This window comes from Streptomyces fulvorobeus, assembly GCF_013167895.1.
In the GTDB taxonomy this organism is placed as follows: domain Bacteria; phylum Actinomycetota; class Actinomycetes; order Streptomycetales; family Streptomycetaceae; genus Streptomyces; species Streptomyces fulvorobeus.
The window spans coordinates 2,511,365-2,626,707 of record NZ_BLWC01000001.1 but is presented as its reverse complement, the minus strand read 5'-3'; the positions used below and the strand labels follow the sequence as shown (position 1 = coordinate 2,626,707).

Sequence of the window (115,343 nt, the reverse complement as noted above, 5' to 3'; positions counted from 1 at the left end):
CACCACCCGCTGCATCGGCTGCGCCAACTGCGTCAACGCCTGCCCCTTCGGCGTCCCGAAGATCGACCTCCAGGCGAAGCTCCAGATGAAGTGCAACCTCTGCTACGACCGCACCTCCTACGGTCTGGCCCCCATGTGCGCCACCGTCTGCCCTACGGGCGCGCTGTTCTACGGGACGATCGAGGAGCTGCGGGCCGAGCGGCCGGGTGTGGAGGTCGCCGACACCTTCGTCTTCGGTGAGAGCGAGGTGCGGACCGGGGTGGCCATGGTCGTCCCCGCCGAGCGGATGCGGTGGCCCGTGCCGGGCGGCCTTCCCGTCGTCGAGATCAACGGTGAGGACGTACGCCGATGAGCGTCACCGACCAGCAGCCCGGCGGTGACCGGCACTCCGGCGACGAACGCGCCGCGCCGCACGACAGGCTTGCCGCCGACTCCCTCACCACCCGACGCGACTACCTACGGATCGTCACCACCGTCTCCGGCGGCCTCGCGATCGGAGGGCTCGGCGTGGCAGGCGGCATCCTGCACCGCCACGGGGACGAGGAGGACGGCAGTCAGCCGGAGCCCAGGAAGGTCGCCCAGCAGCTCCTGCCCGGTGAGTCCCTCGCTTTCCGCTACCCGGGGGACGAGGACAGGGCGGTCGCTCTGCGGCTCAACGACGGCACCCTCGTCGGCTACTCCGCCGTCTGCACCCATCTCGCCTGCGCCGTCCTGTGGCGCAAGGAGCGGGGGACGGAAGGGGAGCTGTACTGCCCCTGCCACGAAGGCGTCTTCGACGCCAGGACCGGTGAGGTCACGGCGGGCCCACCGCCGCGCGGACTGCCCAAGGTGGTGCTCACCGAGAGGCCGGACGGAAGCGTGTGGGCCATCGCGACGGCCCGCTCCGGGGAGAGTGCCGAGGACGGTCTGTGCCGGCAGATCGGCAAGGACGATCCCGGCCTCGCCGCCCGGATCGGCTGCCCCGGCACCGGGGGCGGCGCCGAGGCACCGTCCCGGGCCGGGGCCGCAGCCGGGGTCGGAGCCGCAACCGCGCCTGGGACCGCAGCCGGGGTCGGAGCCGGCCTCGGGTCCGCGACCGCGCCCGGGTCCGCGACCGCGCCCGGGGCCCGAGTACAGGGCGCCACGCCGCCCCGCCTCGGCACCCCCGTAGCCGAGAACCCTGGCAGGCGGACGTGACCGAACCCCGACAGCCCTCCGACCCGCAGGGCCCGCGGCCCTCACGGAGCGTGGGCCCACCCCAGGGCCCCCGCTATCCGGAGTACCGCCCGGGCAGCGCCCGGCCCGAGCTCAACCGGCCCGTCCGCGAGCGGTATCCGCAGATCCGCGCCACCAGCGGATACGGCGACTCCCGCGTCCGTCACACCGGTCCGGGTCCGGGCGCCGGAACCGACCAGGAACCCGAGCGCTCCGCGAAGCTGACCGCCCGGCTCACCCTCGCGATGACCGTGGTCGTCGGCCAGCTCTGGGGTCTGACGGTCGTCGTCGACGAGTGGATGGAAGGCAGCACAGGTACCGCCTGGTGGGGCGCCGGCTTCCTCTGCCTGTCGTTCCTCGCCGTACTGGGACTGTGGCTGCTGGACCCGAAGGACCGTTGACCACCGCCGTATCCTGGACCTATGAGCACCGCCCCCGTCCACGGACCGCGAGATTCGAAGCAGCAGCGGCAGCAGCCCAAGGAGCAGCAGCCACCGAGGGAGCCCCAGCCGAAACCGGCTCTCGTCTTCGATGATCCGCTGGACCAGCAGTCCCCGGACGATACGGACCGGGGATGGGGTGAGCGGACTCCGAGCGGCGGCAGTGCCGCGGATCTGGCACGCTTCCTGGACGAGAAGCCGCCCCACCACGGGTGACGCCGGCCGCCCGGCGCTGGCCGGCAGCGCCGCCGCGGTCAGCCGCGCCGACCGCCGTACTACGCGCCGGTACTCCTGCCGCCGGGCGCATCGCCTGCGCCCGTACCACCGCCGTCGGCCGGTCCCCCGCGCTGTGACACGAGCGCGTCCCTGATCTCCTTCAGCACCTCCAGCTCGCTGACCTCCAGCGTCTCCTGCACGCCTTCCTTGGCAGCCTGCATGGCGGCCCGCCTGGCCAGATACTTCGCCATCGGCAGGACCATCAGGAAGTACACGACCGCCGCCGTGATCAGGAAACTGAGCGCCGCGCTGAGCACCGACCCCCACAGGATCTCGATGCCCTCCGCCTCGCCGGTCTTCGGGTCCGTGGTGCAGGGGTTCTTCAGACAGGAGGTGTACTCCTCCAGGCCCTGGGTGCCGAACGCGCCGACCAGTGGGTTGATGAGCCCCTTGACCACCGCGTTCACGACATTGGTGAACGCCGCTCCGATGACGACTGCGACGGCCAGGTCGATGACGTTGCCGCGCGTCAGGAAGGCTTTGAAGCCTTCGAGCAGACTGACCTTCTTCTCGCTCACGATTGAGATGTCCTTCGTATGTGCCGTAGGGGGAGCAAACTGCTCCGCAACCTAAGGCGGCGGAAGGCTTGGATGTCCAGTTCATCTTCTCGGGCAGGCGACTTGGTGGAACGTCAGTGCGCATGAGCCACCGCCACCGCGAGCTGGCCCGAGACTCCCGCACCGGCCAGCGCCGCCGCGGTGTCCCGCTCCACCGACAGCACGACCAGGGCGCCGCCGCCCGGCTCCGGTCCGTCCCCGGCCGAGCCGCCATCCGCCGGACGCGGTACGGCCGCCACCCGCGCGTCCTTCACCACCACACGCGCGACGGAGTCCGCCTCGCCGGCGGCGATCACATCGACGCGGTCTCCGGGCCGAAGCAGCCGGACCGTCGCGGCGTCGGCGATCCGGACGGGCGCCGACACCAGGCGCACGGTCCGCTCCGCCGCCGCTGACGGCCCGGCCGCCGCTCCCCCCTCACCACGCGGACCCGAGGCACCCGCGCCCGAAGCGGCCAGCGCGGCAGCGGTCAGCGCCAGCCCCGCGGCCATGGGCCCGCGGCGTCTGCGCAGCACCCGCCGCAGCCGGTGCGCGCCACCTCCGCGCACCCGCAGCGGAGGAAACGCGGGCACCCCGCAGGGCGCGGGAGCGGTGGAGGGGAAGGAGAGCGGGGAAAGGGAGGACATGCCTGCACCGCCTGCCGTGACGGACATCCGCGTGGGACGTCGTAGGGGACCAACGAGGGGAGCCCGGCGGGCCGTCCCGCCGAACTCCCCTCACGATCCACCGTCCGGGAAGATCCTGCCGAGCCCTGTGGACAGCGCACAGCCTGTGGATATCCCGGACACCCACACGCGCCACCTCGGCCCCAAGGGCCAGGCCCGTCGCAGGAGCCACACCCGCCGCACCGTCGCCGGAGCCAAATCCGCCGCCCGCGCCACACCCGTCCGCCGCACGCGCCACCCCGGTCGCCCGAGCCGCACCCGCAAGACCGGGCCCGGCCCGGCCCCACACTCCTACGGCAGCTCGATCCCCGTGGTGATCCCGTCCAGCGCGTGCGCGCAGGCACAGTCGCGGTCCGCGTCCTTCGGCAGCCCGGCCACCGCGTCGGACAGCACCGACCGCAGCCGTTCCACGTTGGCGGCGAACACCTTCAGCACGTCCCCGTGGGAGACGCCCTCGCCGGCCTCGGCGCCCGCGTCGAGGTCCGTCACCAGCGTCAACGTCGTGTAGCAGAGCGCCAGTTCGCGGGCGAGCACCGCCTCCGGGTGGCCTGTCATCCCCACCACCGACCAGCCCATGGCCGCGTGGAAGCGCGACTCCGCCCTGGTGGAGAAGCGCGGTCCCTCGACCACGACCAGCGTTCCGCCGTCCACCGCCTCCCAGTCCCGCCCGCGGGCCGCCGCGAGGGCGGCCTGGCGGCCGTGAGGGCAGTACGGATCGGCGAAGCCGAGGTGGACCACGTTCGGCTGCGCGCCGTCGGCCCGGACCTCACCGTCGTAGTAGGTCTGCGTGCGTGCCTTGGTGCGCTCCACCAGCTGGTCCGGTACGAGCAGCGTGCCCGGCCCGTACTCCGGCCGCAGCCCGCCCACCGCGCACGGCGCGAGCACCTGGCGCACGCCGACCGAGCGAAGGGCCCACAGGTTGGCCCGGTAGTTGATCCGGTGCGGCGGCAGGTGGTGGCCGCGCCCGTGCCGGGGCATGAACGCGACCCGGCGTCCGGCGACCTCGCCCAGGAAGACCGAGTCGCTGGGTGTCCCGTAGGGGGTATCCACCCGGACCTCGGTGACGTCCTCCAGGAAGGAGTAGAGTCCCGATCCGCCGATCACCCCGATGTCCGCGCCGTCCGGCGCGGCGCCGGCCGCGGCCCCTGTCCCAGCTTCTGCACCAAGTTCTGCGTTGACCATGAGGTCACACTAGGCCCTGGGTGCCCTGCCGGGGCAAGGGAAAACCCGCCGATCCGATGATCGGCGGGATCCCTTCGAAGCTTGTCCGTACGAGGGCTCAGGCAGCCGACGTACCACTCGACGAAGCCTTGGCGGGCGACGCCGTGGACGAAGACGAGGAAGAGGGCGACGAGGACGCCGTCGACTTCGAGTCCGACCCCGTCGAGGACGACGACGATGACGACTCGGACCCCTTCGCGGGCGACGTAACCGGCGTGCTGCTCGACGAGGAGCCGCGGCTGTCGTTCCGGTAGAAACCGGAACCCTTGAAGACGATGCCGACCGCCGAGAACACCTTCTTCAGGCGTCCCTCGCAGTTCGGGCACACGGTCAGGGCATCATCGGTGAACTTCTGCACCGCCTCGACGCCCTCGCCGCATTCGGTGCACTGGTACTGATAGGTCGGCACGTGATCCTCCTGGCACTCTCACTCAATGAGTGCTAACGACGCTCCATACTGACGTATTCCGGCCGATCAGTCCACCGTGACCGGCTCGCGGTGACCGACACCACGTGCCACCAGCCGTCCCGAGGTACTCGGGCGAGCCGCGACCGCAGGGCCAGCAGGGTCGCCAGCGCCAGAACCGTCCCCACCAGCGGGACCACGAATCCGGTGCTCGCGCCGTGCCGGTCGGCGAGCTGCCCGGCCACGGTCACCGCTCCCGCCTGCCCGAGCGCGACCGCGCCCGTCAGCCAGGTGAACGCCTCGGTCCGCGCGGACGCCGGAACCAGTGCGTCGACCAGGGTGTAACCGCTGATCAGCGCGGGCGCGATCGAGAGTCCGACCAGCAGGCCGAGCCCGGCGAGCAGCGGCACGGAGTGCACGGCCCACAGCCCGGACGCGGTCAGCGTCAGGGCCACGTATCCGACGATCAGACGACGCCTGGGGCTGCTCTTCCAGACGATCGCGCCGCACGCGATACCGGCCAGCATGTTGCCGGCGGCGAAGACCCCGTACAGCAGACCGTTCACACCCGGTCGGCCGATCTCCTCGGAGAACGCGGTCAGGGAGACCTGCATTCCGCCGAAGACCGCGCCGATGCCGAGGAACGTGACGGCGAGCACCCGGACGCCCGGGACGGACAGCGCGGACCTGTGCGGGGCGCCGGTGGTGGCGGCGGCTCGCGGGGCGGGCTGGGTGGAGCGCTGCGCCGCGAAGAGCAGACCGCCGACGAGTGTCAGCGCGGCTTCCGTGAGCAGACCGGCCGCCGGGTGCACGCCGGTGCACAGCGCGGTGGCGAGGACGGGGCCCACGACGAAGGTGAACTCGTCCGTGACCGATTCGAACGCGGCCGCCGTCGACATCAGCGGGGAGGCGGGACGGCCGGGGCGGCCCCCAGAACGGCGGCCCAGCGGGCTCGGACCATCGGCCCGACCTGCGGGATGGAGGCGCCGGTGGGCACCGCGGCGAGGAACAGCACCCACAGGGGCGCGTCCGCCAGCGCGAGCGCTGCCAGCGCCCCCACGGAGACGGCGTGCACCAGCACGCCGGGCAGCAGGACGGCCCGCTGGCCGAAGCGGTCGGCGAGCTTGCCGCTCTGCGGGGCGCACAGCGCCATGGAGACGCCGGACGCGGCCGCCACGGCGCCGGCGCTGCCGTACGAACCGGTCGTGTGCTGCACCAGGAGCACGATGCCGATGGTCAGCATCGCGAAGGGCTGCCGTGCGGCGAAGCCCGGAAGGAGGAAGGTCCACGCACCAGGGGTGCGCAGCAGTTGCCCGTAACCGGGCGGTCGGAGACCGTGGACGCCACGGTCCTTGCCTTTCTGCCGCCTGGTGGCTTCGCTCCTGCGGCACGCCCGCCGCGCGGGGTGCGCGGCTCGTGCGGGAGAATGCCGAGAGCTGTCCTCTTCGCGCGGAACTGCGGTAGATGCCGGGCGGCTCGCAACAGAGGCGAAGGCACGCCACGACCGCCATACGGTCGCGCCAGCTCTGCGTCAGGCAGAGGTGGTCGATCAGGGTGGGTCGATGAGATTTCCTTCATGCTACAGGCAGCGGCAACTGTGCGCCTGCAAAACCGCACAGTTGCCTGTGTTGAGCCTGCGATCAGTGGTGCGCCTTCGAGGAGTCGTCCTGTCTGCCGTCCGACACGGTTCCGATACCTCTGACGAGCTTCCTGGCCAGCTTCGCCAGATTCGGGCCCCTCGCGCCGACGACCCGGGTCGACCCGCCGGGCAACCCGGACCCGGCGGAGCGGCGCGCTGCGCCGGAACCCGCCGTGCGGCCCGGACGCCCGCTCCCTCCCGGTCCGCCACGCGCCCTGGCGCGGGTCGCCGCGCGGGCAGCGCCACCCGGCTTTCCGTGCTCACCGCCGGCGCCCAGCCAGCCCGCCAGCTTTCCGCCCTCGCCGACCGCCCGCAGCCGTGCCTCCGCCGCGTCGCGCACCGGATCGGTCGCCACCACCAGCAGCTCGTCCCGGCGCCGCAGCACCGTGGAGGGCGCCGGTACGAAGCTCGTGCCGTCCCTGACCACCAGCGTGACCGCGGCCCCGGCGGGCAGTCGCAGTTCGCCGACCTCCACGCCGTGCATCTTCGACTCGGCCGGGATGGCGACGGACAGCAGGTGCCCGCGCAGCCGCTCCAGCGGCGCCGACTCGATGCCCAGGTCCGCCGCCTCCGACGGATCTTCGGAGATCTTCAGCGCCTTCGCGAGCCAGGGCAGGGTCGGCCCCTGGATCAGGGTGTAGACGACGACGAGGACGAAGACGATGTTGAAGACCCGGGTACTGCCCGTGATCCCGGAGACCATCGGAATGGTCGCGAGCACGATGGGTACGGCGCCGCGCAGTCCGGCCCAGGACATCAGCGCCTTCTCGCGTTTCGGCAGTCTGAACGGAGCCAGGCTGACGAAGACCGAGAGCGGCCGTGCCACGACGGTCAGGACCAGGCCCACCACCATCGCGGGCCAGAAGTCGGTGACCAGGTCGTGCGGGGTGACCAGCAGGCCGAGCAGCACGAACATGCCGATCTGGGCCAGCCAGCCGAGCCCGTCCGCGAAACCCCGGGTGGCCGGCCAGTGCGGCAGCTTGGAGTTGCCGAGGACCATCGCGGCCAGGTAGACGGCGAGGAAGCCACTGCCGTGCGCCAGCGCGCCGGCCGCGTACGCCGAGACCGCGATGGCCATCACGGCGATCGGGTACAGACCGGAGGCGGGCAGTGCCACGTGCCGCAGCCCGAACGAGCCGAGCCAGCCGACCGCGAGACCGATGGCCGCGCCGATCGTCAGCTCCAGGGCTATCTCCCCGACGAGCACGTACCAGTGCTCCACGGGTCCGACGGCCGAGAACGCCACCACGAGGATGAGGACCGGGGCGTCGTTGAAGCCGGACTCGGCCTCCAGGACGCCCGTGATCCGGGACGGCAGCGGCACCTTGCGCAGCACGGAGAAGACGGCGGCGGCGTCGGTGGACGAGACGACCGCGCCGATGATCAGCGCCTGCCGCCAGTCCAGGCCGACGAGATAGTGCGCCCCGGCGGCGGTGACGCCCACGCTGATGCCCACGCCGACCGTGGAGAGGACGGCGGCGGCCGGCAGAGCGGGACGGATCTCCTTCCACTTGGTGCCCAGACCGCCCTCGGCGAGGATGACGACCAGTGCGGCGTAGCCGATCACCTGCGTCAGCTCGGCGTTGTCGAAGTGGACGTCGAAGATGCCGTCCTGCCCGATGGCGACACCGATGCCGAGGTACAGGAGCAGGCTGGGGAGCCCGCTGCGGGACGAGATGCGCACCGCCGCCACGGCGACGAGCAGCACGAGCGAACAGACGAGCAGGAGTTCGTTGAGCGTGTGGACTGTCAGTGTCCGTCCCTTCCCTGCGTGCGCCTGCCGGGCCGTACGCCGGCGGTCGGTACTTCGTTACCTTACCTAATCTTTAACGCTTTCTTGATGCGATCGAGCGTTCGTGCGAGCAGTGCGCATATGGATGCATCTCCATACCGCGTCCGAGTGGCTCGCACGCTGCGCCTATGGTTGCTCCTGCACTCCCAGGACCACCCTGCCCCTCGAAGGACAGCGATGCCCGCCAACACAACCGCCTCTTCCGGTTCTTCCGACGCGAAGAAGCCCGGCAGGAAGAAGGGGCGTCGCGCCCGCCTGCTCGTGATCGTCCTGGTGCTGGCGCTTGTCGCGGGTATCGGCTACGGCGCGTTCTGGTCCGTCTCCACGGTGCGGGCCTCGTACCCGCAGACCACCGGATCGATCGAACTCGACGGCCTCGACGCCGACGTGGACGTCAGACGCGACAGCTACGGGATTCCGCAGATCTACGCGGACACCGACGCCGACCTCTTCCGCGCGCAGGGCTTCGTCCAGGCCCAGGACCGCTTCTGGGAGATGGACGTCCGCCGTCACATGACGTCCGGACGGCTCTCCGAGATGTTCGGCCCCGGACAGGTGGAGACCGACGCCTTCCTGCGCACCCTCGGCTGGCGCCAGGTCGCGCAGAAGGAGTACGACTCCGTCCTCGACGAGTCCACCAGGAAGAACCTCCAGTCGTACGCGGAGGGTGTGAACGCGTACCTGAAGGGCAAGGGCGGCGAGGACCTCTCCGTCGAGTACGCGGCCCTGGAGCTGACCAACGACTACAAGCCCGCCAAGTGGACCCCGGTCGACTCGGTCGCCTGGCTGAAGGCGATGGCCTGGGACCTGCGCGGCAACATGCAGGACGAGATCGACCGCTCCCTGATGACCAGCAGGCTGAGCGCGAAGCAGATCAGGGGCCTGTACCCGGACTACCCGTACGAGAAGCACGAGCCGATCGTCGGGCAGGGCGCGATCTCCCCGGTCACCGGAGAGTTCGACCCGGAGGCCGAGCCCTCGGACGACATCGGTGGCGGTACGGGGAGCGGGACCGCGCAGGGGGCCACGCAGGGCCTCAGCACCCAGCTCTCCTCCCTGGCCGACACCCTCGACGAGATCCCCGCACTGCTCGGCCCGAACGGCAGCGGCATCGGATCGAACTCCTGGGTCGTCCACGGGCAGTACACGACCACGGGCAAGCCGCTGCTCGCCAACGACCCGCACCTGGCCCCGATGCTGCCCTCGCTCTGGTACCAGATGGGCCTGCACTGCCGGAGCGTCTCGGCGTCCTGTCAGTACGACACCGCCGGCTACACGTTCTCCGGGATGCCCGGCGTCATCATCGGCCACAACCAGGACATCGCCTGGGGGCTCACCAACCTCGGCGCCGACGTCACCGACCTCTTCCTGGAGAAGGTCTCGGACGAGGGCTACCAGTACGACGGCACGATCAAGCCCTTCGTCACCCGCGAGGAGACCATCAAGGTCGCCGGGGGCAAGGACCGCCACATCACCGTCCGCGAGACCAACAACGGCCCCGTGGTGTCCGACCGCAGCAACGAGCTGGAGAAGGTCGGCCAGAAGGCCCCTGTCACCAACTCGGCCCCCGACCGCGCGGAGGGGTACGCGGTCGCGCTGAAGTGGACCGCGCTGGAGCCGGGCAAGTCGATGGACGCGGTCTTCGAGATCAACCGTGCCAAGGACTTCACGTCCTTCCGGGCGGCGGCCGAGCACTTCGAGGTTCCCTCGCAGAACCTCGTCTACGCCGACACCAAGGGCAACATCGGCTACCAGGCCCCCGGGAAGATCCCGGTCCGCCTCAAGGGCGACGGCAGGCTGCCGAGCCCCGGCTGGACCTCGGAGTACGGCTGGGAGGACGAGCCGCTCCCCTTCGACGAGCTGCCCTACGAGTACAACCCGGAGCGCGGCTACATCGTCACCGCCAACCAGGCGGTCATCGACGAGAAGTATCCCCACCTGCTCACCGGGGACTGGGGCTACGGCGCCCGCAGCCAGCGGATCAACGACCTGATCGCGAAGAAGATCGACGGCGGCGAGAAGGTCTCGACCGACGACATGCAGAAGATGCAGATGGACAACAGCAGCGCGATCGCCGCCCTGCTGGTGCCCAGGCTGATGAAGATCGGCGTCTCCGACCCGCACGTCCGTGAGGCACAGAAGCTGCTGGAGGGCTGGGACTACACCCAGGAGTCCGACTCGGCCGCCGCCGCCTACTTCAACGCCGTCTGGCGCAACATCCTCAAGCTGGCCTTCGGCAACAAGCTGCCCAGGGAACTGCGCGTCAAGGGCGACTGCCTGAACGTCCCGCCCGCCAGGAGCAACGGCCCGCTGGACGAGCAGAAGCGGCTCGTACGCGAGTGCGGGCAGCGGGACGCGGACTCGGCGCAGCCGGACGGCGGCGACCGCTGGTTCCAGGTCGTCCAGAACATCGTGGAGGACCAGGACAACGAGTGGTGGAAGGTGCCCGCCAGGGGCCGCGAAGAGGCGCTGGAAAGCCGCGACGACCTCTTCGGGCGCGCCATGGAGGACGCCCGCTGGGAGCTGACCGCCAAGCTCGGCAAGGACCTGTCCTCCTGGAGCTGGGGCCGGCTGCACCAGCTGACCCTGGAGAACCAGACCCTCGGTACCGAAGGCCCCGGTCTTCTCCAGCGGGCCCTCAACCGGGGCCCGTGGAACCTGAGCGGCGGCGAGGCCGCGGTCAACGCCACCGGCTGGAACGCGGCGGGCGGCTACGAGGTGGTCTGGGTGCCCTCGATGCGGATGATCGTGAACGTGGGGGAGTGGGACAAGTCCCGCTGGATCAACCTCACCGGGGCCTCCGGGCACGCGTTCAGCTCGCACTACACCGATCAGACCGACAAGTGGGCCGACGGGGAACTGCTCGACTGGTCCTTCGGCACGGACGCGGTGGAGCGGTCCACGGTCGACCGCCTGACGCTCAAGAAGCCCTAGAGGGTGTCCGCGAAGTCCCCGGCCGGGGACTTCGCGGACGATCCCCTAGGGGTTCCCGGTGAGCCGCCGGGCTCCGGCCGGCGTCACCACGGCGTCCACGGGGTGGTCGTGCGGTTCCTCCGGGACACGCGCGACCACCTCGTTCGCGTACAGCAGGACGACCAGCGCCGGACGCGCCCCCGCCGCGGCCAGCCGGGCCAGCACCCGGTCGTAGCTGCCGCCCCCGCGCCCCAGCCGCATCCCGCGCCCGTCCACGGCGAGACCGGGCAGCAGGACGGCGTCCGCGGCCAGGACGGCGGCGGGCCCGAGGCGTACGCCATCCGGCTCACGCAGTCCGCGACCCGCCGGAACGAGATGCTCCGGTCCTTCGTACGCCGCCCAGTCCAGGTCGTTGTCGGGCAGCAGGACCGGCAGCAGGACCCGTACGCCCCGGGAGCGCAGGGTGTCGAGCAGCGCCCGGGTCCCCGGCTCGCGCCCCACGGACACATAGGCGGCGACCGTTCGCGCACCCGCCAGCTCCGGGAGATCCAGGGCCGCGGATGCCAGCAGCGCACCGGCCTCCTCGATGTTCTGCGAGGTCAGGAGGGCGCGCGCGGTCAGCACTTCGCGTCGCAGGGACGCCTTTCCTGAAGTTTCGTCATTCAACGGACGCTCACACTATTCTCGTATGGGTCTAAATGAGTACAAAATTAACCGGACGCTCATCTTCCGCCCATGTGCACCGGTTAAAGTCGGTGCATGACTCAGTCGTTCTCCCGGATCAGCAAGGCCGTCATCCCGGCCGCAGGTCTCGGCACACGTTTCCTGCCGGCCACCAAGGCCACTCCTAAGGAGATGCTGCCGGTCGTCGACAAGCCGGCGATCCAGTATGTCGTCGAGGAGGCGGTCGCAGCCGGTCTCTCCGACGTACTGATGATCACCGGTCGCAACAAGCGCCCCCTCGAGGACCACTTCGACCGGAACTACGAGCTGGAGAACGCGCTGACCCGCAAGGGCGACGGCGAACGGCTCTCCAAGGTCCAGGAGTCCAGCGACCTCGCCACCATGCACTACGTACGCCAGGGCGACCCGCGCGGCCTCGGCCACGCCGTGCTCTGTGCCGCTCCGCACGTCGGTGACCAGCCGTTCGCCGTGCTCCTCGGGGACGACCTGATCGACCCGCGCGACCCGCTCCTCGCCCGGATGATCGACGTCCAGGAGCAGGAGGGCGGCAGCGTCATCGCGCTCATGGAGGTCGATCCCGAGCAGATCCACCTGTACGGCTGCGCGGCCGTGAAGCCCACGGCCGACGGGGACGTCGTGCGCATCAGCGGGCTGGTGGAGAAGCCGGACCGGGCCGACGCGCCGAGCAACCTCGCCATCATCGGCCGGTACGTCCTCGACCCGGCCGTCTTCGCCATACTGCGCCACACCGAGCCGGGCCGCGGCGGCGAGATCCAGCTCACGGACGCCCTCCAGCTCCTGGCCGAGGACGAGAAGATCGCCGGCCCGGTGCACGGCGTCGTCTTCAAGGGCCGCCGCTATGACACCGGTGACCGGGGCGACTATCTGCGTGCCATTGTCAGACTCGCGTGCGAACGTGAGGACCTGGGACCGGACTTCCGGACCTGGCTGCGCAGATACGTCACCGAGGAGATGTAACCCCGTGAGCAGCACGACCTGGTCGGTGGACGAACACCTGGACGACATCCTGGGCTCGGTGAAGCCGCTCGAACCCATCGAGCTGCAACTGCCCGACGCGCAGGGCTGCGTCCTGGTCGAGGACGTCATGGTGGAGGTCGCCCTGCCGCCCTTCGACAACAGCTCGATGGACGGCTACGCGGTCCGGATCGCCGATGTCGAGGGCGCCAGCGAGGAGTTCCCCGCCGTCCTCACCGTCATCGGTGACGTCGCCGCGGGCAGTGACGGACTCTCCGGCGGCCAGGCCGTGGGCCCCGGGCAGGCCGCCCGCATCATGACCGGCGCCCCGCTGCCCGCGGGCGCCGAGGCGGTGGTTCCGGTCGAGTGGACCGACGGCGGCACGGGCGGGGGCCCGGCCGCCACCATGCGCGCCCACAGCGCCGCGCCCGAGGGCGCGAGCGGCGAGGTCCGGGTCCACCGCCCCGTCACGGCCCGGGCCCATGTCCGGGCCAGGGGCAGCGACGTGCGCCCCGGTGACCTGGCCCTGCGCGCGGGTTCGGTCGTGGGACCGCCGCAGATCGGGCTGCTCGCCGCGATCGGCCGCGCGACGGTGAAGGTGCGCCCCCGCCCCCGTGTCGTCGTCCTGTCCACCGGCAGCGAACTGGTGCAGCCCGGCGAGGAGCTGACCGGCGGCCAGATCTACGACTCCAACAGCTTCGCGCTGACCGCGGCCGCCCGGGACGCCGGAGCCATCGCGTACCGGGTGGGCGCCGTCACCGACGACGCCGAGACGCTGCGGGCCACGATCGAGGACCAGCTGATCCGCGCCGACATCGTCGTCACCACCGGTGGCGTCAGCGTCGGCGCGTACGACGTGGTCAAGGAGGCCCTGTCCTCGGTGGGCGACGAGGACGGGCCGGGCGGCGGCGTCGAGTTCCGCAAGCTGGCCATGCAGCCGGGCAAGCCCCAGGGCTTCGGCTCGATCGGCCCCGACCACACCCCCCTGCTCGCCCTGCCGGGCAACCCGGTCTCCAGCTATGTCTCCTTCGAGCTCTTCGTCCGTCCGGCGATCCGTACGCTGATGGGTTTGGAAGACGTCCACCGGCCGACGGTGACCGCCACGCTCGCCACCGCCAAGGCGCTCGCCTCGCCGGCCGGCAAGCGGCAGTTCCTGCGTGGGACGTACGACGCGGACGCGGGCACCGTCACCCCTGTCGGTGGTGCGGGATCACATCTGATCGCCGCGCTCGCCCGGGCCGACGCGCTGATCGTGCTGCCCGAGGACGTCACATCGGCCGAGCCCGGCACGACGACGCAGGTCATCCTGCTCCGCTGACTCCGGCCGGGTGGCGGTACGGTATCTGCCGCTGTGCCTTCCGGGGGACACCCCCCGGGTCCCCGGCCCGCACCCCGGTGCCGGCCGAGCGGGCAACCGGCGCCCTACCGCTAGGCGGAGTTCAGTGAGTACGCAGAACAGGCTGACGCACATCGACGAGACGGGCGCGGCCCGGATGGTGGATGTGTCGGACAAGGACGTCACCACCCGCGTCGCCAGGGCCAGCGGCCGGGTCCTCGTCTCCCCGCGCGTCATCGAACTGCTCAGGGGTGAGGGCGTTCCCAAGGGGGACGCGCTCGCCACGGCCCGGATCGCCGGGATCATGGGCGCCAAGCGCACCCCGGACCTGATCCCGCTCTGCCACCCGCTGGCCGTCTCGGGTGTCACCGTCGATCTGAGCGTCGCCGACGACGCGGTGGAGATCACCGCGACGGTGAGGACCACCGACCGCACGGGCGTCGAGATGGAGGCGCTGACCGCGGTCTCGGTCGCGGCGCTCACCGTCATCGACATGGTCAAGGCGGTCGACAAGGCCGCGGTGATCACGGACGTCCGGGTCGAGGCGAAGTCGGGCGGCAAGTCCGGCGACTACCGGCGCCAGGCGCCGGAAGGAGCGGAGGCGTGAGCGGCTCCGGAACCGGCCCCTCGGCGCCCCCGTACCGCGCGCTCGTGGTCACCGCGTCGAACCGGGCCTCCGCCGGCGTCTACGCCGACCGGGGCGGCCCGCTCATCGCCGAGGCCCTCACCGGCCTCGGGTTCACCGTCGACGGACCGCGGGTCGTCCCGGACGGCGACCCCGTGGAGGCGGCGCTGCGCGCCGGAGCGGCGGCCGGGTACGACGTGATCGTCACCACCGGCGGTACGGGCATCTCGCCCACCGACCGCACCCCCGAGGCCACCCGCCGCGTCCTCGACCACGAGATCCCCGGTATCCCGGAGGCGATCAGGGCCGAGGGCCGCGACAAGGTCCCCACCGCGGCGCTCTCCCGCGGCCTCGCGGGCGTCGCGGGCCGCACCCTCGTGGTGAACCTGCCGGGCTCGACCGGTGGCGTACGCGACGGACTCGCGGTGCTGAGCCGGCTCCTGGTGCACGCCGTCGACCAGTTGCGCGGCGGCGACCACCCCCGACCGGGGAGCCCGAGCTGAACGTCCTGACCTGGCCGGTGATCCTCCGCGACGGCGAGATCGTCCTGCGCCCCATAAAGATGCGCGACCAGCGTGTGTGGCGGGAGATCAACCGGCGCAACCGCGACTGGCTGCGGCCCTGGGAGGCGACCGTGCCGCCGCCCGCGCCGGGCGGGCCGCTGGCGCGGCGTCCCACGTACCGTCAGATGATCCGCCATCTGCGCTCGGAGGCGAACGCCGGCCGGATGCTGCCCTTCGCGATCGAGTACGGGGGTCAGCTCGTCGGGCAGTTGACAGTGGCCGGGATCACCTGGGGTTCGATGTGCTCGGGCCATGTCGGTTACTGGGTGGACCGGGGGGTGGCCGGCCGGGGTGTCATGCCGACCGCGGTGGCCCTCGCCGTCGATCACTGCTTCCGCACGGTCGGACTGCACCGCGTCGAGGTGTGCATCCGTCCGGAGAACATGCCCAGCCGCAGAGTCGTGGAGAAGCTCGGATTCCGTGCGGAGGGGCTGCGCCCGCGCTATCTGCACATCGACGGCGCCTGGCGGGACCACCTGATCTACGCGCTCACCGCGGAGGAGGTCCCCGAAGGGCTGCTGCGGCGATGGCACCGCTCGAGGCCCGGCGCCCCGGACACTCCCCGCGAAATGAAATAGATGTTCGAAAGTGATCGCGGACTGACCACTGACGAGCGCGCAAACGTCGACTGTTGATCTGAACAATCACAAAAAAAGTCCGTGATATCAGCTAGATCGTGCGACACACCGGGCCAATTGGCGGATCCCTCCGCGCAAACCCCTCTACGGTGTGAGCGTGAGCAGCAGCGGCCTCATCTACGCAGTCATCGTCGGGGCCTGGGCCGCCTACTTGGTGCCGATGTGGCTTCGCCGGCAGGACGAGCTCAACGAAGCGCGTCCTACGGAACGCTTCAGCACCGCCATCCGGCTGCTGTCCGGACGCGCGGCAATGGAGCGCCGTTACGCCAAGGAGCTCGAGGAGCGCACGGCCCAGGAGGCGACACCCGACGTCGACCCGGAAGCGGTCACGGACCGAATGGACTCCGTGGACGTCCGGGCCTTCGCCGCGCCCCCGGCGCATACCGAAGCCCGGTTGCACGATCCCGCGCACGCTCCGGGGCGTGCGCAGGGCCGTCCGGCTCCGGAGCGCCAGGCGCCCGATTCCGCGCCCGGGGGGCGCCATGGGGCGCAGGGGCGCGCGGGCCAGGAGCGGTCCGCGCCCGCGAGGCGCCCGCGCACGTCCAGCGCGGACGCCGAGCGCGCCCGGCGTGCTCAGCGTTCCCAGGTGCTGGCCCGCCGTCGCCGTACCACCGTCGTCCTCTTCCTGGCCTTCACGCTCGGCACGGTCGTCGCGGCCGTCGGCGGACTGGGCTTCCTGTGGGCCCCCGCCGTACCGGCCGTGCTGCTGAGCACGTACATCGTGCATCTGCGCGCCAAGGAGCGGCGCCGGTTCGCGTTCACCATGGACCGGCGCCGGGCCGAGATCGCCGCCCAGCGGCTGCGCGAGAACCGCCCCCGCAGGCACCAGTCCGGCGGGGCGGCGGCTGTCGCCGAGCCCGACGAGGAGCCCGAAGCGCACCACTCCCAGCCCGAGCCCGCCCCCACCGTCTCCCCGCAGGAGGCCGGCCGCCGGGCCCTCGTCGAGCAGACGGACCACGCGGAGTGGGTCGACCAGCAGCGTGAGCGCGGCCGGGTCCAGGGCGACAGCTGGGAGCCGGTCCCCGTCCCGCTCCCCACGTACGTCACCGCCCCGGTGGCCCCGCGCGCCACGGGCGGCGTCGAGGTCAACGACCCGGAGACGTGGTCCGCGGCCCGCTCCAGCACGGCGGAACCCACCCAGACGGGCACCTCGCACCCGGTCGCACCCCCGGCGGACCCGGCACCACGCCAGCGCGGCGGCCAGTCCCGCCGCCACCGCGACCGGGGCCGCACCCCGCTCTTCGACCAGTACGACGAGGACGACCGCCCCCGCGCGGCCAACGAGTGAGCCCCTCGGGACACCGACTCGCTGACCAGCGGGGAACGGATTTCCAAGCACCCCTGTGGGGGTGCTAAAGTTTCACTCGTTGCAAGGGCCTGTGGCGCAGTCTGGTAGCGCACCTCGTTCGCATCGAGGGGGTCTGGGGTTCAAATCCCCACAGGTCCACCGCAGCTCAGAGCCCCTGCCGGGGAAACCCGGCAGGGGCTCTTCGGCATGCCGGGGTGCGGCCCGGGTGGCCGCCTCGTCGGTGCGCCTATCATTCGATCATGCAGGTGGATGTGGTGACGGCCGTTCACGCGCCCTGCGCCGCGTCCCTCGCCGCCGCCTGGCATCCGCCGCGAGCAGGGGGTTCGGTATGGAGTTCATGACGCGCCACGGCTTCGTCACGGCCTACGACGATCTGGGGCCCTCCAGCGGTCCGCCTGTCGTCCTCGTGCACGGGCATCCGTTCGACCGGTCCATGTGGCGGCCGCAGACCGAGGTGCTCGTGCGGGCCGGGTTCCGGGTCGTCGTGCCTGATCTGCGGGGGTACGGCGCCAGCGGGGTCGTGCCGGGGCGGACCCTGCTGGCGGACTTCGCGGACGACATCGCCGAGCTCCTGGACCACCTGGGGGTCCAGCGGGCGGTGGTCGGCGGGCTGTCCATGGGCGGCCAGATCGCCATGGAGTTCCATCGCGGGTACGGGGAACGGGTGGCCGGGCTGGTTCTCGCCGACACCTCGCCGGTCGCCGAGACCGAGGAGGGCAGGGCCGTCCGCATCGGGATGGCGGACCGGCTGCTCGCCGAGGGGATGGGCGGGTACGCGGACGAGGTGATCGGCCGGATGCTGGCCCCGTACAACGTCACCGAGCTGCCCGACGTCGCCGCACACGTCCTCGGCATGATGCGGGGGACCGCGCCGGAGGGGGCCGCCGCGGCCTTGCGCGGGCGGGCGGAGCGCCCCGACTACCGGGAGTCCCTCGCCGCGGCCAGGGTGCCGGTCCTCATCGTGGTCGGCGCGGACGACAGCTACACGCCGGCCGCGGACGCCCGGGTGACGCACGGGCTGATCCCGGGCTCGGGGCTCGCCGTCGTGGAGCGGGCCGGGCATATGCCCAACCTGGAGCAGCCGGAACGGTTCAACGCCGCCCTGCTCGGGTTCCTCGCCTGTCTGTGAGGCGGCCCGGAGCCGCGGTCACCGGAGCGGCTTGGCCATGCAGATGCTGTTGGGGTACTCCCGGTAGTGGCCGAACTTGGGGCAGGGTGTGTAGCCGCTGGAGGTGTACAGGGCGATCGCCTCGGGCTGCTGGTCGCCGGTCTCCAGGACCATGCGCGTACGGCCCGCGGCGCGCGCGTCGGCCTCCAGGGCGGCGAGTACGCGCCGGGCCAGACCCTGCCCGCGGCCCTCGGGGACCACGTACATCCGCTTGATCTCGGCATCGCCGTCCGAGTAGCCCTCGGCGTTCCGCTCCTGGGAGCGCCAGCCGCCGGTGGCCACCGGGCGGTCCGACTCGTCGTAGGCGAGCAGGTACAGCCCGTGCGGAGGGTCGAACATCGTGGCGTCCAGGGGTGTGACGTCCCCCTCGTCCCCGTAACGCTCGGCGTATTCGAGCTGCACCTGGTCGTTGAGTTTGACGGCGTCGGGGTGGTCGAAAGGCCGTTGCTGGATATTCATACGGGGTATGGTACATGTATGCGTTCGCTGGTTGTCGGTACTGTTTCCTGGTGCTCACCGTGACTACCGCAAATGTAAACGGCCTCCGCGCCGCCGCGAAAAAGGGCTTCGTCGAGTGGCTCGCCGGGACCGGGGCCGACGTGGTCTGCCTCCAGGAGGTCCGGGCCGAACCGCAGCAGCTTCCCGCCGAGGTGCGGGAACCCGAGGGCTGGCACACCGTCCACGCGCCCGCCACCGCCAAGGGGCGGGCCGGTGTCTCCCTCTACACGCGGCACGCGCCGGAGCGGGTGCAGATCGGGTTCGGCGGCTTCGGCGGAAGCGGGTGCGCGGAGTTCGACGCGAGCGGGCGGTACGTCGAGGCCGACCTGCCCGGTGTCACCGTCGCGAGCCTGTATCTGCCGTCCGGTGAGGTCGGTACGGAGCGGCAGGAGGAGAAGGAGCGGTTCATGGCCGCGTTCCTCCCGTACCTGGAAGGGCTCAGGGCGCGGTCGGCCGCCGAGGGGCGCGAGGTGCTGGTCTGCGGCGACTGGAACATCGCTCACCAGGAGGCCGACCTGAAGAACTGGAAGGCCAACAGGAAGAGTTCCGGTTTCCTCCCGGAGGAGCGTGCCTGGCTGACCCGGGTCTTCGACGAGGCCCGGTACGTCGACGTGGTGCGCGCGCTGCATCCGGACGCCGAGGGGCCCTACTCCTGGTGGTCCTACCGCGGGCGGGCCTTCGACAACGACTCGGGATGGCGTATCGACTACCAGGTGGCGACCCCTGGGCTGGCCGCGCGCGCGGTCAAGGCGTGGGTCGAGCGCGCCGCCACGCACGGCGAACGGTGGAGCGACCACGCGCCGGTGACGGTCACGTACGAGCGGTAGCCCCGGCCGGTCCCGCGGCGTCCCGAGCGGTCACTCCGCCTTCGGGGCGGGCGCCGCGTCGTCGCGGCGCAGCTTCCGGTCGAAGGCCATCGAGAGCTCCGCGTCCACCACGGCCCGGGCCAGCGGGCGGAGCTGGGGCGGTTCCTGGCCGTCGGGCCGGGTACGCAGGACCTCCGCGAAGAGCTCCGCGAGGGCGTCGGCGTGTTCGCGGACGCGGCGGCCCGCGGCGAGCACCGTGGCGAGCGGCACCCCCTCCCGCACGAGCTCCGCCGACACGTCCAGGAGTCGGCGGCTGATGTGCACGATCTCGTCGCCGTCGACGGCGAGGTAGCCCAGGTCGAGGGCGGCGGCGAGGTTCTCCGGGGTGGCCTCGCCCTCGAAGTAGTCGGCGAGCTGCTCCGGGCTGAGCCGGACCGGGGTCTCCTCGGTCGGTTCGCCCAGGCCGAGCACCTCGGCGACATCGCGGCCGCTGTCGAAGGTGGCGGCGAGGTCGGCGATGCCGTTGAGGGTGTGGCCCCGCTCCAGCAGGCCCGTCACCGTGCGCAGCCTGGCCAGGTGATGGTCGTCGTACCAGGCGACACGGCCCTCGCGGCGCGGCGGAGGAATGAGTCCGCGCTCCCGGTAGAAGCGCAGGGTCCGTACGGAGATGCCGGCTCGCGCGGCCAGTTCCTCCATGCGGTATTCACGGTGCTCGCGTCCTTCAGCCACAGGGGCACCCTATGTTGTACCGCCGGTAACTTTCCTTCGTCCGACCCCTACCCATCAGTACGGTGCTGCTCTACTCTCCCAACAATGCCAGTGATTGCTGGCAGAGTCGTGTGACGTACCGCGGGAGGCGGCAGCATGGCCCAGCACGAGCATGTACGAGTGGCGGTGATCGGATCCGGTTTCGGGGGCCTCGGTGCCGCTGTCCGGCTGCGCCGCGAAGGCACCACCGATTTCGTCGTCCTGGAACGGGCCGGTTCGGTCGGCGGCACCTGGCGCGACAACAGCTATCCGGGCTGCGCCTGCGATGTACCGTCCCACCTGTACTCGTTCTCGTTCGCCCCCAACCCGGACTGGCCGCGCACCTTCTCCGGGCAGGAGCACATCCGGGCCTACCTGGAGCACGTCGCCGACACCTTCGGTCTGCGTCCGCACATCAGGCTCGACCACGAAGTGACCGTGATGCGCTGGGACAACGACGAGCTGTACTGGCGCATCGAGTGCGCCAACGGCGCCGTCCTCACCGCGGACGCCGTCGTCTCGGCGACCGGTCCGCTCTCCGACCCCAAGATGCCGGACATCCCCGGGCTCGCCGGATTCCCCGGCAAGGTCTTCCACTCGGCGCGCTGGGACCACGGCTACGACCTGACGGGCAAGCGCGTCGCGATGGTCGGGACCGGCGCCTCCGCCATCCAGATCGTCCCGGCCATCCAGCCGAAGGCCGCCAAGGTCACGCTCTTCCAGCGCACCCCGCCGTGGGTCATGCCCCGGATGGACCGGGCCATCAGCGGCGCCGAGAAGTGGCTCCACCGCGTGCTGCCCCTCACCGGCACCGCCCGTCGCGGACTGCTCTGGGGAATCAGGGAGTTGCAGGTCAGCGCCTTCACCAAACACCCGGACCGGCTCGGCCTGGTGGAACGCGTCGCCAAGGCCAACATCGCCCGGTCGGTCAAGGACCCGGTGCTGCGGGCCAAGCTGACGCCCTCGTACCGCATCGGCTGCAAGCGCATCCTGCTGTCCAGCGCCTACTACCCGGCGCTCGCCGAGCCCAACGTGGACGTGGTCGCCGCCGGCCTGACCGAGGTGCGCGGCTCCACCGTCGTGGCATCCGACGGTACGGAGACCGAGGTCGACGCGATCATCTTCGGCACCGGCTTCCACGTGACGGACATGCCGATCGCGGAACGGGTCGTCGGCGCCGACGGCATCACGCTCGCCGAGCACTGGAAGGGCGGCATGGAGGCGCTGCGCGGCGCGACCGCGGTCGGCTTCCCCAACTGGATGACGATCATCGGCCCCAACACCGGACTCGGCAACTCCTCCATGATCCTGATGATCGAGTCCCAGCTGAACTACATGGCCGACTACCTGCGCCGGCTGGACGCCCTGGGCGGACGTGCCGCACTGGGCGCGCGGCAGTCGGCGGTGACGGCGTGGAACCACCGGGTCCAGGAGCGGATGCGGCGCACCGTGTGGAACACCGGAGGCTGCACCAGCTGGTACCTCGACTCCGAGGGGCGCAACACCACCGTCTGGCCGGGCACGACCGCCGAGTTCCGCAGGGCGACGCGGTCGGTGGACCTGGCGGAGTACGAGGTGGTCCGGCCACGGAAGCCGGGCGCCGCCGAGGGTGACAAGGCACGGACCGAAGGAGCTGTCGCATGAGCAGGCCGCTGCGACGCCAGGACGCGCCGCCCATACCCGTACGCGAACTGACCGCTGTCTCGGCGGACGGCTCGCGCATCCACGTCGAACTGCACGGACCCGAAGGCGCCCCCGCCGTGCTGCTCGCGCACGGCTGGACCTGCAACACCCACTTCTGGGCCGCCCAGATACGCGACCTGGCGGCCGATCACCGGGTCATCGCCTACGACCAGCGCGGACACGGCGGGTCGCCGCAGGGCGGCGTCGCCGGCTACAGCACGAACGCCCTCGCCGACGACCTCGAAGCCGTCCTGGCGGCCACCCTCGCCCCGGGGGAGAAGGCGGTGCTCGCCGGGCACTCCATGGGCGGGATGACGCTGATGGCGGCCTCCCGGCGGGCCGGGCTGCGGGAGCACGCGGCAGCGGTCCTGCTGTGCAGCACCGGCAGTTCGCGGCTGCTCGCCGAGTCGCTGGTCCTCCCGCTGAGGGCCGGCGCGCTCCGCACCCGCCTCACCCGCGCCGTTCTCGGCGCGCGGGCGCCGCTCGGCCCGGTCACTCCGTGGTCGAAGAAGATACTCAGGTACGCCACCATGGGCGCCGGTTCGGCGCCGGAGCGGGTGGACCTCTGCGCCCGGATCGTGCACGCGTGCCCGCGGCGGGCGCGGGTGGCGTGGGGGAACGTGCTCGCCGAACTCGACATAGAGGCGGGCGTACGGGAGTTGCGGGCGCCCACCGCGGTGATCGCGGGTACGGACGACCGGCTGACCCCGCCGGTACACGCCAGGGCGGTGGCCGCGGCGCTGCCGCAGGGCCTCGGACTGACCGAGCTCACGGGCATCGGCCACATGACACCGGTGGAGGCGCCGGAAGTGGTCACGGCGAAGATACGCGAACTGGTGGCCGAGTACGTCGCGGTGGCCGGCATGGGCAAGGAGGAGGCCGCATGAGCGGCAGGCGCAGTCTTGAGGGCCAGGTCGTCGTCGTCACCGGGGCCGCGCGCGGGGTGGGAGAGCTGCTGGCCCGCAAGCTTTCGGCGCGCGGCGCGACGCTGGCGCTGGTCGGCCTGGAGCCGGACGAGCTGAAGCAGGTCTCCGGGCGGCTGCACGGGGAGAGCGGCCACTGGCACGCGGACGTCACCGACCATGTGGCGATGGCCCGGGTCGCCCAGGAGGTCGAGCAGCGGTTCGGCAAGGTCGACGTGGTCGTGGCGAACGCGGGCGTCGCCGCGGGCGGGCCGTTCGTCGACTCCGACCCGGACGCCTGGCGGCGGGTCATAGAGGTCAACCTCATCGGCGGGGCGGTGACAGGACGGGCGTTCCTGCCGGTGCTCATGGAGAGCCGCGGGTACTTCCTCCAGATCGCCTCGCTGGCCGCGCTCACCCCGGCGCCGATGATGACCGCGTACTGCGCGTCGAAGTCGGGCGTCGAGGCGTTCGCGCACAGCCTGCGGGCCGAGGTCGGGTACCGGGGCGTGCGGGTCGGGGTCGGTTACCTGTCCTGGACGGACACGGACATGGTGCGGGGCGCCGACCAGGACGACGTGATGCGCGAGCTGCGGCAGCGGCTGCCGTGGCCGGCGAACCGCACGTACCCCCTCGGCCCGGCCGTCGACCGGATCGTGGCGGGGATCGAGCGGCGCTCCTCGCACGTGTACGCGCAGTGGTGGCTGCGGGGGATGCAGTCGGTACGCGGCTGTCTGCCGACGGTCATCGGGATCGTCGGCCAGCGCGAGATGGCCCGGTTCGGGGACCGGCTGTCCGGCGTCGGCACGGGTCTCGTGGGGGCCGGGGGCGCGGCGGACCAGGAAGAGCGCACGCAGAGTAACTGAACGAAATGCGCCGCATGTCCTGACGTGTAAATCTGGTCGAGGCCCCGGGCGACGGGGCCGACCCCCGGCATTACCCATAGGAGCGAACAGCATGGGCATCGCAGACCAGTTCAAGGACAAGGCGCAGGAGCTCGCCGACCAGGCCAAGCGGAAGAAGATGGCCGACGAGAAGGGCGGGGCGGCGCGGGAGCGCTCGTCCGATGAGCCGGAACGGGGTGCGGAGCGGTCCGGACTCCGCGACCGCTCCCAGGACATGACGGACGACGCGCGCGAGCGCTTCGACCGCTGACGTCCGCGGCGGCCTGATCCCGCGCCCGCGCGTCCGCGCTGCGAGGGGCGCACCCGGTTCGCCGGGTGCGCCTTTCGTGCTGCCCCGGGGCGCCGGGTCTCAGCGCGGCGGCAGCGGTGGGCGGCGCAGTACCGGGGCCGTCGCGTACGTCGGCGGTGTCGACGCCGGATGCTTCTCCAGCAGGCTCAGCGCCACCCGTACCGCGTCGTCCAGCACCGCGTGCCGCCCCTCCGCCCAGTCCAGCGGCGTGCGCAGCGCCTCCAGGTCCGGTTCCACACCGTGGTTCTCCACCGACCAGCCGTACGTGTCGAACCACGCGGCGTTCATCGGCACCGTGATCACCGTGCCGTCACCCAGACGGTGGCGCCCCGTCATCCCGACCACCCCGCCCCAGGTGCGCTGCCCCACCACGGGTCCCAGCCCCAGCAGCCGGAACGCGGCGGTGATCATGTCACCGTCCGAGGACGTCGCCTCGTCGGCGAGGGCCACCACCGGCCCCCTCGGCGCGCTGGACGCGTACGAGACCGCCTGGGCGTTGCGTGTCAGGTCCCAGCCGAGAATCCTGCGGGTCAGCTTCTCCACGACCAGCTCGCTGATGTGCCCGCCCGCGTTGCCCCGTACGTCCACGATCAGCGCCGGACGCGAGACCTCAAGCCGCAGATCGCGGTTGAACTGGGCCCACCCGGAGCCGCCCATGTCGGGGATGTGCAGATAGCCGCACCTGCCGCCGCTCAGCTCCCGTACCACCTCACGGCGTTTGGCCACCCAGTTCTGGTACCGCAGCGGGCGCTCGTCGATCAGCGGGAGGATCGCGACGCGGCGTGGCCGGCCGCACCCCGCCGTGCTGAACGTCAGCTCCACCGTCGTGCCGCCCGCCGCCGTGAGCAGCGGATAGGGCCCCGCGACCGGGTCGACGGGCCGCCCGTCGACATGGGTCAGGACCGCGCCCTCCCTGATCCCCGTACCGGCGAGCGGTGAGCGCGCCTTGGAGTCCGAGGAGTCGCCGGGCAGGATGTGCTGGACCAGCCACTCGCCGTCCCGGCACACCAGGTTGGCGCCGAGCAGCCCGATCGCCCGCTGGTAGTGCGGCGGTCCCTCGTTGCGGCGGGCCGGGGAGACGTACGCGTGCGAGGTGCCCAGTTCGCCCAGGACCTCGCGCAGGAGGTCGGCGAACTCGTCCGGGGACGCGACCCGTTCGACCAGGGGGCGGTACTGGTCGAGCACCGCGGGCCAGTCGATGCCGCACATGTCCGGTTCCCAGAAGTAGGAGCGGATGATCCGCCCCGCTTCCCCGAACGCCTGGCGCCACTCCGCGGGCGGGTCGGCCTCGTGCAGGATGCGGCGCAGATCGAGGTAGACCGTCGAGTCGTTGTCGCCGGCCTCGGTCGCCGGGACGGCGCGCAGCTCGCCCTCGTCCATGACGACCAGCCGGCTCGCGTCACCGCTGACGGCGAACCAGTCCAGGTGGTCGACGAGTTCGGTCCTGCGGGCCTTGGCGATGTTGAAGTGCTCCAGCGTGGGCCGCCCGGACATGTCCGCCGGGTTGGCGAACGTCTCGCCCAGCGCGCCCGAGATCGGCCAGCGCAGCCAGACCAGACCGCCGCCGCTGACCGGGCGCAGCGCCGAGTACTTCGACGCCGAGACCGGGAACGGCGTCACCCGGCTCTCCAGCCCCTCGAACTCGACGGTGACCGCCGCCGCCTCCCCCGTACCGCCCTCGGGAATGTCCACCGGATCGAGGCCGCCCGCCGCCGGACGGCCGTCCGGCAGCAGCGCGAAGGGCGACGGGGTGGCCGAGGAGAGCGGGACCAGGTACGGGCGGCAGCCCAGCGGGAAGGAGAGGTCGCCGGTGTGGACGTCGTACACCGGGTCGAAGCCGCGCCAGGAGAGGAAGGCGAGGTAGCGGCCGTCCCCCGTGAAGACGGGGTTCTCGTCCTCGAAGCGGCCGTTGGTCACGTCGACGATGACGGGGGAGCCGGGCCCGGTGATCCGCGCCAGCTTGATCTGGCGCAGGGACCGGCCGACGCCCGGGTGCGACCAGGTCAGCCAGTGCCCGTCCGGCGAGAACGCCAGGTCGCGGACCGGGCCGTTGGTGGAGCGGATCAGCTCGGTGACCTCGCTGCCTGCTGCCTGCGCGGTGGCCTCGTCCACCGCGCGGACGAGGTCGGCCCGGGTGGAACCGGTGCCGGCCCGCTCCCCGGTGGACTCCGCGGCCACCGCCTCGGCGACGACCGCCTCCGCCGTGTCCAGGAGCAGCAGCCGCCCGTCGTTCGAGGCGATGGCGAGCCGTTCGCCCTCCGGGTCGGAGGCCATCTCCTCCACCCGGCCGAGCTTCCCCGAGGCGAGCCGCCGGGGCGCGCGGTCGCCGCTGGCCCTGGGCAGGTAGGAGATCTCGATCGCGTCCTCGCCGTCCGCGTCCGTCACGTACGCGACCTGGCCGCCGCTGCCGAGCATCTCCGGCAGCCGCACCCGCACCCCGGGCGTGCCGGTGATCGTGCGGGCGGGGCCGTCGCGGTGCGTGAGCCAGTACAGGCTGCCGCGTACGGCGACGGCGCTCGCCCGGCCCGTCTCGTCGACCGACAGCGAGTCGACGTTGCTCGCGGCCGGCACCTGGTACGCGCGCCGCCCGGTGCGGGGCCCGCCGAGCCGGATCTCCAGCTTCCGCGGCACGGCGTCCGGCGCTTCGAGGTCGTCGACCAGCCACACCTCGCCGCCGCACTGGTAGACGACCCGGTGGCCGTCGCTGGAGGCGTTACGGGCGTAGAAGGCGTCGTGGTCCGTGTGGCGGCGCAGATCCTGGCCGTCCAGCGCGCACGAGTACAGGTTCCCCACACCCTGGTGGTCGGAGAGGAACGCGATGCGCCGCCCGACGATCATCGGGGAGTCCAGATGCCCCCCGATGTCCGGCAGCAGCCGCTTCCCGTGCAGCCAGAGCCGCCCCGTGGCCCCGCCCCGGTAGCGCTTCCACGCCGCCGGTTCGTGCGGCGGGGTGCCGGTGAGCAGCAGCGTGCGCCGCTCCCCGTCGATGTCGGCGACCGCGAGGGCGGAGACCGGGCCCCAGGGCAGTCTGCCGCCGGGGCTGCCGTCGGTGGGGACGCTGTAGGCCCAGGAGAAGTAGGAGAACGGCTGGTTGTGCGAGGAGACGGCGAGAATCTGCGAGGCGTCGCCCGGGTCGGGGCTCCAGCCGCAGACCCGGGCGTCGGTCGAGCCCCAGTAGGTGAGTCTGCGGGCGGCCCCGCCGTCGACGGGGGCCAGGTGGATCTCGGGGTCGAGCGTCCGCCAGGTCGTGTAGGCGATGCGGCTGCCGTCGGGCGAGAAGCGCGGGTGGCTGACCCGTGTGCGGTCTACGGTCACCCGCCAGGCGCGGCCGGGCCGGTGCCCGGCGGCGGCGAGGGGAGCGACCCACAGGTCGTCCTCGGCCGCGAAGCACAGCAGGTCCTTGTGGAGGTGCGGGAACCGGAGATACGCCACGTCGTCACTCACCTTCCCCATGCTTTCGGTGCGCGCGGCGGGCGGCAACTTGTGGTGCAGCCCACAAGCGAAACGACTTCGTTTCGCTCCCGGGCGGGAGTAGAGTTCTGGTGTACGAAACGGTTTCGTTCGACGGACCGGTGATCCACTCAGGGTCCCCGGCCGGTCGGCGGACCTGCGGACGGGAGGTCGGCACATGGGCACCAGACTCACGCCAGAGCGTGAGAGCGAGCTGTTCGCCGCCGTCCTCGACCTGCTCCGTGAAGTCGGTTACGACGCCCTGACCATGGACGCCGTCGCCCAGCGCACCCATTCCAGCAAGGCCACCCTCTACCGCCAGTGGGGGAGCAAGCCCAAGCTGGTCGTCACCGCCCTGCGGCACAACAAGCCGGTGAGTCTCGCCGAGATCGACACCGGTTCGCTGCGGGGGGACTTCCACGCCGCACTCAGCCGTAGCGACGACTGCCAGATGGAGAAGGACTCCGCGCTGATCCGGGGTCTGGGACACGCCATCCACGAGAATCCCGATCTGCACCAGGCGCTGCGCGAGCTGCTGATCGAGCCGGAGATGACCGGCCTCGAAACGCTGCTCGACCGGGCCGTGGGCCGGGGTGAACTGCGCGCGGACAATCCGGCGCTGAAATACGTACCGCACATGCTGATCGGCGCCTTCGCCGCCCGGCAGCTGGTCGACGACCGCGCAGTCGACCAGGCGTATATCCGTGACTACTTCGACGCCGTGGTCCTCCCCGCCCTCGGCGTCTGACGTCCCCGTCCCTTCCGTACGGCCCTCTCCCCGCAGCCCCACCTGACACGCCGCTCTCGTCGTCGGGCTGGTTCTTCACGCCCATTTCCACTCGACCTGACCGGGAGTACGCCCTCGTGGCCACTTTCCTTTACAAGCTCGGACGGTTCGCCTTCCGGCGCCGCCGCGTCGTCGCCCTCGTCTGGGTGGCACTGCTGGCGCTCGCCGGATTCGGCGCGGCCTCCGCATCACCCGCCACATCGAGCTCCTTCTCCATACCGGGTACGGAGGCCCAGAAGGCTTTCGACCTGCTGGAAGAGCGCTTCCCCGGAGGCAGCGCGGACGGCGCCACCGCCCGGGTCGTCTTCAAGGCCCCCCAGGGCGAGAAGGTGACCGACGCGGCGAACAAGGCCGAGGTCACCGACATCGTCGGCGAGCTGAAGTCCGGCTCGGACCAGATAGCCTCGGTCGCCGACCCGTACGCCACGAAGGCCGTCAGCGAGGACGGTTCCACGGCCTACATCTCCGTCTCCTACGAGGTCAACTCCATGGAGCTGACCGAGGAGACGCGCGAGGCCCTGGAAGAGGCCGGCACGTCGGCCGAGAAGAGCGGCATGACCGTCGAGATCGGTGGTGACGCGCTCCAGGTGATGCCGCACACCGGAGCCGGCGAGATCATCGGTGTCGCCATCGCCGCCGTGGTGCTCGTCATCACCTTCGGCTCGCTCATCGCCGCCGGGCTGCCCCTGGTCACCGCGCTCATCGGCGTCGGTGTGGGCATCTCGCTGATCACAGCCCTGGCGAACGTGCTGGACCTCGGCTCGACCACCTCCACCCTCGCGATGATGATCGGCCTCGCGGTCGGCATCGACTACGCGCTGTTCATCGTCTCCCGTTACCGCGCCGAGCTGTCCGAGGGCAGGGAACGCGAGGAAGCCGTGGGGCGCGCGGTCGGCACGGCCGGTTCCGCGGTCGTCTTCGCGGGCCTCACCGTCGTCATCGCGCTCGCCGGTCTGGCCGTCGTCAACATCCCGATGCTGTCGAAGATGGGCTTCGCCGCGGCCGGTACGGTCGCGATCGCCGTCGTCATCGCGCTCACCCTCGTCCCGGCGCTGCTGGGCTTCGCGGGCAAGCGGATCATGGGACGCAAGGCGCGCAGGACCGCCGACGCGCGTGCCGAGGCCGGGGACACGAGCGGGCCGAAGGCGAACGCGGGCACCCGCTGGGCGCGGTTCGTGCTGCGCAAGCCGGTCTGGGTGCTGCTGGTCGGTGTGCTGGGCCTCGGTGTCATCGCCGTACCGGCCGCCTCGCTGGAGATGGGCCTGCCCGACGATGGCTCGCAGCCCAGGAGCACCACCCAGCGCCAGGCGTACGACCTGCTGTCGGACGGTTTCGGTCCCGGCTTCAACGGGCCGCTGCTGGTCGTCGTCGACACGGCGGACAGCTCGGACGGCAAGGCGGCCGCCGACCGGGTCTCGGAGGAGATCGAGGCCATCCCGCACGTCGTGGCCGTCACACCGCCCGCCTTCAACAAGGCGGGCGACACCGCGACGATCACGGTCATCCCGCAGGACCGGCCCAGCTCCGCGCAGACCGAGGAGCTCGTCCACGCCATCCGCGACGCGGGCGGTGACATCCGGAAGGACACCGGAGCCGAGGTACTGGTCACCGGCGCCACCGCGATGAACATCGACTTCTCGCAGAAGATGAACGACGCGCTGCTGCCCTACCTGGCGCTCGTGGTGGGCCTCGCCTTCCTGCTCCTGATGCTCGTCTTCCGCTCGATCCTGGTCCCCCTCAAGGCGGCCCTCGGCTTCCTGCTCTCGGTCGTCGCGGCCCTGGGCGCGGTCGTCGCGGTCTTCCAGTGGGGGTGGCTCGGCTCGCTCTTCGGGGTGGAACAGACCGGCCCGATCATGAGCATGATGCCGATCTTCATGGTCGGTGTGGTCTTCGGCCTCGCCATGGACTACGAGGTCTTCCTCGTCACGCGGATGCGTGAGGCGTACGTCCACGGGGAGTCGCCCGGCCAGGCGATCGTCACCGGCTTCCAGCACGGGGCCCGGGTGGTCACGGCGGCGGCCGTGATCATGATGGCGGTCTTCTCCGGTTTCATCAGCTCAAGCGAGTCGATGATCAAGATGATCGGCTTCTCGCTCGCCATCGCCGTCTTCTTCGACGCGTTCGTGGTGCGGATGGCGATCGTGCCCGCCGTACTGGCCCTGCTCGGCAAGCGCGCCTGGTGGCTGCCGAGGTGGCTGGACCGCGCCCTGCCCAACGTGGACGTCGAGGGTGAGGGGCTCCGCAAGGAGCTCGCCGACGCCCCCGGCGCCTCCGGCGGGGAAGCGGGAGGCGGGCGTGAGCTGACCCGGGTCTGACCCGGGCGGAGCTCCGGGGGCCGCGCGTGAGCGGTGCGCGGCCCCCGGCGGCACCGGTTACCTGTGGGGACGGGGGACCGGGGCGGCAGGAAGCCCCCGTGCGAGCGGCACGGGGGCTTCCTGTCATGTACGGGCGATCGTACGCACGGCGTACGCGCCGTGTTCAGGGCTTGCCCGTGGCCGCCGCGGTCGGGGCCTGGGCCTCCTCGTACGTCCGGTGCAGAAAGCGGATCAGGTCCGCGTTGTCGATCTGGAAGACCTCGACGCCGTCGTCCGAGCGCAGTTCCACGATGAGCTGGGCGCGCCCGCAGGGCCAGACCCGCACATTGCCGCGCTCGGCGGGGAAGCGGAGTCCGCTCTCCAGGAGGTCGCGGCTGACAGCCCAGTCCGTGCCGCTGCCGAAGGACACGTGGACGGTCGATGACTCGTCGGCGGTGTCGTACCGCAGGTCGACGGGGACGGGGCGGGTGAGGGGGCCGTCTGTGATGAGCCGGGCTCGCGCATGTTCTTCGATCACGGGGGGCATGGGCCGGCTCCTCCTTTTATGGGACTTCGCTGTCCAATGTCCCATATTTCGCGTATACGGCACTCCGAAAGTGCCTACGCAGTTGTGACAGAACCGCTCTTGCAAGCGATGCGCAAGAAGGCCCTATCCTTGGTGGGTTCTGACCCCGCCTCCGGGCACGCAGGAAAGCGGAGCCTCCCATGCATGTACCCGACGGATTCATCGACGCACCCCTCTCGGCCGTCGCGGGTGTCGTCGCCGCGGGAGCGGTGGCCGTCAGCCTCCGCGGCGCGCGGAGGGAGCTGGACGAGCGCACGGCCCCGCTGGCCGGTCTCGTCGCCGCCTTCGTCTTCGCCGTGCAGATGCTCAACTTCCCCGTCGCCGCCGGCACCAGCGGCCATCTCCTGGGCGGCGCGCTGGCGGCGATCCTGGTCGGCCCGTACACCGGAGTGCTCTGCATCTCCGTGGTCCTGCTGATGCAGGGCATCCTCTTCGCGGACGGCGGCCTCACCGCCCTCGGCGTCAACATCACGGTGATGGGCCTGGTCACGACCGTCGTCGCCTACGTCCTGTTCCGCGGCCTGACCGCGGTGCTCCCGCGCACCCGCCGTTCCGCGACCGTCGCGGCCTTCGTCGCCGCACTGGTCTCCGTACCGGCCGCGGCCGCCACCTTCACCCTGATCTACGCGGTCGGCGGCACCACCGACATCCCCATCGGCAAGGTGCTCACCGCGATGGTCGGCGTGCACGTGCTGATCGGCATCGGCGAGGCCGTGATCACCGCGCTCACCGTGGGCGCCGTGATCGCCGTCCGCCCCGACCTGGTGCACGCGGCCCGGGGCCTCGCGGCCCCTCTCAAGCTCCGGGTCGACGGCGTGCTGGTCGACGCCCCGGCAGCCGCCCCCGCCCCGGCGGCCGCCCGCAGGGCCGGGCCCTCCACCCGTAACGTCTGGGCCACCGGCCTGGTCGCCGCGTTCGTCCTCGCGGGCTTCGTCTCCTTCTACGCCTCCGCCAGCCCGGACGGCCTGGAGAAGGTCGCCGCCGACAAGGGCTTCGACGCCGAGGTCGAGGAGCACGCCGCCGCGGGCTCCCCGCTCGCCGACTACGGCGTGGAGGACGTCGGCGACCCCCGCCTCTCGGGCGGCCTCGCGGGAGTGATCGGCGTGGGCGCCACGGTGGCCGTGGGCAGCGGCGTCTTCTGGGCGGTGCGCCGCCGCCGACAGGACGAGCCGGCCGAAGCCGTGCTCACCGGAAGCCGCTGACATGGGCGCCGGCCACGCGCACAAGCTCTACCGGCACGCCCACTCCCCGGTCCACGACCTGCCGCCGCACTGCAAGCTCGCCGCGGTCTTCGGCTTCGTGCTCGTCGTCGTCTCCACCCCCCGTGAGGCGGTCTGGGCCTTCGCGCTGTACGCGGTGCTGATCGCCGCCGTCGCCGCAGCGGCCCGCATCCCGGCCGGATTCCTGCTGAAACGGCTGGTCATCGAGGTGCCATTCGTGGCCTTCGCCGTGCTCATGCCGTTCGTGGTCCCCGGGGAGCAGACCGAGATCCTCGGCGTCTCCGTCAGCGTCCCCGGCCTCTGGGGCGCCTGGAACGTGCTGGCCAAGGGCACCCTCGGCGTCGCCGCCTCCGTCGTCCTGGCCTCCACCACCGAGCTGCGTTCCCTGCTGCTCGGCCTCCAGCGGCTCAGGCTGCCGCCGCTGCTCGTCCAGATCGCCTCCTTCATGATCCGGTACGGGGACGTGATCGCCGGAGAGATGCGCCGGATGTCCATCGCCCGCCGCTCCCGGGGATTCGAGGCCCGGGGCGTACGCCAGTGGGGCGTCCTCGCGAAATCCGCGGGCGCCCTCTTCATCAGGTCCTACGAACGCGGCGAACGCGTCCACCTCGCGATGGTCAGCCGCGGCTACACCGGCACCATGCCGGTCATCGACGAGGTGACGGCATCCCGCGCCCAGTGGGCGTACGCCGGCGCACTGCCCCTGCTCGCCCTCGCTATCTGTCTGCTGGGATGGACCCTATGAGCCGCCCGACCCCCGCCTTCACGCCCTCCCTGGAGGTCAGCGGCCTCGCGTACGCCTACCCCGACGGCCACCAGGCGCTCTTCGGAGTGGACCTCACCGTCGAACGCGGCGAGCGCGTGGCACTCCTCGGCCCCAACGGCGCGGGCAAGACCACGCTCGTCCTCCACCTCAACGGCATCCTCGACGCGGGCGCCGGCACCGTCCGGGTCGCGGGACTCCCCGTCGCCAAGCGCAACCTCGCGGAGATCCGCCGCCGCGTCGGCATCGTCTTCCAGGACCCCGACGACCAGCTCTTCATGCCGACCGTCCGCGAGGACGTCGCCTTCGGGCCAGCCGCCTCCGGGCTGCGCGGCCCCGACCTGGAGGAGCGCGTGCGCGAGGCCCTCGAACGGGTGGGCATGGAGGAGTACGCGAACCGGCCGCCGCACCACCTCTCCTTCGGGCAGCGCCGCCGCGTGGCCGTGGCCACCGTCCTCGCCATGGAGCCGGAGATCCTCGTCCTGGACGAGCCCTCCTCCAACCTGGACCCCGCCTCCCGCCGCGAACTCGCCGACATCCTGCGCTCCCTGGACGTCACCGTGCTGATGGTCACCCACGACCTCCCGTACGCCCTGGAGCTCTGCCCGCGCGCCGTCATCCTCAGCGAGGGAGTCATCGCCGCCGACGACCGCACCCAGGACCTCCTCGGCGACGAGGAGCTGATGCGCGCCCACCGGCTGGAGCTTCCGTTCGGTTTCGACCCGCGCTCCGTGACAATGGGCGCGTGACCAAGGACGCTCCCGAACCCGCCGCGCCCGGCCCCCACCCGCCGGCCTGCCCGCCCCTCCTCGACGACCAGCTCTGCTTCGCGCTGTACGCGGCCCAGCGGGCCGTCACCGCCACCTACCGGCCGCTCCTGGACGAACTCGGCCTCACCTACCCCCAGTACCTCGTGATGCTGGTCCTGTGGGAGCGCGGTGAACTCCCCGTCAAGGAGCTGGCCCGCTCCCTCCACCTCGACTACGGGACCCTGTCGCCCCTCCTGAAACGGCTGGAGGGCGCCGGTCTGGTACGCCGCGTCCGCTCACCCGCCGACGAACGCTCCGTACTCGTCGAACCGACCGCGGAGGGTGCCGCCCTGCGCGACCGCGCGGCCCGCGTCCCCGGCGAACTGCTCGAAGCCTCCGGACTCGCCTCCGCGCAAGTGGCCCGGCTGCGCACCGAACTGCACCGGCTGACGGCCCGTCTGGAGCGCCCGGGCAAGGAGTGAGGGACCACCGTGTTCACGGCCCCGGCACACTGTCCACCTGCGGCGCGATGCACCATGGGGGATGAGCGGGAGTGCGGGAGCAGGCGTGGATGTAAGGGGCACGGTGTCACCCGGGTTCGAACCGGTAAGGGATGCTTTTGTCCGCAACTTCGAGCAGCGCGGCGAGCGCGGGGCCGCGGTCGCCGTCTACCGGCACGGCCGCAAGGTCGTCGATCTGTGGGCCGGTACGAGAGACGTCGACGGGGTCGAACCGTGGGCGGTCGACACCGTGCAGATCGTCCGTTCGGCGGGCAAGGGCGTCGCCGCCGCCGTACCGCTGCTGCTCCACCAGCGCGGCCAGCTCGACCTGGACGCCCCGGTCGGCACCTACTGGCCGGAGTTCAAGGCCAACGGCAAGGAACGCGTCCTCGTACGCCACCTCCTCGCCCACCGGGCCGGGGTCCCCGCGCTCGACCGGCCCCTGACCCCGGCCGAGGCGGCGGACGGCACGTCGGGGCCGCGGGCGGTCGCGGCCCAGCGCCCCGCCTGGGAGCCGGGCACCGACCACGGGTACCACGCCCAGACGTACAGCTGGCTCATCGGCGAACTCGTGCGCCGGGTCACCGGGCGTACCGTCGGGCGCTGGATCGCCGAGGAGATCGCCCGCCCGCTCAGCCTGGACTTCTGGTTCGGCCTCCCGGCCGACGAGGCCCACCGGATCGGCCGGGTCGGCCCGGTCGAGCCGCCCGCCGCCCAGGGGGGCGGCGGGGCCCTGCGCCTGCGCCCCAAACGCTCGGTCGTCGACGCGTACCAGGACCCGGACTCCCTCACCCGCCGGGCGTTCGGGGCGATCGACCCGCTGCCCGACGAGAACGACGGCGCCTACCGCGCGGCCGAACTCCCCGCCTCCAACGGGATCGCCACCGCCCGCGGACTGGCCCGCTGCTACGCCGCGATGATCGGCGAGGTCGACGGCCACCGCCTGTTCGCCCCGGCCACCCTCACCCTGGCCCGCACGGAGGAGTCCGCGGGCCCGGACCGGGTCCTGGTCGTCAGCACCCGCTTCGGTCTCGGCTTCATGCTGCACGGCCCGGCCGCCCCGCTCCTGGCCCCAGGCTCCTTCGGCCACCCGGGCCGCGGCGGTTCGCTCGGCTTCGCGGACCCCGAGTCGGGCATCGCCCTCGGTTATGTGACGAACGGTGTACAGAAGGGAGTCACCGCCGATCCCCGTGCCCAGGCACTGGTCAGAGCAGTACGGTCGGCCCTATGACACCTTCCCCTCCGCCCACCGCACGGTTCGACGGCCACTGCGCCCTCATCACGGGAGCCGGCCAGGGCATCGGCGCGGCCACCGCCCGCCGCCTGGCGTCGGAGGGCGCGGCGGTCCTGATCACCGACCTGGACGGGGCCCGGGCGGAGTCCGCCGCCGCGGAGATCCGCGGGACCGGCGGCACGGCCGCCTCCTTCCCCTGCGACGTGGGCGACCGGTCGGCCGTCGAAGCGGCCGTCGCCCACGCGGTCGCCACCTTCGGCCGGCTGGACGTCCTGGTCAACAACGCCTGCTCGGCCGGCAGGGACGCCCCGCTCTTCGAGGACGAGACGGACGAGGTCTGGCAACGCGACCTGGACATCACCCTGTCGGGCCCCTTCCGCTGCTCCCGGGCGGCCCTGCCCCACCTGGTGGCCTCCGGCAGGGGCGCGATCGTGAACATCGGCTCGGTCAACGGCGAACAGGACTTCGGCGGCCACGCCTACAGCGCCGCGAAAGCGGGCCTGGCCGGTCTGACCCGCACCCTCGCGGGCCACGCGGCCCCACGCGGAGTCCGCGTCAACCTGATCGCCCCCGGCACGGTCCGCACGGACGCCTGGGCGGGCCGGGAAGCCCAACTGGACGCGCTGGCCCCGCTCTACCCCCTGGGCCGCATCGGCGAACCGGCCGACATCGCCGCGGCGGCGGCCTTCCTCGCCTCCCGCGACTCGTCCTGGATCACGGGCGCCACCCTGCACGTGGACGGCGGCCTGCTGGCGGTGAACACGGGGTTCCGTCAGGTGACTTCGCAGGGGTGACCGCGCGCCCCGGACCCGGCCGCGAGCGGTACCTCGGCGCATGGGCTTCCGAGCCGCTGTCCGACCGCCCGGAGTGGATCAGCGGCGGGGGCGGCCGTCGTGCGACCGGGACCACTCCCTCAGACCCACGTGTCCAGCCACATCCGGTCGCGCCAGGAGTTCTCCGGGATGGACATGCCCGTGTACAGCGGCCAGAAGTACACGAAGTTCCAGACGATCAGCAGCACCAGCACGCCCGCCGCCACCACCCCCAGCACCCGCCGGGACTCACCGGGCGGGCCGTCGGCGGGCAGCGCCCGGGCCCGCCCGTCCAGGGTTCCCGTGGCGGGGCCGGTCATCGCCCCGATCATCATCGTCACCGCCAGACACAGGAACGGTACGAAGACGACCGCGTAGAACAGGAAGATCGTCCGCTCCTGGTAGAAGAACCACGGCACCCAGCCCGCCGCCACCCCGCACGCGATCGCGCCCGCCCGCCAGTCGCGCCGGAAGAACCACCGCCACAGCACGTACAGCAGCGCGAAGCACGACGCCCACCACAGCATCGGGGTGCCGATCGCCAGCACCTCGCGCGCGCACTTGCCGGTCTCCGACACCGCGCAGCCCGGCTGCTCCTCGTAGAAGTACGAGACCGGGCGGCCCAGCACGATCCAGCTCCACGGGTTGGACTCGTAGGTGTGCCCGGAGGTCAGCCCGACGTGGAACTCGTACACCTGGTACTCGTAGTGCCACAGGCTGCGCAGCCAGTCCGGCAGCCAGGTGAACGAGCCGCCGTCGCCCTCCGTCGCCGCCCAGTTCCGGTAGTAGCCCTTGTCCGTGACGATCCAGCCCGTCCACGTCAGGAGGTACGTGCCGATCGCGACCGGCACCGTCGAGAGGAACGCGGGCAGCAGGTCCCGGCGTACCACCGCCAGGTGCGGCTGCACCGCGCCCGCCGTGCGGCGCGCGCCCACGTCCCACAACACCGCCATCACAGCGAACGCGGCCAGGATGTAGAGGCCGTTCCACTTCGTCCCGAAGGCCAGTCCGAGCATCAGTCCCGCCGCGAGCCGCCACGGCCGCCATCCCAGCCGCAGCGTCTCCGCGATGCGGGCGTCGGGGCGCGTGACCCCGTCCTCGTCGACGGGGAGCGCGTCCGCCAGTCTGCGGCGCGCCCGGTCCCGGTCGGCCACGAGACAGCCGAAGGCCGCGAGCACGAAGAACATCAGCACCAGGTCGAGCAGCGCCGTGCGGCTCATCACGAAGTGCAGGCCGTCCACCGCGAGCAGCGTGCCCGCCAGACAGCCGAGGAACGTGGAGCGGAACAGCCTGCGGCCGATCCGGCACAGCATCAGCACGGACAGCGTGCCGAGCACCGCCACCATGAAGCGCCAGCCGAACGGGGTGAAGCCGAAGAGGTGCTCACCGGCTCCGATGATCCACTTGCCGACCGGCGGGTGCACGACGTAGCCGGGCTCCACCGGGATCGCCACCTGGGAGGGGTCGGCGAGGATCGACTTGTCGACGTCCTTGGGCCAGGCACCCTCGTACCCCTGGTTGACGAGCGCCCAGGCGTCCTTCGCGTAGTACGTCTCGTCGAATATCACCGCGTCGGGCTCGCCCAGATTCCAGAACCGCAGCACCCCGGCGACCAGCGCCACCAGCAGCGGCCCGCCCCACGCGGCCCAGCGCACCAGCCGGCCCGCCAGGGCCGGCGGCACCCCGAGCACCGCCCAGAACCGGGGTCCCGGACGCGTGTACGGCGGCACCAGCCGGTCCCGCAGCCCTGTCCCGGGCCTGGGCACATGGCCGAAGCGGCGCAGCCGCCGCTGCCAGGCAGGCGGCTCCGCACCGTAGGAGTCCCCGGCGTCCTGGCCCTGCTGCGCTTCGGGTGCAGTACTCGTCACCGCGCCATCGTAGGGAACGCATCTGTGCGAAGGGTGCCGCCCGGGCTGGGAGGATGACTCCTGTGACTGGATCGACTGGAACGCTGGTACTCGCAGGGACCCCCATCGGCGACGTGGCGGACGCCCCGCCACGACTCGCCGCCGAGCTGTCGACGGCCGACGTCGTCGCCGCGGAGGACACCCGGCGGCTGCGCCGGCTCACCCAGGCGCTGGGCATCCAGACCACGGGGCGTGTCGTCTCCTACTTCGAGGGCAACGAGACGGCCCGTACGCCCGAACTGGTCGAGGCACTGATGGGCGGCGCCCGTGTCCTGCTCGTCACCGACGCCGGGATGCCCTCCGTCTCCGACCCCGGCTACCGGCTCGTCGCCGCGGCCGTGGAGAAGGACATCAGGGTGACCGCGGTACCGGGCCCCTCGGCGGTGCTGACCGCGCTGGCCCTGTCCGGCCTGCCCGTGGACCGCTTCTGCTTCGAGGGCTTCCTGCCGCGCAAGGCGGGCGAACGTCTCGGCAAGCTCCGCGAGGTGGCCGCCGAGCGCCGCACGATGGTCTTCTTCGAGGCACCGCACCGGCTCGACGACACCCTGGCGGCGATGGCCGAGGTGTTCGGCGCGGACCGCAGGGCGGCCGTGTGCCGCGAGCTGACCAAGACGTACGAGGAGGTGAAGCGCGGTCCGCTGGGCGAGCTGGCCGTCTGGGCCGCCGAGGGGGTACGCGGCGAGATCACCGTCGTCGTCGAGGGCGCCACCGCCTCGGGCGACGCGACCCTGGACGCCGAGGAGCTGGTACGCAGGGTGCAGGTGCGCGAGGAGGCGGGGGAGCGGCGCAAGGAGGCCATCGCCGCGGTCGCCGCCGACGCGGGCCTTCCCAAGCGCGAGGTGTTCGACGCGGTGGTGGCGGCGAAGAACGCGGCTCGAACCGCCCCCAGCCCTTAAGCCCGGAAGGCAGAGCCCGGGCCGCGTACCGGGCCCCTGGGCCATGAGGACGCCGAGACCGCTCCAACTCCCCGCTCGACCTGGTGCGCTCCCGCCGGGAAAGGCGTCCACTGGAGGAACGGGACGCACTCCCCGGACCCGCCCGGGGTGCTTGTCCGGCGGACAGGAGGAGCAGGGTATGAGCGAGATCGCGGCAACCACCGTCCATGAGGCGTACGCGTTCGCCTGCATGCGGTGCGGACACGGCTGGGAGCAGGCGTACGAGATCGAGCACCACGTCGACGGCTCGGGCAGCCCCTTCGTCGTCTACAAGGCGGACGGGGAGCGCGTGCCCTCCCCGCTCTCCCGGCCGACCTGCGCCAACTGCGGCGCACACGTCGTCCGGATCATGCGGGCCGGCCGGGTCTCGACCGTCCAGCGCCTTCTCGGCGCCCAGCTGCCCGAGGGGACGGCCTCGGCCCCCGCGCCGGCCGGGCCGGAGCCGGCACACCACTGGCGGTTCTCCCATCTGCTGCACCCCTTCCCCCGCCGGTGAACCGGCCGCCACCGCGAGTCAGCCGGCGCCCGTGACCCTCGTACGATCGTGGGCATGAGCCGTACGGAAGCCCCGCCGCTGCCCGAGCCCCTGCGGGTGCCGGTCGCCGATTCGCACACCCACCTCGACATGCAGGACTCGACCGTCGAGGAGGCCCTGGCCAGGGCCGCCGCCGTCAACGTGACGACCGTGATCCAGGTCGGCTGCGACGTGGCGGGCTCGCAGTGGGCCGCCGACACCGCCGCGGCCCACGCCGCCGTGCACGCGTCCGTCGCCCTGCACCCCAACGAGGCACCCCGCATCGTGCACGGCGACCCACAGGGCACCGCCCGCCAGGGAGTCCGGGAGCCGGGCGGCAGGGCCGCGCTCGACGACGCACTCGACCGGATCGACGCGCTGGCCGCCCTCGGCCACGTACGCGGCGTCGGCGAGACCGGCCTCGACCACTTCCGTACGGGCCCCGAGGGCATGGCCGCCCAGGAGGAGTCCTTCCGGGCGCACATCGAGATCGCCAAGCGCCACGGCAAGGCCCTGGTCATCCACGACCGCGACGCGCACGCGGACGTGCTGCGCGTCCTCGCCGACGCGGGCGCCCCCGAACGGACCGTCTTCCACTGCTACTCGGGCGACGCCGACATGGCCCGGATCTGCGCGGACGCCGGATACTTCATGTCCTTCGCGGGCAACGTCACCTTCAAGAACGCCCAGCCGCTGCGCGACGCCCTGGCCGTCGCACCCGTGGAACTGCTCCTGGTGGAGACGGACGCGCCCTTCCTCACGCCGGCCCCGTACCGCGGACGGCCCAACGCGCCCTATCTGATTCCGGTCACACTCCGCGCGATGGCCGAGGTCAAGGGGGTCGGTGAGGACGCCCTCGCGGCGGCGGTCAACGACAACACGGCGCGGGCGTTCGACTACTGAGCGGCTCCCGGGACCGTCCCGGCGGGCGGCGACACGGCGGCCTGATGCCACCGCATGGCTTTGGAGAGTCGCCGCGGAAGCGCTATCGTCCCCGCGCATCCGGGTCGCAGGGCCGATTCTCTGGAGCGTAGTGAGCAATTCGCAGGGCAGTCACCGTGCGGCGCGCGGCGGCCGGCGCGCACCGGCCGCGCCCGTGGCCGTCGCGCCCCCGTATCCCGCCCGCCCCTCGACCAGGAGGCGACGCTCGCGGGCAGGGCGTGGCCGGCCCCGGCCGTCCACGACCCGACCGCGCTCGACACACCCCTCGTACCCCGCCAGGCGGTCACGGCGGAGGGCACCACCGGCCGGGGTGCGACCGGCCGCGGCACCAGGCGCCGCAAGAGCGCGGCGAACGGCGACGGCCTGCGGCGGCTCGTCCCGCAAGCCCTGGTCGTCGCCTTCCTGGCCGGAGGCACCACCGCGTTCGTCGCCCACGACAAGGCCGTCCGGCTGAGCGTCGACGGGCAGCCGCGCACCCTGCACACCTTCGCCGACGACGTCGGCGAACTCCTCGCGGACGAGGGCGTAGCCGTCGGTGAACACGACCTGGTCGCCCCGGCGCCCGGCACCGGACTGGACAGCGGGGACGAGATCGTCGTCCGGTACGGACGCCCCGTCACCCTCACCCTCGACGGCATCCGCCGCCAGGTGTGGACCACCGCCGAGACGGTCGATGAGGCCCTGAGCCAGTTCGGGGTGCGCGCCGAGGGGGCGTACCTCTCCGCCTCGCGCTCCTCCCGGATCGGCCGCGCCGGTCTGGCCCTCGACATCCGCACCGAGCGCACCGTCACGTTCATGGCGGACGGCCGCGAGCGCACCCTGTGCACCAACGCCGCCACCGTCCGCGAGGCCGTCACCCAGGCCGGCATCACGCTGCGGGGCCAGGACACCACCTCCGTACCCCTCGACAGCTTCCCGCGCGACGGACAGACGATCTCCGTCATGCGGATCACCGACTCCCGCGAAGTGCGCGAGGTGACCGTCCCGTACGCCGTCGAACGCAGGGATGACCCCACCCTGGCCGCCGGTACGGAGGTCGTCGAACGCAACGGGAGCAACGGGGTCCGGCGGGTCACCTACGCCCTGCGCACCGTCAACGGCGTCAAGCACAGACCGCGCAGGACCGGCGAGGAGACCCTGCGCGAACCGGTCAGCCGGATCGTCCGCGTCGGGACCAGGAAACTCCCGGACCCGGCCCCGCGCGCGGACGGCCTGAACTGGAGCGGTCTCGCCGCCTGCGAGTCCGGCGGGCGCCCGGACGCCGTGGACCCCAGTGGCACGTACGGCGGGCTCTACCAGTTCGACACCCAGACCTGGCACTCCCTGGGCGGCACCGGCAGGCCCCAGGACGCCCCGGCGGCCGAACAGACCCGCCGGGCGCAGAAGCTGTACGCGCAAAGGGGGGCGAGTCCGTGGCCGCACTGCGGCCGTAGGCTTAGCGGGTGAGCAGCACAGAGCCCGACGCCCTCCTGGGCCCCGCAGACATCCGCGACCTGGCAGCGAAGCTGGGCGTACGCCCGACCAAGCAGCGCGGTCAGAACTTCGTCATCGACGCCAACACCGTCCGCCGGATCGTGCGCACCGCCGAGGTCCGCCCCGACGACGTCGTGGTCGAGGTGGGGCCGGGGCTCGGCTCGCTGACCCTGGCGCTGCTTGAGGCCGCCGACCGGGTCGTCGCCGTGGAGATCGACGAGGTGCTCGCGGGCGCGCTGCCCGCCACGGTCGCCGCCCGGATGCCGGAGCGCGCCGGCCGGTTCGCCCTGGTCCACTCCGACGCGATGCTGGTCCGGGAGCTGCCGGGCCCTCCGCCCACCGCGCTGGTGGCCAACCTTCCGTACAACGTGGCCGTGCCGGTCCTGCTCACCATGCTGGAGCGCTTCCCGAGCATCGAACGCACCCTGGTGATGGTGCAGGCCGAGGTCGCCGACCGGCTGGCCGCCAAGCCGGGCAACAAGGTGTACGGGGTGCCGTCCGTCAAGGCGAACTGGTACGCCGACGTCAGGCGCGCCGGGTCCATCGGCCGCACGGTCTTCTGGCCCGCGCCCAACGTCGACTCGGGGCTGGTGTCCCTGGTCCGGCGCACGGAGCCGATCAGGACGAGTGCGAGCCGTACCGAGGTGTTCGCGGTCGTCGACGCGGCGTTCGCCCAGCGCCGCAAGACGCTGCGCGCGGCCCTGTCCGGCTGGGCGGGTTCCGCGCCCGCCGCCGAGGCCGCCCTCCTCGCGGCCGGTGTCTCGCCGCAGGCCCGCGGCGAGGCGCTGACGGTCGAGGAGTTCGCCGCGATCGCCGAGAACAAGCCGCAGAGCACGCCGGAGCCGTCCGTATGACCCGCAGTGTCACCGTCCGCGTCCCCGCCAAGGTCAACGCGCAGCTCGCGGTCGGCGCCCCACGCGCCGACGGCTTCCACGACCTGGCCAACGTCTTCCTCGCCGTGGGCCTGTACGACGAGGTGACCGTCACCCCCGCCGACCGGCTGACGGTCACCTGCTCGGGGCCGGACGCCGCGCAGGTCCCGCTGGACGCCACGAACCTCGCCGCCCGCGCCGCGACCGCGCTGGCCGGGCGGTACGGCCGCACGCCCGACGTGCACATCCACATCGACAAGGACATCCCCGTGGCGGGCGGCATGGCGGGCGGCAGCGCGGACGGTGCCGCCGCCCTGCTGGCCTGCGACGCGCTCTGGTCCACGGGCGCCTCCCGTGAGGAACTGCTCGCGCTCTGCGCCGGACTGGGCAGCGACGTGCCGTTCAGCCTGGTGGGCGGGGCCGCGCTCGGCCTGGGGCGCGGTGAGCTGCTGACCCCGGTCGAGGTCGGGGGCACCTTCCACTGGGTCTTCGCGGTCGCCGACGGAGGGCTGTCCACCCCGGCGGTCTACGGCGAGTTCGACCGGCTCACCGCGGGGACGGACGTCCCCGAGCCCACCGCGTCCGCCGCGCTGCTGACCGCGCTGCGCGCCGGGGACACCACCGCGCTCGCGGACGCCCTGAGCAACGACCTCCAGGCCGCCGCGCTCTCCCTGCGCCCCTCGCTGGCCGCCACCCTCGCGGCGGGCACCTCGGCCGGCGCCCTGGCCGCCCTGGTCTCCGGCTCGGGGCCGACCACCGCGTTCCTGGTGGCGGACGAGGAGTCGGCGGAGAAGACCGCACACGCGCTGATCACCTCCGGCACGTGCAGGAGCGCGAGGGTGGCGGTGTCCCCGGCGCCGGGGGCGACGGTCCAGCGCCCGTAAGGACAGCGGCACGGGACGACGCGTGGCTCGTCCTCGCTCACGCCGGTCGCCGCGCGCCGGCGCGTTCCCGGTGGCGACTACCCTGGGACTTCGAGCGGTCCCCGACGCAGGGACCCCCCAGGCAGGAGTGAAATGGCCGTCAATCTGGTCAATGTCGAGCAGGTCAGCAAGGTGTACGGCACCCGTGCCCTGCTCGACGGTGTATCCCTCGGGGTGTCAGAGGGCGACCGGATCGGTGTGGTCGGCCGTAACGGCGACGGCAAGACGACCCTCATCCGGATGCTCGCCAAGCTGGAGGACGCGGACACCGGACGCGTCACCCACAACGGCGGGCTGCGCCTCGGCGTCCTCACCCAGCACGACTCCCTCGACCCGAAGGCGACCATCCGCCACGAGGTCATCGGCGATCTCGCCGACCACGAGTGGGCGGGCAGCGCCAAGATCCGTGACGTGCTCACCGGGCTCTTCGGCGGTCTCGCGCTCCCCGGCTTCGAGCACGGCCTGGACACCGTCATCGCCCCCCTCTCCGGTGGCGAGCGGCGCCGTATCGCGCTCGCCAAGCTGCTCATCGGCGAGCCCGACCTGATCGTCCTCGACGAGCCCACCAACCACCTCGACGTCGAGGGCATCTCCTGGCTGGCGGGCCACCTGCGGACCCGGCGCTCGGCGCTGGTCTGCGTCACTCACGACCGGTGGTTCCTCGACCAGGTCTGTACGCGTATGTGGGACGTCCAGCGCGGCTCGGTCCACGAGTACGAGGGCGGTTACAGCGACTACGTGTTCGCGCGGGCCGAGCGGGAGCGGATCGCCGCCACCGAGGAAGGCAAGCGGCAGAACCTGATGCGCAAGGAGCTGGCCTGGCTGCGGCGCGGTGCCCCCGCCCGTACGTCCAAGCCGCGCTACCGCATCGAGGCGGCCAACGAGCTGATCGCCGACGTGCCGCCGCCGCGCGACACCAGCGCGCTGATGAAGTTCGCCAACGCCCGGCTCGGCAAGACCGTGTTCGAGCTGGAGGACGTGACCGTCCAGGCCGGACCCAAGACGCTGCTCACCCACCTCACCTGGCAGCTCGGCCCCGGCGACCGGATCGGTCTGGTCGGCGTCAACGGCGCGGGCAAGACCTCGCTGCTGCGGGCGCTCGCCGAGGCGTGCCGCACGCAGGGCGACGTACAGCCCGCCGCGGGCAAGGTCGTCGTCGGCAGGACGGTGAAGCTGGCCTACCTCTCGCAGGAGGTCACCGAGCTCAAGCCGAACCTGCGGGTGCTGGAGGCCGTGCAGCAGGTCCGTGACCGCGTCGACCTCGGCAACGGCCGGGAGATGACCGCGGGACAGCTCTGCGAGCAGTTCGGCTTCACCAAGGAGAAGCAGTGGACGCCCGTCGGCGACCTCTCGGGCGGTGAGCGGCGCAGGCTCCAGATCCTGCGTCTGCTGATGGACGAGCCCAACGTCCTCTTCCTCGACGAGCCCACCAACGACCTGGACATCGAGACCCTGACGCAGCTGGAGGACCTCCTCGACAGCTGGCCCGGTTCGTTGATCGTGATCTCCCACGACCGGTTCTTCATCGAGCGGACCACCGACAAGGTGATGGCCCTGCTGGGTGACCGTGCGCTGCGGATGCTGCCGCGCGGGATCGACGAGTACCTGGAGCGCAGGCGGCGGATGGAGGAGACCGCCACCCCGGCCTCCGCGTCCGGTGGCTCAGGAGTGCGGCAGGCCCCGGCCGAGTCCGTCTCGCCGCAGGCCGCGCGGGCCGCGAAGAAGGAGCTCCAGAAGGTCGAGCGCCAGCTGGAGAAGATGTCGACGAGGGAAACGACCCTGCACGCGCAGATCGCCGCCAGCTCCACCGACTTCGAGAAGGTCGCGAAGCTCGACGCCGAGCTGCGCGAACTGGTCGCGGAACGCGATGTGCTGGAGATGCGCTGGCTGGAACTGGCCGAGGACGCCTGACAGCCGCCGCAGCGGTGGAGCGCGGCCTCCCCCGATCCCTGCCGACTCCGGCCGGGTCGTAACGAGGGCATCACGGGGCGGTCCTCCCTTGGAAACAGAGGGCGGACCGCCCCCGTGTCCGAAGCGGTACGGGTGGTAGAAAGAAGCCCCGCTCGACTGTCGTAACACCGCGGACCCCATGCCCGCTCCGCTCCTTTCCGTGGGATACCAGCCACGGAAACGCGGGGGAGACCGGAACGGGCACCGGACCGCACCGCACGAAGGGGGACGTGCTGATGACCCAGCCGCCCAGCCAGCAACCGCCGCAGGGAGGCTTCGGAGCTCCGCAGGAGCCGCCGCAGGGAACTCCTCAGCCGCCGCCGCCCCCCGGGCAGCCCCCGCAGACCCCGCCGCCGCCCGGCCATGCCCCGGGGCCGTACGCCCAGAGTCCGGGCCCGTACGCCCAGCAGCCCGGCCCGTACGGGCAGCAGCCGGGACCCTACGGCCAGCAGCCGGGACCCTACGGCGGGCAGCCGGGGCCGTACGGCCCGTCAGGGCAGCCCGGTTACGGCTATCCGCAGCAGCAGTACCCCGGCGCGCCCGTCCCCGGCGGCCCTGCGGGACCCGGCGGCCCTGCGGGACCCGGCGGCGGCAGCCCGTTCAGGGGCAGGCCCGCGATGATCATCGGCGGGGCGGTCGCCGCGCTGCTCGTCATAGGCGGCGCCGTCTTCGCGACGAACGGCGGTGACGACGAGAAGAAGCCGCCCGTCGCCGAGAAGACGACCGGCACGGCCCCGAGCACGTCCCCCACGGTCGACGAGGGCGATGGCAACGGCGACGGCCGCACGGTCGACGACGACCTGAACGCCGGTCGCAGGCCGGGCGAGGCGAAGGTCCTGTGGCTCCAGACGAACGCCGTGGACCTGCCGCGCAACGGCGCCGACGTGTACGGCCCCTGGATCGTCGGCGACACCGTCGTCAAGGGCATGTACCGAACGGTCTCCGGCTACTCCGTCGCCGACGGCAAGCAGAAGTGGACCCTGCCGCTGCCCGCCGACATGTGCGCGGCGCCGCCGCAGCCCACCGCGGACGGCAAGCTCGTCATCGGCGTCGAGGACAGCACGAAGGAGGGCGCCGACTGCGCGCTGCTCCAGATGATCGACCTCAACACCGGCAAGGCCGGCTGGAAGAAGACGGTCGAGCAGAACAGCACCTGGGACATGCTGTCCGACATCGGCCTGGCGATCAGCGGGGACACCGTCACGGTCGGCCGCACCAGCAACTCCAACGGATACCGCGTCAGCGACGGCAAGGAGCTGTTCGGCAAGCCGGCGGGCGCCTGCCAGCCGTTCGCGTTCGCCGGCGGCCCCAAGCTGATCGCCGCGGGCAGCTGCCGCACCGACGACATCGAGAACCCGCAGCACCAGCTCCAGGAGATCGACCCGGTCACCGGCAAGGCCAAGTGGACGTACAAGCCCGCACGGGGCTGGAAGGTCGACAAGGTCTACTCGGTGAGCCCGCTGGTCGTCTCGCTCACGCAGGGGAAGAGCGGGGGCAAGAAGGGCAAGTGGTCCATCATCGCCCTCAAGGAGAACGGCACGCTCCGCTCCCAGCTGGCCGGTGACCCCGAGGACACGTTCTCGCCCGACTGCGGCGGCGGTTTCTCGATCTTCGGTGAGCAGCTCGAAGGCTGCACCGGAGTCGCCGCCGACGCCAACACGCTCTACCTGGCGACCGACGACGACTCCAGCGGCACCAGCCGTACGAACAAGGTCGTCGCCTTCAACCTGAACACCGGCAGCCCCAGGTGGAAGGCGGCGGCCCCCGCCGGACGGGTCATGGCGCCGCTGCGGATGGAGGGCGGCAAGGTGCTGCTCCACCTGGCCGCCTCGTACGACAAGGGCGGGGCCGTGGCCACGCTCGCCCCGACCGGTGGCACGCCCACCGTGCTGCTCCAGCACCCCCGGTCGACGGCCCGTATCGAGAGCACCTTCTACTCGTCGAAGGTCGCCTACGCGAGCGGCCGTTCCTTCATCCTCAGCGGGCGCGTCAGCGCCGGCAGCGACGAGGAGGAGAAGGAGCAGAAGACCATGATGGTCTTCGGCGAGTGACGGTTCACGACGGCGCCCGACCCCACAGTCCCCTTCCTCCAGAGGTGTGCACTCCATGACCCAGCCGCCCCAGCCGCCCAACGAGCCGCCCCAGGGCGGATTCGGCGCCCCGCAGAGCCCCCGCCCGGCGGGTTCGACAAGCAGCCGACCCAGCCCCCGGCTACGGCTACCCGCAGGTCCCGCCGCCGGGAGCGCCCCCGGCGCCCCCCGGTTACGGCTACCCGCAGGGACCGCCGCCCGTCGCGCACCCGCAGCAGGGCTACGGCTACCCGACGGCGCCCATGCACCCGCAGTACCCGGGGCAGCCCGCCGGGAACGGCGGGAGGCTCTCCACCCAGATGCGGATCATCGTCGCGGCGGCCGCGGCCGTGGTGCTGATCATCGGCGCCGGGGTCGTCTACTCGGCCACCAGCGGTGACGAGAAGACCGGCACCGGCACCGAGGCGTCCTCGGCCGGTGCGAGCGGCGGCGAGAAGAAGGGCGGCGAGAGCGGCGGCCTCGGCGGCGGCGACGAGAAGGCACCGGCGAACACCAAGTCGGCGGTCGGCTTCCAGCTGCCCCAGCCCAAGGTCACCGACACCACGTCGGTCGCGGGCTCCTGGCTCACCGACAAGGCGTACGTCAAGACCGGCGTGTACGAGATCGTCGGCTACGACCCCGTCAAGGGCACCAAGCTCTGGTCGGTCCCGCTGCCCGGCCAGGTCTGCTCCGCGTCCAGGCACATGAGCAAGGACTTCAAGACGGCCGTCGTCTTCGAGGCGGGCAAGCCGACCAAGGCGAAGAAGTACCAGCCCTGCAACCAGGTCGGCGCGCTCGACCTGGCCACCGGCAAGCTGCTCTGGAGCAAGTCGGTCACCGCGGCCACCGGGGGCGACGAGCCCGTCAGGTTCGACGAGGTCACGGTCAGTGGCACCACGGTCGCCGCCGGCGGTACCAGCGGCGGCGCCGCGTTCGACCTCACCACGGGCGCCGAGCTGTGGAAGCCGACGGCCGAGGCGGACGGCTGCTACGACATGGGCTACGGCGGCGGCGAGGCCCTGGCCACGGTCCGCAAGTGTGGTTCGTACGACGACCCGCAGCTGACCATCCAGGCGCTCAACCCGACCACGGGCGCTCCGGTCTCCTCGTACAAGATGCCGCCGGGCGTCGAGTACGCGAGCATCGTCTCCACCAAGCCGCTGGTCGTCGCCGCCGACGTCGGCGACACCGCCGGTGACGGCAGCGGCATCTCGGACTTCTTCTCCATCGACGCGGCCACCGGCAAGCTGCTCGTGCGGATCTCGGCCGACGCGGACAAGTACGCGGCCCGCTGCGGTTCCACCAAGGTCGAGACCTGCCGGCACCTCGTCGTCGGCAACAACCGGCTGTACGTGCCGACCGAGGAGCACGAGGGCGGTGGCGAGTACGGCGACACCAACGAGATCGTCGCCTTCGACCTGACCACCGGCAAGCTGGTCGGCGGCAAGGCGGACGCGGGCGACCGCTACACGCTGACGCCGCTGCGGATGGACGGCGCCGACGTCATCGCGTACAAGCAGCCCCCGTACGACAAGGGCGGGCAGATCGTCTCCATCGACGGCGGAACCTTCAAGGAGACGCTGCTGATGGAGAACCCGGCCGACGAGGCGGTCCGTGACGCGGAGAGCAGCTTCTCCGGGGACTACTCCGAGGTCATCTACTCCAAGGGACAGCTGTTCATGTCCGAGACGATGATCAGTGAGCCGCGCGAGAGCTCCCTGGGCGACAAGGAGTACCTCGTCGTCTCCTTCCGCACCAGCTGACTCCCGCTGTCACGCCCGCCCCGGCGGACGGACGCCCACGGCCCTGCCGGTCGATCAGCCGACCGGCAGGGCCGGTCGTTTTCCGACCGCCAAGTGCCCCTGGGGCAAGCAGAATCCGGCATTCTCGGACGCTTCTGGGGCTAGGGGGCGCGCGAGGTCGGCCAAGCGTGTAGCTTGCCGGGTCACGGCCGGGGGGCCGGGCTCGCAGGGGCATACAGGGGTACATGGGGGGTTGCTCGATGAGCGTGCGGCTCATGGTGGTCGACGATCACCGACTGCTCGCCGAGGCACTCGCCTCGGCGCTGAAACTGCGCGGGCACCGGGTGCTCGCGGCGGCCGCGCCGACGTCCGGGGCGGCCGAACTGGTCGTCAGCAGGGCCCCGGAGGTCTGTCTGTTCGGTACGGCGGCGCCCGCGGAACCCGGCACCTTCGATCCGATCGTCCGGATCGGACGGGAGCGCCCCCAGGTGGCGGTCGTGGTGCTCGGCCCGGTGCCGAGCCCGCGCGGGATCGCGGCGGCGTTCGCGGCGGGGGCCGCCGGGTACGTCCGCCACGACGAGCGGATCGAGGGCGTCGAACGGGCGATCGTCAAGGCCAGGGCCGGTGAGGCGGCGGTCGCGCCGCAGCTGCTCAGGGCGGCGTTCGCGGAGCTGCTCAACCCGGCGGTGCAGCCGGACGACGAGGGCCAGCGGCTGCTGCGCATGCTCACCCCGCGCGAGGTCGAGGTGCTGGTGCGGGTCGCGGAGGGCGAGGACACCCGGCTGATCGCGGCCGGGATGGGGATCGCGTCGAGCACCGCGCGTACGCATGTGCAGCGGGTCCTGATGAAGCTGGGGGTCGGCTCGCGCCTGGAGGCGGCGGCGCTCGCGGCCCGTACCGGGCTGCTGGACCGGGCGGTCCCGGACGCGCGGCAGGGGCCGGTCCTCCCCGCCTGAGCGGGTGAGGTCCGGCCCCTGCGGCGGGCGCGGGGCGTCAGTCGCCGGACGGCTTCGCCACCCCGGCCGGTGCGACGACCGGACGCAGCTTCATCCAGACCAGGAAGAACAGCCCGAGCGCCAGCATGGCGAGGCCGGTCCAGAGGTTGATGTGGACGCCCTCGGCCTTCTTCAGGTCGGCTTCGGAGGGGTTGATCCCGGCGATGGTGACGATCACTCCGTAGACCACGAAGAGGCCGCCGATGATCCTCCGGATGTCGAAGAGCCGGGCCGCGGTCGCGGACTGGCGCTCCAGTGCGGAGACTTCCTTGTGCAGGTCGGACATGGTGAGTGCCTCCGATCAGAGGGAGTAGGGGAGGTAGCAGAGGGCGGCGAGGACGATGGCGCCCCAGCCGAGCAGGGCGGGGCTGCGGTACCAGGCGCTGTCGGCCTCGTCCGGCACCTCGTCGGCGTCCGGGGACTCCGTCCCGTACACCAGACCGGCGAGCTCGGCCTCGGGCTTCGGTGCCGTGAAGAGCGTGACGACGACCATGACCACGGCTCCGGCGAGGAAGCCGACGATCGCGGAGACGAAGTTGGCGCCCTGGTCGGTCGGGATGTCGATGACCCCGCCCTTGTAGATCCAGAAGTAGTTGACCATCGCGGCGGTGGTGCCCGCGACCAGGCCCCAGACACCGGACTTCATCGAGGCCCGCTTCCAGAACATGCCGATGATGAAGACGACGAACATCGGGACGTTGAAGAAGGAGAACAGCGTCTGGAGGTAGCTCATGATGTTGGAGAAGCTGGCCGCGATGAAGGCGGTGCCGATGGAGGCCAGCACGCCGATCGCCGTGATGAGCCGCCCGAAGCGCAGGTAGTACGCGTCCGGCTGGTCCTTCTTCACGTAGCGGGCCCAGATGTCGGTGGTGAACACCGTGTTGAAGGAGGACACGTTCGCCGCCATACCGGCCATGAACGCGGCCAGCAGACCGGTCACCGCGATGCCGAGCACCCCGTTGGGCAGGAGTTCCCGCATCAGCAGCGGGATGGCGTCGTTGTACGTGAGGTCCGACTCAGGCGTGCCGATCTGCGGTACGACGACGGCGGCGACCAGGCCCGGGATCATCACCGCGAAGACGATGAAGATCTTCGGGAACGCGGCGATCAGCGGGGTGCGCTTGGCCGCTGAGAGGTTCTTCGCGGACAGGGCGCGCTGCACCTCGGCGAAGTTCGTCGTCCAGTAGCCGAAGGAGAGCACGAAGCCGAGACCGAGGATGATCGTCAGCCAGTTGGCGCCGAGCGGGTTGGCGTCACCGATCCCGGTGCCGCCCCAGGCGGAGAGGAAGTCCTCGCCGCGGCTCTTCTCCAGCGATCCGCTCAGACCGTCCCAGCCGCCGACGCGCTTGAGCCCCAGCAGGGTGAGCGGGATCAGCGCGGCGAGGATGACGAAGAACTGGAGCACCTCGTTGTAGATCGCCGAGGAGAGCCCGCCGATGGTGATGTAGAGCAGCACGAAGAGGCCCGCGACGACGATCGCCACCCACTGCGGCCAGCCGAGCAGCGCCTCCACGACGATCGACAGGGCGTAGAGGTTGACGCCCGCGATCAGGATCGCCGCGAAGGCGAAGAGTACGGAGCTCAGCAGGTGCGCCGACCTGTCGAAGCGCTGGAGCAGGAACTCCGGTACGGAGCGGACCTTCGACCGGTAGTAGAAGGGCATCATCACGAGGCCCAGGAAGACCATCGCCGGGATGGCCCCGATCCAGTACCAGTGGACGACGGCGACGCCGTACTGCGCGCCGGTCGCCGCCATGCCGAGGATCTCGGTGGCGCCGAGGTTGGCGGCGACGAAGGCCAGGCCGGTCACCCAGGCGGGCAGTGACCGTCCGGAGAGGAAGAAGTCGAGGCTGGTCCTCACACTGGCACGGGCGGCGAAGCCGATGCCGAGCACCACGACGAAGTAGATCGCCAGAATCGTGTAGTCGAGCCCGTTCGTGGGGAGTCGGAGCCCTTCGGCCAGATAGTGCATGGGGGGTACTCGCTTCGTTGCGCGAACTGAACTCGACGGAACCTACGCCTTTGCGTTCATAAAATGAACAGTCGTGCTGGCGTTCTTTGTTCGATCGTGATCGTGCCGCCCGTTTTGCTGCGGTATATGCCTTGCTCCGGATGATCGGCGCCGTCATTGACGCCCCTGTTTGCTTGTGGTTCATTGTGTGCGGTTATGTTTGGAGGAACCTGGTGAAGAAGACGGTTACGAGCCTCGCCGACGGCCGTGAGCTGATCTATTACGACTCCGCGGACGACACCGTCCGCGACGCCGTCGACCGCAGGCCGCTCGGCGCCGTCTCGACCTCGTCCGAGATCCGCCGGGACCCGCTGCTCGGCGACAGCGTCGCCATCGCCTCACACCGGCAGGGGCGCACCTACCACCCGCCCGCCGACGAGTGCCCGCTCTGCCCCTCCCGGAGCGGGCGGCTGAGCGAGATCCCCGACAGCCACTACGACGTGGCCGTGTTCGAGAACCGCTTCCCCTCCCTCGCCGGGGACGCCGGACGCTGCGAGGTGGTCTGCTTCACCTCCGACCACGACGCCTCGTTCGCCGACCTCACCGAGGAGCAGGCGGCGGTCGTGCTGGAGGCGTGGACCGACCGCACCGCCGAGCTCGCCGGACTCGGCCAGGTCACCCAGGTGTTCTGCTTCGAGAACCGGGGCGCCGAGATCGGCGTCTCCCTCGGCCACCCGCACGGGCAGATCTACGGCTACCCCTTCGTCACCCCGCGCACCGAACTGATGCTCCGCTCGGCGCGCGCGCACCGCGAGGAGACCGGCCGCAACCTCTTCGAGGACGTCGTGGCCCGCGAGCTCGCGGAGGGCGACCGTGTGGTCCTGTCCGGCGAGCACTGGGTGGCCTTCGTGCCGTACGCGGCGCACTGGCCTTACGAGGTGCACCTCTACCCGCGCCGCCGCGTCCTGGACCTGCGCGGCCTCGACGAAGCCGCCCGCACGGAGTTCCCACAGATCTATCTGGAACTCCTGAGGCGGTTCGACCGGATCTTCGGCCCCGCCGAGCCCCCGACCCCGTACATCTCGGCCTGGCACCAGGCGCCCTTCCGGGCTCCCGGGCGGGAGGACTTCGCGCTCCATCTGGAGCTTTTCACCATTCGGCGCACCTCGGGCAAGCTGAAGTTCCTCGCGGGCTCCGAATCCGGTATGAGCGCATTCATCAACGACGTGCCGCCGGAGGCCGCGGCCCAGCGACTGCGAGAGGTAGCGAGCGAGTGAGCAACTCCCCCAAGGCCAAGAAGTACCTGGTGACCGGCGGCGCGGGATACGTCGGCGGTGTGGTCGCCGCGCATCTGCTGGAGGCCGGTCACACGGTCACCGTCCTGGACGACCTCTCGACCGGCTTCCGGGAGGGCGTCCCGGCGGGGGCCGAGTTCGTGGAGGGCCGGGTCCAGGACGCCGCCAAATGGCTGGACCGCTCCTACGACGGCGTCCTGCACTTCGCCGCGTTCTCCCAGGTCGGTGAGTCCGTCACCGACCCGGAGAAGTACTGGGTGAACAACGTCGGCGGGACCACCGCCCTGCTCGCCGCGATGCGTGACGCCGGTGTGCGGACCCTGGTCTTCTCCTCCACCGCGGCGACCTATGGCGAACCCGCTTCCAGCCCGATCACCGAGGCGTTCCCGACCGCGCCGACCAACCCGTACGGCGCGAGCAAGCTCGCCGTCGACCACATGATCAGCGGCGAGGCCGCCGCGCACGGCCTGGCGGCCGTCTCGCTGCGCTACTTCAACGTGGCCGGCGCGTACGGCGCCTGCGGCGAGCGGCACCACCCCGAGTCGCACCTCATCCCGCTCGTCCTCCAGGTCGCCCTGGGGCAGCGCGAGACGATCTCCGTCTACGGGGACGACTACCCGACCCCGGACGGCACCTGCGTCCGCGACTACATCCACGTCGCCGACCTCGCCGAGGCCCACCTCCTCGCCCTGGACGCCGCCGCCCCCGGCGAGCACCTGATCTGCAACCTGGGCAACGGCAACGGCTTCTCCGTACGCGAGGTCATCGAGACCGTCCGCCAGGTCACCGGCCACCCCGTCCCCGAGACCCCGGCCCCCGCCGCGCGGGTGACCCGGCCGTCCTCGTGGCCTCCGCCGCCACCGCGAGGGAGCGCCTCGGCTGGCGGCCCTCGCGCGCCGGACTGGCCGGCATCGTCGCCGACGCCTGGGCCTTCGCCCGCAGAGAGGAATCCCCTACCTCATGACCTCCGGACCCGCTGAGACCGAGACCGCCTTCGCCGAGCTGTACGGCAGAGCTCCCGAAGGGGTGTGGGCCGCACCCGGACGGGTGAACCTGATCGGCGAGTACACCGACTTCAACGACGGCTTCGTGATGCCGCTCGCCCTTCCGCACACCGCGCTCGCGGCCGTCGCCCGCCGTACGGACGGCCGGCTGCGCCTGCACTCCACCGACGTACCCGGCGGTGTGGTCCAGCTCCGCGTCGACGAACTGACCCCGCACAGGGGCCATGGCTGGGCGGCCTACCCGGCCGGAGTCGTCTGGGCGCTGCGGGAGGCCGGCCACCCGGTCACCGGTGCGGACATCCAGATCACCTCCACGGTTCCGACCGGCGCGGGGCTCTCCTCGTCCGCCGCCCTCGAAGTGGTCACCGCGCTCGCCCTGAACGACCTGTTCGAGCTGGGTCTGAGCCCCGCCGGGCTCGCGGTCGTCGGCCAGCGCGCGGAGAACGCGTTCGTCGGCGTCCCCTGCGGCGTCATGGACCAGATGGCCTCGGCCTGCTGCACGGACGGCCACGCCCTGTACCTCGACACCCGCGATCTCACCCAGCGCCAGGTCCCCTTCGACCTGGCCTCCCACGGCCTGCACCTCCTGGTCGTCGACACCCGGGTCAAGCACGAGCTGGGCGACGGGGCGTACGCGGAACGGCGCGCCGGCTGCGAGGAGGGTGCCCGGCTCCTCGGCATACCGACCCTGCGCGAACTCCCGTACGAGGGGCTGGGCACCGCGCTCGCCACCCTGGCCGAGGCGGGCGCGGACGAGTCCGTCATCCGCTGCGTACGCCATGTGGTGGGCGACAACCACCGGGTCGAGCAGGTCATCGCGCTGCTCGACGCGGGCCGGGTGCGTGCGGCGGGCCCGGTCCTGAACGAGGGCCACGTCTCGCTCCGCGACGATCTGCGGGTCTCCTGCCCGGAGCTGGACCTGGTGGTCGCCACGGCGAACGCGGCCGGGGCGCTCGGCGCCCGGATGACCGGCGGCGGGTTCGGCGGGTCGGCGATCGTGCTGGTGGAGGAGGCGGACGCGGAGGCGATCGCCCAGGCCGTGCGCGAGGCGTTCGCCTCGGCCGGTCACGCCGCGCCGGGGATCTTTCCCGCGGTGCCGTCCGCCGGGGCCCGCAGGCTCAGCTGACGAACCGCTTCACGAGGGTGAACTCGGTGACACCGGGCGGGTAGTCCTCGACCCGCCCGGTCACCTCGTACCCGTGCTTGCGGTAGAAGGCGGGGGCCTGGAAGTCCCAGGTCTCCAGCCGTGAGGCGGTGCAGGAACGCTCGGTGCGGGCCACGCCCTCGGCATCGGCCAGCAGCCGTGAACCGAGGCCGAGCCCGCGGTGGCCCGCCTCGACCCAGAGCAGGTCGACATGGAGCCAGTACGCCCAGGTCCGTCCGGACAGGCCACCGACCACGTCTCCCCGGGTGTCCAACACCCATATCTCCAGGGGGTTCTCATGCTCGGCGGGGGTGGCGAGCAGGGCGCGCAGCCCGGGTGAGGCGGCTGTGTTGTCCGTACGCAGTCGACCGCTCAGCAGAATGCGACGTTCTTTGTCTACTTCTGTCTCAAGACGGAACATGAAACACACCCTAAACACCTTGGACGACCAGTTCCGCGAATCCCCTTCCGCTTCCGGCCCCCGCCCGTACGCTGATGTTCAGCACCGGTGGGGGCCGGTGCCGATTCAGGGGAGCGAGACAGTCGGGTGCGACGCCCGGGACGGGTGGCGGCCGGCGTACGGCGGCGGCCGTGTGCCGGGGACCACCGGAGGTTCCGGGCGTCGTACCCGTAACTGTCGGCCCCCGCGATGGGGGTGTCTGTGGCTCGTATCCGGGTTCTGGTGGTCGACGACCACCGCATCTTCGCCGAGTCGCTCGCGGCGGCCCTCGCGGCCGAACCGGACGTGGACGTGGCGGCGGCGGGCAGTGGCCCGGCCGCGCTGCGCTGCCTGGAGCGCGCGATCGCCGAGTCCCGCCCTTACGACGTGCTGCTGGTCGACGCCGAGCTGGGCGCCCGGGGGACGGGCGGCACGCGGGCCGCCCCCGTACCGGCCGACGGGACGGATGGCCCGGTCGACGGCATCTCGCTGGTCGCCGGGGTCCGTACCGGCCAGCCGTCCGTGCGTACGGTGGTGCTCGCCGAGCGCGACGATCCGTGCCGCGCGGCGACGGCCCTTCAGGCCGGTGCGTCCGGCTGGGTGGCCAAGGACTGCTCGCTGCAACGGCTGCTCGCGGTGATCCGGGGCGTCCTGCGCGACGAGACGCATCTGCCGCCCGCCCTGCTGACCGGTGTGCTCAGGGAGCTGACGGCGACGCGCAAGCACCGCACGGAGAGCGAGCGGCTCATCGAGTCGCTGACCCCGCGCGAGTGCGAGGTGCTGCGGTGCATGGTGGCGGGGCTGGGCCGCAAGGCGGTCGCCGAGCGCCTGTTCCTCTCCCCGCACACGGTGCGTACGCACATGCAGAACGTGCTGGGGAAGCTGGGCGTGCACTCCACGCTGGCGGCGGTGGCACTGGCCCGGCGGGCGGGGGTCGGTCCGGCCGACCTCTCCGGCGGCCCGCTGACCGCGGGGGCGGTCCTAGCCGGGAACGTTGTCGAACGGGGCGGTCAACTGGCGTAGCAGCCCGGCCAGTTCGCCGCGCTGCTGGCGGGAGAGCTGCCCGAGGATGGCGCGCTCCTGGTCCAGGAGGCCGGCCAGGGACTGGTCGGCCTTGTCCTGGCCCTCGGTGGTGAGCCGCACGAGCACCCCGCGCCGGTCGCTCGGGTCGGGGAGGCGCTCGACGAGGTTCTTCTTGGTCAGCCGGTCGATGCGGTTGGTCATCGTGCCGGAGGTGACCAGGGTCTGGGTCAGCAGCTGGCCGGGGGAGAGCTGGTAGGGAGCGCCCGCGCGCCGCAGCGACGTCAGTACGTCGAACTCCCACGGCTCCAGACCGTGCTCGGCGAAGGCGATCCTGCGGGCCCGGTCGAGGTGACGGGCCAAGCGGGAGACGCGGCTCAGCACCTCGAGTGGTTCCACGTCGAGGTCGGGGCGCTCGCGGCGCCATGCAGCGACCAGCCGGTCGACCTCGTCCTCCATGTGGATCAGTGTAGAGGGTCTGTCGACATAGAGTCTCTTGAATTCGAGTCTCTTGACATCGAGGTACTTCTGCGCCGACCTCCGTCAGTTCTTGCGGTGGCCTATCAGGCGGGGCTTGGACTCCAGGTTCTCCAGACCGTGCCAGCAGAGGTTGACCAGATGCGCCGCGACCTCCGCCTTCTTCGGCTTGCGGACGTCCAGCCACCACTGGCCGGTCAGCGCGACCATGCCGACCAGGGCCTGCGCGTAGAGCGGCGCCAGCTTCGGGTCGAAGCCGCGCGCCTTGAACTCCAGGCCGAGGATGTCCTCCACCTGCGTGGCGATGTCACTGATCAGCGACGCGAACGTCCCCGTGGACTGGGCGACCGGGGAGTCGCGGACCAGGATGCGGAAGCCGTCCGTGTACGTCTCGATGTAGTCCAGCAGCGCGAACGCCGCCTGTTCGAGGAGCTCACGCGGGTGGCCCGCGGTCAGCGCGCTCGTCACCATGTCGAGGAGCTGACGCATCTCGCGGTCGACCACCACGGCGTACAGGCCCTCCTTGCCGCCGAAGTGCTCGTAGACGACCGGCTTGGAGACCCCGGCACGGGCCGCGATCTCCTCGACGGACGTACCTTCGAAACCCTTGTCGGCGAAGAGGGCGCGACCGATGTCCAGCAACTGTTCGCGGCGCTCCTTGCCGGTCATCCGGACCCGTCGGGTCCGGCGGACGGGGGAGGGTCTGCTCTTCTCGCTGCCTGTGCTGCCGTCGGTCGCCACGTCGTCAATCATGCCGCGTCGGCGGGCGCGGGGTTGCGGCGGGCGTCGATACGGGCCGTGTCGGGCCAGCGGACGTCGGAGGCCCAGCCGAGCTGCTCGAACCAGCGGATCAGCCGGGCACTCGAATCGATCTGGCCCTTCATCACACCGTGCCGCGCGCTCGTCGGGTCCGCGTGGTGCAGGTTGTGCCAGGACTCACCGCACGAGAGCACCGCCAGCCACCACACGTTCCCCGAGCGGTCCCGGGACTTGAAGGGGCGCTTGCCGACCGCGTGGCAGATCGAGTTGATCGACCACGTGACGTGGTGCAGCAGCGCGACCCGTACCAGCGAGCCCCAGAAGAACGCGGTCGCCGCACCCCACCAGGACATCGTCACCAGACCGCCCACGACCGGCGGAATGGCCAGCGAGACGATGGTGAAGGTGAGGAAGTGGCGGGAGATCCCGCGGATCGCCGGGTCCTTGATCAGGTCGGGGGCGTACTTCTGCTGCGAGGTCCGCTCCTCGTCGAACATCCAGCCGATGTGCGCCCACCACAGCCCCTTCATCAGGGCGGGCAGCGTCTCGCCGAACCGCCACGGCGAGTGGGGGTCGCCCTCGGCGTCGGAGAAGCGGTGGTGCCTGCGGTGGTCGGCCACCCAGCGCACCAGCGGACCCTCGACGGCCAGCGAACCGGCCACGGCCAGGGCGATGCGCAGCGGACGCTTCGCCTTGAAGGAGCCGTGCGTGAAGTAGCGGTGGAAGCCGATCGTGATGCCGTGGCACCCGATGTAGTACATACCGACCAGCAGACCCAGATCGAGCCAGCTGACACCGCGGCCCCAGACCAGCGGCACCGCCGCCAGCAGGGCCACGAACGGCACCACGATGAAGAGGAGGAGAGCGATCTGTTCGACCGACCGCTTCTTGTCGCCGCCGAGCGTGGCGGGGGGAAGGACAGGATCGTCGATCACATTGGGGCTGGTGGGCATGGGGAGTCCCCTGTGAGGTGGGAAGTGCGTCGGATCGCCCAGGCTACGCATGCGTAACCTACGGCCTGGTAAGTATGGCAGCGCATGGGCCCGTCGTACGAGAGCTGAACCCACGTGCCTGTTTCGCGGGTACCCGGAAGGGCTGCGCGCCACGCCCGCCGGGCGGACACCTATCCTGGGAGAGTCGGACAGCGCGGTCCGCACTCTGCTGATCCCCGGGGGTGACGACGCACCGCTGCACCCCCGGACCCCCTGACAGACGTGCCCACCCGTCTCCCGCCACCGCCCTTCCAGGGAGACGGGTACGCGACGCACCTCCTCTATTCACTGCAAGGAGCCGCACCTGTGAGCAGTGCCGACCAGACCCCCGCCGCCAGCGCCGAGCTGAGGGCCGACATCCGCCGCCTCGGTGATCTGCTGGGCGAGACGCTCGTACGCCAGGAAGGCCAGGAGCTCCTCGACCTCGTCGAGCGGGTCCGCGCCCTGACCCGTACCGACGGAGAGGCCGCCGCCGAGCTGCTGGGCGACACGGACCTGGAGACCGCCGCACAGCTCGTGCGCGCCTTCTCCACCTACTTCCACCTCGCCAACGTGACCGAGCAGGTCCACCGCGCCCACGAGATGCGCGACCGCCGGGCCGCCGAGGGCGGGCTCCTCGCGCGCACCGCCGACATGCTCAAGGACGCCGACCCGCAGCACCTGCGCGAGACCGTCAAGAACCTCAACGTGCGTCCCGTCTTCACCGCGCACCCCACCGAAGCGGCCCGGCGCTCCGTACTGAACAAGCTCCGCCGGATCGCGGAACTGCTCGACACCCCCGTCATCCAGGCCGACCGCCGGCGCCAGGACCTGCGGCTCGCCGAGAACATCGACCTCATCTGGCAGACCGACGAGCTGCGCGTGGTCCGGCCCGAGCCCGCCGACGAGGCCCGCAACGCGATCTACTACCTCGACGAGCTGCACGCCAACGCGGTCGGCGACGTCCTGGAGGACCTCGCGGCCGAGCTGGAGCGCATCGGCGTCGAGCTGCCGGCGGGCACCCGCCCCCTCACCTTCGGCACCTGGATCGGCGGCGACCGCGACGGCAACCCCAACGTGACGCCCGCCGTCACCTGGGAGGTGCTGATCCTCCAGCACGAGCACGGCATCACCGACGCGCTCGAACTCGTCGACTACCTGCGCGGCCTGCTCTCCAACTCCATCCGCTACACCGGCGCCACCGACGAGCTGCTGGACTCCCTCAAGGCCGACCTGGAACGCCTCCCCGAGATCAGCCCCCGCTACAAGCGGCTGAACGCCGAGGAGCCCTACCGCCTCAAGGCGACCTGCATCCGGCAGAAGCTCGTCAACACCCGCGAGCGCCTCGCCGCCGGCACCGCGCACCGCCCCGGCTGCGACTACCTCGGCACCGCCGAGCTCATCACCGACCTGGCCCTCATCCAGACCTCGCTGCGTGCGCACAAGGGCGGCCTCTTCGCCGACGGCCGGATGGACCGCACCATCCGCACCCTGTCCGCGTTCGGCCTCCAGCTCGCCACCATGGACGTACGCGAACACGCCGACGCCCACCACCACACCCTCGGCCAGCTATTCGACCGGCTCGGCGAGGAGTCCTGGCGCTACGCCGACATGCCGCGCGACTACCGGCAGAAGCTCCTCGCCAAGGAACTGCGCTCCCGGCGCCCGCTCGCCCCCACCCCGGCACCGCTGGACGCCGCGGGCGAGAAGACCCTCGGTGTCTTCCACACCATCAGGGAAGCCTTCGAGCGGTTCGGCCCCGAGGTCATCGAGTCCTACATCATCTCGATGTGCCAGGGGGCCGACGACGTCTTCGCGGCCGCCGTGCTCGCCCGCGAGGCCGGACTCCTGGACCTGCACGGCGGCTGGGCCAAGATCGGCATCGTGCCGCTCCTGGAGACCACCGACGAGCTGCGCGCCGCCGACGTCATCCTCGACGAGATGCTCGCCGACCCCTCGTACCGCCGGCTCGTCTCCCTGCGCGGAGACGTCCAGGAGGTCATGCTCGGCTACAGCGACTCCTCCAAGTTCGGCGGCATCACCACCTCCCAGTGGGAGATCCACCGCGCCCAGCGCCGGCTGCGCGACGTCGCCCACCGCTACGGCGTGCGCCTGCGCCTCTTCCACGGCCGCGGCGGCACCGTCGGCCGCGGCGGCGGCCCCTCGCACGACGCGATCCTCGCGCAGCCGTGGGGCACGCTGGAGGGCGAGATCAAGGTGACCGAGCAGGGCGAGGTCATCTCCGACAAGTACCTCATCCCCGCGCTCGCCCGGGAGAACCTGGAGCTGACCGTCGCGGCCACCCTCCAGGCGTCCGCGCTGCACACCGCGCCCCGCCAGTCCGACGAGGCCCTCGCCCGCTGGGACGCGGCCATGGACACGGTGTCCGACGCCGCGCACGCCGCGTACCGCGCGCTCGTCGAGGACCCCGACCTGCCCGCGTACTTCTTCGCCTCCACCCCCGTCGACCAGCTCGCCGAACTCCACCTGGGCTCCCGCCCCTCGCGGCGTCCCGACTCGGGCGCGGGGCTCGACGGACTGCGGGCCATCCCGTGGGTCTTCGGCTGGACCCAGTCCCGGCAGATCGTGCCGGGCTGGTACGGGGTCGGCTCCGGGCTCAGGGCACTGCGCGAGGCCGGCCTCGGCGGCGTCCTGGAAGAGATGCACGGCCAGTGGCACTTCTTCCAGAACTTCATCTCCAACGTCGAGATGACACTCGCCAAGACCGATCTGCGGATCGCCAGGCACTACGTCGACACCCTGGTGCCGGACGAGCTCAAGCACGTCTTCGCCGGCATCGAGGCCGAGCACGCGCTCACCGTGAGCGAGGTCCTCAAGGTCACCGGCTCCACCGAACTGCTCGGCACGAGCCCCGTGCTCCAGCAGACCTTCGCCATCCGCGACGCCTACCTGGACCCGATCTCCTACCTCCAGGTCTCGCTGCTGGCCCGCCAGCGGCAGGCGGCGGCACGCGGTGAAGAGGCCGATCCGCTGCTCGCACGGGCCCTGCTGCTCACCGTGAACGGTGTCGCCGCGGGTCTGCGCAACACCGGCTGATCCACGCCGGCCGCTCCACCGCGGCCCGGGGGCGGTCCTGTCAGAGGGCGATGAACGTCGCCGTCAGCAGGACCGCTCCCGCGGCCGCCGCACCCCAGGCGAGCCGGCTCATCCGCAGCCCGCCTCCGATGACCAGGGCGGAGAGCAGCAGCGCGCCGCCGAACGGCACCCAGGCGTGCAGGAACCCGGGCGTCCCGGTGCGCACGACCTCGCCGGTGTCCGGCTTCACGACCACCGGGAACCGGTCGCCCTTCTGCACGGCCACGGACTTGGTGATGGTCACCCGGGGACGGGGCGGTGAATCCCGGTCCGGTACGTAGGACCCGGTGCACGTCGTGCCGTCGCAGCCCGTCACGGTCATCGTCCCGTGCTCACGCCCCTTGGACAGGACGACGTGGTGCGCGGTGTCCCACGACGACCACACGCCCGCGACGAGCATCAGCAGGACGACGCAGCCCGCGGCGACGGTCCGGCCGTGGGCCACCAGGCGGTGGGAGGAGCTCCGCTTCATGGGGGCAGATCCTTGGGCAGACCCATGCGCCCGGTCAACCTGTGGCCGGAGATGATCCCGGGATCGGGGGCAATGTCAGGAGTTGTACATGGACTGCGCCCGCTCCAGGCCGTCCGCGATCAGCGACTCCACCGCGTCCGCCGCCCGGTCCACCTGGTAGGCGAGATCCTTGCGCTCGGTGGACGAGAAGTCCTTCAGGACGAAGTCGGCCACCTGCATACGGCCCGGCGGCCTGCCGATCCCGAACCGGACCCGGTGGTAGTCGGGGCCCATCGACTTCGTCATGGACTTCAGCCCGTTGTGCCCGTTGTCGCCGCCGCCCAGTTTGACCCGCAGCGTGCCGAAGTCGATGTCCAGCTCGTCGTGCACGGCCACGATGTGGCCGACCGGCACCTTGTAGAAGTCCCGCAGCGCCGTGACGGGCCCGCCGGAGAGGTTCATGTACGACATCGGCTTCGCCAGGACCACCCGGCGGCTCCCGGGCCCGGGAGACCCCAACCGGCCCTCCACGACCTGTGCCTGGGCCTTCTGTGCCCGCTTGAACTTCCCGCCGATCCGTTCGGCGAGGAGGTCGGCGACCATGAAGCCGACGTTGTGCCGGTTGGCGGCGTACTCGGGACCGGGATTGCCCAGCCCCACGATGAGCCAGGGGTCGGTGGCATCGGACATCTGCGCTCGGTCTCCTCGCGTACGTCGGCTGGTCGCCCCGGTCACAGGCGAACGGGGCGGCGGACCCGGTGAGGGCCCGCCGCCCCGTAGGTGAAGCAGTGAAGCGGTGGCGCTCCCGCGCGCCGGGTGTGACTCAGACCTCGGTGGTGGCGGCCTCGGTGCCCTCGGCGGCCGGCTCCTCGGCCTGCGCGGCGACGATCTGGAGCACGATGGCCTCCTCGTCGCCGGCCAGCACGGAACCCTTGGGCAGCGGGATGTCCTTGGCGAGGATCGAGTCACCGGCGTCCAGGCCCGCGATGGAGACCGTGACCGACTCGGGGATGTGGGTGGCCTCGGCCTCGACGAGCAGGGTGTTCTGCACGTACTCCAGGAGGTTGGCGCCCGGGGCCAGCTCGCCCTCGACGTGCACGGCGACCTCGACGTTGACCTTCTCGCCGCGCGTCACGGTCAGGAGGTCGACGTGCTCGATGTTGCCCTTGATGGCGTTGCGCTGCACGGCCTTGGGGATGACCAGGGCGTCCTTGCCGTCGATCTCCAGACCGATGAGGACGTTGGCGGTACGGAGCGCGAGCTGCAGCTCGTGGGCCGGCAGCGAGACGTGGACCGACTCGGCGCCGTGGCCGTAGACGACCGCGGGAACCAGGTTGGCGCGACGGGCACGGCGGGCCGCGCCCTTGCCGAACTCGTTACGGACCTGAGCGGCGAGCTTGATCTCGGCCATGGTGCACTCCTCGTGAGATGACGGAACTGGATACGTCACCCGGCCCGTACGACAGGCCGCCTGCTACGAAGAGCGCGTCGATAACGGATCGCCGTACCTACGGGTACGGCCTCCCTCGCCGAGCAACTCGCTGAGTCTACCCGGCGGGGAGGCCGTACCCAAAGTGGATCTTCGGCACCTCTCCGGTGCCGCGGTTCCGCTAGTACTTCTCCTGCTCCTCGAAGAGGCTCGTGACCGAACCGTCCTCGAACACCTCGCGCACCGCGCGGGCGATCGTCGGCGCGATCGACAGCACGGTGATCTTGTCCATCTCCAGCTCGCCCGGGGTCGGCAGGGTGTCCGTGAAGACGAACTCGCTCACCTTGGAGTTCTTCAGACGGTCCGCGGCGGGCCCGGACAGCACACCGTGCGTCGCGGTCACTATGACGTCCTCGGCACCGTGCGCGAAGAGGGCGTCCGCGGCGGCGCAGATCGTGCCACCCGTGTCGATCATGTCGTCGACCAGGACGCAGACCCGGCCCTTCACGTTGCCGACGACCTCGTGGACGCTGACCTGGTTCGGCACGTCCTTGTCGCGGCGCTTGTGCACGATCGCCAGGGGGGCGTCCAGGCGGTCGCACCAGCGGTCGGCGACGCGTACGCGTCCGGCGTCCGGGGAGACGATCGTCAGCTTCGAGCGGTCGACCTTCGCACCGACGTAGTCGGCGAGGATCGGCAGCGCGAACAGGTGGTCCACCGGGCCGTCGAAGAAGCCCTGGATCTGGTCGGTGTGCAGATCCACGGTCAGGATGCGGTCCGCACCCGCCGTCTTCATCAGGTCGGCGACCAGCCGGGCCGAGATCGGCTCGCGGCCGCGGTGCTTCTTGTCCTGGCGGGCGTAGCCGTAGAACGGCACGATCACCGTGATCGAACGGGCCGACGCGCGCTTCAGCGCGTCCAGCATGATCAGCTGCTCCATGATCCACTTGTTGATCGGAGCCGTGTGGCTCTGGATCAGGAAGCAGTCGGCGCCGCGGGCGGATTCCTGGAAGCGCACGTAGATCTCACCGTTGGCGAAATCGAAAGCCTTCGTCGGCACGAGACCGACACCCAGTTGGTGTGCGACCTCCTCGGCCAGCTCGGGGTGGGCGCGGCCGGAGAAGAACATCAGTTTCTTCTCGCCGGTCGTCTTGATCCCGGTCACAGCACAGTCTCCTCAGACGTGTATCTGGCGCCGCACGCATGGGTCCCGATGTGCAACGAGCCAGCCGAAATGGGTGAGCATCTATCACGGTACGCCGTGTCCGGCGCACCTGTTTCCGGTCAGCTTTCGCCTTCGCTGTCCTGAGCTGCGGCCTGAGCGGCCTGGGCGGCCGCGCTTCCCGGACGCTTGCGGGCCACCCAGCCCTCGATATTCCGCTGCTGGCCCCGGGCGACGGCCAGCGAACCGGCCGGCACGTCCTTGGTGATCACCGAGCCCGCCGCCGTGTACACGCCGTCCCCGACCGTGACAGGCGCCACAAACATATTGTCGGACCCCGTGCGGCAGTGGGAACCGATGGTGGTGTGGTGCTTGGCCACGCCGTCGTAGTTCACGAAGACGCTGGCGGCGCCGATGTTGGTGTGGTCGCCGATGGTCGCGTCACCGACGTAGCTCAGGTGCGGGACCTTGGTGCCCTCGCCGATCGTGGCGTTCTTCATCTCCACGTACGCCCCGGCCTTGGCCTTCGCGCCGAGCTTCGTGCCGGGCCGCAGGTACGCGAACGGGCCGACCGTCGCACCGGGGCCGACCTCCGCCCCGTCCGCGACCGTGTTGTCCACGCGGGCGCCCGCGTGGACGACCGTGTCCTTCAGCCGGGAGTTCGGGCCGACCTCGGAGTCCTCGGCCAGGTGCGTCGTGCCGGTCAGCTGGGTGCCGGGGTGCACGACCGCGTCCGGCTCATACGTCACGGTGACGTCGATCAGGGTCGACGCGGGGTCGACGACCGTCACGCCGGCCGTCATGGCGCGTTCCAGGAGCCGTGCGTTGAGCAGCCGCCTGGCCTCGGCCAGCTGGACCCGGTTGTTGATGCCGAGGATCTCGCGGTGGTCCGCGGCGACCGAGGCGCCCACGCGGTGCCCGGCCTCACGCAGGATCGACAGCACGTCGGTGAGGTACTCCTCGCCCTGGCTGTTGTCCGTGCGGACCTTGCCGAGCGCGTCCGCGAGCAGACGCCCGTCGAAGGCGAACACCCCGGAGTTGATCTCCCGGATGGCCCGCTGGGCGTCCGTGGCGTCCTTGTGCTCGACGATCCCGGTGACGGCTCCGCTGGCCGCGTCGCGGACGATGCGGCCGTAGCCGGTGGAGTCCGGGACCTCGGCGGTCAGCACGGTGACGGCGTTGGCGTCGGCGTCGTGCGTGGCGGCGAGCGCGGCGAGGGTCTCGCCGGAGAGCAGAGGGGTGTCGCCGCAGACGACGATCACCGTGCCGTCGACGGCGCCGCCGAGCTCTTCGAGCCCCATCCGGACGGCGTGCCCGGTGCCGTTGCGCTCGGCCTGGAACGCGGTGCGCACGGGGGCGTCACCGGCGGCGAGGTGGGCGGTGACCCGCTCGGCCGCGTGGCCGACGACCACGACGAGGTGGTGGGGGCGGAGTTCGCGGGAGGCGGCGACGACATGTCCGACGAGCGAGCGCCCGGAGATCTCGTGCAGGACCTTGGGGGTCTTCGACTTCATGCGGGTGCCCTCACCCGCTGCAAGGACGACGACGGCTGCCGGGCTGGTGGCGCTCACGGATGTGCCCTTCGGCTTCGGGTGGTGGACATCCGCAGGATACCGGGGGTGCGTGGGGCGGACATGAGCGCGGGCCCCGACCGTGAAGGTCGGAGCCCGAAAGGTACAGCTCCCCCACCAGGACTCGAACCCGGACAAATAGCACCAAAAGCTACTGTGCTGCCAATTACACCATGGGGGAACGACCCGAACGTACGGGACATCGCGTCCGCCGCCCGGATCGGCACCCAACACTATGCCGTACCGAGCGCCCTCCCCGCGACGGTGATGTCACCCGGGCCCGGGTCACCCGAAAATGAGGTGCGCCCGCCCGTAGGCTGGACGCCATGACCGCAACGGGGGCAGACCGGGAAGCGGCGGGGCTGACCACCCGCGGCTACTGGTGGTGGAGGCGGCGGCGCGGTGCCGCCCTGGATGTGGGACTGGCGTCGTTCTCGGCGCTGGAGTGCGCGCTCGAGGGGGTGGTGTTCGCCGGCGAGACCGGGCTTCCGGTCCCGTTCGGTGTGCTGTTCGGGCTGCTGGCGGGCTCGGTGCTGCTCGTGCGCAGGCGGTGGCCGATCGCCGTGGTGCTGGTGTCGATCGCGACGACACCGGCCGAGATGGGCTTCCTGATGGGCATCGTCGGCCTGTACACGCTGGCCGCGTCCGACGTGCCGCGCAGGATCACGGTCGTACTGACGGGGATGTCGCTGGTCGGCACCTTCATCGTCACGTACGTACGGCTGCGCCAGAGCGTCACCGAGGGAGCCGGCTTCGGCCCCGGTGGTGACTGGTACGTACCGCTGGTGTCCCTCTTCATGTCCGTGGGGCTGAGCGCGCCGCCCCTGCTGTTCGGCCTCTATATAGGGGCGCGAAGACGGCTCATGGAGAGCTTGCGGGAGCGCGCCGACTCGCTGGAACGGGAGCTGTCCCTGCTGGCCGACCGGGCCGAGGAGCGGGCCGAGTGGGCGCGTACGGAGGAACGGACGCGGATCGCCCGCGAGATGCACGACGTGGTCGCGCACCGGGTGAGTCTGATGGTGGTGCACGCCGCGGCGCTTCAGGCCGTGGCCCCGAAGGACCCGGCGAAGGCCGTGCGGAACGCGGCGCTGGTGGGCGACATGGGGCGGCAGGCGTTGACGGAACTGCGCGAGATGCTGGGCGTGCTGCGCAGCGGGGACACCATGTCCGCCGCGCCCGCGGGCCGGGTGCCTCTCGCCTCGGTGGGCCGGGCCGCTGCCGCCGCTGCCGCCCTGGCGGCGGAGGACGGGCCCCGGCTGGACGAGGTGAGGCTGCTCGTCGCGCAGTCCCGCGAGGCGGGGATGACGGTGGAGCTGTCCGTGGAGGGCGAGCTGCGCCCGTACGCGCCGGAGGTCGAGCAGACCGCGTACCGGGTGGTGCAGGAGGCTCTGACGAACGTGCACAAGCACGCGGCAGGCGCCACGACCTGGGTGCGGCTCGCGCACCGCGGCGCGGAGGTCGCCATGCAGGTGGAGAACGGCCCGTCGGACGGCGGAGCGTCCGACGCGGGGCTGCCCAGTGGCGGGAACGGCCTGGTGGGCATGAGGGAGCGGGTGCTCGGTCTCGGAGGCATCTTCGTGTCGGGGCCGACGGACGCGGGCGGCTTCCGGGTGTCGGCGGTGCTGCCGGACCGCAGGCCCGCGTAGCAGCGCGCCGGCCCGGTCCGCCCGGCGGTGAGTCCGGCTGAGGTGCGTCAGGCCGAGGTGAGTCTGGCCGGCTGGGCGCCGGTGACCAGAGTGGTCAGCGCCTGGTCGATGTCCGCGCCGAGGTACCAGTCACCGGTGTGGTCGACGCTGTAGACGCGGCCCTCGCTGTCGATGGCGAGCACCGCCTGGCCCTCGCCCTCCTCGCCGAGCGGGCTGATCTCGGTCTCCAGCGCCCGCCCCAGGTCGCCCAGGGTGCGGGCCAGGTGCAGACCGCACAGCGGGTCGACGCGCACGGCGGCGGGCGCGATCTGCCGGCCGGGTGCGGACGTGGTGATGAGCAGGGCGCCGAACTCGGCCCAGACCTCGACCGCCGCCGGGAACACGGCGTGCCGGTGGCCGGCCGGTGAGGCGTGGGAGCGCAGCGCGTCGGCCCACTCCTCGGCCTGCCGGATGTCCCAGCGCCCCGGCTGCCAGCCCGCCTGGCGCAGTGCGGCGTCGACAGCGACGGGGAAGCGGGTGGTGCTGTGCCGGTCGGGCTGGGCGGGGAGCCCGGTTCGGTCCTGCATGGCGGTGCCGTCAGCCCTTCTCGGCGGTGGTGGCCGCCCCGGTGGCGGTGAGGTCGACCGGACGCACGCCGAAGTGCGCGAGCATCGCCGCGCAGGAGCGGCAGGGCGCGGCGTAGGTGCCGTGGAGCGGATCGCCGTCCTCGCGGATGCGCCGCGCGGTGATGCGGGAGTGCTTCAGGGCGCGGCGGGCCTCTCCGTTGGTGAGCGGTTTGCGCTGGGCCCGCTTGGAGCGGCCCGCGTCGACGGCGGTGAGCTGCCGCGAAAGCAGTATCGCTTCGGGGCAGCGGCCGGTGAAGCGCTCGCGCTCTCCGCTGGTCAGGGCGTCCAGGAAGTCCTGGACGAGCGGGTGCAGCACCGGGGGCCGGTCGCCCTTGCCCGCGGTGCAGGTCAGCGTCTCGCCGCGGACGGACAGGGCAGCGGCCACGGCGGGCAGGATGCCGTCGCGGCGGTGATGCAGGTGAGGTGTCCGGCCGGCGTCGGTGCCGCGCCAGCTGAGCCTCGGGTCCCCGGATGTGACTGTCGGTGCTGTGTTCATGGTGCTTGCATCCCTCCCGTGCCGGCAGCGGTACTGCAGGTGTGCACGCCCCCGAGTTGCGGTGACAGCCTGCCAAATGTGCCGGGGCGTCGGGAAGCTGGGTCGGTGAAACGTGTCCGCGTGTCGTCGGAAGTGTCAGGACCGTCGCTCATACGTCACCTGGCCGTGACGGTTGGTGACCGGATCGGACGGGCGGGACCCCCTGTTGCCCCACGGCATAGGCTGGGGGGAATCACCGGACGCAGCAGGGGGCAACCGCCATGACGACAGGTCGGCTCGGGCAGCAAGCCGCGCCACCGAACGCGGCCTACGCCGGGCAGGTCGTGCACTTCCCCGACCCGGTGCGGGCCTCCCGCCACCCCAGAGGTGTGCGCATGGACGGCAACGGCTATCCGGAACTCACACCGTATGCCCGTGCCGTCGCCGAGATCGCCGATCCGCCCCGGGCTTCGGTATCGACGAGCTCCGGCTGACCGACTACGTGTCGGCCAACGCCGCGCTGGCGGCGAGCGGTCATGAGCTGTGGGACACGATCCCTGCGGTGGCGACTCCGCACGGCTGGACCTGGCACCACGTGCCGGGCGGGCGGCGGATGGAGCTCGTGCCGGTCGAGGTGAAGGCGCTGCTGCGCCATCACGGTGGCATGGCGACGGCCGCGGTCGACCACCACCGGCGCGGTACGCGGCCCCTTCAGGAGACGCGCCCCCCGCACTTCCGGCTGCCCAAGGGGTCGGTGGCGGTCAGCGAGCAGCAGGTACAGGGCGTCGAGGAGGACCTCGGGTACCGGCTGCCGGGTGCCTACCGCTCGTTCCTGAAGGCCGCGGGCGGTTCGGCCCCGGTGGGCGCGGCGCTGGACGCGGAGCTCGGTCTCCTGGTCGACCAGCCCTTCTTCACGGTGCGTGAAGAGGCTGCGGTGAACGACCTCCAGTACGTCAACAAGTGTCTGCGCGACCACTTCACCAAGGACTACCTGGGCGTCGCCTTCGTCCAGGGCGGCATCCTCGCGGTGAAGGTGCGGGGCCGGGACACCGGCTCGGTCTGGTTCTGCGCGTACGACGACGCGCGGGACCAGGACGGGTGGAGCGTGCAGGACCGCGTCGACCGGCTGCTGCTGCCCTGCGGCGCGGACTTCGACGTCTTCCTCCAGCGGCTGGCGGGAAATCCCCCGGAGCTGGAGACCGTGGCGAACCTGATGGTGGACGGCGGCTTCGCGCGCGCCGTCCCGGTGGAGGGGTGAGCGCGATGGTGACCTTCGCACAGGCGCAGGAGCGTGCGGACGAGTGGGTCAACGGCGATGTGCCCGGGTACCAGCACCGAGAGGTGTGCGTACGCGAGTTCGAGCTGGGGTTCGTGGTGTGGGCCGAGGACCGGGCGGACGGCCCGGTCTCCGACGGCGGACGCCACCGGCTCGTGATCGCCCGCGACAGCGGTGAGGCCACGCTGTGGCCGGGGATCGCGGTCGGTGAGGTGATCCGGCGGTACGAGGAGGAGTACGGCGGGTCCGAGCACGCGCCGGCCGCCGCGGTGCCCGCGCAACGGATCGACCTGAACCAGACGTCGTTCCTGCTGACCCCGCCCGAGTGGTTCCAGGAGGCCGCCGACAGGGTGGGCATCCCGGACCGGCGCGCGGAAGTAGACGCGGGTGGCCCGCCTTCGCAGGCCACCCCACTGGACGCCGGGCCCTCTCCCGCCGCACCCGCGCCCGCTTCCCCGGGTGGCGCTTCTTCACCGGGGGGCCCGGCGCTGCCGCGGCCCGCCGCGGGCGGTCAGGGCGACCACGAGCCGACGGCTGCCGACGGTGTGCCCGCTTCCCCGCCCGCTTCCCCGTCCGGCGTGCCCTCCGGGGCCACGCCGTGGGCGGGCACCGACACCAACGCCGACCCCGACGCGGGTGCGGTCGGTCTGCCGGTCACCGTGTTCGCGCCGCCGCTCTCGGGTGCCGACGACGAGGAGGCGCCGTCACCGGTCGTACCTGCCGAGGCGCCGACCGCGCTGATGCCCGGTGGGAGCCGGCTGCCCAGGACCGCGGTCTCCCCGGTTGTCGGCGCACCCGGTCAGGACGGGCCCGCGCCCGGGCCGACCGGTCCCGGTGACATCGCGGACCTGGCCACCGGCAAGGCCGCTGTACCCCCGCGCGGGGCGCGGGGGACGGGCCCGACGCCCCCGCCGCCGCCGGTGCCCCCGGCACCCCGGGTCTGCGTCCGGGAGCCACGCCGCCGCCTTCCGGACCGGGTGCGCCCGGGGCTCCGGCGGGTGGTTACGCACCGACCCGGCTCGTCCAGCAGCTCGACCCGCCCGGCGCACCGCAGCCGCCCGGTCCGCCTGGTCCGCCCGGTGGTGCCACGCCGCCGCCCGGTGGCGGGGTGCACCACGCGCAGACGATGTTCGCCGACGCGAGCCTGGGCGGCCCCAGGCCCCCGGCCCCGCCCGGCCCGCCCGGTGCACCCGGTGCGCACAACGCGCCCCGGCCCCCCGGCCTTCCGGGCCCGCCCGGGGCTCCCGGTGCGCCCGGTGGTGCCACGCCGCCGCCCGGTGGCGGGGTGCATCACGCGCAGACGATGTTCGCCGGACCGGGTGTCGGCGCTGCCGCCGCCCCCCGGCCCCCGGGCCCGCCCGGTCCGCCCGGAATGCCGGGGGCGGAACCCCCGGTCCCGTACCGCCGCCGGACCCGCACGTCCCGGCGCCCGCCGCGTACGGCTATCCGCAGCGGCCGATCGGTGTCCCGACCGTCGGGCCCGGTTACCAGGCCGTGCTGCGCTTCCGCGCGCCCGACGGCAGTGAGCAGCAGCTGATCCGCCGCTCGGCGCCCGGCACTCCGCACCCCGAGTGGCAGATGCTGCACGAGCTGCGGGCCATGAACGTGCCGCCTCAGCAGGTCATCGAGCTGCACACCGAACTGGAGTCGTGCGAACTGCCCGGCGGCTACTGCGCGCGGATGATCCGTGAGACCTGGCCGCAGGTGCGGATCACCAGCGTCGCTCCGTACGGTGCCGACCACACGAGCCGTCAGCAGGGCATGCGGCATCTGCTGACGCATCAGGGCGAGCTCCACCAGGTGGCCGACGGCCCGGCGCGGCCGGCTCCGGTGCGGGCGCCTCTGCCGCAGACGCAGCCCGCTGCTCCGCTGCCTCCCGAGGCGCTGGCGGAGGAGCTGGCGCACGTCTTCGGGCCGCGGGGCGTGCTCCGTTTCGATCAGCGGGCCGTCTCCCGCCAGGGTGTGCCCGAGGTCGTGGGGCGGACGCTGGTGTGGGCCGGTCTGCCCGCCGATTTCGGGCCGTTCTTCTGGGCGCAGCCGGGTCAGCCGGTGGTGCCGACGCTGGCCGAGCTGGCCGCGCAGCGTCAGGTGCCGGCGGCCCCCGACGCGGGCTCGTACCTCGTGATGGGCACCGACTTCGGCCGGGCGGTCTGTGTCCAGTACGGCACGGCGAACATCGTGGCCGTGCCGGTCGAGGCGGGTCCTGGCGGGCGGTCGGTGACCCCGCAGTTCGTGAACACCGGGCTGCCGGAGTTCGTGCGCTCGATGGCGTTGCTCGGCCGGATGTGGCGGCTGCGCTTCGGGCTCGACCCCGAACAGGCGGGCCGCTGGACCGTCGACTTCCAGGCACAGTTGGCGGCCCTCGATCCGGCGGCGCTCGCGTCCCCGGAGAGCTGGTGGTCGGTGCTGCTGGAGCAGATGTGGGACGGACTGCTCTGACCTGTCCCGTTGTGGCAGAGGCCGGAAGGAGGTGCCCGGTACCCGGAAGGGGCCGGCGCCTCCCCGTCCGGGCTCTGTGATGCCCATCGCTTACGTCCTGAATACGGCTGGTCGAGTCCGACTTCCGTACCAAATGCCGCACCCTTGACGCATTGCCGGTGGGCGGAGTGTCGGAGTGTCGGAGAGAGGCTTCAAGGATGAGTGCTGCACCGGGGTCCGCGCAGGGCTTCGACGGGGTGAGGGGGCGTGGATACCGTCCGGAGCAGGTGGACCGGACCGTGGCCGCCCTGTCCGCGGAGCGCGACGCCGCCTTCGAGCGGTTCTCCCGGCTGACGGATCTCGCCGGGGAACTGGCGGCCGAGTCGGCGCGGCTCGCCGAGGCCGTCGCCTCGCTCGCTCCTCAGACGTACGCCTCGCTCGGGGAGCGGGCCCAGCAGATCCTGGCGCTCGCGGAGAGCGAGGCGGAGGCCGCCCGGGGTGCCGCCCAGGAGGACGGGCAGGCGCTTCGGGACGCGGCGGACGCGGCGGGCCGGGCCGCGCGCGAGGCGGCCCGGGAGCAGGCCGAGAAGGTGCGCGCGGCTGCCGAGGCACACGCTCTCGCGGTGCTGACCGAGGCCCGGCGCTCCGCCGACGAGACCCTGGCCGCCGCGCGCAAGGAGGCCGCCCAGGTGCGCGGGGCCGCGGACGACGCGATGGCGGAGACCCGGCGGCGTACGGCGGGCGTGCTGTCCCACCAGGAGCAGGAGCACTCCGAGCGGTCGAAGGCGGCGGCGGTGGAGCTGGCGGAACGGGAGGCGGTGGCTCTCGCGCGCGAGACGGAGCTGGCCGAGCGGGCGGAGGCCGTCCTGGCGGAGGCGAAACGCGCGCTCGCTGAGGCCGAGGAGGCCGCCCGGCACGGCCAGGAGGACGCCGAGGCGCGGGCGGCCGAGCTGATCGCGGAAGCCCGGGTGCGCGAGGAGCGGGTGGTGCGGGAGACGGAACGGATTCTGCGGGAGCACGAGGAGGGCCGCGAGGAGGCGCAGGCGCACATGACGCACGTACGCAACTCGCTCGCGGCGCTCACCGGGCGTGGAGGGCCGGGGGCGCGGGAGGAGTAGGACGCAGCCCCGTCCGGGGAGCCGGGTCCCGGGGCGGGGCGGCCGGGTCCGGACTACCCGCGCGCTGTCGGCGTGGCGTTGCCGGTGTCCTCGTCCAGGACCGGGAAGCGGCGCGGGGTGACGAAGACGAGGACCAGCAGGGCGAGTGCGGCGGCCCCCGCGGCGCCGAGGTAGACGTGGTCGACCGCCGCGTCGACGGCCCGCCGCAGGTAGTCCGTCGCCTCGGCGGAGAGCGAGCCCGGATCGCCGAGCGCGTGGGATATCGCGTCCAGGTCGCGGGGGAGCCCGGTGACCGGGGCGTCGGCCAGCCGGGAGGCGAGCACCCCGTTGGCGACGGCCCCGAAGAGCGCGGCGCCGAGACTCTGGCCGACCTGGCGGCAGAACAGTACGGAGGCCGTCGTCGTACCGCGCTCGGACCAGCCGACCGTGGACTGGACGCCGACGATCAGCGGGAGCTGGAACAGCCCGAGCGCCGCGCCGAGCAGCAGCATGATCAGGGCGGGCTGCCAGGCCGAGCCGGGATACGGCAGCAGCGGGAAGGCGAGCAGGATCAGCAGGGTGGCGCTCATGCCGATGACGGCGGTGAGCCGGAAGCCGATGCGGTTGTAGACCCGGTTGGAGAAGGCCGCCGAGACCGGCCAGCTCAGTGTCATGACGGAGAGCACGAAACCGGCGGCGATCGGGCCGAGGCCCAGGACCGACTGGGCGTACGTCGGAAGGAACACGGTGGGGGCCACCATGAGCAGCCCCATCGCGCCGAGGGCCAGGTTGACGGAGGCGATGGTGCGCCGCTTCCAGACCCAGCCCGGGATGATCGGGTCGGCGGCGCGCCGCTCGATGACGACGGTGAGCGCGGCGAGTGCGGCGCTCGCGCCCAGCAGCCCGAGCGAGGGTGCCGAGAGCCACGGCCAGGCGACGCCGCCCTGGACGAGCGCGGTGAGCAGGAGGACGCCGGTCGCGAAGACGGCGAGGGCGCCCGCCCAGTCGATACGCAGGGGGGCACCGGTGCGGGGGCGGGCCGGTTCGTGGAAGTGCCGGACGACCAGCCAGAGCGCGACGGCGCCGACCGGCAGGTTGATCAGGAAGATCCAGCGCCAGTCCGCGTACGTCGCGAGCAGCCCGCCGGCAGCCGGCCCCGCGACCGCCGACGTGGCCCACACGGTCGACAGCTTCGCCTGGATCCTGGGGCGTTCCCTGAGCGGGTAGAGGTCGGCCGCGACGGTCTGCACCGTGCCCTGGAGCGCGCCGCCGCCGAGGCCCTGGATGACGCGGAAGGCGATCAGGGCCGCCATGTTCCAGGCCAGGGCGCAGAGCACCGAGCCGACGAGGAAGAGGACGATGCCGGCGACCAGGACCGGTTTGCGGCCGAAGGTGTCGGAGAGCTTCCCGTAGACGGGGAGGGTGACGGTCACGGCCAGGAGATAGCCGGAGAACAGCCAGGAGAACACGGCGAATCCGCCGAGGTCGCCGACGATCTGGGGGACGGCGGTGGAGACGATCGTGCCGTCGATGGCGGCGAGTGCCATGCCGAGCATGAGGGCGGCGACGACGGGGCGGCGGCCCCGGGGTGTGGTGGGGCGGGGCCTTCGGCGGGTGGTGACGGGAGCGCCGGCGCCGTGCCCTGGGTGCCCCTGCCTCCCGTACCTTCCCTGCCTTCCCTGCCTCTCAGGTCTTTCGCGCCGTCCGCGCCCACGTCTCCGTCCCCCGTGCCGGTCACCGATTTTCCTTTCCCCATGCATGTATTTCCCGGAACACTGTCTCACCCGCCCGCCCGCGACGGGAGGGGAGGAGCGGGCCGGTTCGCCGGAATCCCGGTCCGCCCCCTACCCGGGGCTCCTCCCGGAGGCGGAAACCCCTAGGGGTAGCTCCGCAGTTGGGCCCAGGGGTCGTTCCTCCCGCCGGAGGACGTGGCGGTGAGGGCCGCTTCTTTACCGTGGTCATACACCGCGGGGGGCGGGCAGGCCGCAGAGGGCGGGGTGGGGAAAACCCCACCCGAAGACTGCGCCGGGCACCAGCGCGCGGGACCCCCTCCTCCCGAAAGACTCAAGACGTACACAGAGACGTCCAGTCATCCACCGACTTAGGAGAAATACCGTGACAACGGCTGTGACCAAACCCAGGCACGGGGGCACTGGAGGGCGTACGGCCGTCGCTGCGCGAGCGCGCCAGGTCGTCAAGGCGTACGGGGCGGGGGAGACCCGGGTCGTCGCACTCGACCATGTCGACGTCGACATCGCTCGCGGGCAGTTCACGGCGATCATGGGGCCTTCCGGTTCGGGGAAGTCGACCCTCATGCACTGCCTCGCCGGCCTCGACACGGTGACCTCCGGCGAGATCCACCTCGACGAGACCGAGATCACCAAGCTCAAGGACAAGAAGCTCACCCAGCTCCGCAGGGACCGGATCGGCTTCATCTTCCAGGCGTTCAACCTGCTCCCGACGCTCAACGCGCTGGAGAACATCACGCTGCCGATGGACATCGCGGGCCGCAGGCCCGAGGCCGCCTGGCTGCGCCAGGTCGTGGAGACCGTCGGCCTCTCCGACCGGCTGAAGCACCGGCCGACCGAGCTCTCCGGCGGCCAGCAGCAGCGCGTCGCGGTGGCCCGCGCCCTCGCCTCGCAGCCGGACATCATCTTCGGAGACGAGCCCACCGGCAACCTGGACTCACGGGCCGGCGCCGAGGTGCTGTCCTTCCTGCGCAGGTCCGTCGACGACCTCGGCCAGACCATCGTCATGGTCACCCACGACCCGGTGGCGGCCTCCTACGCGGACCGGGTGCTGTATCTCGCGGACGGTTCCATCGTCGACGAGATGCTGAACCCGACCGCCGACCAGGTCCTCGACCGCATGAAGCACTTCGACGCACGGGGGCGTACCTCGTGACCGTCCTCAAGACCTCGGCGCGCAACTTCCTCGCGCACAAGGGACGCATGGCGCTCTCCGCCGTCGCGGTCCTCCTCTCGGTGGCGTTCGTGTGCGGCACGCTCGTCTTCACCGACACCATGAACACCACGTTCGACAAGCTCTTCGCGGCTTCGGCGGCCGACGTCACCGTCAGCCCCAAGGCGGCCGGTGACGCCGACGACCTGCCGGAGAACGGCAGGCCCGAAGCGCTGCCCGCCTCCGTACTCGACCGGATCGAGAAGGCCGACGGGGTGGAGCACGCCGAAGGCGGTGTCTCCAGCTTGTCCGTCACGGTCGTCGACGGCGACAACAAGAACATGGGCTCCGAGACGGGTGCCCCCACCATCGCCGCCAACTGGACGCGCAACGACCTGCGTTCCATGGAGATCGCCTCCGGCCACGCCCCGCGCGGCCCCACCGAGGTGATGGTCGACGCCGACACCGCGGAGAAGCACGGCCTGGAGATCGGTGACGAGCTGCGCACCGTCGCGGTCACCGGTGACATCACGGCGAGGATCAGCGGCATCGCCGCCTTCACCGTGAGCAACCCGGGCGCGGCCGTCGTCTTCTTCGACACGGCCACCGCCCAGCGGAAGCTGCTGGGCGCTGCCGACGTCTTCACCCACGTCTCCGTCGCCGCCGAACCAGGCGTGGCCGACACCCGGCTGAAGAACGACGTCGCCGCCGCACTGGGCGACCCGGGGGCCTACAAGCTCCAGACCCAGGACGAGGCCGCGGCGGCCAACAAGGACTCCATGGGCTCCTTCCTCGACGTGATGAAGTACGCGATGCTCGGCTTCGCCGGAATCGCCTTCCTCGTCGGCATCTTCCTCATCGTCAACACCTTCTCGATGCTGGTGGCCCAGCGCACCCGCGAGATCGGCCTGATGCGGGCCATCGGCTCCAGCCGCAAGCAGGTCAACCGGTCGGTGCTGGTCGAAGCGGTGCTCCTGGGGATCGTCGGCTCGATCCTCGGGGTCGGTGCGGGCATCGGGCTCGCCGTCGGCCTGATGAAGCTCATGGGCGCCGTCGGTATGGAGCTGTCCACCAAGGACCTCACCATCGCCTGGACGACCCCGGCCCTCGGGCTCGTGCTCGGCGTCTTCGTCACCGTCCTCGCCGCCTACGTGCCCGCCCGCCGGGCCGGCAAGGTCTCCCCGATGGCGGCCCTGCGCGACGCCGGAACCCCGGCGGACTCCAGGTCCGGCCGCGTCCGGGCCGGCATCGGCCTGGTGCTCACCCTCGGCGGCGGCGCGGCCCTGTGGGCGACCACGCGGGCCGCGAAGGCGAGCGAGGGTTCGCTCTTCCTCGGCCTGGGCGTCGTCCTGACCCTCATCGGCTTCGTCGTGATCGGCCCGCTGCTCGCCGGGTTCGTGGTGCGGGCGCTCAGCGTGGTCGTGCTGCGGATGTTCGGCCCGGTCGGGCGGCTCGCGGAGCGCAACGCGCTGCGCAACCCGCGGCGTACGGGAGCGACCGGCGCGGCCCTGATGATCGGCCTGGCCCTGGTGGCCTGTCTCTCGGTCGTCGGTTCCTCGATGGTGGCCTCCGCGACCGAGGAGCTCGACAGGTCGGTCGGCGCCGACTTCATCGTCCAGTCGGCCACCGGCCAGCTGATCGTCCCGCAGGCCGCGCAGGCCATGGAGAGCGCGCCCGGGATGGAGCACATCACCCAGTACAAGGTCCTCAGCGCGAAGCTGACCGCCCCCGGCGGCACGACGGAGGACGAGGAGGTCGTCGCCGCCGACCCGACGTACCGGGACGACCTGCGGCGCACCACCGTCGCCGGCGATCTGGCCGCCGCGTACGGCGAGGACTCCATGTCGGTCGGAGACGACTTCGCGACCCGGCACAGGATCAAGGTCGGGGACGAGATGACGGTCGCGTTCAAGGCCGGTGAGACGGCGAAGCTGAAGGTCGCCGCGATCACCTCGGACGAGACCAACGTCGACAAGGGTGCGATGTACATCCACACCGGGACCGCCGAGAAGTACGTCCCCGCCGACAGGATGCCGAAGAACATGCTCATGTTCGCCACGGCGCGGGACGGCGAGGAGAAGGAGGCGTACGCGGCCCTCAAGAGCTCGCTCGCCGAGTACCCGCAGTACAAGGTGCAGAACCAGGCGGACTTCAAGCAGGACCTCAAGGACCAGATCGGCCAGCTGCTCAACATCGTGTACGGCCTGCTGGCCCTGGCGATCATCGTCGCGGTGCTCGGGGTGGTGAACACCCTCGCCCTGTCGGTGGTCGAGCGGACCCGCGAGATCGGTCTCATGCGGGCCATCGGCCTCTCACGCCGCCAGCTGCGCCGGATGATCCGGCTGGAGTCCGTGGTCATCGCGCTCTTCGGAGCCCTGCTCGGCCTCGGCCTGGGCATGGGGTGGGGCACCTCGGCCCAGAAGCTGCTGGCCCTGGAAGGTCTCGGTGTCCTGGAGATCCCGTGGCCGACGATCCTCTCGGTCTTCGTCGCCTCGGCCTTCGTCGGACTGTTCGCCGCACTGGTCCCCGCTTTCCGGGCGGGCCGGATGAACGTCCTGAACGCGATCGCCACCGACGGGTGACGGTGGCCGCAGCAGGGTGACGCGGCCGGCCCCGGGACGTCCCTCCGGACGTCCCGGGGCCGGCCGCTTCGCGGGCTCGCCACCCGGCCGTTCCGGGACCGGCGTCCGGCTGACCGGTGGCCGGTTCCGGCCCCGGCGCGAGGCGGCTGCGGGAGCGGCTGTCGCAGGGGAGTCGTAGTCTGGAACCCCGGCCCGTCCCACGTGCCGGGCCCTTCGCGCTGCCCCCGGCCGGGGACGGCGCGTCGCCCCTGGCAGCAGCCGGCTGCCAGTACACCCCCGTACCCCGGACGGAAGCCCTTCATGAGCCTGCACGGTCTGCTGGATGTCGTCGTACGTGACCCGGCGCTCTCCGAAGCGGTGAAGGCCGCAGCCGACGGCCACCGCATGCACGTCGACCTGGTGGGCCCCTCGGCCGCCCGCCCCTTCGCCGTGGCCGCGCTGGCCCGCGAGACCGGCCGGACCGTCCTGGCCGTGACCGCGACCGGCCGGGAGGCGGAGGACCTGGCGGCTGCGCTGCGGACGCTGCTGCCGCCGGACACCGTCGCGGAGTTCCCGTCCTGGGAGACGCTGCCCCACGAACGGCTCTCGCCGCGCTCGGACACCGTGGGCCGCCGCCTCGCCGTGCTGCGCAGGCTGGCGCACCCCCGGCAGGACGACCCGGAGACCGGGCCGGTCAGCGTGATCGTCGCCCCCGTGCGCTCGGTGCTCCAGCCGCAGGTCAAGGGGCTCGGCGATCTGGAGCCCGTGGCGCTGCGCAGCGGGCGGAGCGCCGATCTGGGTGAGGTCGTCGAGGCGCTCGCGGCCGCCGCGTACTCCCGGGTGGAACTGGTCGAGAAGCGGGGCGAGTTCGCCGTACGCGGGGGAATCCTGGACGTCTTCCCGCCGACCGAGGAACACCCCCTGCGGGTGGAGTTCTGGGGCGACGACGTCGAGGAGATCCGGTACTTCAAGGTCGCGGACCAGCGGTCGCTCGAGGTCGCGGCGCACGGTCTGTGGGCGCCGCCCTGCCGGGAGCTGCTGCTGACGGACGAGGTACGCGGGCGGGCCGCCGCCCTGGCCGAGGCGCATCCCGAGCTGGGTGAGCTGCTGAACAAGATCGCCGAGGGGATCGCCGTCGAGGGCATGGAGTCCCTCGCCCCGGTGCTGGTGGACGACATGGAGCTGTTGATCGACGTCCTGCCGAAGGGCTCGATGGCGGTCGTCTGCGACCCGGAGCGGGTGCGCAGGCGGGCGACCGACCTGGTCGCCACGAGCCAGGAGTTCCTCCAGGCGTCCTGGGCGGCCACGGCGGGGGGCGGCGAGGCCCCGATCGACGTCGGCGCCGCCTCGCTCCGTGGCATCGCGGACGTCCGCGACCGGGCCCGCGAGCTGGACATGATGTGGTGGTCCGTCTCCCCGTTCGCCGCCGACGACGAGCTGGACGAGGACACCCTCAAACTCCGTATGCGCGCCCCGGAGTCCTACCGCGGCGACACCGCCCGCGCGCTCGCCGACACCAAGGGCTGGCTCGCGGAGGGCTGGCGCACGGTGTACGTCACCGAGGGCCAGGGGCCGGCCGCCCGTACCGTCGAGGTCCTGGGCGGCGAGGGCATCCCGGCCCGCCTCGACCAGCACCTGGCCGAGCTCACGCCCTCCGTCGTCCACGTCTCCTGCGGGGCCGTCGACCAGGGCTTCGTCGATCCGGCACTCAAGCTCGCCGTGCTGACCGAGACCGACCTGACCGGCCAGCGCACGGCCACCAAGGACCTCGGCCGGATGCCGGCCCGCCGCCGCAAGACGATCGACCCGCTGACGCTGGAGGCGGGCGACTACATCGTCCACGAGCAGCACGGTGTGGGCCGCTACGTCGAGATGGTGCAGCGCACGGTGCAGAACGCCACCCGTGAGTACCTCCTCGTCGAGTACGCCCCCGCCAAGCGCGGCCAGCCCGGCGACCGGCTCTACATCCCCACCGACCAGCTGGAGCAGGTCACCAAGTACGTCGGCGGCGAGGCCCCGACCCTGCACCGGCTCGGCGGCGCCGACTGGACCAAGACCAAGCAGCGCGCCAAGAAGGCGGTCAAGGAGATCGCCGCCGACCTGATCAAGCTGTACTCCGCGCGGATGGCGGCCCCCGGGCACGCCTTCTCCCCGGACACCCCGTGGCAGCGCGAACTGGAGGACGCCTTCCCGTACGCGGAGACGCCCGACCAGCTCTCCACGATCGCCGAGGTCAAGGAGGACATGGAGAAGACGGTCCCCATGGACCGGCTGGTCTGCGGCGACGTCGGCTACGGCAAGACGGAGATCGCCGTGCGCGCGGCGTTCAAGGCGGTCCAGGACGGCAAGCAGGTCGCCGTACTCGTACCGACGACGCTCCTCGTCCAGCAGCACTTCGGTACGTTCACCGAGCGGTACGCCCAGTTCCCCGTCAACGTGCGGGCGCTGAGCCGTTTCCAGTCCGAGACGGAGTCGAAGTCCACGCTCGAAGGGCTCAGGGACGGCTCGGTCGACCTCGTCATCGGCACGCACCGCCTCTTCTCCGCCGAGACGAGGTTCAAGGACCTCGGCCTGGTCATCGTGGACGAGGAGCAGCGCTTCGGCGTCGAGCACAAGGAGCAGCTGAAGAAGCTCCGCGCCAACGTCGACGTCCTGACCATGTCGGCCACCCCCATCCCCCGTACGCTGGAGATGGCCGTCACCGGTATCCGCGAGATGTCGACGATCACGACGCCGCCGGAGGAGCGCCACCCCGTGCTCACCTTCGTCGGGCCGTACGACGAGAAGCAGATCGGCGCCGCCGTCCGCCGTGAACTGCTGCGTGAGGGCCAGGTCTTCTACATCCACAACCGGGTCGAGTCCATCGACCGTGCGGCCGCCCGGCTCCGTGAGATCGTGCCGGAGGCCCGTATCGCCACGGCGCACGGGCAGATGGGCGAGAGCGCCCTGGAACAGGTCGTCGTGGACTTCTGGGAGAAGAAGTTCGACGTGCTGGTCTCGACGACGATCGTCGAGTCCGGCATCGACATCTCCAACGCCAACACGCTGATCGTGGAGCGCGGCGACAACTTCGGCCTCTCCCAGCTCCACCAGCTGCGCGGACGCGTCGGCCGTGGCCGGGACCGGGGCTACTCCTACTTCCTGTACCCGCCGGAGAAGCCGCTCACCGAGACCGCCCACGAGCGTCTGGCGACCATCGCCCAGCACACGGAGATGGGCGCGGGCATGTACGTGGCGATGAAGGACCTGGAGATCCGGGGCGCCGGGAACCTGCTCGGCGGCGAGCAGTCCGGCCACATCGCGGGCGTCGGCTTCGACCTCTACATCCGGATGGTCGGTGAGGCGGTGGCCGACTACCGGGCGGCGGTCGACGGAAGCACCGGGGAGGAACCCCCGCTGGAGGTCAAGATCGAGCTCCCGGTCGACGCCCATGTGCCGCACGACTACGCACCCGGTGAGCGGCTGCGCCTCCAGGCGTACCGCTCGATCGCCTCCGCCAACACGGAGGACGACATCAGGGCGGTGCGCGAGGAGCTCACCGACCGCTACGGCAAGCTCCCCGAACCGGTCGAGAACCTCCTCCTGGTCGCCGGTCTGCGGATGCTGGCGCGCGCCTGCGGGGTCGGCGAGATCGTCCTCCAGGGCGCGAACATCCGCTTCGCCCCGGTGGAGCTCCGCGAGTCCCAGGAGCTGCGTCTGAAGCGGCTCCACCCCAAGACGGTCATCAAGCCGACCGCCCACCAGCTCCTGGTCCCCCGCCCCATGGCGGGCAGGATCGGCGGCAAGCCGGTGGTCGGCCGCGAACTGCTGGCGTGGACCGGGGAGTTCCTCACGACGATCCTGGGCTCCTAGAGCCCGGAGCGATGGCGGTCGGCCCCGCCGGAGTCCTGGCGGGGCCGATCCGTGGGTGAGTTCAGGGAGGAGCTGGTTTCGTGAAGACGGCCCACACGGTCTTGCCGACGACGTCATGGTCGACACCGAAGCCGGAGGCCAGGGCCCGGACGAGATATAAGCCGCGCCCTGCGCAACTCTCTTCTTCCGGGCACTGCACGACGGGCAGACCGCTGCCGCTGTCGCGCACTTCCAGGCGCACGAGCTGATCCGTCGTGCGAAGGCTTACGGCGAAATCTCTGCCCGGTGGCACGCCGTGGAGCAGGGCGTTGGTCGCCAACTCCGATACGCAGAGCTGTATGTCGTCGATGAGGTAAGAGAACTGCCACTCGGTGAGGACGCCGACGACGAAATCGCGTGAGGCGCCGACAGAGGTGCGCCGTCGGGGGAAGCGCCGTTGCTGCGACAGAGACACGGTGATGCACCGCCTTGCTCGTGGGCCGTAACGCGCACAACGTACTGCTTTTCACGAAAAGCGGCAAGGTGCTCCTGGGGGTGCCGAACGGCGTCGCCTACCGTGTGCATCGGCAGGGCGCACGAACTTCGGCTTTGAAACGGAGAAGGTCATGGGTGAAGGCGAGAGGATCAGCACCTCTGCCCGGTATCTGGCACCATCCGCCCAGGGCGATCCCTGGGGAGCGGAGGCGGTGGCCGAAGGGCGGCAGGGTACACAGAGGATCGTGTGCGCCGGGGAGGTGATCGCGCCGGACCGCGTGGCCGATCTGCTCGGAGTGGAGCGCGGCCGGCATGTCGTCGAGCGTCGGCGGATCATGTATCTCGATGGTGATCCCTGCGAGTTGACGGACACCTACTACCCACTTGAGATCGCCCGGGGCACCGGCCTGGCAGGGACGGACAAGATCCGTGGAGGAGCGGTCCGGTTGCTCGCCGATCTCGGGTATGCCGGGGTCAGGGCGCAGGAGGACGTCGTCGCCCGTATGCCGTCCGAAGGCGAGCGGCTGTCCTTGTCGCTGGAGGCCGGCGAGCCGGTGCTCGAACTGACGCGGCTGACGCTGAGCGGAGACGATCGCCCCATTCAGATGGACGTGATGGTCATGTCGCCACGAGGCCAGAAGCTGCGGTACGAGATCAGGATCGGATGACTGTGCCCGGACCCGAGGCGGATGACGTCGACCGCCGTTCACTGCACGAGCGGATCGCTGCCGATCTGCGCGACGAGATCATGTCCGGCGACCTGGCTCCGGGAGCGAGCCTGCCGTCCACCGTGCACCTCAAGGAGCGTTTCAGCGCATCGAACGCGACGGTGCAGAAGGCGGTGCAGCTTCTCAAGGACGAACGGCTCGTGAGAGGCCGGGCGGGTGCCGCGGTGACGGTACGAGATCACCGCCAGCGAACCGTACGTCCGGCCTCATTGATGGCACCGGCAGGCCCGGGGGAGCCGTACCGCTGGCTGACCCAAGAGGCCATGAACGGCTCCCGCGCGCACAGCGTGTTGCTTGAGGTGGCCGAGAGCGAGCCGCCGGCTGATGTTGCCGATGCGCTCCGGCTGGAGAAGCACGGCATCGCACTGCTGCGCCGTCAACTCCTCATGGTCGATGACGAACCGGTTGAACTCGTCGCCTCGTACTACCCGATCGAGATCGTCCGGGACACAGCGATGACGAAGCGCCGGAAGGTGCCCGGGGGTACGCCGACTCTGCTTACGGAGCTGGGGTACCCGCCACGGCTCAGCGTGGACCGGGTATCCGCGCGGGTGCCCACACAGGACCAGTATCAGGCGTTGCGGCTGCCCGGTGGTCTGCCGGTTCTCCGGACCCTGCGGGTCGTGTACAGCGACGAAGAGCGACCCATCGAAGTAACTGTCATGGTGAAGGCGGGGCATCTGTACGAGCTGCAATACGAGTTCGTGGCTGATTGAGGGTGCGGCGGTTTGTGATCCGGGGGCCCATCCGGGCGGGTCGCCCGTCTTGAACCGTCCATGGCGGGGAAGACGTCCGTACGATTCCCGGGTACGGCTTTCTCCCCGTCAGGATGGCTCCGAGTGATATCTCCCCGCGTGTACCGAGTGGCCCTTCCCGCCCTGAGCGCGGCCGTCGTGCTCTCCCTGGCCGGCTGCGAACCCCAGACGACGGGGGCGCGGGCGGCGGGGGCCGCCAGGGTGAGGGCGCCGGAGCGAGTCCTCTGGCCAACCGGGACGGTACGAAGCCGGGGCTCGCCCCCCTCACGTCCGAGGACGACAGGGCCGCCGCCCGCAAGCTCATCGCGGGCGTGGCCACCAAGGGGCGCGGGCCGCGCACCGGGTACGAGCGGGAGGAGTTCGGTTACGCCTGGATGGACACTGCGGACGGGGTCCCCCTCGCGCGCAACGGCTGCGACACCCGCAACGACCTCCTCCACCGCGACGGCCAGGGGCTCCGCTACCGCGGCGGTTCGGACTGTGTCGTCGTCGCGATGAAGCTGTACGACCCGTACACCGGGCAGACGCTCGACTTCCGCAAGGAACGGGCGTCCGAGGTCCAGATCGACCATGTGGTGCCGCTGTCCTACAGCTGGCAGATGGGCGCCGCGCGCTGGCCGGAGAGCAAGCGCGAGCGGCTCGCCAACGACGTACTCAACCTGCTGCCGGTGGAGGGCCGCGCCAACTCCTCCAAGGGCGACTCGGGCCCGGCCTCCTGGCTCCCGCCGAACAAGCGGGTGCGCTGTGCGTACGCGGTGCGCTTCGCGCAGGTGGCGCGGAAGTACGAGCTGCCGGTGACCGCCCCGGACAAGGCCATGATGCTGCGGCAGTGCGAGGGCTGACGGCGGGTCGCCGAGGGCACGGGCGCCCCGAAGTGACGTGACCCACGAAGGTTGTGGGCAACCCGGGACCGGGTGTCCGTGTCGGTGTATACGCTCACTGCACACGTCCGCCATACGCCTTCCAGGAGCGTCACATGCACGGCCACGGCTATCCGCCGCCGGAGCAGTCCCCGAAGCGCCGCCCGTCCCCGGGAGCGCTGACGGCGCTGCGCGTGCTCTTCGTCGCGCTGACCGTGCTGAGCTGCGGACTTCTCGGCTGGGCCGCCATGCTGCGGCTTGCCCTCGTGACCCGCAGAAGGCGTGACTGGGGCCTGCTCGCCCTGGTGGCCGTGCTCAACACGGGGCTTTTCGCGTTCATCATGGCGATGCCGGAGGACCCGGGCATGACGACCGACGCGGAGGCGTTCGTCGGGGTGTCCTGGATCGGCGGCGTCATGGTGGGCGTGATCGCCTACTACCTCTACGCGGAGATCCACCACTACGGCCCCTCGGGACCGTACGGAACCCCCCGACCGCCGCGGACCCCGCTTCCGGCCGGGCAGCCTCCGGCCGTGCCCGCCCGGGCCCCCGGTTACGGCTATCCGGCAGCGGCGCCCCCGCGCACCCCCGCGCCCCCGGTCACCACCCCGCCGCCCGCCGCCTCCCAGCGGCTCGACCAGGTGCGCGCCGAGCTCGACGAGCTGAGCGACTACCTCCGCAAGGCGGGCGAAGGACGGTGACCGGACGCGTCATCGCCGGGCGGTACGAGCTGGCGTCCATCCTCGGCCAGGGCGGTATGGGCCAGGTGTGGACGGCGTACGACCAGCGGCTCGACCGCCGGGTCGCCGTGAAGCTCCTGCGCCCGGACCGGGTGGCCGGACCCGTCGGCAACGACGCCGTGGGGGAGCTGCGCCGCCGCTTCGTCCGCGAGTGCCGGGTCACCGCCCAGGTCGACCACCCCGGCCTGGTCACCGTCCACGACGCGGGCGACGACGAGGACCACCTCTTCCTGGTCATGCAGTACGTCGAGGGCGCCGACCTCGCCGACCACCTCGCCGAACACGCCCCCTACCCGTGGCCCTGGGCCGTCGCGGTCGCCGCACAGCTCTGCGCCGTGCTGTCCGCCGTGCACGCGGTGCCGATCGTCCACCGCGACCTGAAACCCCGCAACGTGATGGTCCGGCCGGACGGCACCGTCACCGTCCTGGACCTGGGTGTCGCCTCCGTGCTGGACACCGACACCACCCGGCTCACGCACACCGGCTCACCGATCGGTTCCCCGGCCTACATGGCCCCCGAACAGGCGATGGGCGGGGCCGTCGGCCCGTACACCGACCTCTACGCCCTCGGTGTCCTCCTGCACGAACTCCTCAGCGGAGACGTCCCGTTCGCGGGCTCCACGGCGCTCGGCGTCCTGCACCGCCACCTCTACGAGCCCCCGCTGCCGGTCCGCCACCTCAGACCGGAGGTCCCGGCACAGCTGGAAGCTCTCGTCCTGCGGCTGCTCGCGAAGGATCCGCAGGCCAGGCCGGCCTCCGCCCAGGAGGTGTACGAGACGCTCGCGCCCCTGCTGCCCGCCCGCGGTGCCCCGGCGGGACCGCTGGACCCGACGCGGCCCTTCCTGCGCCCCCACGCCCCGTGGCCGGACCGGACCGCCGCCCCGGCCCCCGTGCCCGTACCGCGGACTCCGGCACCCGGCGCCCACCCGGCCACCTCCGCACCCGCGCGCCCGGACGTCGCACGCGCCGTCGACGAGGTGAAGCAGCTCCTCGCGGAGGGCCGGATCACCCAGGCCGTGGACATCCTGGGGGGCATCCTCCCGGTCGCGGCGGCCGAACACGGGGAGTACTCACCCGTCGTCCGCATCCTGCGCAAGCAGTACGCGGCGACCCTGATGGACGACGGCCAGTACCGGCGCGCCCTGCCCGAGCTGCGCCGCCTCGCCGAGGACCGCGCGGCCGAGGCGGGCCCGGCCGACGCGCAGACCCTCCAGTTCCGTTTCGACGCGGCGCAGTGCCTGGAGCAGCTGGGAGAGCCCGCCGCCGCGCTCGCCGAGTACCGGGCGGTCCTTCCCTCCTACGAGAACACCTACGGGTCGCTCACCGCCGACCGCGGCCGCGCCTTCGACATCAGGCACCGCGTCGGCCACCTGCTGCTCGCGGTGGGTGACCACGCGGCGGGGCGCGGACAGTTGCAGACGCTGATGTACGACGCGGAGCGGGCCTACGGGCCGCACCACCCGCTCCCCATGGAGCTGCGCAGGCAACTCCAGCACCACCAGCACGTCCGAGGCGGCTGACGGGCGGCTGACGGAGCGGGTCCCAGGGGGTCGAACGCGTGCTTCAGGGGCCCTGAGCGCGCCGCATCCCCGACTCCTGCCGAATCGTTGGTCGAATCAGTGGCCCCAACCACATCCACTGCCTAACATCGATCACCGCAAGGCTTTGTGCACTGATGCACAAACTCTCCCCGGGAGGCTCCTTTGCACCGCCGCAGTCGTACCGCGCTCGCCGTATCAGCCGCACTGCTCGTCGGGGTGCCGCTCCTCTCCGCCTGTGGGAGCGAGACCCATCCGGGCGCCGCGGCCCTGGTCGGCGGGGACCGCATCGAGGTGTCCGTGCTCCAGGCGCAGGTGGCGGACGTCCGCAGTGCGCAGGAGAGCGCGCGCGAGTCCGAGCAGCTGGTGAAGAGTTCGGGCCAGCTCAGCCGTGCCAAGCTGCACGGGATCATCTTCGGGCGGGTCCTGGACCGGGCGTCGAAGGACGCCGGAGTCACGGTCAGCCGCAAGGAGGTCCAGGAGATGCGGCTGGCGGCGGCCGCCCAGTCCGGCGGTGACGAGCAGCTGCGGGCGATGATGCTCCAGCAGCGCTGGGTGGCACCGGACCAGATCGAGAACGATCTGCGCCGCGAGGTCCAGCTGCCGAAGCTGGCGCGGGCGCTCGGCACCGACCTGGCGTCCCCCGAGGGGCAGAAGATCGTCGGACAGGCGCTCGCCAAGGCGTCGAAGGCGCTCGACATCGACGTCAATCCGCGCTTCGGCGTCTGGGACGACAAGCAGATCCAGCTCGGCGACTACAAGGCCCCGTGGATCACGCAGGTCACCGAGTTCGAGCAGCCTGCCCCCGAAACTGGCGCCTGACCGGGGCGGGCCCGGGCCGGGGTAGGTTCGGGGGGTGAACGCTGAAGCCCCCGGCGACCCCGGCCGTATCGTCCTGCTCACCGCCAGCCACCGGGTGGCGCCCGGTCTGCTGTCCTGGCCCGCCTGGCAGACCTTGCGCGCGGCGGACCGGGTGCTGTGCGGCGAGCCGCGCCATCCGCAGCTGCCGTATCTGGGCGAGGCGGGCGTGACGGTGGAGCACGGCGTGCCGTCCGCCCAGGAGCTCGTCGACGACTGCGCCGGCGGCCGGACCGTGGTGGTGCTGGTGGGCGGCGAGGGCAACAAGCCGCTGACGGACGGGCTCGCCCGGCTCGGCGGCTCGGGCCGGACGCAGATGCCCGATCTGGAGCTGCTGCCCGGTTCGTACGATCTGCCGGGTGCCCGGCTGCTCGATCTCGTCCAGGTCATGGACCGGATCAGGCTCGCCTGCCCCTGGTCCTCGCAGCAGACGCACCAGGGCCTCGCCAAGTACGCCATCGAGGAGGCGTACGAACTCGTCGAGGCGATCGAGGACGGCGAGAGGGACGAGCTGCGCGAGGAACTGGGTGACGTCCTCCTCCAGGTCGTCTTCCACGCCCGGATCGCCCAGGAGGACCCGGACGAGCCGTTCGACGTCGACGACGTCGCGGCCGGTCTCGTGGAGAAGCTGGTCCACCGCCACCCGCACGTGTTCGGCGACGAGAGCGCCGAGACCCCCGAGGACGTCCACGCCCACTGGCAGCGGACCAAGGCGATCGAGAAGCAGCGCGACTCGGTCACCGAAGGCGTTCCGCTCGGTCAGCCGGGGCTTGCGCTCGCCGCCAAACTGGGCAGCCGGGTCCGCGGCGCCGGGCTCGACGTGGCACTGCCCGCGGGCGACTCCGTGGGGTACGAGCTCCTGGCCCTCGCCCTCCGGGCCGAACGGGACGGTACGGACCCGGAGGCCGCCCTGCGCGCGGCGGCCCGCACCTACCGTGACGCGATCCTGGCGGCGGAGGCCATCACCCGTCAGTAGGGGAGCGTCAGGGCCGGCCGAGGTGAGGGAGCGGCTCCAGCGGACGGCGGCTGAGACGGGACAGCCCAGCGCACTCACCGGTCAAGGCGGGGCCCGGCGACGGGCACGCCGCCCGGCTCGGCCGTCGCGGAGCCGCGGTCGGGGAGCGGGCAGGCGGCGGCTAACGTCGAGGCGTGAACGACAGCCCCGCCGAACGCCCTGCCGACGTCCCCACCGGCTGCCCCATGGGCCGCCCGGCCGAGGACTCCGTACCGGCCGCCGCCCCCGAGCTCTTCACCTGGGAGTTCGCCACCGACCCGTATCCCGCGTACGCCTGGCTGCGCGAGCACAGCCCCGTGCACCGCACCACGCTGCCCAGCGGGGTCGAGGCATGGCTCGTGACCCGGTACGCGGACGCCCGGCAGGCACTCGCCGACACCCGGCTGTCCAAGAACCCGGCGCACCACACCGGCTCCGCGCACGCCAAGGGCAGAACGGGCATCCCGGGCGAGCGTAAGGCGGAGCTGATGACGCATCTGCTGAACATCGACCCGCCGGACCACACCCGGCTGCGCCGGCTCGTCGCGAAGGCGTTCACCCCGCGCAGGGTCGCCGCGTTCGCGCCCCGCGTCCAGGAGCTGACGGACCGGCTCATCGACACCTTCGTGGCGGAGGGCGAGGCCGACCTCATCCACGACTTCGCGTTCCCGCTGCCCATCTACGCCATCTGCGAGCTGCTCGGCGTTCCGGCGGAGGACCAGGACGACTTCCGCGACTGGGCGGGCATGATGATCCGGCACGGCGGCGGCCCGCGCGGCGGAGTGGCCAGGTCGGTGAAGAAGATGCGGAGCTACCTGGCCGAACTGATCCACCGCAAGCGGGAGAACCCGGGTGACGACCTCATCTCGGACCTGATCCGGACGAGCGACCACGGTGAACACCTCACCGAGAACGAGGCCGCGGCGATGGCGTTCATCCTCCTCTTCGCCGGTTTCGAGACGACGGTCAACCTCATCGGGAACGGCACGTACGCCCTGCTGCGCAACCCCGGGGAGCGCGAACGGCTTCAGCGTTCGCTGGCCGCGGGGGAGACCGGCCTCCTCGCCACCGGCCTGGAGGAACTGCTGCGCTACGACGGCCCGGTGGAGCTCGCCACCTGGCGGTACGCGACGGAGCCCGTCACGCTCGGCGGCCAGGAGATCGCCCCCGGGGACCCCGTACTGGTCGTGCTCGCCGCCGCCGACCGGGACCCGGAGCGCTTCCGCGATCCGGACACCCTGGATCTGGCGCGAATCGACAACCAGCACGTGGGGTACGGGCACGGCATCCACTACTGCCTGGGAGCACCGCTCGCCCGCCTGGAAGGACGGACCGCGCTGGCGACCCTGCTGAGGCGCCTTCCTGACCTGCGCCTCGCGGTGGAACCTGATGATCTGCGGTGGCGCGGCGGACTCATCATGCGCGGACTGCGCACCCTTCCGGTGCGGTTCACCCCCCGCCCGCCGGCCGCGCAAGGTGACGTATCGTCACCTTCGTGACTTTCGCGTGATCTCCGCTGCATCGACTTGTGACACACGTTCGAGTCCCGCTAGGTTCCGTTCACCACAGCAGTCACAGTCACTTGTCAGTCACACGGAAGGCAATCCCATGGGCTCCGCGAACGGCAGACACCGCCGGCCTCGCCAGGCACCCGCCATCGTCGTCGCCGCGGGTGTGACGGGATCGGCCATCGCCATCCCGCTCCTCGGGGCGGCCGGCGCACACGCCGCAGACGCCTCGACCTGGGACCGGGTCGCCGAGTGCGAGAGCGGCGGCATGTGGAGCGCGGACCTGGGCAACGGCTACTACGGCGGCCTGCAGTTCTCCCAGGACACCTGGTCGGCGTACGGCGGCTCGGCGTACGCGCCCCGCGCCGACCTCGCCAGCCGCTCGCAGCAGATATCCGTCGCGGAGAAGGTCCTCAAGGACCAGGGGCCGCAGGCGTGGGCGAGCTGTGCGGTGATCTCCGGGCTCGCGCCGGACGGGGCCCTGGAGGGAACCCTGCTGGGCGTCGACCCGGGCGGCCTCCCCACCGCCGGCCCCTCGGACCCGCCGCCCCCGGCCGGGGACGCGGCCGACGCCCCGACGGGCGGCGCGACGGACCGCGCGAAGAGCGGCACGACGGACGGGGCCGCGAAGAAGGGCGGGACCGGCACCTCGGCCGCCTCCGGAGCCGTCGGCGACCCCGCCCCGGCGGCCGAGTCCGACAAGAACGGCATCACGGGTGAGGTGGTCGAGTCCGACAAGGGCTCCGGCGCGACGGTCCTGCCCTCCACCGTGCCGACCACCGAGGCGTCCGAGGCGTCCGAGGCGGACACAGACGGGACCGGCGGCAAGCACCGGGGCACGCCGGCCCCCGAGGTGAGCCAGGACGCGGAGCGGGGCGGGGTGCGCGACTCCGGCCGGCACGCCTCGCGCGGTGACGCCCAGGCACGCGACGCGGGCGTGGCGCTTCCTGACGGGGACTACACCGTCCGGCCCGGCGACAACCTCTGGGCGATCGCTGACGCGCAGAAGGTTCCCGGCGGCTGGCCCGAGCTGTACGAGGCCAACAAGGGCGAGCTCGGCTCGGACCCGGATCTCATCCTGCCCGGACAGAACCTCGATCTGGGGCCGCTGGACGCCCTGGAGGGCTCCGAGAGCAACTGATCCATTACGGGAAAACACCCCGAAACGGGGGGCAGTTCAGGGGCCTATGTCCACTTATACGTAAGTGAGACATGGGTCTCTTTGCTTCAACTGGCGCGCCACGCCGGGACCCTGGACCCGCGCCCCCTCCGACCTGCGGAAACGTTCATTCCGGCGAGGCGACTAAGCACGAATAGCCGCTATGTCCCTCTTTGAAAGTCGGGGTTGTCTGTGTTTACGGTCGTAACCGCTCGCACCGCGGGCCCCGTCGACCGTCACGCCGAATCCTGCCGTCGGTCGAAGGGAACAGACGCGTAAAGCGCCGTAGGCAGGAGCGGGGGACCCAGGTAAGCGCCGGGCCCGATCGTCGCAGGACGACTCAGGACCGGCTTGGGGTGGAGTCGCACGCCAGACGTGCGACCGGGCAACTCACTTGGCCCGAACCCGACAGCTCACCTCGTAGGCGTCGGTGAGGAGAAGCTCCATGCTGTTTTCCAGCCAGGCCAAGCACCGCCGCCCCTCCAAGGCCGTCCGTCTCGCCGCGCTCGCCGGTGTCACCGGCGCCGCAGTCGTCGTCCCGCTGATGGGTGCGACCGGCGCCTCCGCCGCCTCCGTCGCCACGTGGGACGCCGTCGCCCAGTGCGAGTCCGGTGGCAACTGGTCCATCAACACCGGTAACGGCTACTACGGCGGTCTGCAGTTCTCGCAGTCCAGCTGGGCCGCGGCCGGCGGCACGCAGTACGCGTCCCGCGCCGACCTGGCCAGCAAGTCGCAGCAGATCGCCACCGCCGAGAAGCTTCTCGACATGCAGGGCCCGGGTGCCTGGGCGTGTGCCGGCGCCGGCAACCTCACCAACGACGGTGTGGACCCGGGTGTCGACACCGGCTCCGAGCAGGGTGGCGGCGGCGAGCAGCAGGCCCAGCCCGAGCGTGCGGCCGAGCAGCCCGCCACGCGCAGCGAGCAGCGCACCGCCCCGAAGACCGAGGCGCCGAAGGCCGAGGCCCCCAGGACGGTCACCACCCCGACCGGCGAGAAGGTCGAGAAGGGTGACGGCGAGTACAAGGTGAAGACCGGCGACACCCTCAGCAAGATCGCCGCCAAGCAGGAAGTCAAGGGCGGCTGGGAGAAGCTGTTCGACCTGAACGACGACATCGTCAAGGACGCCGACCTGATCTTCCCGGGCCAGCAGCTCCACCTGACGAAGTAGTACCCGGGACTCTCCTCCCCTTCAGGGAGGGTGTCCGGCGGCATCCCTCCCGCTGTTCCCCGGCCCGGCGCGCTCTCCCCCCTGCGCGCCGGGCCGGGGCCGTTTCACCCCGGAGGCACCGCCGAACGTGTCCGGCCGTGGAGGTCCTGACACGTGCAGATCGTTCAAGTGTTTTAGTTACTGGCTAGTAGATTTCCGGAGCTTTGCCCGCTAATGCCTGCCCTTGGGTCCTTTTTCGTCCCAGGGGACGGGCGTCCGGCGGGCTGACGGGGCCCGGCCGGATAGGCTCGTGCCGCAAGGCCACAGTGACCCTGCACAACCAGTGTCAGATCCCAGAAGGAGATGCCTCGTGCCGTCCATCGACGTCGTCGTAGCCAGGGAAATCCTCGACTCCCGGGGCAACCCCACGGTCGAGGTCGAGGTCGGCCTCGACGACGGCAGCACGGGACGTGCTGCTGTTCCGTCCGGCGCCTCCACCGGAGCGTTCGAGGCCGTCGAGCTTCGCGACGGAGACCCCAACCGTTACATGGGCAAGGGCGTGGAGAAGGCCGTCCTCGCCGTCATCGAGCAGATCGGCCCGGAGCTCGTCGGGTACGACGCCACCGAGCAGCGCCTCATCGACCAGGCGATGTTCGACCTGGACGCCACCGAGAACAAGGGCTCGCTCGGCGCCAACGCCATCCTCGGCGTCTCGCTCGCCGTGGCGCACGCCGCGTCCGAGGCGTCCGACCTCCCGCTCTTCCGCTACCTCGGCGGCCCGAACGCGCACCTGCTGCCCGTTCCGATGATGAACATCCTGAACGGCGGCTCGCACGCCGACTCCAACGTGGACATCCAGGAGTTCATGATCGCGCCGATCGGCGCCGAGTCCTTCTCCGAGGCCCTGCGCTGGGGCGCGGAGATCTACCACACCCTGAAGAAGGTCCTCAAGACCAAGGGCCTGTCCACCGGCCTCGGTGACGAGGGCGGCTTCGCCCCGAACCTCGATTCCAACCGCGCCGCGCTCGACCTCATCATGGAGGCCATCAAGGAGGCCGGTTACGTTCCCGGCCGCGACATCGGCCTCGCGCTCGACGTCGCCGCGTCGGAGTTCTACAAGGACGGCGTGTACGAGTTCGAGGGCAAGTCCCGCACGGCCGCCGAGATGACCGAGTACTACGAGGAGCTCGTCTCCGCGTACCCGCTCGTCTCCATCGAGGACCCGCTGTACGAGGACGACTGGGCCGGCTGGAAGGCCATCACGGACAAGATCGGCTCCAAGGTGCAGATCGTCGGTGACGACCTCTTCGTCACCAACCCGGAGCGCCTGGCCCGCGGTATCGAGGAGGGTTCCGCCAACGCCCTGCTCGTGAAGGTCAATCAGATCGGCTCGCTGACCGAGACGCTGGACGCCGTCGAGATGGCCCAGCGCAACGGCTTCAAGTGCATGATGTCGCACCGCTCGGGCGAGACCGAGGACGTCACCATCGCCGACCTCGCCGTCGCCGTGAACTGCGGTCAGATCAAGACCGGCGCCCCGGCCCGCTCGGACCGCGTCGCCAAGTACAACCAGCTGCTGCGCATCGAGGAGATCCTCGACGACGCGGCGGTGTACGCGGGCCGCTCGGCGTTCCCGCGTTTCAAGGGCTGATCACCGGCTCCTCGGGGCCGAAGTCACCAGCCTCCGTCCGTCCCCGCACTCGGTCCCGTACCGTGTGCGGGGACCGACGTGTGTAACGGGAGGCGTGAGAGATGGCCGGGAAGGACCGCGACCGGTTCTCCACCGCGACCAGGCTGCGACTGCTCGGTGAGCAGACCGCGGCCCGCGTCTACCGGTCCCAGAACCGGCGCCAGGCCCGCCGCTCGCGGCTCACCGGCCGCGCGGCGTTCCTCGCTCTGGTCGTCTGCTCCATGGTGGTGGCGCTCGCGTACCCGATGCGGCAGTACGTCTCCCAGCGCGACGAGATCGCCGACCAGGAGCGCCTGTCGCAGGAGGCCCGGGAGCGGACCGAGGAACTGCGGGACGAGAAGGCGCGGCTCATGGACGACGCGTACGTCCGGCGGCTGGCCCGTGAGCACCTGCACTACGTACTTCCGGGGGAGACCGGTTTCACCGTGATCGATCCCGGCGCGGCCGAGGACCGCCGCGGGGAGCCGGGCACGACGGACCGTGCCTGGCACTCCAACCTCTGGGACGGCGTGGACACCGCCGACCGCGACTGAACCGCACCATCTGAGAAGCACCTTCGAGCAGAACCAAGGCAGGCATGGAAACCCCCCCTCCGCAGACCGAGTCCACCACGCCCAGTGACGCGGACATCGCCGCGTTCCAGCAGCAGCTCGGGCGTCCGCCGCGCGGACTGCGCGCCATCGCGCACCGCTGCCCGTGCGGCCACCCCGACGTGGTCGAGACGCAGCCCCGTCTGGAGGACGGCACGCCGTTCCCGACGACCTTCTATCTGACCTGTCCCCGTGCCGCTTCCGCGATCGGCACGCTGGAGGCGAACGGGGTCATGAAGGAGATGACGGAGCGTCTGCGGACGGACCCGGAGCTCGCCGCCGCGTACCGCGCCGCGCACGAGGACTACATCGCCCGCCGTGACGCCATCGAGGTCCTGGAGGGCTTCCCGAGCGCGGGCGGCATGCCGGACCGGGTGAAGTGCCTGCACGTCCTGGTCGGGCACTCGCTGGCGGCCGGCCCCGGGGTCAACCCCCTGGGCGACGAGGCGATCGCGATGCTGCCGCAGTGGTGGGCGAAGGGGCCGTGCGTGTCGCCGTGCGGCGAGACGCACGGAGACGTCTGACCTCCCGCCCCGCCTCTCCGGGGCTCCGCCCCCACCCCGCCGGTCCTCGATCGCCGGACGGGCTCGTAGGCCGGCCAGCGGCGGCCCCGGGGCGGAGCCCCCGTACACCCCACGACTGGAGCCCTCATGACCCGCGTTGCCGCCATCGACTGCGGTACCAACTCCATCCGCCTCCTGGTCGCCGACGCCGACCCCGCGACGGGTGAGCTCACCGAGCTCGACCGGCGGATGCGGATCGTGCGTCTGGGACAGGGCGTCGACCGGACCGGGCGGTTGGACCCCGAGGCGCTGGAGCGCACGTTCGGGGCCTGCCGCGAGTACGCCGCGGTGATCAGGGAGCTGGGGGCCGAGCGGGTGCGGTTCGTGGCCACCTCCGCCTCGCGCGACGCGGAGAACAGCGACGAGTTCGTCCGGGGCGTCCTGGACATCCTGGGCGTCGAGCCCGAGGTCGTCACCGGCGACCAGGAGGCGCAGCTCTCCTTCGACGGCGCCACCAGGGAGCTGGCCGGCAGCGACCACCTGGCGAAGCCGTATCTCGTCGTGGACATCGGCGGCGGCTCCACGGAGTTCGTGGTCGGCGACGACGAGGTCCGCGCGGCCCGGTCCGTGGACCTGGGCTGCGTACGGATGACCGAACGGCACCTGACGCGGGACGGCGCCGTCGTGGACCCGCCCACCCCCGCCGGGATCGCCGCGATCCGCGCGGACATCGCCGCCGCCCTGGACCTCGCCGAGGAGACCGTCCCGATCGCGGACGCCGCCACGCTCGTCGGCCTGGCCGGCACGGTCACCACGGTGGCCGCCATCGCCCTGGAACTGCCGGAGTACGACCCCGGGGCCATCCACCACTCCCGGGTCTCCCTGGAGCAGGTCCGGGAGATCACCGGGCGGCTCACCGGCTCCACGCACGAGGAGCGGGCCGCGATCCCCGCGATGCATCCGGGGCGGGTCGACGTGATCGCCTCCGGTGCGCTGATCCTGCTCGCCGTGATGGAGCGGACCGGAGCGCGTGAGGTCGTGGTCAGCGAGCACGACATCCTGGACGGCATCGCCCTCTCGGTGGCGGCCCAGAGGGCCGTCCAGCGCCCCTGACGCCTGCTCATACGCTTTCCCGCCCGCACCCATGAGCCGTTCAGGACCGCCTCCGAGGCCCCTCCGGGAGCCCGCCCCGACGAACTTCGTGAACTACTTCACAAGGAATTGGGTCCGGTGGGATGCCGTTCGGCCTGTCGGGGGCCGCGACGGCCGTCCGCAGACCCGCACGGCAAGGATGCGAGGCGGTTTCGCGGACAGCGGGAGTGGCCCTGCCGGAGCCGCGGTCCGGCCGTCCGGAACCCACAATGGCCAGCTCACAAGCGGTGGACAACGTCCACCAGGACACCGTGGTTCCCCTGCGGTGTCATGACCTGGGTCACGTGGGCGGCGGAGTGTAGCAGAGGGGCGCGGATACCTTGTGAAGGGGCTCACGAGCAGGGGGTCCTAGGGGGGTGGATACTCGATGGCATGAGCACCACGGAGCGTCCCAGGATCCTCGTTGTAGGCGGTGGGTACGTTGGCCTGTACGCAGCTCGTCGCATCCTGAAGAAGATGCGCTACGGGGAGGCGACCGTCACGGTCGTCGACCCTCGCTCGTACATGACGTACCAGCCCTTCCTCCCCGAAGCTGCTGCCGGCAGCATCTCCCCTCGGCATGTTGTCGTCCCGCTGCGACGCGTCCTGCCGAAGGCCGAGGTGCTCACCGGCCGTGTCACGACCATCGACCAGGACCGCAAGGTCGCCACGGTCGCGCCGATCGTCGGCGAGACCTACGAGCTGCCCTTCGACTACCTCGTCATCGCGATGGGCGCGGTCTCCCGCACCTTCCCGATCCCCGGCCTCGCCGAGCAGGGCATCGGCATGAAGGGCATCGAGGAGTCGATCGGCCTGCGCAACCACGTCCTGGAGCAGCTGGACAAGGCTGACTCGACGACCGATGAGGCGGTCCGCCGCAAGGCGCTCACCTTCGTCTTCGTGGGCGGCGGTTTCGCCGGTGCGGAGACCATCGGCGAGGTCGAGGACATGGCCCGTGACGCGGCGAAGTACTACACCAACGTGAAGCGCGAGGACATGCGCTTCATCCTCGTCGACGCCGCCGACAAGATCCTTCCCGAGGTCGGCCCGAAGCTGGGCGCGTACGGCAAGGAGCACCTTGAGGGCCGCGGTGTGGAGATCTACCTCTCCACCTCCATGGACTCGTGCGTCGACGGTCACGTCGTGCTCAAGAACGGCCTGGAGGTCGACTCCAGCACCATCGTGTGGACGGCCGGCGTGAAGCCGAACCCGGCGCTGGCCCGCTTCGGCCTGCCGCTCGGCCCGCGCGGCCACGTCGACACCTCCGAGAAGCTCCAGGTGCAGGGCACCGACTACATCTGGGCCGCGGGCGACAACGCCCAGGTTCCGGACCTGGTCGGCCGCAAGGCCGGCAACCCGAACGCCTGGTGCCCGCCGAACGCCCAGCACGCGCTGCGCCAGGCGAAGGTCCTCGGCGACAACGTGATCTCCGGCATGCGGGGCTTCCCGCAGAAGGAGTACAGCCACGCCAACAAGGGTGCGGTCGCCGGACTCGGCCTGCACAAGGGCGTCGCGATGATCGTCGTGGGCAAGGTGAAGATCAAGCTCAAAGGCCGTCTCGCCTGGTACATGCACCGTGGGTACCACGGCATGGCGATGCCGACCTGGAACCGTAAGATCCGGGTCTTCGCCGACTGGACGCTCGCCATGTTCCTCAAGCGCGAGGTCGTCTCGCTCGGCGCCATGGAGACCCCGCGCGAGGAGTTCTACGAGGCCGCGAAGCCGGCCCCGGCTCCGGCCGCCGTCAAGACCGAGGGTGAGAAGGCCAGGGCTTCCTGAACCCGGAGTACACCGTTCCGCGCCCGAAGGGGCCGTCCGCCATCCGTGGTGCGGGCGGCCCCTCCGGCGTTTCCGGAGCGGCCCGGCCCCGGTAGGTGTGGTACGCAGGTATTTTGCCGTTCCCTTGCCCGGCAGCGGGATGGCGCGCGGTCCGCGCACGGTTGACCCAGGTGTACCTCGTCACGCAACCGAGGTGTCGTGACGTGGTTTCAGGCATGTTTGTGGAAATTTGAGCATGTTGGGAAACACCACCACGGAGGTGTGCGCCATGGCAGACGCCGCATCGCGGCTGACCGCTCTCGCCGAAGAGTTGCTGGGAGAGCCCCTACCGGTCCGGATCAGGGCCTGGGACGGCAGCGAGTCCGGGCCGCCCGGTGCGCCCGCCCTCGTGATCCGCCACCGCCGCGCCCTGCGCCGGCTCCTGTGGAGACCGGGCGAACTGGGCCTCGCCCGCGCCTGGGTGTCCGGTGAGATCGACGTCGACGGAGACCTCTACGAGGTCCTGGACCGGCTGGCCGCCCTGCTCTGGGAGCGCGGCGCCGACGCCAAGGACTCCGTCCACCCCGTACGGGACCCGAAGGTCCGCGCCTTCGCGCGCGGGCTCCTCCAGGTGGCCGGGCCCTGGCCGCCGCCCGCGCCGCCGCCCGAGGAGGTACGCCGCCGCACCGGCCCGCTCCACACCAGGCGGCGTGACAAGGAGGCCATCAGCCACCACTACGACGTGGGCAACGACTTCTACGAACTGGTCCTCGGCCCGTCCATGGTCTACTCCTGCGCCTACTGGGAGGACGGCGGCACCCTGGAGGACGCCCAGCGCGACAAGCTCGACCTCGTCTGCCGCAAGCTCGGGCTGAAGGAGGGCGACCGGCTCCTGGACGTCGGCTGCGGCTGGGGCTCGATGGCCATCCACGCGGCCCGTGAGTACGGCGCCCAGGTCACCGGGGTGACCCTCTCCACCGAACAGGCCGCGTTCGCCCGCAAGCGCATCGCCGAGGAGGGCCTCACCGACCGGATCGAGATCCGGGTCCAGGACTACCGGGACGTCAGGGACGGTCCGTACGACGCGATCTCCTCGATCGGGATGGCCGAACACGTCGGCACGGTGCGCTTCCGTGAGTACGCCGACGACCTGTACGCGCTCCTCAGACCCGGCGGCCGGCTGCTGAACCACCAGATCGCCCGCCGCCCCGAGAAGGACGAGTCCGCCTACCGCGCCGACGAGTTCATCGACTCCTACGTCTTCCCCGACGGGGAACTGGCCCCGGTCGGCCGGACCGTCGCCACCCTGGAGGAGGCCGGGTTCGAGGCCCGGGACGTCGAGGCGATCCGGGAGCACTACGCGCTGACCCTGCGCCACTGGGTCACCAACCTGGAGCGGCACTGGGACGCCGCCGTACAGGCCACCTCACCCGGCAGGGCCCGGGTCTGGCGGCTCTACATGGCGGCTTCCGCGCTCTCCTTCGAGCGCAACCGGATCGGGGTCAACCAGATCCTCGCGGTCCGCCCGCAGCAGGGCGGGGCCTCCGGCATGCTCCTGCGCGCCCGCGACTGGAGGACCGCCCCGGCGGGCTGAGCCCGCACATGACGGAGGGCCGGTGTCCGCACCGCCAACACCGGCCCTCCGTACGCCCCCGGCGAGCGCTACTCGGTCTTGATCGCCGTCAGCATGTTCAGCTTCGCCGCGCTGCGGGCCGGCCAGAGCGAGGCCAGCACCCCAACGAGCCCCGCCAGCACCAGGAAGAGCGCGAGCCGGTCCCACGGGATGACCAGCGCGTACTGCGGGACGGACTCGGCCAGGGTCTGGCCGATGGCCCAGCCCAGGAACGTCCCGAGCCCGATGCCGACCAGTGCGCCGAAGACCGAGATGACCACGGCCTCCAGCCGGATCATGCGCTTCACCCGGCGCTTGTCCAGACCGATCGCCCGGACCATGCCGATCTCCTGCTGCCGCTCGAACACCGACATCGCCAGGGTGTTGACGACCCCGAGCACCGCGATGATCAGAGCCATCGCCAGCAGGCCGTACATGATGTTCAGCGCCATGTTGACGAAGCCGCCGAACATGTCCCGGATGTCCTGCCGGTCCATGATGCTCATGGCCGGGTTGTCGCCGAGCGCGTCGACCACGGCCTGCTCGTTGGCCTCGCTCGCGCCGCCCTCCATCTTCAGGTAGATCTCGCGGATCTCCGGGTGGGAGGTGTGCGCGTCGGCCGTCGCCTTCGGTACGAGGACCGGGGAGAGGAACTCGTTGTCCTCGTAGACCGCGCCGACCTTCAGCTTCCCCTTCTTCTCGTCCTCGAACGTCACGGCGACCGTGTCACCGGCCTTCCAGCCGTTCGACTTCGCCGTCTTCTCGGAGACCGCGATCCCGCCCTCGGCGAGCGTGTCCAGCGAACCGGACACGGTTTTGATCGCCAGGACCTTTTCCACGTCACCGGGGGTGACGCCGGAGGCCGAGTAGCCGGACTCGCCCGTCCGCAGCCAGACGGCCTGTTGGGGGAGACCGCCGAGACGCCCTCGGCCTTCTCCAGGGCCTTGAGTGCCGACTCGTCGAGCGAACCGCCGCTCGCCATGGTGACCATGTAGTCGGCCCTGATGTTGTCCGTCGTCATCCGGTCGACGGCCTGGCCGAGCGTGACGCCGAGCACCGAGATCCCGGTGACCAGGGTCAGCCCGATCGCCAGCGCGGAGGCGGTCGCTCCGGTACGCCGGGGGTTGCGGACCGCGTTCTGCGCGGCCAGCTTCCCCGAGACGCCGAACAGCTTCGTCAGCAGCGGGCGCACCAGGGCGATCACGGGGCGGGACAGCAGCGGGATGAGGACGATGACGCCGATCAGTGCCAGGAAGGCGCCGCCCGCGATGACGGTCCTGCCACCGCTGCCGGCCGCCGCGCCCCCGACGATCCCGGCCGCGCCGAGCAGGGCGAGCGCCCCGCCGATCGAGTTCCGTACGACCAGGGACCGGGTGGTCGCCACGGCGTGCACGCTGCTCATGGCCGCCACCGGCGGGATCTTCGCGGCCCGGCGGGCGGGCAGCCAGGCGGCCAGCACGGTCACCAGGACGCCGACGCCGAACGCCGCGCCGATCGCGGTGGGGGAGACCACCAGCGGGCCGGCGGGGATCTTGCCGCCGATCAGGCCCATCGCGGAGCGCAGCCCGACGGCGAGGCCGAGGCCGAGCAGGAAGCCGGTCACCGAGGCGATCACACCGACCACGCCCGCCTCGAGCAGCACCGAGCGCTTCACCTGGCGGCGGGAGGCACCGACGGCCCGCATCAGGGCCAGCTCCCTGGTGCGCTGGGCGACCAGCATGGTGAAGGTGTTGGCGATCAGGAAGACGCCGACGAAGAGGGCGATGCCCGCGAAGGCGAGCAGCATCGTGTTGAGGTTGGAGAGCTCCTTCTCGATCTGCGCGGCCTGATCGTCGGCGAGGGCCCGGCCGGTCTCGGCGGTGGCGTCCTCGGGCAGCAACGGATCGACCGCGGTCAGCAGCTGCTGGGCGGAGACGCCGGGCGCGGCGGAGATGGTGACGTCCTGGAAGACGCCGGGCCTGAGGTAGAGCTGCTGGGCGACCGGGGTGTCGAACAGGACCAGGCTGCCGCCCGCGTTGACCGCGCCGTCCTCGGTGGTGAACACGCCGGAGAGGGTGAACTCCTTCACCGGCCCGTTCGTGGCGACCCGCACCGGGTCGCCGACCCGGTAGTCACCCTTGTCCGCGGAGTCCTTGTCCAGCGCGACCTGGCCGGCCTCCGCGGGGCCCGCGCCCTCGGTGAACGCGTACTGGTCGTCCTCGCCGTCCTTGCCGGGGAAGAAGTTGGCCCCGGTGTTGGACCAGCCGTTGCCGATGAGCTTGCCGTCGGCGTCGGCGACGCCCGCGAAGCCGGAGACCCGGCCGGTGGCGTCGGCGACGCCGTCCAGGGCCTGGATCTTCTCCAGCGTGGCGGTGTCGACGCCGGGTGTCTTCTCGTCCTGCTGGGAGGCGTGGGTGGTGACGGCGACGGCGACGTCGTCGTAACTCTTCGCCGACTGGTTGCGGAAGGCGTTGCTCAGGGTGTCGGTGAAGACCAGGGTGCCGGAGACGAAGGCCACGCCGAGCATTACGGCGAGCACGGTCATCAGCAGCCTGGCCTTGTGCGCGAGGACGTTGCGCAGGGCGGTTCGGAACATGTCTGTAGTCCTGGGATGGGTTCCGGAAAGGGGGACGGGGACAGCAGCCGTCACGTCAGCTGGTGCGGCCCTTCGCGTCGAACGCCTTCATCCGGTCGAGGACCCCGTCGGCGGTGGGGTGCGTCATCTCGTCGACGACCGCGCCGTCGGCGAGGAAGATCACGCGGTCCGCGTAGGAGGCGGCCACCGGGTCGTGGGTCACCATCACCACGGTCTGGCCGAGCTCGCGCACCGAGTTGCGCAGGAAGCCGAGGACTTCGGCGCCGGCGCGGGAGTCGAGGTTCCCGGTCGGCTCGTCACCGAAGATGATCTCCGGCTGCGAGGCGAGGGCACGGGCGACCGCGACACGCTGCTGCTGGCCGCCGGAGAGCTCGGTCGGCCGGTGCTTCAGCCGGTCGGCGAGGCCCACCATGTCGATCACCTTCTGGAGCCACGCGGCGTCGGGCTTACGGCCCGCGATGTCCATCGGCAGCGTGATGTTCTCCAGCGCGCTCAGGGTCGGCAGCAGGTTGAACGCCTGGAAGATGAAGCCGATCTTGTCCCGGCGGAGCTGCGTGAGCTGCTTGTCCTTGAGGGCGCCGAGCTCCGTGTCGCCTATCCGTACGGAACCGCTGCTGAAGCTGTCGAGCCCGGCCACGCAGTGCATCAGCGTGGACTTGCCGGAGCCGGAAGGGCCCATGATCGCGGTGAACTCGCCCTGCGGGAAGTCCACGGTCACCCGGTCCAGGGCGACCACCTGGGTCTCACCCTGGCCGTAGACCTTCGACAGCTCCGTGGCGCGGGCGGCCACCGCGGTGGCGCGCTGGACGGTGGGGGTGGTGGTCACAGGGACTCTCCTGGTTCGGGGCCTCGTTCGGGGTCCCCTCCATCGTCACCGCCGTATCGCGCGAGGTCGTCAGCCCCGGTACCCGTTCCCGGGGCCCTCTATGGTCGCACCGGCGGGGTCCGGCGTAGTCCTGGGGTAGGAGGCCGACCCTGAGAAGATCCGCCCTCAGCGGGGCGGGGCGGTCGATCCGCGCGGTTGGAGGCGGGCGGTGGCGTCCTGGAACCCGGGCACCGGACCCTCCGTGACCATCGTCAGCAGGGTGCGGGCCGCGTGGGTCCCGTACGCCGGGATGTCGCGGCTCAGCGCGGTCAGCGGGGGGCGGACGACCCGGGAGAGCTGGGAGTCGTCCCAGGCCACGAGGGAGAGGTCACCGGGCACGTCGAGCCCCATCTCCTGGGCCACCGAGAGCCCGGCGACGGCCATGATGTCGTTGTCGTAGACGACGGCGGTCGGCCGGGACGGCGAACTGATCAGCCGCCGGGTCGCGTGGGCACCTTCCTCGCCGGAGTAGTCGGTGTGCACCACGACCGGGGTGTCCAGACCCAGTTCGGCGGAGATCTCCTGCTGTGCCTGGTCGCGCAGCCGGGTGTGGATCAGCTCGGGGAGCCCGGCGACGCGGGCGACGGAGCGGTGGCCGAGCGCGTGCAGATACGTCAGGGTGTCCCGGAGCGCCGCGGAGTCGTCGGACCAGACGGGGGTGAGGGAGCCGGCCGCCGAGGGGTGGCCGATCACCACGGCGGGCATACCGAGCTCGGCGACGCCCTCGATCCGCGGGTCGGGGGCGCGCACGTCGGCGAGGAAGACCCCGTCCACCCGGCCCTCGCCCCACCAGCGGCGGTAGACCTCGAGCTCCTGCGCGGGGTCGGGGACGACCTGGAGGAGCAGGGCGCAGCCGCGGGCGGACAGCTCGGTCTCGATGCCGCTGATCAGCTCCATGAAGAAGGGCTCCACGCCGAGCAGCTTGGCGGGCCGGGACAGCGCGAGGCCGACGGTGTCCGCCCGCGCGCGGGTCAGCGCCCGCGCGGCGCTGTTGGGGCGCCAGCCGATCTCCTGGGCGATGGCCTTGATGGTGGCGCGGGTCGTGGGGGACACTCCGGGCCGGTCGTTCAGCGCGTACGACACCGCGACCTTGGAGACCCCGGCGCGGCGCGCGATGTCGGCGATCGTGGGGCGGTGCTTGGGCATACGACCTCGCTTAACCGGTTCGTTTTCGGAACCCATCCTATCCATAGGTCTGTACCTCTTGTCTGCCCCGAAATGGTCAAGACCTGTGCAGCGCTCTTAAAAAAACTGTGGTGGGAGCGCTCCCGCACTCTTGACACCACTCCGGGCCGCCCATACCTTCACGTCACTTACCCGGTTCAGTAACTCCGCTCGACACGGGACGGCGGGGAAGAGGAGGGGCTATGGGTATGCGTACCCGGGTGCGGTTGACCGCCACACTCGCTGTGTTCGGACTCGCCGCGACCGCGTGCACGGGGGGCGGCTCGTCGGGCGGCGCCACCGGACCCGGCGGCAAGGGCGGCTCGCTGCCCCGCAACGAGACGCTCTACACGACCGGCACCCAGTGGGGGCCTCCGGCCAACTACAACCCGCTGCGCAACTGGGACCACGCCACGGGCACCAAGGGCCTGGTCTACGAGACGCTGTTCCACTTCGACCCGGACACGGGCAAGCTGATCCCGTGGCTCGCGGAGTCGGGCGCCTGGACCGACGACAAGACCTATGACGTGAAGCTGCGCGCGGGGATCACCTGGGCCGACGGCAAGCCGCTGACCGCCAAGGACGTGGCGTACTCCTACGGCCTCGGCAAGATCGAGGCGTCCGCCTTCCACACCCTGTGGAGCTGGCTCTCCGGCGCCGAGGCGGTGGACGCCACGACCGTGCGCTTCACCTTCAAGGAGGCCCGCTACCAGGAGTGGGACTACACCCTCTTCGGCCAGCCGGTCGTCCCGGAGCACATCTGGAGCACGCGCACCGACGAGGAGGTGCTCAACGGCGTCAACGACAAGCCGGTCGGCACCGGTGCGTACAAGCTCAGGAGCAAGTCGCAGGACCGGGTCGTGTGGGAGCGCCGCGAGGACTGGTGGGGCGTCAAGGCGCTCGACAAGAAGCCGGCCCCCCGCTACGTCGTCGACGTCTCCAACCCGAGCAACGAGGTCGTCATCGGCCAGCTGGGCCAGGGCCAACTGGACCTCAGCAACAACTTCCTGCCCGGCGCGGCCTCGCTGATCAAGAGCAGGAAGGTCGTCTCGTACTACGACGAGGCGCCCTACATGCTCTCCGCCAACACCGCCTGGCTGGTGCCCAACACCACCAAGAAGCCGATGGACGACGCGGCCTTCCGCAGGGCGCTCGCCGCCTCCGTGGACACCGGCAAGATCGTCAAGGGGGTCTACGGCGAGCTGGTCAAGCCCGCGTCCCCGACCGGTCTGCTGCCGCAGTGGGAGCAGTTCGACGACAAGGCGCTGATCGCCGGGAAGGGGTTCGCGCACGACGTGGCGAAGGCGAAGGAAGAGCTCGCCGCGGCCGGTTACAAGGACGCCAACGGGGACGGCTTCGTCGAGAACAAGGACGGCTCCACACTCAGCCTCAAGCTGGCGGTGCCCTCCGGCTGGACCGACTGGATGGAGGCGGCCAAGGTCATCGCCGCGGGCGCCAAGGAAGCGGGTATCCAGCTCACCACGGAGTTCCCCGACCAGAACGCGCTCAACGAGCGGCGGGGCAAGGGCGACTTCGACCTCGTCATCAACAACGAACGCCAGCTCTCCAACACCCCGTGGACGTACTACGAGTACATGTTCCAGATGCCCGTGCAGAAGCAGCAGAACACGGTGAACTTCGGGCGGTACGAGAACCAGGAAGCCTGGAAGCTCGTGCGGGAACTCGGCGGGGTGAAGACCGACGACACGGCGGGCATGAAGACGGTCATCTCGAAAATCCAGGACATCCAGCTGACCGAGATGCCCATCATCCCGCTCTGGTACAACGGCCTGTGGTCGCAGTCCACCACCGGCACCTGGAAGAACTGGCCGTCGGACGCGGACGGAACCCCGAAGGCGGCTCCCGCCCTCTGGCGCAACTGGCTGGAGATGGGCGGCTTCGAGACGCTCACCCAGCTGAAGCCCGCCTCGTGACACGGCCGTTCTGACTCCATGACCGCCCCGCCGTGCGCGCGCCGACCTGACGGGCGCGCCCACGGCGGGGCTCTCCACCAGGGGAGCACCCTTGCGCCGCTACTTCGCCCGGAAACTTCTTGTCTACGCCCTGACCTTCGTCGTGGCCGTGACCGTCAACTGGATGATCCCGCGCTTCATGCCGGGCGACCCGGTCGCCGCCATGGTCACCCGCGCCCGCGTCTCGCAGCCCGAGGCCGCCGAGGCGATGCGCACCTACTACAACAACCTCTTCGGCTTCGACGAGCCCTTGTGGCAGCAGTACCTGCACTTCTGGGGGCCCTGCTCCAGGGCGACTTCGGGATCTCCATCTGGGTCTTCCCCACGCCCGTGGGTGACGTCCTGCTCGAAGCACTCCCGTACACGCTCGGCCTGATGATCCCCTCCGTCCTGCTCAGCTGGTTCGCCGGCAACTGGATCGGCGCGCTGTCCGCCCGCCGCAAGATCCTCGACAACACCGTGCTGCCGGTCGGCTACCTGCTGACCGCGATGCCGTACATGTGGATCGCCGTCATCCTCGCCTGGGCGTTCGGCGCGCAGGCCGGCTGGTTCCCGCTGTCCGGCGGGTACAGCCTGGACATCCAGCCCGGCTGGAACGCCGACTTCGTGCTGGACGCGCTGCACCACTGGGTGCTGCCGTTCCTCTCGCTCTTCCTCGTCGCGCTCGGCGGCTGGGCCATCGGGATGCGCAACATGATCATCTACGAGCTGGAGTCGGACTACTCCGCCTATCTGTCGGCCCTCGGGGCGCCCCAGCGGCTGATCCGGCGCTACGCCTTCCGCAACGCCGTCCTGCCCCAGGTCACCGGTCTCGCCCTCCAGCTCGGGGTCCTGGTGGCCGGCGCGCTCGTCACCGAGATCGTCTTCGCCTACCCCGGCCTCGGCTCACTGATCCTGGCCGCCATCCAGAACCAGGACTTCTTCCTGCTCCAGGGCGCGTTCCTGTTCATCGTCATCGGCGTACTGATCGCCAACTTCCTCATCGACATCGTGTACGTGGTGGTCGACCCCCGCACCCGTACGGGCATGGCAGGAGGCACCTCATGACCACACTGCCCGACCCCGCGCCCGTGGCGGCCGAGCAGCCCGCCGCCAAACCCGGCAGCGAGTCGCTGCACTACGCCGTCCGCAATCCCAAACTGCTCATCGGCCTCTCGCTCGTCCTCGTCCTGCTCGCCACCGGCCTCCTCGGTCCGCTGCTGCTGGACGGCGGCAACCCCAACGAGTACGTGGGCCCGCAGGCCGCCGCGCCCGACGGCACGTACTGGATGGGCACCACCACCTTCGGCCAGGACGTGTACGCCCAGTTCGTGCACGGACTGCGCGCCACCTTCCTGGTGGGTGCCGTCGGCGGCGCGATCGCCGCCGTCATCGCCATGCTCGTCGGCTTCCTCGCCGGCTACCGGGGCGGCATCGTCGACGAGGTCCTCAACATGCTCACCAACGTCGTCCTGGTGATTCCGGCGCTCGCCGTCCTCCTGATCATCAACGCCTACCTCGGCGTGCGCAGCGTCGCCGTGCAGGGCCTGTTCATCGGGCTCACCTCCTGGCCCTGGGCGGCCCGCGCGATCCGCGCGCAGACCTTCTCGCTGCGCACCCGGGAGTTCGTGGACCTGGCCCGGCTCAGCGGCAGCGGCACCTGGCGGATCGTGTTCCGCGAGATCGCGCCCAACATGAGCTCGTACCTCTTCATGATGTTCATCCTGCTCTTCGGCGGGTCCATCCTGATCGCCTCCTCGCTCGACTTCATCGGGCTCGGCCCGACCGAGGGCGTCTCGCTCGGGCTGATGCTCCAGAGCGCCCAGCAGTGGAGCGCGCTCCAACTCGGTCTGTGGTGGTGGTTCATCCCGCCGGGCGCAGGCATCACCGCGATCGTCGGCGCGCTCTACGTCGCCAACGTCGGCCTCGACGAGGTCTTCAACCCGAAGCTGAGGGAGTCGTGAGCACATGACCCTGACCGTCAACGACCTGCGGGTCCACTACCGCACACTGCGTGGCGAGGTCCGGGCCCTGGACGGCGTCGGCTTCGACCTGGCCGACGGGGAGATCCTCGGCCTGGCGGGCGAGTCCGGCTGCGGCAAGACCACCCTCGGCAAGGCCCTGATCCGGCTCGACGGCCGGATGCGGCACGCGGGCGGCACCGTCACCCTGGACGGCGAGGAACTGCCGCTCTCCGACGACCGCGCCATGAACGCCTACCGCTTCCACAAGATCTCGCTCGTCCCGCAGTACTCGATGAGCGCCCTCAACCCCACCCGCCGCATCGGCCGCATGGTCCGCGAACTGCTCGCCTCGCGCGGCGTGAGCGTGGACACGGACGAACTGCACCGCCGTCTCGCCCTGGTGGGACTGGAGCCCGGCGTCCTGGACCGCTATCCGATCGAGCTCTCGGGCGGCATGAAGCAGCGGGCCGTCATGGTGATCTCCACCCTGCTGGACCCCTCGGTCCTCATCGCCGACGAGGTCACCTCCGCGCTGGACGTCTCCAACCAGCAGGCCGTCGTCGGCGCGCTCACCGGGCTCCGCGACAAGGGCCTGGTCACCAGCATGATCTTCGTGACCCACGACATCGGCCTCACCTCGCACATCGCCGACTCGATCATGGTGATGTACGCGGGCAAGCTCGCGGAGAAGGCCCCGACGAAGATCCTCACCACCGCTCCCCGCCACCCGTACACCAAGATGCTGATCGGTTCGCTGCCCCAGGTCGGCGCGCGCTACGCCGACAAGCCGCTCAGCGGCATAGCGGGCTCGCCGCCCTCCCTGCTGGACCCGCCGGCCGGCTGCCGCTTCCGCGACCGCTGCCCCCTCGCCGACCGCCAGTGTGCCGAGGAGCCGCCGGTCGTCGAGATCGCCCCCCGCCACACCGTCGCATGCTGGAAGGCGGCCTGATGCTGACCCTCGACCGTGTCACCAAGACCTTCCGGGCCGGTGCCTTCGGCGGCGGCTCGGTCACCGCCGTCGACCGGGTGTCGTTCGCGGCGGCACCCGGCGAGCTCGTCTCCCTCATCGGGGAGAGCGGCAGCGGCAAGTCCACCATCGGCCGCATGGTCCTCGGCCTCACCGAGGTCAGCGCGGGCAGCCTCACCCTGGACGGGGAGCGGGTCAGGCCGGGCAAGGACTTCTACCGCCGGGTCCAGGGCGTCTTCCAGGACCCCTTCAGCTGCTACAACCCCGTCTTCAAGGCCGACCGCGTCTTCGCCCTGATCCGCCGCGCCTACCACCCGGGCGTAGGCGACAGGGAGTGGGCCGACCGGGTCGAGAAGGCCGTACGGGACGTACGGCTGGACCCTGGCCAGGTGCTCGGGCGCTACCCGCACCAGCTCAGCGGCGGCCAGCTCCAACGGCTGCTCATCGCCCGCGCGCTCCTGCTCGATCTGCGCTTCCTGGTCGCCGACGAGATCACCAGCATGCTCGACGCCTCCACCCGCATCGACGTCCTCAACCTGCTGGCGGGTCTGAAGGAGCGCGGGCTCGGCGTCCTCTACATCACCCACGACCTGTCGCTCGGCACCTACCTCGCCGAGAAGACGGTGGTCCTGCGCAACGGCCGGGTCGTGGAGCGGGGTGACACCCAGAAGGTCTTCGGCAACCCCCTGCACCCCTACACCCGTACGCTCCTGGCCGCCGTGCCCCGGCTGAACCAGCCGTGGACCGCCGCCGTCCCCCTCGACGCCTGCGCCTACCACGAGGGGGGCGCCTCGCCGGGCGACGACCTGTACGAGACCGAGCCCGGCCACTTCGTCGCCTGCGCCGCACTCCCCGCCTGCGGAAGGACTCGCGCCTGACCCCGTGGCGTCCGCCCCGCCCCGCCTGATCCGGCGCGGATGCCGGATGCTTCACGCCCAGGGACCCGGTACCTCACGCTGCGTGACGGAACGGTGCCGGAACAGCGGGTCGGACCCCTTGCTCAAACGTTTCTGCACTCCCTCGCACTCTTCCCCGGCCGGCTCCGCCGGTGGCCCGGGCGGACGGTATGCCCCTCCGTCCGGCGCCGGGGAGGAGCGCGGCGCTCCGCCTCGCGGGGCGGTGCGGGAAAGCCTCTGCGCGCCGGGGAGCCGGCCGGTTTCCCGGCGCGTCGGCAGCACCGCCGGGAGGTGAGGTGGCGGGGCCATGGCGAACCGTGGCGCGGCCCTGGCGCGCTGGGCTGTCCGAGTGCGGCGAGTTTCCGTCATTCCCCTGCGGCGAGGCATCGGGCCGCGGTCCGGACCGGGCATGTGGTGAGGGCTCGGCCATGTGCTGACGGACCCTCAAACAGTCAATAAAATAAGACAACATCGCGCCACTGTTCGGCTGTTCGTGGGACGCCGCCGGATAGGGTCATGTGCCAATGCGGAGCCGCGCGCCATGCCCGGATGGTGGAATGCAGACACGGCGAGCTTAAACCTCGCTGCCCCTCGGGGCGTGCCGGTTCGAGTCCGGTTCCGGGCACCACTCTCTGGGCGCCGCGCGCCCCGCACCCCGCGTCCGTACGGGCCCTTCCCGGGTCCTTGAGCCGGGCGGCGAACCGCCCCTCACTCTGTGTGTACGGAAGATCCCCGGGTATGGGTGCGTATGCGGACCGAAGATCCTCCCCGAGCACTAGAGAGATTCTTTTGCCCACCCATTACTCTTGTGGCAAGGCCACGCAGTGTGGCCATGGAGGAGTGAAATGAGGAGCAGCAACCCGGTCTTCTCGCGACGGGGGTTCAGCCGCGACAACGGCACCGCGGGCTTCAACGCGGCACCGCAGGCCGGGGCCCCCGCGACGGGTACCGACCCGTACGCAGCGGGCACCGCCGCCAACCCGTACGCCACGAACCCCTACGCCCAGCAGGACACCCAGTACGGCGCCCCGCAGGCGCCCGCGCGCTCCGGCGCGATGACGATCGACGACGTCGTCACGCGTACGGCGATGACGCTGGGCACCGTGGTGCTCGGCGCCGTGCTCGCCTGGTTCCTGCTGCCCGTCGACGAGGCCAACATCGGCAAGTCGTACGGCATCGCGATCGGCGCCGCCCTGGTGGCGTTCGTCCTGTCGCTCGTCCAGTCCTTCAAGCGCAAGCCGGTCCCGGCGCTGATCATCACGTACGCGGCCTTCGAGGGCGTGTTCCTCGGGGTCATCTCCAGCGCGGTCAGCACCTACATCAGTCCCGGTGTGGTCGCGCAGGCGGTGCTGGGCACCATGTGTGTCTTCGCCGGTGTGCTCGTCGCGTACAAGATGCGCTGGATCCGGGTCACGCGCCGCTTCTACGGCTTCGTGATGGCCGCCGCCATGGGCTTCATGCTCCTGATGGTGGTCAACCTGCTGGTCGCCGTCGTCGGCGGCGGCGACGGCCTGGGCCTGCGCAGTGGCGGCCTCGGTATCCTGTTCGGTGTCATCGGGATCGTCCTCGGTGCCTGCTTCCTCGCCCTGGACTTCAAGCAGGTCGAGGACGGCATCGCCTTCGGTGCTCCGCGCGAGGAGTCCTGGCTGGCCGCGTTCGGCCTCACCATGACCCTGGTCTGGATCTACCTGGAGATGCTGCGCGTGCTCTCGATCCTGAGCGGCGACGACTAGACCGCAGTGGACCCGCACGACGCAACGGCCCGCAGGCTCACCGCCTGCGGGCCGTTGCGTCGTGTGTGCGCCTGACCGGGCCGCGCCCGTCCGCTGGCAGCCATCGGTGCGGGGCGCGTAGGGTCGCGGCGTGCTCGATACCACTCCGCTGATCATCGCCGTGGACCGGTTCGCCGACCGTCTGCGCTCCGCCCCGCAGAGCCGGCTCCAGCGCGGCGCCGCCGCCGAGGCGCTGGCCGCGGCCAGGGAGCTCGCCGTCCGGGCCCAGCGGATCGAGCGGCCGGGCCAGGAGCCGCACGTCATGCCGGACGCCGGGGTCTTCAGCGTCGGCGACCAGCTCGCCGTGGCCGGACGCGATCTGGCGGTGGCACTGGTAACGGCCCCGCCCGGAGAGCTGGACGAGGCCGTGCGGTATGTCGACGAGGCGGCGGCGCGGGCGTTCGCGTAAGGCCCGCGCCGGGCGTACTAGAACGAGGCGATGACCCGGTCGGCCAGGATGTAGACGTTGTCCTGGCCGCAGGAGAAGGTCAGCGCGTAGGCGCCGGAGACTCCGGAACCGCCCAGCAGGAACGGGGTCTCACCGGCGCGCAGCGAGTCGGCGAGGCGTTCGGCCGTCTCGCGGTGGCCCGGGGTC

The 115,343-nt window shown here is 71.5% G+C and carries 94 protein-coding genes, 3 tRNA genes, 8 pseudogenes and 1 riboswitch (2 of these 106 running past the window's edge); of the genes and pseudogenes, 73 read left to right on the top strand and 32 right to left on the bottom strand.

Annotation, left to right across the window (positions count from 1 at the left end):
- The 4 genes in view from Sfulv_RS11820 to Sfulv_RS11805 are tightly spaced (at most 21 nt apart) and all read left to right on the top strand, a layout consistent with a single transcriptional unit that may run on beyond the window.
- A protein-coding gene (locus Sfulv_RS11820; RefSeq protein ID WP_173313653.1) for a 4Fe-4S dicluster domain-containing protein crosses the window boundary here: on the top strand, positions 1-352 show its 3' portion. 251 nt of this gene lie to the left of the window's left edge; 352 of the gene's 603 nt are visible here — the last part of the coding sequence; its start codon lies beyond the left edge, outside the window; it ends in the stop codon at positions 350-352.
- Entirely contained in the window at positions 349-1,176 is an 828-nt protein-coding gene (locus Sfulv_RS11815) for a Rieske (2Fe-2S) protein (RefSeq protein WP_173313652.1), read from the top strand. The genes Sfulv_RS11820 and Sfulv_RS11815 overlap by 4 nt, the downstream gene beginning before the upstream one ends.
- Positions 1,173-1,595, top strand: a complete 423-nt coding sequence (locus Sfulv_RS11810) for a hypothetical protein (protein ID WP_173313651.1) — start codon at positions 1,173-1,175, stop codon at positions 1,593-1,595. Before Sfulv_RS11815 ends, Sfulv_RS11810 begins: the two co-directional genes overlap by 4 nt.
- A 21-nt stretch (positions 1,596-1,616) precedes the next feature.
- Positions 1,617-1,850, top strand: a complete 234-nt coding sequence (locus tag Sfulv_RS11805; RefSeq protein ID WP_173313650.1) for a hypothetical protein — start codon at positions 1,617-1,619, stop codon at positions 1,848-1,850.
- Between the two features lie 59 nt (positions 1,851-1,909).
- Here the strand turns inward: Sfulv_RS11805 and Sfulv_RS11800 are convergent, their stop codons facing one another.
- The 6 genes and pseudogenes from Sfulv_RS11800 to Sfulv_RS11775 all read right to left on the bottom strand — a co-directional run bounded on the left by Sfulv_RS11800 (position 1,910) and on the right by Sfulv_RS11775 (position 8,091).
- Complete coding sequence (locus Sfulv_RS11800) at positions 1,910-2,428, bottom strand: large conductance mechanosensitive channel protein MscL (RefSeq protein WP_173313649.1); 519 nt, start codon at positions 2,426-2,428, stop codon at positions 1,910-1,912.
- Positions 2,429-2,541: 113 nt separating this feature from the next.
- A complete protein-coding gene (locus Sfulv_RS11795) occupies positions 2,542-3,093 on the bottom strand; it encodes an RcpC/CpaB family pilus assembly protein (protein ID WP_173313648.1) in 552 nt (183 codons plus the stop codon).
- 330 nt (positions 3,094-3,423) lie between these two features.
- Positions 3,424-4,314: an S-methyl-5'-thioadenosine phosphorylase gene (locus Sfulv_RS11790; RefSeq protein WP_173313647.1), complete on the bottom strand. Its 891-nt coding sequence runs from the start codon at positions 4,312-4,314 to the stop codon at positions 3,424-3,426.
- A gap of 97 nt (positions 4,315-4,411) precedes the next feature.
- Positions 4,412-4,762, bottom strand: coding sequence for an FmdB family zinc ribbon protein (locus Sfulv_RS11785; protein WP_173313646.1), 351 nt, complete (start codon positions 4,760-4,762; stop codon positions 4,412-4,414).
- 66 nt (positions 4,763-4,828) lie between these two features.
- Positions 4,829-6,106, bottom strand: a pseudogene (locus Sfulv_RS11780) (MFS transporter).
- Between the two features lie 293 nt (positions 6,107-6,399).
- Positions 6,400-8,091, bottom strand: a complete 1,692-nt coding sequence (locus tag Sfulv_RS11775) for a potassium/proton antiporter (RefSeq protein WP_256669248.1) — start codon at positions 8,089-8,091, stop codon at positions 6,400-6,402.
- Positions 8,092-8,367: 276 nt separating this feature from the next.
- Here Sfulv_RS11775 and Sfulv_RS11770 point away from each other — a divergent pair, with 276 nt between their 5' ends.
- Positions 8,368-11,124 carry a penicillin acylase family protein gene (locus Sfulv_RS11770; RefSeq protein ID WP_173313645.1) on the top strand — a complete coding sequence of 919 codons (2,757 nt, stop codon included), beginning with the start codon at positions 8,368-8,370 and terminating at the stop codon, positions 11,122-11,124.
- A gap of 45 nt (positions 11,125-11,169) precedes the next feature.
- Here the strand turns inward: Sfulv_RS11770 and Sfulv_RS11765 are convergent, their stop codons facing one another.
- The gene (locus tag Sfulv_RS11765) at positions 11,170-11,769 is read right to left on the bottom strand and encodes a 5-formyltetrahydrofolate cyclo-ligase (protein WP_173313644.1); all 600 of its coding nucleotides are present in this window, start codon (positions 11,767-11,769) and stop codon (positions 11,170-11,172) included.
- Positions 11,770-11,862: 93 nt separating this feature from the next.
- On the opposite strand from Sfulv_RS11765, the gene galU reads away from it, so the two are divergent.
- The 8 genes from galU to Sfulv_RS11725 all read left to right on the top strand — a co-directional run bounded on the left by galU (position 11,863) and on the right by Sfulv_RS11725 (position 18,362).
- Positions 11,863-12,765 (top strand): UTP--glucose-1-phosphate uridylyltransferase GalU, encoded by a 903-nt coding sequence (galU, locus tag Sfulv_RS11760; RefSeq protein WP_173313643.1) that lies wholly within the window; start codon positions 11,863-11,865, stop codon positions 12,763-12,765.
- 4 nt (positions 12,766-12,769) lie between these two features.
- A complete protein-coding gene (gene glp / locus Sfulv_RS11755; RefSeq protein WP_173313642.1) occupies positions 12,770-14,080 on the top strand; it encodes a molybdotransferase-like divisome protein Glp in 1,311 nt (436 codons plus the stop codon).
- A gap of 124 nt (positions 14,081-14,204) precedes the next feature.
- Entirely contained in the window at positions 14,205-14,705 is a 501-nt protein-coding gene (moaC, locus tag Sfulv_RS11750; RefSeq protein ID WP_173313641.1) for a cyclic pyranopterin monophosphate synthase MoaC, read from the top strand.
- Entirely contained in the window at positions 14,702-15,226 is a 525-nt protein-coding gene (locus tag Sfulv_RS11745) for a MogA/MoaB family molybdenum cofactor biosynthesis protein (RefSeq protein ID WP_173313640.1), read from the top strand. The genes moaC and Sfulv_RS11745 overlap by 4 nt, the downstream gene beginning before the upstream one ends.
- Positions 15,227-15,243: 17 nt before the next feature.
- On the top strand, positions 15,244-15,864 hold the full coding sequence (locus Sfulv_RS11740; RefSeq protein ID WP_173313639.1) for a GNAT family N-acetyltransferase: 621 nt from the start codon (positions 15,244-15,246) through the stop codon (positions 15,862-15,864).
- Between the two features lie 157 nt (positions 15,865-16,021).
- The gene (gene sepX, locus Sfulv_RS11735; protein WP_173313638.1) at positions 16,022-17,212 is read left to right on the top strand and encodes a divisome protein SepX/GlpR; all 1,191 of its coding nucleotides are present in this window, start codon (positions 16,022-16,024) and stop codon (positions 17,210-17,212) included.
- Positions 17,213-17,297: 85 nt separating this feature from the next.
- Positions 17,298-17,371: transfer RNA gene (locus tag Sfulv_RS11730), tRNA-Ala, on the top strand.
- A 190-nt stretch (positions 17,372-17,561) separates the two neighbouring features.
- Positions 17,562-18,362: an alpha/beta fold hydrolase gene (locus Sfulv_RS11725; protein WP_173313637.1), complete on the top strand. Its 801-nt coding sequence runs from the start codon at positions 17,562-17,564 to the stop codon at positions 18,360-18,362.
- Positions 18,363-18,380: 18 nt separating this feature from the next.
- On the opposite strand, the gene Sfulv_RS11720 is transcribed toward Sfulv_RS11725, so the two are convergent.
- Positions 18,381-18,860 (bottom strand): GNAT family N-acetyltransferase, encoded by a 480-nt coding sequence (locus tag Sfulv_RS11720; RefSeq protein ID WP_173313636.1) that lies wholly within the window; start codon positions 18,858-18,860, stop codon positions 18,381-18,383.
- Positions 18,861-18,910: 50 nt separating this feature from the next.
- Here Sfulv_RS11720 and Sfulv_RS11715 point away from each other — a divergent pair, with 50 nt between their 5' ends.
- A complete protein-coding gene (locus Sfulv_RS11715; protein WP_173313635.1) occupies positions 18,911-19,726 on the top strand; it encodes an exodeoxyribonuclease III in 816 nt (271 codons plus the stop codon).
- Positions 19,727-19,756: 30 nt separating this feature from the next.
- Here Sfulv_RS11715 and Sfulv_RS11710 read toward each other — a convergent pair whose 3' ends face one another.
- Entirely contained in the window at positions 19,757-20,401 is a 645-nt protein-coding gene (locus Sfulv_RS11710) for a MerR family transcriptional regulator (protein ID WP_173317767.1), read from the bottom strand.
- A gap of 168 nt (positions 20,402-20,569) precedes the next feature.
- On the opposite strand from Sfulv_RS11710, the gene Sfulv_RS11705 reads away from it, so the two are divergent.
- The 4 genes from Sfulv_RS11705 (at position 20,570) to Sfulv_RS11690 (ending at position 24,192) form a co-directional block, all read left to right on the top strand.
- Positions 20,570-22,096, top strand: coding sequence for a flavin-containing monooxygenase (locus Sfulv_RS11705; RefSeq protein ID WP_173313634.1), 1,527 nt, complete (start codon positions 20,570-20,572; stop codon positions 22,094-22,096).
- Positions 22,093-23,022, top strand: a complete 930-nt coding sequence (locus Sfulv_RS11700) for an alpha/beta fold hydrolase (protein ID WP_173313633.1) — start codon at positions 22,093-22,095, stop codon at positions 23,020-23,022. The genes Sfulv_RS11705 and Sfulv_RS11700 overlap by 4 nt, the downstream gene beginning before the upstream one ends.
- On the top strand, positions 23,019-23,903 hold the full coding sequence (locus Sfulv_RS11695) for an SDR family oxidoreductase (RefSeq protein ID WP_173313632.1): 885 nt from the start codon (positions 23,019-23,021) through the stop codon (positions 23,901-23,903). Before Sfulv_RS11700 ends, Sfulv_RS11695 begins: the two co-directional genes overlap by 4 nt.
- Positions 23,904-23,994: 91 nt before the next feature.
- The gene (locus tag Sfulv_RS11690; protein ID WP_173313631.1) at positions 23,995-24,192 is read left to right on the top strand and encodes a hypothetical protein; all 198 of its coding nucleotides are present in this window, start codon (positions 23,995-23,997) and stop codon (positions 24,190-24,192) included.
- Positions 24,193-24,291: 99 nt separating this feature from the next.
- Here the strand turns inward: Sfulv_RS11690 and Sfulv_RS11685 are convergent, their stop codons facing one another.
- Positions 24,292-27,675, bottom strand: coding sequence for a S41 family peptidase (locus Sfulv_RS11685; protein WP_173313630.1), 3,384 nt, complete (start codon positions 27,673-27,675; stop codon positions 24,292-24,294).
- A 184-nt stretch (positions 27,676-27,859) separates the two neighbouring features.
- Between Sfulv_RS11685 and Sfulv_RS11680 the strand changes: the two genes are divergently transcribed.
- Both Sfulv_RS11680 and Sfulv_RS11675 read left to right on the top strand, forming a co-directional pair.
- Positions 27,860-28,429, top strand: coding sequence for a TetR/AcrR family transcriptional regulator (locus Sfulv_RS11680; protein ID WP_173313629.1), 570 nt, complete (start codon positions 27,860-27,862; stop codon positions 28,427-28,429).
- Positions 28,430-28,545: 116 nt separating this feature from the next.
- A complete protein-coding gene (locus tag Sfulv_RS11675; RefSeq protein ID WP_173313628.1) occupies positions 28,546-30,783 on the top strand; it encodes an MMPL family transporter in 2,238 nt (745 codons plus the stop codon).
- Between the two features lie 169 nt (positions 30,784-30,952).
- On the opposite strand, the pseudogene Sfulv_RS11670 reads toward Sfulv_RS11675, so the two are convergent.
- A pseudogene (locus Sfulv_RS11670) lies at positions 30,953-31,309 on the bottom strand (SsgA family sporulation/cell division regulator); the annotation flags it as partial.
- Positions 31,310-31,488: 179 nt separating this feature from the next.
- Here Sfulv_RS11670 and Sfulv_RS11665 point away from each other — a divergent pair.
- From Sfulv_RS11665 to Sfulv_RS11640, 6 genes are all read left to right on the top strand, one after another.
- Positions 31,489-32,550, top strand: a complete 1,062-nt coding sequence (locus Sfulv_RS11665) for an energy-coupling factor ABC transporter permease (RefSeq protein WP_173313626.1) — start codon at positions 31,489-31,491, stop codon at positions 32,548-32,550.
- Position 32,551: 1 nt separating this feature from the next.
- Positions 32,552-33,313, top strand: a complete 762-nt coding sequence (gene cbiQ, locus Sfulv_RS11660; RefSeq protein ID WP_173313625.1) for a cobalt ECF transporter T component CbiQ — start codon at positions 32,552-32,554, stop codon at positions 33,311-33,313.
- Positions 33,310-34,080: an energy-coupling factor ABC transporter ATP-binding protein gene (locus Sfulv_RS11655; RefSeq protein ID WP_371874659.1), complete on the top strand. Its 771-nt coding sequence runs from the start codon at positions 33,310-33,312 to the stop codon at positions 34,078-34,080. Before cbiQ ends, Sfulv_RS11655 begins: the two co-directional genes overlap by 4 nt.
- On the top strand, positions 34,077-34,562 hold the full coding sequence (locus Sfulv_RS11650) for a MarR family winged helix-turn-helix transcriptional regulator (protein WP_173313623.1): 486 nt from the start codon (positions 34,077-34,079) through the stop codon (positions 34,560-34,562). The genes Sfulv_RS11655 and Sfulv_RS11650 overlap by 4 nt, the downstream gene beginning before the upstream one ends.
- An 85-nt stretch (positions 34,563-34,647) precedes the next feature.
- Positions 34,648-35,811 carry a serine hydrolase domain-containing protein gene (locus Sfulv_RS11645; RefSeq protein ID WP_173313622.1) on the top strand — a complete coding sequence of 388 codons (1,164 nt, stop codon included), beginning with the start codon at positions 34,648-34,650 and terminating at the stop codon, positions 35,809-35,811.
- A complete protein-coding gene (locus Sfulv_RS11640; RefSeq protein ID WP_173313621.1) occupies positions 35,808-36,608 on the top strand; it encodes an SDR family NAD(P)-dependent oxidoreductase in 801 nt (266 codons plus the stop codon). The genes Sfulv_RS11645 and Sfulv_RS11640 overlap by 4 nt, the downstream gene beginning before the upstream one ends.
- A 119-nt stretch (positions 36,609-36,727) precedes the next feature.
- Here the strand turns inward: Sfulv_RS11640 and Sfulv_RS11635 are convergent, their stop codons facing one another.
- A complete protein-coding gene (locus Sfulv_RS11635) occupies positions 36,728-38,494 on the bottom strand; it encodes a dolichyl-phosphate-mannose--protein mannosyltransferase (protein ID WP_173313620.1) in 1,767 nt (588 codons plus the stop codon).
- Positions 38,495-38,547: 53 nt separating this feature from the next.
- Here Sfulv_RS11635 and rsmI point away from each other — a divergent pair, with 53 nt between their 5' ends.
- The 10 genes and pseudogenes from rsmI (at position 38,548) to Sfulv_RS11585 (ending at position 50,909) form a co-directional block, all read left to right on the top strand.
- Positions 38,548-39,429 (top strand): 16S rRNA (cytidine(1402)-2'-O)-methyltransferase, encoded by an 882-nt coding sequence (gene rsmI / locus Sfulv_RS11630; protein ID WP_173313619.1) that lies wholly within the window; start codon positions 38,548-38,550, stop codon positions 39,427-39,429.
- Between the two features lie 178 nt (positions 39,430-39,607).
- Positions 39,608-39,964 (top strand): hypothetical protein, encoded by a 357-nt coding sequence (locus tag Sfulv_RS11625; protein ID WP_173313618.1) that lies wholly within the window; start codon positions 39,608-39,610, stop codon positions 39,962-39,964.
- A gap of 54 nt (positions 39,965-40,018) precedes the next feature.
- Positions 40,019-40,885, top strand: coding sequence for a TatD family hydrolase (locus Sfulv_RS11620; RefSeq protein WP_173313617.1), 867 nt, complete (start codon positions 40,019-40,021; stop codon positions 40,883-40,885).
- A 54-nt stretch (positions 40,886-40,939) separates the two neighbouring features.
- Positions 40,940-42,370, top strand: coding sequence for a resuscitation-promoting factor (locus Sfulv_RS11615; RefSeq protein ID WP_173313616.1), 1,431 nt, complete (start codon positions 40,940-40,942; stop codon positions 42,368-42,370).
- A complete protein-coding gene (gene rsmA / locus Sfulv_RS11610; RefSeq protein WP_173313615.1) occupies positions 42,367-43,251 on the top strand; it encodes a 16S rRNA (adenine(1518)-N(6)/adenine(1519)-N(6))-dimethyltransferase RsmA in 885 nt (294 codons plus the stop codon). The genes Sfulv_RS11615 and rsmA overlap by 4 nt, the downstream gene beginning before the upstream one ends.
- The gene (locus Sfulv_RS11605; protein WP_173313614.1) at positions 43,248-44,153 is read left to right on the top strand and encodes a 4-(cytidine 5'-diphospho)-2-C-methyl-D-erythritol kinase; all 906 of its coding nucleotides are present in this window, start codon (positions 43,248-43,250) and stop codon (positions 44,151-44,153) included. The genes rsmA and Sfulv_RS11605 overlap by 4 nt, the downstream gene beginning before the upstream one ends.
- Before the next feature lie 132 nt (positions 44,154-44,285).
- Positions 44,286-46,103 (top strand): ABC-F family ATP-binding cassette domain-containing protein, encoded by a 1,818-nt coding sequence (locus tag Sfulv_RS11600; RefSeq protein WP_173313613.1) that lies wholly within the window; start codon positions 44,286-44,288, stop codon positions 46,101-46,103.
- A 275-nt stretch (positions 46,104-46,378) separates the two neighbouring features.
- The gene (locus Sfulv_RS11595; RefSeq protein ID WP_173313612.1) at positions 46,379-48,193 is read left to right on the top strand and encodes an outer membrane protein assembly factor BamB family protein; all 1,815 of its coding nucleotides are present in this window, start codon (positions 46,379-46,381) and stop codon (positions 48,191-48,193) included.
- Positions 48,194-48,248: 55 nt separating this feature from the next.
- Positions 48,249-49,974 (top strand): annotated as a pseudogene (locus Sfulv_RS11590) (outer membrane protein assembly factor BamB family protein).
- 239 nt (positions 49,975-50,213) lie between these two features.
- Positions 50,214-50,909, top strand: a complete 696-nt coding sequence (locus Sfulv_RS11585) for a helix-turn-helix transcriptional regulator (protein WP_173313611.1) — start codon at positions 50,214-50,216, stop codon at positions 50,907-50,909.
- Between the two features lie 37 nt (positions 50,910-50,946).
- On the opposite strand, the gene Sfulv_RS11580 is transcribed toward Sfulv_RS11585, so the two are convergent.
- The gene (locus tag Sfulv_RS11580) at positions 50,947-51,234 is read right to left on the bottom strand and encodes a hypothetical protein (protein ID WP_173313610.1); all 288 of its coding nucleotides are present in this window, start codon (positions 51,232-51,234) and stop codon (positions 50,947-50,949) included.
- Positions 51,235-51,249: 15 nt separating this feature from the next.
- Positions 51,250-52,920, bottom strand: a complete 1,671-nt coding sequence (locus Sfulv_RS11575) for a sodium:solute symporter family protein (protein WP_173313609.1) — start codon at positions 52,918-52,920, stop codon at positions 51,250-51,252.
- Positions 52,921-53,132: 212 nt separating this feature from the next.
- Between Sfulv_RS11575 and galT the strand changes: the two genes are divergently transcribed.
- The 3 genes and pseudogenes from galT to galK all read left to right on the top strand — a co-directional run bounded on the left by galT (position 53,133) and on the right by galK (position 56,324).
- A complete protein-coding gene (gene galT / locus Sfulv_RS11570; RefSeq protein ID WP_173313608.1) occupies positions 53,133-54,176 on the top strand; it encodes a galactose-1-phosphate uridylyltransferase in 1,044 nt (347 codons plus the stop codon).
- Positions 54,173-55,158: pseudogene (gene galE, locus Sfulv_RS11565) on the top strand (UDP-glucose 4-epimerase GalE). The gene galT and the pseudogene galE overlap by 4 nt, the downstream one beginning before the upstream one ends.
- Positions 55,155-56,324, top strand: coding sequence for a galactokinase (galK, locus tag Sfulv_RS11560; protein WP_173313607.1), 1,170 nt, complete (start codon positions 55,155-55,157; stop codon positions 56,322-56,324). The pseudogene galE and the gene galK overlap by 4 nt, the downstream one beginning before the upstream one ends.
- Here the strand turns inward: galK and Sfulv_RS11555 are convergent.
- On the bottom strand, positions 56,317-56,763 hold the full coding sequence (locus tag Sfulv_RS11555) for a GNAT family N-acetyltransferase (RefSeq protein ID WP_173313606.1): 447 nt from the start codon (positions 56,761-56,763) through the stop codon (positions 56,317-56,319). The genes galK and Sfulv_RS11555 overlap by 8 nt on opposite strands.
- A 228-nt stretch (positions 56,764-56,991) precedes the next feature.
- Here Sfulv_RS11555 and Sfulv_RS11550 point away from each other — a divergent pair, with 228 nt between their 5' ends.
- On the top strand, positions 56,992-57,804 hold the full coding sequence (locus Sfulv_RS11550; protein ID WP_173313605.1) for a LuxR C-terminal-related transcriptional regulator: 813 nt from the start codon (positions 56,992-56,994) through the stop codon (positions 57,802-57,804).
- Here Sfulv_RS11550 and Sfulv_RS11545 read toward each other — a convergent pair.
- The 3 genes from Sfulv_RS11545 to Sfulv_RS11535 form a co-directional block, all read right to left on the bottom strand.
- A complete protein-coding gene (locus Sfulv_RS11545) occupies positions 57,763-58,260 on the bottom strand; it encodes a MarR family winged helix-turn-helix transcriptional regulator (protein ID WP_173313604.1) in 498 nt (165 codons plus the stop codon). The genes Sfulv_RS11550 and Sfulv_RS11545 overlap by 42 nt on opposite strands.
- An 84-nt stretch (positions 58,261-58,344) precedes the next feature.
- Entirely contained in the window at positions 58,345-59,031 is a 687-nt protein-coding gene (locus tag Sfulv_RS11540; protein WP_173313603.1) for a TetR/AcrR family transcriptional regulator, read from the bottom strand.
- Positions 59,028-59,990: an acyl-CoA desaturase gene (locus Sfulv_RS11535; RefSeq protein ID WP_173313602.1), complete on the bottom strand. Its 963-nt coding sequence runs from the start codon at positions 59,988-59,990 to the stop codon at positions 59,028-59,030. The genes Sfulv_RS11540 and Sfulv_RS11535 overlap by 4 nt, the downstream gene beginning before the upstream one ends.
- 345 nt (positions 59,991-60,335) lie before the next feature.
- Between Sfulv_RS11535 and ppc the strand changes: the two genes are divergently transcribed.
- A complete protein-coding gene (gene ppc, locus Sfulv_RS11530; protein ID WP_173313601.1) occupies positions 60,336-63,065 on the top strand; it encodes a phosphoenolpyruvate carboxylase in 2,730 nt (909 codons plus the stop codon).
- A gap of 40 nt (positions 63,066-63,105) precedes the next feature.
- Here ppc and Sfulv_RS11525 read toward each other — a convergent pair whose 3' ends face one another.
- The 6 genes from Sfulv_RS11525 to Sfulv_RS11500 all read right to left on the bottom strand — a co-directional run bounded on the left by Sfulv_RS11525 (position 63,106) and on the right by Sfulv_RS11500 (position 67,898).
- A complete protein-coding gene (locus tag Sfulv_RS11525) occupies positions 63,106-63,576 on the bottom strand; it encodes a hypothetical protein (RefSeq protein WP_173313600.1) in 471 nt (156 codons plus the stop codon).
- A gap of 75 nt (positions 63,577-63,651) precedes the next feature.
- Positions 63,652-64,245 (bottom strand): aminoacyl-tRNA hydrolase, encoded by a 594-nt coding sequence (gene pth / locus Sfulv_RS11520; protein ID WP_173313599.1) that lies wholly within the window; start codon positions 64,243-64,245, stop codon positions 63,652-63,654.
- 133 nt (positions 64,246-64,378) lie between these two features.
- Positions 64,379-64,966, bottom strand: coding sequence for a 50S ribosomal protein L25/general stress protein Ctc (locus Sfulv_RS11515; RefSeq protein WP_173313598.1), 588 nt, complete (start codon positions 64,964-64,966; stop codon positions 64,379-64,381).
- A gap of 199 nt (positions 64,967-65,165) precedes the next feature.
- Entirely contained in the window at positions 65,166-66,149 is a 984-nt protein-coding gene (locus tag Sfulv_RS11510; protein WP_173313597.1) for a ribose-phosphate diphosphokinase, read from the bottom strand.
- 119 nt (positions 66,150-66,268) lie between these two features.
- Positions 66,269-67,717 (bottom strand): bifunctional UDP-N-acetylglucosamine diphosphorylase/glucosamine-1-phosphate N-acetyltransferase GlmU, encoded by a 1,449-nt coding sequence (gene glmU / locus Sfulv_RS11505; protein ID WP_173313596.1) that lies wholly within the window; start codon positions 67,715-67,717, stop codon positions 66,269-66,271.
- Between the two features lie 109 nt (positions 67,718-67,826).
- Positions 67,827-67,898 (bottom strand) — tRNA-Gln (locus tag Sfulv_RS11500).
- Positions 67,899-68,043: 145 nt separating this feature from the next.
- Here Sfulv_RS11500 and Sfulv_RS11495 point away from each other — a divergent pair.
- A complete protein-coding gene (locus Sfulv_RS11495) occupies positions 68,044-69,363 on the top strand; it encodes a sensor histidine kinase (RefSeq protein ID WP_173313595.1) in 1,320 nt (439 codons plus the stop codon).
- A 47-nt stretch (positions 69,364-69,410) separates the two neighbouring features.
- Here the strand turns inward: Sfulv_RS11495 and Sfulv_RS11490 are convergent, their stop codons facing one another.
- Together Sfulv_RS11490 and Sfulv_RS11485 are read right to left on the bottom strand one after the other, a co-directional pair.
- Complete coding sequence (locus Sfulv_RS11490; RefSeq protein ID WP_173313594.1) at positions 69,411-69,929, bottom strand: SUKH-3 domain-containing protein; 519 nt, start codon at positions 69,927-69,929, stop codon at positions 69,411-69,413.
- Between the two features lie 10 nt (positions 69,930-69,939).
- Positions 69,940-70,464: a YwqJ-related putative deaminase gene (locus tag Sfulv_RS11485; protein ID WP_173313593.1), complete on the bottom strand. Its 525-nt coding sequence runs from the start codon at positions 70,462-70,464 to the stop codon at positions 69,940-69,942.
- A gap of 260 nt (positions 70,465-70,724) precedes the next feature.
- Between Sfulv_RS11485 and Sfulv_RS31170 the strand changes: the two are divergent.
- From Sfulv_RS31170 to Sfulv_RS11470, 3 genes and pseudogenes are all read left to right on the top strand, one after another.
- Positions 70,725-71,701: pseudogene (locus Sfulv_RS31170) on the top strand (SMI1/KNR4 family protein).
- A 5-nt stretch (positions 71,702-71,706) separates the two neighbouring features.
- Positions 71,707-74,158 (top strand): annotated as a pseudogene (locus Sfulv_RS11475) (SUKH-4 family immunity protein).
- Between the two features lie 197 nt (positions 74,159-74,355).
- A complete protein-coding gene (locus tag Sfulv_RS11470) occupies positions 74,356-75,255 on the top strand; it encodes a cellulose-binding protein (protein ID WP_173313592.1) in 900 nt (299 codons plus the stop codon).
- Between the two features lie 53 nt (positions 75,256-75,308).
- On the opposite strand, the pseudogene Sfulv_RS11465 reads toward Sfulv_RS11470, so the two are convergent.
- Positions 75,309-76,886: pseudogene (locus Sfulv_RS11465) on the bottom strand (MFS transporter); the annotation flags it as partial.
- 463 nt (positions 76,887-77,349) lie between these two features.
- On the opposite strand from Sfulv_RS11465, the gene Sfulv_RS11460 reads away from it, so the two are divergent.
- The 3 genes from Sfulv_RS11460 (at position 77,350) to mfd (ending at position 84,548) form a co-directional block, all read left to right on the top strand.
- The gene (locus tag Sfulv_RS11460) at positions 77,350-78,138 is read left to right on the top strand and encodes an ABC transporter ATP-binding protein (protein ID WP_173313590.1); all 789 of its coding nucleotides are present in this window, start codon (positions 77,350-77,352) and stop codon (positions 78,136-78,138) included.
- On the top strand, positions 78,135-80,717 hold the full coding sequence (locus Sfulv_RS11455) for an ABC transporter permease (RefSeq protein ID WP_173313589.1): 2,583 nt from the start codon (positions 78,135-78,137) through the stop codon (positions 80,715-80,717). The genes Sfulv_RS11460 and Sfulv_RS11455 overlap by 4 nt, the downstream gene beginning before the upstream one ends.
- A gap of 300 nt (positions 80,718-81,017) precedes the next feature.
- The gene (mfd, locus tag Sfulv_RS11450; RefSeq protein WP_173313588.1) at positions 81,018-84,548 is read left to right on the top strand and encodes a transcription-repair coupling factor; all 3,531 of its coding nucleotides are present in this window, start codon (positions 81,018-81,020) and stop codon (positions 84,546-84,548) included.
- 61 nt (positions 84,549-84,609) lie between these two features.
- Here the strand turns inward: mfd and Sfulv_RS11445 are convergent, their stop codons facing one another.
- Complete coding sequence (locus Sfulv_RS11445) at positions 84,610-85,002, bottom strand: ATP-binding protein (protein ID WP_173313587.1); 393 nt, start codon at positions 85,000-85,002, stop codon at positions 84,610-84,612.
- A gap of 151 nt (positions 85,003-85,153) precedes the next feature.
- Here Sfulv_RS11445 and Sfulv_RS11440 point away from each other — a divergent pair, with 151 nt between their 5' ends.
- From Sfulv_RS11440 to Sfulv_RS11365, 16 genes are all read left to right on the top strand, one after another.
- A complete protein-coding gene (locus tag Sfulv_RS11440) occupies positions 85,154-85,690 on the top strand; it encodes a UTRA domain-containing protein (RefSeq protein ID WP_173313586.1) in 537 nt (178 codons plus the stop codon).
- A complete protein-coding gene (locus Sfulv_RS11435; RefSeq protein ID WP_173313585.1) occupies positions 85,687-86,466 on the top strand; it encodes a GntR family transcriptional regulator in 780 nt (259 codons plus the stop codon). The genes Sfulv_RS11440 and Sfulv_RS11435 overlap by 4 nt, the downstream gene beginning before the upstream one ends.
- A 113-nt stretch (positions 86,467-86,579) precedes the next feature.
- Entirely contained in the window at positions 86,580-87,347 is a 768-nt protein-coding gene (locus tag Sfulv_RS11430; RefSeq protein WP_173313584.1) for an HNH endonuclease family protein, read from the top strand.
- A 134-nt stretch (positions 87,348-87,481) separates the two neighbouring features.
- The gene (locus Sfulv_RS11425) at positions 87,482-88,066 is read left to right on the top strand and encodes a DMT family transporter (protein ID WP_173313583.1); all 585 of its coding nucleotides are present in this window, start codon (positions 87,482-87,484) and stop codon (positions 88,064-88,066) included.
- Positions 88,063-89,625, top strand: a complete 1,563-nt coding sequence (locus Sfulv_RS11420) for a serine/threonine-protein kinase (protein WP_173313582.1) — start codon at positions 88,063-88,065, stop codon at positions 89,623-89,625. The genes Sfulv_RS11425 and Sfulv_RS11420 overlap by 4 nt, the downstream gene beginning before the upstream one ends.
- A 183-nt stretch (positions 89,626-89,808) precedes the next feature.
- Positions 89,809-90,465, top strand: coding sequence for a SurA N-terminal domain-containing protein (locus Sfulv_RS11415; protein WP_173313581.1), 657 nt, complete (start codon positions 89,809-89,811; stop codon positions 90,463-90,465).
- A gap of 34 nt (positions 90,466-90,499) precedes the next feature.
- Positions 90,500-91,477 (top strand): nucleoside triphosphate pyrophosphohydrolase, encoded by a 978-nt coding sequence (locus tag Sfulv_RS11410; protein ID WP_173313580.1) that lies wholly within the window; start codon positions 90,500-90,502, stop codon positions 91,475-91,477.
- Between the two features lie 173 nt (positions 91,478-91,650).
- Positions 91,651-92,994 (top strand): cytochrome P450 family protein, encoded by a 1,344-nt coding sequence (locus tag Sfulv_RS11405; protein WP_173313579.1) that lies wholly within the window; start codon positions 91,651-91,653, stop codon positions 92,992-92,994.
- Between the two features lie 109 nt (positions 92,995-93,103).
- Entirely contained in the window at positions 93,104-94,144 is a 1,041-nt protein-coding gene (locus Sfulv_RS11400; protein WP_173313578.1) for a LysM peptidoglycan-binding domain-containing protein, read from the top strand.
- Positions 94,145-94,433: 289 nt separating this feature from the next.
- Positions 94,434-94,604, top strand: a riboswitch (cyclic di-AMP (ydaO/yuaA leader).
- Positions 94,605-94,607: 3 nt separating this feature from the next.
- On the top strand, positions 94,608-95,330 hold the full coding sequence (locus tag Sfulv_RS11395) for a LysM peptidoglycan-binding domain-containing protein (RefSeq protein WP_173313577.1): 723 nt from the start codon (positions 94,608-94,610) through the stop codon (positions 95,328-95,330).
- Between the two features lie 349 nt (positions 95,331-95,679).
- A complete protein-coding gene (gene eno / locus Sfulv_RS11390; protein WP_173313576.1) occupies positions 95,680-96,960 on the top strand; it encodes a phosphopyruvate hydratase in 1,281 nt (426 codons plus the stop codon).
- Positions 96,961-97,061: 101 nt separating this feature from the next.
- Entirely contained in the window at positions 97,062-97,532 is a 471-nt protein-coding gene (locus tag Sfulv_RS11385) for an FtsB family cell division protein (protein ID WP_173313575.1), read from the top strand.
- 44 nt (positions 97,533-97,576) lie between these two features.
- Complete coding sequence (locus Sfulv_RS11380) at positions 97,577-98,113, top strand: DUF501 domain-containing protein (RefSeq protein ID WP_173313574.1); 537 nt, start codon at positions 97,577-97,579, stop codon at positions 98,111-98,113.
- A 126-nt stretch (positions 98,114-98,239) separates the two neighbouring features.
- A complete protein-coding gene (locus tag Sfulv_RS11375; RefSeq protein ID WP_173313573.1) occupies positions 98,240-99,205 on the top strand; it encodes a Ppx/GppA phosphatase family protein in 966 nt (321 codons plus the stop codon).
- Between the two features lie 411 nt (positions 99,206-99,616).
- Positions 99,617-101,002, top strand: a complete 1,386-nt coding sequence (locus Sfulv_RS11370) for an NAD(P)/FAD-dependent oxidoreductase (RefSeq protein WP_173313572.1) — start codon at positions 99,617-99,619, stop codon at positions 101,000-101,002.
- A gap of 268 nt (positions 101,003-101,270) precedes the next feature.
- On the top strand, positions 101,271-102,575 hold the full coding sequence (locus Sfulv_RS11365; RefSeq protein WP_173313571.1) for a class I SAM-dependent methyltransferase: 1,305 nt from the start codon (positions 101,271-101,273) through the stop codon (positions 102,573-102,575).
- Between the two features lie 68 nt (positions 102,576-102,643).
- On the opposite strand, the pseudogene Sfulv_RS11360 reads toward Sfulv_RS11365, so the two are convergent.
- From Sfulv_RS11360 to Sfulv_RS11350, 3 genes and pseudogenes are all read right to left on the bottom strand, one after another.
- Positions 102,644-105,168: pseudogene (locus Sfulv_RS11360) on the bottom strand (ABC transporter permease).
- Between the two features lie 55 nt (positions 105,169-105,223).
- A complete protein-coding gene (locus Sfulv_RS11355; RefSeq protein ID WP_173313570.1) occupies positions 105,224-105,994 on the bottom strand; it encodes an ABC transporter ATP-binding protein in 771 nt (256 codons plus the stop codon).
- A 165-nt stretch (positions 105,995-106,159) separates the two neighbouring features.
- Positions 106,160-107,179, bottom strand: a complete 1,020-nt coding sequence (locus Sfulv_RS11350; RefSeq protein ID WP_173313569.1) for a LacI family DNA-binding transcriptional regulator — start codon at positions 107,177-107,179, stop codon at positions 106,160-106,162.
- Between the two features lie 221 nt (positions 107,180-107,400).
- Between Sfulv_RS11350 and Sfulv_RS11345 the strand changes: the two genes are divergently transcribed.
- The 9 genes from Sfulv_RS11345 (at position 107,401) to Sfulv_RS11310 (ending at position 115,157) form a co-directional block, all read left to right on the top strand.
- Positions 107,401-109,131 (top strand): ABC transporter substrate-binding protein, encoded by a 1,731-nt coding sequence (locus tag Sfulv_RS11345; RefSeq protein ID WP_173313568.1) that lies wholly within the window; start codon positions 107,401-107,403, stop codon positions 109,129-109,131.
- A 91-nt stretch (positions 109,132-109,222) separates the two neighbouring features.
- A complete protein-coding gene (locus Sfulv_RS30260; protein ID WP_256668879.1) occupies positions 109,223-109,546 on the top strand; it encodes an ABC transporter permease family protein in 324 nt (107 codons plus the stop codon).
- Positions 109,501-110,217, top strand: coding sequence for an ABC transporter permease (locus tag Sfulv_RS11340; protein WP_256668878.1), 717 nt, complete (start codon positions 109,501-109,503; stop codon positions 110,215-110,217). Before Sfulv_RS30260 ends, Sfulv_RS11340 begins: the two co-directional genes overlap by 46 nt.
- Positions 110,214-111,113 (top strand): ABC transporter permease, encoded by a 900-nt coding sequence (locus Sfulv_RS11335; RefSeq protein ID WP_173313567.1) that lies wholly within the window; start codon positions 110,214-110,216, stop codon positions 111,111-111,113. The genes Sfulv_RS11340 and Sfulv_RS11335 overlap by 4 nt, the downstream gene beginning before the upstream one ends.
- Positions 111,114-111,117: 4 nt before the next feature.
- Positions 111,118-112,062 carry an ABC transporter ATP-binding protein gene (locus Sfulv_RS11330; RefSeq protein WP_173313566.1) on the top strand — a complete coding sequence of 315 codons (945 nt, stop codon included), beginning with the start codon at positions 111,118-111,120 and terminating at the stop codon, positions 112,060-112,062.
- Entirely contained in the window at positions 112,062-112,958 is an 897-nt protein-coding gene (locus Sfulv_RS11325; protein WP_173313565.1) for an ATP-binding cassette domain-containing protein, read from the top strand. The genes Sfulv_RS11330 and Sfulv_RS11325 overlap by 1 nt, the downstream gene beginning before the upstream one ends.
- 561 nt (positions 112,959-113,519) lie before the next feature.
- A tRNA-Leu gene (locus tag Sfulv_RS11320) sits at positions 113,520-113,604 on the top strand.
- Between the two features lie 217 nt (positions 113,605-113,821).
- Positions 113,822-114,709: a Bax inhibitor-1/YccA family protein gene (locus Sfulv_RS11315; protein ID WP_173313564.1), complete on the top strand. Its 888-nt coding sequence runs from the start codon at positions 113,822-113,824 to the stop codon at positions 114,707-114,709.
- Between the two features lie 130 nt (positions 114,710-114,839).
- The gene (locus tag Sfulv_RS11310) at positions 114,840-115,157 is read left to right on the top strand and encodes a hypothetical protein (RefSeq protein WP_173313563.1); all 318 of its coding nucleotides are present in this window, start codon (positions 114,840-114,842) and stop codon (positions 115,155-115,157) included.
- A 17-nt stretch (positions 115,158-115,174) separates the two neighbouring features.
- Here the strand turns inward: Sfulv_RS11310 and Sfulv_RS11305 are convergent, their stop codons facing one another.
- On the bottom strand, positions 115,175-115,343 hold the 3' portion of the coding sequence (locus Sfulv_RS11305) for a hypothetical protein (RefSeq protein ID WP_246353088.1). The gene runs 707 nt beyond the window's last position; 169 of the gene's 876 nt are visible here — the last part of the coding sequence; its start codon lies beyond the right edge, outside the window — the gene reads right to left on this strand; the stop codon is at positions 115,175-115,177.

Excerpts from the sequence above, each read along its gene's own strand:
- Sfulv_RS11620 (WP_173313617.1), top strand. The coding sequence starts at position 40,019 with ATGAGCCGTACGGAAGCCCCGCCGCTGCCCGAGCCCCTGCGGGTGCCG.
- Sfulv_RS11325 (WP_173313565.1), top strand. The coding sequence starts at position 112,062 with ATGCTGACCCTCGACCGTGTCACCAAGACCTTCCGGGCCGGTGCCTTC.
- Sfulv_RS11580 (WP_173313610.1), bottom strand. The coding sequence starts at position 51,234 with ATGTCCGACCTGCACAAGGAAGTCTCCGCACTGGAGCGCCAGTCCGCG.
- Sfulv_RS11315 (WP_173313564.1), top strand. The coding sequence starts at position 113,822 with ATGAGGAGCAGCAACCCGGTCTTCTCGCGACGGGGGTTCAGCCGCGAC.
- Sfulv_RS11540 (WP_173313603.1), bottom strand. The coding sequence starts at position 59,031 with ATGATTGACGACGTGGCGACCGACGGCAGCACAGGCAGCGAGAAGAGC.
- Sfulv_RS11805 (WP_173313650.1), top strand. The coding sequence starts at position 1,617 with ATGAGCACCGCCCCCGTCCACGGACCGCGAGATTCGAAGCAGCAGCGG.
- Sfulv_RS11680 (WP_173313629.1), top strand. The coding sequence starts at position 27,860 with ATGGGCACCAGACTCACGCCAGAGCGTGAGAGCGAGCTGTTCGCCGCC.
- Sfulv_RS11525 (WP_173313600.1), bottom strand. The coding sequence starts at position 63,576 with ATGAAGCGGAGCTCCTCCCACCGCCTGGTGGCCCACGGCCGGACCGTC.
- Sfulv_RS11585 (WP_173313611.1), top strand. The coding sequence starts at position 50,214 with ATGAGCGTGCGGCTCATGGTGGTCGACGATCACCGACTGCTCGCCGAG.
- Sfulv_RS11550 (WP_173313605.1), top strand. The coding sequence starts at position 56,992 with ATGGGGGTGTCTGTGGCTCGTATCCGGGTTCTGGTGGTCGACGACCAC.
- Sfulv_RS11555 (WP_173313606.1), bottom strand. The coding sequence starts at position 56,763 with ATGTTCCGTCTTGAGACAGAAGTAGACAAAGAACGTCGCATTCTGCTG.
- Sfulv_RS11330 (WP_173313566.1), top strand. The coding sequence starts at position 111,118 with ATGACCCTGACCGTCAACGACCTGCGGGTCCACTACCGCACACTGCGT.
- galK (WP_173313607.1), top strand. The coding sequence starts at position 55,155 with ATGACCTCCGGACCCGCTGAGACCGAGACCGCCTTCGCCGAGCTGTAC.
- Sfulv_RS11370 (WP_173313572.1), top strand. The coding sequence starts at position 99,617 with ATGAGCACCACGGAGCGTCCCAGGATCCTCGTTGTAGGCGGTGGGTAC.
- Sfulv_RS11600 (WP_173313613.1), top strand. The coding sequence starts at position 44,286 with ATGGCCGTCAATCTGGTCAATGTCGAGCAGGTCAGCAAGGTGTACGGC.
- Sfulv_RS11795 (WP_173313648.1), bottom strand. The coding sequence starts at position 3,093 with ATGTCCTCCCTTTCCCCGCTCTCCTTCCCCTCCACCGCTCCCGCGCCC.
- rsmI (WP_173313619.1), top strand. The coding sequence starts at position 38,548 with ATGACTCCTGTGACTGGATCGACTGGAACGCTGGTACTCGCAGGGACC.
- Sfulv_RS11485 (WP_173313593.1), bottom strand. The coding sequence starts at position 70,464 with ATGAACACAGCACCGACAGTCACATCCGGGGACCCGAGGCTCAGCTGG.
- Sfulv_RS11665 (WP_173313626.1), top strand. The coding sequence starts at position 31,489 with ATGCATGTACCCGACGGATTCATCGACGCACCCCTCTCGGCCGTCGCG.
- Sfulv_RS11385 (WP_173313575.1), top strand. The coding sequence starts at position 97,062 with ATGGCCGGGAAGGACCGCGACCGGTTCTCCACCGCGACCAGGCTGCGA.
- Sfulv_RS11605 (WP_173313614.1), top strand. The coding sequence starts at position 43,248 with ATGACCCGCAGTGTCACCGTCCGCGTCCCCGCCAAGGTCAACGCGCAG.
- Sfulv_RS11425 (WP_173313583.1), top strand. The coding sequence starts at position 87,482 with ATGCACGGCCACGGCTATCCGCCGCCGGAGCAGTCCCCGAAGCGCCGC.
- Sfulv_RS11655 (WP_371874659.1), top strand. The coding sequence starts at position 33,310 with ATGAGCCGCCCGACCCCCGCCTTCACGCCCTCCCTGGAGGTCAGCGGC.
- Sfulv_RS11395 (WP_173313577.1), top strand. The coding sequence starts at position 94,608 with ATGCTGTTTTCCAGCCAGGCCAAGCACCGCCGCCCCTCCAAGGCCGTC.
- Sfulv_RS11625 (WP_173313618.1), top strand. The coding sequence starts at position 39,608 with ATGAGCGAGATCGCGGCAACCACCGTCCATGAGGCGTACGCGTTCGCC.
- Sfulv_RS11495 (WP_173313595.1), top strand. The coding sequence starts at position 68,044 with ATGACCGCAACGGGGGCAGACCGGGAAGCGGCGGGGCTGACCACCCGC.
- pth (WP_173313599.1), bottom strand. The coding sequence starts at position 64,245 with ATGTCCGATGCCACCGACCCCTGGCTCATCGTGGGGCTGGGCAATCCC.
- Sfulv_RS11725 (WP_173313637.1), top strand. The coding sequence starts at position 17,562 with ATGGAGTTCATGACGCGCCACGGCTTCGTCACGGCCTACGACGATCTG.
- Sfulv_RS11700 (WP_173313633.1), top strand. The coding sequence starts at position 22,093 with ATGAGCAGGCCGCTGCGACGCCAGGACGCGCCGCCCATACCCGTACGC.
- Sfulv_RS11690 (WP_173313631.1), top strand. The coding sequence starts at position 23,995 with ATGGGCATCGCAGACCAGTTCAAGGACAAGGCGCAGGAGCTCGCCGAC.
- Sfulv_RS11430 (WP_173313584.1), top strand. The coding sequence starts at position 86,580 with ATGGCTCCGAGTGATATCTCCCCGCGTGTACCGAGTGGCCCTTCCCGC.
- Sfulv_RS11365 (WP_173313571.1), top strand. The coding sequence starts at position 101,271 with ATGGCAGACGCCGCATCGCGGCTGACCGCTCTCGCCGAAGAGTTGCTG.
- Sfulv_RS11710 (WP_173317767.1), bottom strand. The coding sequence starts at position 20,401 with ATGGAGGAACTGGCCGCGCGAGCCGGCATCTCCGTACGGACCCTGCGC.
- Sfulv_RS11470 (WP_173313592.1), top strand. The coding sequence starts at position 74,356 with ATGAGTGCTGCACCGGGGTCCGCGCAGGGCTTCGACGGGGTGAGGGGG.
- Sfulv_RS11535 (WP_173313602.1), bottom strand. The coding sequence starts at position 59,990 with ATGCCCACCAGCCCCAATGTGATCGACGATCCTGTCCTTCCCCCCGCC.
- Sfulv_RS11575 (WP_173313609.1), bottom strand. The coding sequence starts at position 52,920 with ATGCACTATCTGGCCGAAGGGCTCCGACTCCCCACGAACGGGCTCGAC.
- Sfulv_RS11720 (WP_173313636.1), bottom strand. The coding sequence starts at position 18,860 with ATGAATATCCAGCAACGGCCTTTCGACCACCCCGACGCCGTCAAACTC.
- Sfulv_RS11335 (WP_173313567.1), top strand. The coding sequence starts at position 110,214 with ATGACCACACTGCCCGACCCCGCGCCCGTGGCGGCCGAGCAGCCCGCC.
- Sfulv_RS11790 (WP_173313647.1), bottom strand. The coding sequence starts at position 4,314 with ATGGTCAACGCAGAACTTGGTGCAGAAGCTGGGACAGGGGCCGCGGCC.
- Sfulv_RS11380 (WP_173313574.1), top strand. The coding sequence starts at position 97,577 with ATGGAAACCCCCCCTCCGCAGACCGAGTCCACCACGCCCAGTGACGCG.
- Sfulv_RS11345 (WP_173313568.1), top strand. The coding sequence starts at position 107,401 with ATGGGTATGCGTACCCGGGTGCGGTTGACCGCCACACTCGCTGTGTTC.
- Sfulv_RS11770 (WP_173313645.1), top strand. The coding sequence starts at position 8,368 with ATGCCCGCCAACACAACCGCCTCTTCCGGTTCTTCCGACGCGAAGAAG.
- Sfulv_RS11440 (WP_173313586.1), top strand. The coding sequence starts at position 85,154 with ATGGGTGAAGGCGAGAGGATCAGCACCTCTGCCCGGTATCTGGCACCA.
- Sfulv_RS11595 (WP_173313612.1), top strand. The coding sequence starts at position 46,379 with ATGACCCAGCCGCCCAGCCAGCAACCGCCGCAGGGAGGCTTCGGAGCT.
- Sfulv_RS11375 (WP_173313573.1), top strand. The coding sequence starts at position 98,240 with ATGACCCGCGTTGCCGCCATCGACTGCGGTACCAACTCCATCCGCCTC.
- Sfulv_RS11815 (WP_173313652.1), top strand. The coding sequence starts at position 349 with ATGAGCGTCACCGACCAGCAGCCCGGCGGTGACCGGCACTCCGGCGAC.
- Sfulv_RS11545 (WP_173313604.1), bottom strand. The coding sequence starts at position 58,260 with ATGGAGGACGAGGTCGACCGGCTGGTCGCTGCATGGCGCCGCGAGCGC.
- Sfulv_RS11515 (WP_173313598.1), bottom strand. The coding sequence starts at position 64,966 with ATGGCCGAGATCAAGCTCGCCGCTCAGGTCCGTAACGAGTTCGGCAAG.
- Sfulv_RS11400 (WP_173313578.1), top strand. The coding sequence starts at position 93,104 with ATGGGCTCCGCGAACGGCAGACACCGCCGGCCTCGCCAGGCACCCGCC.
- cbiQ (WP_173313625.1), top strand. The coding sequence starts at position 32,552 with ATGGGCGCCGGCCACGCGCACAAGCTCTACCGGCACGCCCACTCCCCG.
- Sfulv_RS11615 (WP_173313616.1), top strand. The coding sequence starts at position 40,940 with ATGGCTTTGGAGAGTCGCCGCGGAAGCGCTATCGTCCCCGCGCATCCG.
- Sfulv_RS11695 (WP_173313632.1), top strand. The coding sequence starts at position 23,019 with ATGAGCGGCAGGCGCAGTCTTGAGGGCCAGGTCGTCGTCGTCACCGGG.
- mfd (WP_173313588.1), top strand. The coding sequence starts at position 81,018 with ATGAGCCTGCACGGTCTGCTGGATGTCGTCGTACGTGACCCGGCGCTC.
- Sfulv_RS11640 (WP_173313621.1), top strand. The coding sequence starts at position 35,808 with ATGACACCTTCCCCTCCGCCCACCGCACGGTTCGACGGCCACTGCGCC.
- Sfulv_RS11435 (WP_173313585.1), top strand. The coding sequence starts at position 85,687 with ATGACTGTGCCCGGACCCGAGGCGGATGACGTCGACCGCCGTTCACTG.
- Sfulv_RS11490 (WP_173313594.1), bottom strand. The coding sequence starts at position 69,929 with ATGCAGGACCGAACCGGGCTCCCCGCCCAGCCCGACCGGCACAGCACC.
- Sfulv_RS11350 (WP_173313569.1), bottom strand. The coding sequence starts at position 107,179 with ATGCCCAAGCACCGCCCCACGATCGCCGACATCGCGCGCCGCGCCGGG.
- Sfulv_RS11705 (WP_173313634.1), top strand. The coding sequence starts at position 20,570 with ATGGCCCAGCACGAGCATGTACGAGTGGCGGTGATCGGATCCGGTTTC.
- galU (WP_173313643.1), top strand. The coding sequence starts at position 11,863 with ATGACTCAGTCGTTCTCCCGGATCAGCAAGGCCGTCATCCCGGCCGCA.